The organism is Epilithonimonas sp. 33E, assembly GCF_059372615.1.
In genome coordinates, this window is sequence record NZ_CM182009.1 from 57,672 (window position 1) to 173,014 (window position 115,343).

General features: G+C 35.8%; 112 protein-coding genes (1 of these 112 only partly in view). 61 read left to right on the top strand and 51 right to left on the bottom strand.

Annotation, left to right across the window (positions count from 1 at the left end; all coding sequences use genetic code 11):
- Positions 1-120: 120 nt before the first annotated feature.
- Positions 121-456 carry a hypothetical protein gene (locus AC5P2S_RS00285; RefSeq protein WP_494555811.1) on the top strand — a complete coding sequence of 112 codons (336 nt, stop codon included), beginning with the start codon at positions 121-123 and terminating at the stop codon, positions 454-456.
- A 147-nt stretch (positions 457-603) separates the two neighbouring features.
- Here the strand turns inward: AC5P2S_RS00285 and AC5P2S_RS00290 are convergent, their stop codons facing one another.
- From AC5P2S_RS00290 to AC5P2S_RS00300, 3 genes are read right to left on the bottom strand one after another with little or no spacing between them, the layout of a single operon-like run.
- The gene (locus AC5P2S_RS00290; RefSeq protein ID WP_494555812.1) at positions 604-1,197 is read right to left on the bottom strand and encodes a Pr6Pr family membrane protein; all 594 of its coding nucleotides are present in this window, start codon (positions 1,195-1,197) and stop codon (positions 604-606) included.
- Positions 1,198-1,204: 7 nt separating this feature from the next.
- Positions 1,205-1,951 carry a DUF3667 domain-containing protein gene (locus AC5P2S_RS00295; RefSeq protein WP_494555813.1) on the bottom strand — a complete coding sequence of 249 codons (747 nt, stop codon included), beginning with the start codon at positions 1,949-1,951 and terminating at the stop codon, positions 1,205-1,207.
- 11 nt (positions 1,952-1,962) lie between these two features.
- Positions 1,963-3,165, bottom strand: coding sequence for a glycosyltransferase (locus AC5P2S_RS00300; protein WP_494555814.1), 1,203 nt, complete (start codon positions 3,163-3,165; stop codon positions 1,963-1,965).
- Between the two features lie 307 nt (positions 3,166-3,472).
- Between AC5P2S_RS00300 and AC5P2S_RS00305 the strand changes: the two genes are divergently transcribed.
- Together AC5P2S_RS00305 and AC5P2S_RS00310 are read left to right on the top strand one after the other, a co-directional pair.
- Positions 3,473-4,513, top strand: coding sequence for a GMP reductase (locus tag AC5P2S_RS00305; protein ID WP_494555815.1), 1,041 nt, complete (start codon positions 3,473-3,475; stop codon positions 4,511-4,513).
- Positions 4,514-4,516: 3 nt separating this feature from the next.
- Complete coding sequence (locus tag AC5P2S_RS00310; protein ID WP_494555816.1) at positions 4,517-5,251, top strand: DUF1835 domain-containing protein; 735 nt, start codon at positions 4,517-4,519, stop codon at positions 5,249-5,251.
- Between the two features lie 29 nt (positions 5,252-5,280).
- Here AC5P2S_RS00310 and AC5P2S_RS00315 read toward each other — a convergent pair whose 3' ends face one another.
- The 7 genes from AC5P2S_RS00315 to AC5P2S_RS00345 all read right to left on the bottom strand — a co-directional run bounded on the left by AC5P2S_RS00315 (position 5,281) and on the right by AC5P2S_RS00345 (position 11,274).
- A complete protein-coding gene (locus AC5P2S_RS00315) occupies positions 5,281-5,853 on the bottom strand; it encodes a 5'-methylthioadenosine/S-adenosylhomocysteine nucleosidase family protein (RefSeq protein WP_494555817.1) in 573 nt (190 codons plus the stop codon).
- An 11-nt stretch (positions 5,854-5,864) separates the two neighbouring features.
- Entirely contained in the window at positions 5,865-7,268 is a 1,404-nt protein-coding gene (locus AC5P2S_RS00320; protein ID WP_494555818.1) for a radical SAM protein, read from the bottom strand.
- 9 nt (positions 7,269-7,277) lie between these two features.
- The gene (locus tag AC5P2S_RS00325) at positions 7,278-7,511 is read right to left on the bottom strand and encodes a hypothetical protein (protein WP_494555819.1); all 234 of its coding nucleotides are present in this window, start codon (positions 7,509-7,511) and stop codon (positions 7,278-7,280) included.
- A 253-nt stretch (positions 7,512-7,764) separates the two neighbouring features.
- A complete protein-coding gene (locus AC5P2S_RS00330) occupies positions 7,765-8,538 on the bottom strand; it encodes a prolipoprotein diacylglyceryl transferase (RefSeq protein WP_494555820.1) in 774 nt (257 codons plus the stop codon).
- Between the two features lie 65 nt (positions 8,539-8,603).
- Positions 8,604-9,347: a 3-oxoacyl-[acyl-carrier-protein] reductase gene (fabG, locus tag AC5P2S_RS00335; RefSeq protein WP_120212074.1), complete on the bottom strand. Its 744-nt coding sequence runs from the start codon at positions 9,345-9,347 to the stop codon at positions 8,604-8,606.
- 46 nt (positions 9,348-9,393) lie between these two features.
- Positions 9,394-10,065: a 16S rRNA (cytidine(1402)-2'-O)-methyltransferase gene (rsmI, locus tag AC5P2S_RS00340; RefSeq protein WP_494555821.1), complete on the bottom strand. Its 672-nt coding sequence runs from the start codon at positions 10,063-10,065 to the stop codon at positions 9,394-9,396.
- On the bottom strand, positions 10,066-11,274 hold the full coding sequence (locus AC5P2S_RS00345) for a DUF8457 domain-containing protein (RefSeq protein ID WP_494555822.1): 1,209 nt from the start codon (positions 11,272-11,274) through the stop codon (positions 10,066-10,068).
- 270 nt (positions 11,275-11,544) lie between these two features.
- Between AC5P2S_RS00345 and AC5P2S_RS00350 the strand changes: the two genes are divergently transcribed.
- The 6 genes from AC5P2S_RS00350 (at position 11,545) to AC5P2S_RS00375 (ending at position 20,150) form a co-directional block, all read left to right on the top strand.
- Complete coding sequence (locus tag AC5P2S_RS00350; RefSeq protein ID WP_283415835.1) at positions 11,545-12,141, top strand: thymidine kinase; 597 nt, start codon at positions 11,545-11,547, stop codon at positions 12,139-12,141.
- Between the two features lie 18 nt (positions 12,142-12,159).
- Positions 12,160-14,604, top strand: coding sequence for a bifunctional UDP-N-acetylmuramoyl-tripeptide:D-alanyl-D-alanine ligase/alanine racemase (locus AC5P2S_RS00355; protein WP_494555823.1), 2,445 nt, complete (start codon positions 12,160-12,162; stop codon positions 14,602-14,604).
- Between the two features lie 2 nt (positions 14,605-14,606).
- Positions 14,607-16,763, top strand: a complete 2,157-nt coding sequence (locus tag AC5P2S_RS00360) for a patatin-like phospholipase family protein (protein ID WP_494555824.1) — start codon at positions 14,607-14,609, stop codon at positions 16,761-16,763.
- A gap of 4 nt (positions 16,764-16,767) precedes the next feature.
- Positions 16,768-17,184: an rRNA maturation RNase YbeY gene (gene ybeY / locus AC5P2S_RS00365; RefSeq protein WP_494555825.1), complete on the top strand. Its 417-nt coding sequence runs from the start codon at positions 16,768-16,770 to the stop codon at positions 17,182-17,184.
- A gap of 197 nt (positions 17,185-17,381) precedes the next feature.
- Entirely contained in the window at positions 17,382-19,244 is a 1,863-nt protein-coding gene (mnmG, locus tag AC5P2S_RS00370; RefSeq protein ID WP_494555826.1) for a tRNA uridine-5-carboxymethylaminomethyl(34) synthesis enzyme MnmG, read from the top strand.
- Between the two features lie 84 nt (positions 19,245-19,328).
- Complete coding sequence (locus AC5P2S_RS00375; RefSeq protein ID WP_494555827.1) at positions 19,329-20,150, top strand: class I SAM-dependent methyltransferase; 822 nt, start codon at positions 19,329-19,331, stop codon at positions 20,148-20,150.
- Between the two features lie 221 nt (positions 20,151-20,371).
- On the opposite strand, the gene AC5P2S_RS00380 is transcribed toward AC5P2S_RS00375, so the two are convergent.
- The gene (locus tag AC5P2S_RS00380; RefSeq protein WP_283415829.1) at positions 20,372-21,562 is read right to left on the bottom strand and encodes a phosphoglycerate kinase; all 1,191 of its coding nucleotides are present in this window, start codon (positions 21,560-21,562) and stop codon (positions 20,372-20,374) included.
- A 708-nt stretch (positions 21,563-22,270) separates the two neighbouring features.
- Here AC5P2S_RS00380 and rpiB point away from each other — a divergent pair.
- The 5 genes from rpiB to AC5P2S_RS00405 all read left to right on the top strand — a co-directional run bounded on the left by rpiB (position 22,271) and on the right by AC5P2S_RS00405 (position 27,433).
- Positions 22,271-22,702: a ribose 5-phosphate isomerase B gene (gene rpiB, locus AC5P2S_RS00385; RefSeq protein ID WP_283415828.1), complete on the top strand. Its 432-nt coding sequence runs from the start codon at positions 22,271-22,273 to the stop codon at positions 22,700-22,702.
- Positions 22,703-22,940: 238 nt separating this feature from the next.
- Positions 22,941-25,094, top strand: coding sequence for a ribonuclease R (gene rnr, locus AC5P2S_RS00390; RefSeq protein ID WP_494555828.1), 2,154 nt, complete (start codon positions 22,941-22,943; stop codon positions 25,092-25,094).
- A gap of 116 nt (positions 25,095-25,210) precedes the next feature.
- Positions 25,211-25,888, top strand: a complete 678-nt coding sequence (locus tag AC5P2S_RS00395) for a LysE family translocator (RefSeq protein WP_283415825.1) — start codon at positions 25,211-25,213, stop codon at positions 25,886-25,888.
- A gap of 214 nt (positions 25,889-26,102) precedes the next feature.
- Positions 26,103-27,041, top strand: a complete 939-nt coding sequence (locus AC5P2S_RS00400) for a S66 peptidase family protein (RefSeq protein WP_494555829.1) — start codon at positions 26,103-26,105, stop codon at positions 27,039-27,041.
- 23 nt (positions 27,042-27,064) lie between these two features.
- Positions 27,065-27,433: a YraN family protein gene (locus tag AC5P2S_RS00405; RefSeq protein WP_494555830.1), complete on the top strand. Its 369-nt coding sequence runs from the start codon at positions 27,065-27,067 to the stop codon at positions 27,431-27,433.
- 50 nt (positions 27,434-27,483) lie between these two features.
- Here the strand turns inward: AC5P2S_RS00405 and AC5P2S_RS00410 are convergent, their stop codons facing one another.
- A complete protein-coding gene (locus AC5P2S_RS00410; protein ID WP_494555831.1) occupies positions 27,484-27,984 on the bottom strand; it encodes a superoxide dismutase family protein in 501 nt (166 codons plus the stop codon).
- Positions 27,985-28,148: 164 nt separating this feature from the next.
- Between AC5P2S_RS00410 and AC5P2S_RS00415 the strand changes: the two genes are divergently transcribed.
- Together AC5P2S_RS00415 and AC5P2S_RS00420 are read left to right on the top strand one after the other, a co-directional pair.
- Positions 28,149-30,386, top strand: a complete 2,238-nt coding sequence (locus AC5P2S_RS00415; protein ID WP_494555832.1) for a TonB-dependent receptor — start codon at positions 28,149-28,151, stop codon at positions 30,384-30,386.
- Positions 30,387-30,674: 288 nt separating this feature from the next.
- A complete protein-coding gene (locus AC5P2S_RS00420) occupies positions 30,675-31,316 on the top strand; it encodes a tetratricopeptide repeat protein (RefSeq protein WP_283415820.1) in 642 nt (213 codons plus the stop codon).
- Between the two features lie 189 nt (positions 31,317-31,505).
- Here the strand turns inward: AC5P2S_RS00420 and AC5P2S_RS00425 are convergent, their stop codons facing one another.
- The gene (locus AC5P2S_RS00425) at positions 31,506-31,793 is read right to left on the bottom strand and encodes a hypothetical protein (RefSeq protein ID WP_494555833.1); all 288 of its coding nucleotides are present in this window, start codon (positions 31,791-31,793) and stop codon (positions 31,506-31,508) included.
- Between the two features lie 272 nt (positions 31,794-32,065).
- Here AC5P2S_RS00425 and AC5P2S_RS00430 point away from each other — a divergent pair, with 272 nt between their 5' ends.
- Together AC5P2S_RS00430 and AC5P2S_RS00435 are read left to right on the top strand one after the other, a co-directional pair.
- Entirely contained in the window at positions 32,066-34,120 is a 2,055-nt protein-coding gene (locus tag AC5P2S_RS00430; protein ID WP_494557049.1) for a prolyl oligopeptidase family serine peptidase, read from the top strand.
- A 104-nt stretch (positions 34,121-34,224) separates the two neighbouring features.
- Positions 34,225-34,650, top strand: a complete 426-nt coding sequence (locus AC5P2S_RS00435; RefSeq protein ID WP_494555834.1) for a hypothetical protein — start codon at positions 34,225-34,227, stop codon at positions 34,648-34,650.
- A 23-nt stretch (positions 34,651-34,673) separates the two neighbouring features.
- On the opposite strand, the gene AC5P2S_RS00440 is transcribed toward AC5P2S_RS00435, so the two are convergent.
- Entirely contained in the window at positions 34,674-35,147 is a 474-nt protein-coding gene (locus tag AC5P2S_RS00440) for a YdeI/OmpD-associated family protein (RefSeq protein WP_283415808.1), read from the bottom strand.
- Between the two features lie 56 nt (positions 35,148-35,203).
- Here AC5P2S_RS00440 and AC5P2S_RS00445 point away from each other — a divergent pair, with 56 nt between their 5' ends.
- Positions 35,204-36,361: a hypothetical protein gene (locus AC5P2S_RS00445; RefSeq protein ID WP_494555835.1), complete on the top strand. Its 1,158-nt coding sequence runs from the start codon at positions 35,204-35,206 to the stop codon at positions 36,359-36,361.
- A 72-nt stretch (positions 36,362-36,433) separates the two neighbouring features.
- On the opposite strand, the gene AC5P2S_RS00450 is transcribed toward AC5P2S_RS00445, so the two are convergent.
- From AC5P2S_RS00450 to AC5P2S_RS00460, 3 genes are all read right to left on the bottom strand, one after another.
- Complete coding sequence (locus AC5P2S_RS00450) at positions 36,434-37,975, bottom strand: glycine--tRNA ligase (protein WP_123282317.1); 1,542 nt, start codon at positions 37,973-37,975, stop codon at positions 36,434-36,436.
- A 221-nt stretch (positions 37,976-38,196) separates the two neighbouring features.
- Positions 38,197-38,787: a hypothetical protein gene (locus AC5P2S_RS00455; RefSeq protein WP_494555836.1), complete on the bottom strand. Its 591-nt coding sequence runs from the start codon at positions 38,785-38,787 to the stop codon at positions 38,197-38,199.
- On the bottom strand, positions 38,771-39,268 hold the full coding sequence (locus AC5P2S_RS00460) for an RNA polymerase sigma factor (protein WP_283415805.1): 498 nt from the start codon (positions 39,266-39,268) through the stop codon (positions 38,771-38,773). The genes AC5P2S_RS00455 and AC5P2S_RS00460 overlap by 17 nt, the downstream gene beginning before the upstream one ends.
- 116 nt (positions 39,269-39,384) lie before the next feature.
- Between AC5P2S_RS00460 and AC5P2S_RS00465 the strand changes: the two genes are divergently transcribed.
- Positions 39,385-40,086 carry a pseudouridine synthase gene (locus AC5P2S_RS00465; RefSeq protein WP_283415804.1) on the top strand — a complete coding sequence of 234 codons (702 nt, stop codon included), beginning with the start codon at positions 39,385-39,387 and terminating at the stop codon, positions 40,084-40,086.
- A gap of 68 nt (positions 40,087-40,154) precedes the next feature.
- On the opposite strand, the gene AC5P2S_RS00470 is transcribed toward AC5P2S_RS00465, so the two are convergent.
- From AC5P2S_RS00470 to AC5P2S_RS00480, 3 genes are all read right to left on the bottom strand, one after another.
- Entirely contained in the window at positions 40,155-42,443 is a 2,289-nt protein-coding gene (locus tag AC5P2S_RS00470) for a T9SS type A sorting domain-containing protein (protein ID WP_494555837.1), read from the bottom strand.
- 102 nt (positions 42,444-42,545) lie between these two features.
- A complete protein-coding gene (locus AC5P2S_RS00475) occupies positions 42,546-43,235 on the bottom strand; it encodes a helix-turn-helix transcriptional regulator (protein ID WP_494555838.1) in 690 nt (229 codons plus the stop codon).
- A gap of 15 nt (positions 43,236-43,250) precedes the next feature.
- Positions 43,251-44,102: a tetratricopeptide repeat protein gene (locus AC5P2S_RS00480; protein WP_494555839.1), complete on the bottom strand. Its 852-nt coding sequence runs from the start codon at positions 44,100-44,102 to the stop codon at positions 43,251-43,253.
- Between the two features lie 367 nt (positions 44,103-44,469).
- On the opposite strand from AC5P2S_RS00480, the gene AC5P2S_RS00485 reads away from it, so the two are divergent.
- Positions 44,470-45,480 carry a quinone-dependent dihydroorotate dehydrogenase gene (locus AC5P2S_RS00485; protein ID WP_494555840.1) on the top strand — a complete coding sequence of 337 codons (1,011 nt, stop codon included), beginning with the start codon at positions 44,470-44,472 and terminating at the stop codon, positions 45,478-45,480.
- Between the two features lie 3 nt (positions 45,481-45,483).
- A complete protein-coding gene (locus AC5P2S_RS00490; RefSeq protein ID WP_494555841.1) occupies positions 45,484-45,708 on the top strand; it encodes a putative signal transducing protein in 225 nt (74 codons plus the stop codon).
- A 50-nt stretch (positions 45,709-45,758) separates the two neighbouring features.
- Here AC5P2S_RS00490 and AC5P2S_RS00495 read toward each other — a convergent pair whose 3' ends face one another.
- The 4 genes from AC5P2S_RS00495 to AC5P2S_RS00510 all read right to left on the bottom strand — a co-directional run bounded on the left by AC5P2S_RS00495 (position 45,759) and on the right by AC5P2S_RS00510 (position 50,094).
- Complete coding sequence (locus AC5P2S_RS00495) at positions 45,759-48,104, bottom strand: TonB-dependent receptor domain-containing protein (protein WP_494555842.1); 2,346 nt, start codon at positions 48,102-48,104, stop codon at positions 45,759-45,761.
- 19 nt (positions 48,105-48,123) lie between these two features.
- Entirely contained in the window at positions 48,124-48,516 is a 393-nt protein-coding gene (locus tag AC5P2S_RS00500; protein WP_494555843.1) for a heavy-metal-associated domain-containing protein, read from the bottom strand.
- 128 nt (positions 48,517-48,644) lie between these two features.
- A complete protein-coding gene (locus AC5P2S_RS00505; protein WP_494555844.1) occupies positions 48,645-48,989 on the bottom strand; it encodes a hypothetical protein in 345 nt (114 codons plus the stop codon).
- 217 nt (positions 48,990-49,206) lie between these two features.
- Positions 49,207-50,094, bottom strand: coding sequence for a DUF4349 domain-containing protein (locus tag AC5P2S_RS00510; RefSeq protein ID WP_494555845.1), 888 nt, complete (start codon positions 50,092-50,094; stop codon positions 49,207-49,209).
- A gap of 362 nt (positions 50,095-50,456) precedes the next feature.
- On the opposite strand from AC5P2S_RS00510, the gene AC5P2S_RS00515 reads away from it, so the two are divergent.
- From AC5P2S_RS00515 to tsaB, 5 genes are all read left to right on the top strand, one after another.
- Positions 50,457-51,815: an acyl-CoA dehydrogenase family protein gene (locus tag AC5P2S_RS00515; RefSeq protein WP_494555846.1), complete on the top strand. Its 1,359-nt coding sequence runs from the start codon at positions 50,457-50,459 to the stop codon at positions 51,813-51,815.
- 48 nt (positions 51,816-51,863) lie between these two features.
- Positions 51,864-52,403 carry a peptide-methionine (R)-S-oxide reductase MsrB gene (gene msrB / locus AC5P2S_RS00520; protein WP_494555847.1) on the top strand — a complete coding sequence of 180 codons (540 nt, stop codon included), beginning with the start codon at positions 51,864-51,866 and terminating at the stop codon, positions 52,401-52,403.
- 70 nt (positions 52,404-52,473) lie between these two features.
- The gene (locus AC5P2S_RS00525; RefSeq protein ID WP_283415795.1) at positions 52,474-53,223 is read left to right on the top strand and encodes an SDR family NAD(P)-dependent oxidoreductase; all 750 of its coding nucleotides are present in this window, start codon (positions 52,474-52,476) and stop codon (positions 53,221-53,223) included.
- A gap of 5 nt (positions 53,224-53,228) precedes the next feature.
- Positions 53,229-53,657, top strand: a complete 429-nt coding sequence (locus AC5P2S_RS00530) for a nuclear transport factor 2 family protein (RefSeq protein WP_494555848.1) — start codon at positions 53,229-53,231, stop codon at positions 53,655-53,657.
- Positions 53,658-53,684: 27 nt separating this feature from the next.
- The gene (gene tsaB, locus AC5P2S_RS00535; RefSeq protein ID WP_494555849.1) at positions 53,685-54,368 is read left to right on the top strand and encodes a tRNA (adenosine(37)-N6)-threonylcarbamoyltransferase complex dimerization subunit type 1 TsaB; all 684 of its coding nucleotides are present in this window, start codon (positions 53,685-53,687) and stop codon (positions 54,366-54,368) included.
- Positions 54,369-54,372: 4 nt separating this feature from the next.
- Here tsaB and AC5P2S_RS00540 read toward each other — a convergent pair whose 3' ends face one another.
- Positions 54,373-55,572 carry a PQQ-dependent sugar dehydrogenase gene (locus tag AC5P2S_RS00540; RefSeq protein WP_494555850.1) on the bottom strand — a complete coding sequence of 400 codons (1,200 nt, stop codon included), beginning with the start codon at positions 55,570-55,572 and terminating at the stop codon, positions 54,373-54,375.
- A gap of 99 nt (positions 55,573-55,671) precedes the next feature.
- On the opposite strand from AC5P2S_RS00540, the gene AC5P2S_RS00545 reads away from it, so the two are divergent.
- The 3 genes from AC5P2S_RS00545 to uvrB all read left to right on the top strand — a co-directional run bounded on the left by AC5P2S_RS00545 (position 55,672) and on the right by uvrB (position 59,473).
- Positions 55,672-56,043, top strand: coding sequence for a BlaI/MecI/CopY family transcriptional regulator (locus AC5P2S_RS00545; RefSeq protein WP_494555851.1), 372 nt, complete (start codon positions 55,672-55,674; stop codon positions 56,041-56,043).
- 1 nt (position 56,044) lies between these two features.
- On the top strand, positions 56,045-57,394 hold the full coding sequence (locus AC5P2S_RS00550; RefSeq protein WP_494555852.1) for a M56 family metallopeptidase: 1,350 nt from the start codon (positions 56,045-56,047) through the stop codon (positions 57,392-57,394).
- Between the two features lie 87 nt (positions 57,395-57,481).
- Positions 57,482-59,473: an excinuclease ABC subunit UvrB gene (gene uvrB / locus AC5P2S_RS00555; protein WP_283415788.1), complete on the top strand. Its 1,992-nt coding sequence runs from the start codon at positions 57,482-57,484 to the stop codon at positions 59,471-59,473.
- Positions 59,474-59,509: 36 nt separating this feature from the next.
- On the opposite strand, the gene AC5P2S_RS00560 is transcribed toward uvrB, so the two are convergent.
- The 4 genes from AC5P2S_RS00560 to AC5P2S_RS00575 form a co-directional block, all read right to left on the bottom strand.
- Positions 59,510-59,764, bottom strand: a complete 255-nt coding sequence (locus AC5P2S_RS00560) for a DUF3820 family protein (RefSeq protein WP_494557050.1) — start codon at positions 59,762-59,764, stop codon at positions 59,510-59,512.
- Positions 59,765-59,776: 12 nt separating this feature from the next.
- On the bottom strand, positions 59,777-60,865 hold the full coding sequence (locus tag AC5P2S_RS00565) for an AI-2E family transporter (RefSeq protein ID WP_494555853.1): 1,089 nt from the start codon (positions 60,863-60,865) through the stop codon (positions 59,777-59,779).
- A 22-nt stretch (positions 60,866-60,887) separates the two neighbouring features.
- Positions 60,888-61,616 (bottom strand): beta-carotene 15,15'-monooxygenase, encoded by a 729-nt coding sequence (locus AC5P2S_RS00570; RefSeq protein WP_494555854.1) that lies wholly within the window; start codon positions 61,614-61,616, stop codon positions 60,888-60,890.
- A 70-nt stretch (positions 61,617-61,686) separates the two neighbouring features.
- Positions 61,687-62,403, bottom strand: coding sequence for a DUF2189 domain-containing protein (locus AC5P2S_RS00575; protein ID WP_494555855.1), 717 nt, complete (start codon positions 62,401-62,403; stop codon positions 61,687-61,689).
- A 208-nt stretch (positions 62,404-62,611) separates the two neighbouring features.
- Between AC5P2S_RS00575 and AC5P2S_RS00580 the strand changes: the two genes are divergently transcribed.
- Positions 62,612-63,556, top strand: a complete 945-nt coding sequence (locus tag AC5P2S_RS00580; protein ID WP_494555856.1) for an aminodeoxychorismate synthase component I — start codon at positions 62,612-62,614, stop codon at positions 63,554-63,556.
- Positions 63,540-64,166, top strand: coding sequence for an aminotransferase class IV (locus AC5P2S_RS00585; protein ID WP_494555857.1), 627 nt, complete (start codon positions 63,540-63,542; stop codon positions 64,164-64,166). Before AC5P2S_RS00580 ends, AC5P2S_RS00585 begins: the two co-directional genes overlap by 17 nt.
- On the opposite strand, the gene AC5P2S_RS00590 is transcribed toward AC5P2S_RS00585, so the two are convergent.
- The 4 genes from AC5P2S_RS00590 to AC5P2S_RS00605 all read right to left on the bottom strand — a co-directional run bounded on the left by AC5P2S_RS00590 (position 64,163) and on the right by AC5P2S_RS00605 (position 67,916).
- Positions 64,163-64,573, bottom strand: a complete 411-nt coding sequence (locus tag AC5P2S_RS00590; RefSeq protein WP_494555858.1) for a hypothetical protein — start codon at positions 64,571-64,573, stop codon at positions 64,163-64,165. The genes AC5P2S_RS00585 and AC5P2S_RS00590 overlap by 4 nt on opposite strands.
- Before the next feature lie 12 nt (positions 64,574-64,585).
- Positions 64,586-66,250 (bottom strand): 2-succinyl-5-enolpyruvyl-6-hydroxy-3-cyclohexene-1-carboxylic-acid synthase, encoded by a 1,665-nt coding sequence (gene menD, locus AC5P2S_RS00595; protein ID WP_494555859.1) that lies wholly within the window; start codon positions 66,248-66,250, stop codon positions 64,586-64,588.
- Between the two features lie 184 nt (positions 66,251-66,434).
- Complete coding sequence (locus AC5P2S_RS00600) at positions 66,435-67,475, bottom strand: PA0069 family radical SAM protein (protein ID WP_494555860.1); 1,041 nt, start codon at positions 67,473-67,475, stop codon at positions 66,435-66,437.
- Positions 67,476-67,721: 246 nt separating this feature from the next.
- Positions 67,722-67,916, bottom strand: a complete 195-nt coding sequence (locus tag AC5P2S_RS00605; protein ID WP_283415778.1) for a hypothetical protein — start codon at positions 67,914-67,916, stop codon at positions 67,722-67,724.
- 158 nt (positions 67,917-68,074) lie between these two features.
- On the opposite strand from AC5P2S_RS00605, the gene AC5P2S_RS00610 reads away from it, so the two are divergent.
- The 4 genes from AC5P2S_RS00610 (at position 68,075) to AC5P2S_RS00625 (ending at position 70,869) form a co-directional block, all read left to right on the top strand.
- Positions 68,075-69,394, top strand: a complete 1,320-nt coding sequence (locus AC5P2S_RS00610; protein WP_283415777.1) for a 2TM domain-containing protein — start codon at positions 68,075-68,077, stop codon at positions 69,392-69,394.
- An 18-nt stretch (positions 69,395-69,412) separates the two neighbouring features.
- Positions 69,413-69,712, top strand: a complete 300-nt coding sequence (locus tag AC5P2S_RS00615; RefSeq protein ID WP_494555861.1) for a 2TM domain-containing protein — start codon at positions 69,413-69,415, stop codon at positions 69,710-69,712.
- Positions 69,699-70,001, top strand: a complete 303-nt coding sequence (locus AC5P2S_RS00620; RefSeq protein ID WP_124801221.1) for a 2TM domain-containing protein — start codon at positions 69,699-69,701, stop codon at positions 69,999-70,001. Before AC5P2S_RS00615 ends, AC5P2S_RS00620 begins: the two co-directional genes overlap by 14 nt.
- 124 nt (positions 70,002-70,125) lie before the next feature.
- Complete coding sequence (locus AC5P2S_RS00625) at positions 70,126-70,869, top strand: LytR/AlgR family response regulator transcription factor (protein ID WP_494555862.1); 744 nt, start codon at positions 70,126-70,128, stop codon at positions 70,867-70,869.
- Between the two features lie 65 nt (positions 70,870-70,934).
- Here AC5P2S_RS00625 and mnmA read toward each other — a convergent pair whose 3' ends face one another.
- Complete coding sequence (gene mnmA, locus AC5P2S_RS00630; RefSeq protein WP_494555863.1) at positions 70,935-72,122, bottom strand: tRNA 2-thiouridine(34) synthase MnmA; 1,188 nt, start codon at positions 72,120-72,122, stop codon at positions 70,935-70,937.
- 113 nt (positions 72,123-72,235) lie between these two features.
- On the opposite strand from mnmA, the gene AC5P2S_RS00635 reads away from it, so the two are divergent.
- Positions 72,236-72,760, top strand: a complete 525-nt coding sequence (locus tag AC5P2S_RS00635; protein ID WP_494555864.1) for a hypothetical protein — start codon at positions 72,236-72,238, stop codon at positions 72,758-72,760.
- 112 nt (positions 72,761-72,872) lie between these two features.
- On the opposite strand, the gene AC5P2S_RS00640 is transcribed toward AC5P2S_RS00635, so the two are convergent.
- Both AC5P2S_RS00640 and AC5P2S_RS00645 read right to left on the bottom strand, forming a co-directional pair.
- Positions 72,873-73,457: a Crp/Fnr family transcriptional regulator gene (locus AC5P2S_RS00640; RefSeq protein ID WP_494555865.1), complete on the bottom strand. Its 585-nt coding sequence runs from the start codon at positions 73,455-73,457 to the stop codon at positions 72,873-72,875.
- Between the two features lie 52 nt (positions 73,458-73,509).
- The gene (locus tag AC5P2S_RS00645) at positions 73,510-76,044 is read right to left on the bottom strand and encodes an ATP-dependent Clp protease ATP-binding subunit (RefSeq protein WP_283415769.1); all 2,535 of its coding nucleotides are present in this window, start codon (positions 76,042-76,044) and stop codon (positions 73,510-73,512) included.
- Between the two features lie 143 nt (positions 76,045-76,187).
- Here AC5P2S_RS00645 and AC5P2S_RS00650 point away from each other — a divergent pair, with 143 nt between their 5' ends.
- The 3 genes from AC5P2S_RS00650 (at position 76,188) to AC5P2S_RS00660 (ending at position 78,123) form a co-directional block, all read left to right on the top strand.
- Positions 76,188-76,436 (top strand): uroporphyrinogen decarboxylase, encoded by a 249-nt coding sequence (locus AC5P2S_RS00650; protein WP_494555866.1) that lies wholly within the window; start codon positions 76,188-76,190, stop codon positions 76,434-76,436.
- A gap of 3 nt (positions 76,437-76,439) precedes the next feature.
- Positions 76,440-77,540 carry a glycosyltransferase gene (locus AC5P2S_RS00655; protein WP_283415767.1) on the top strand — a complete coding sequence of 367 codons (1,101 nt, stop codon included), beginning with the start codon at positions 76,440-76,442 and terminating at the stop codon, positions 77,538-77,540.
- A gap of 67 nt (positions 77,541-77,607) precedes the next feature.
- Complete coding sequence (locus AC5P2S_RS00660) at positions 77,608-78,123, top strand: DUF4251 domain-containing protein (RefSeq protein ID WP_494555867.1); 516 nt, start codon at positions 77,608-77,610, stop codon at positions 78,121-78,123.
- Here AC5P2S_RS00660 and meaB read toward each other — a convergent pair whose 3' ends face one another.
- Positions 78,124-79,110, bottom strand: coding sequence for a methylmalonyl Co-A mutase-associated GTPase MeaB (gene meaB / locus AC5P2S_RS00665; protein WP_494555868.1), 987 nt, complete (start codon positions 79,108-79,110; stop codon positions 78,124-78,126).
- A gap of 88 nt (positions 79,111-79,198) precedes the next feature.
- Here meaB and AC5P2S_RS00670 point away from each other — a divergent pair, with 88 nt between their 5' ends.
- Positions 79,199-79,489 (top strand): c-type cytochrome, encoded by a 291-nt coding sequence (locus AC5P2S_RS00670; RefSeq protein ID WP_283415764.1) that lies wholly within the window; start codon positions 79,199-79,201, stop codon positions 79,487-79,489.
- Between the two features lie 81 nt (positions 79,490-79,570).
- Here AC5P2S_RS00670 and scpA read toward each other — a convergent pair whose 3' ends face one another.
- Complete coding sequence (gene scpA / locus AC5P2S_RS00675; protein WP_494555869.1) at positions 79,571-81,697, bottom strand: methylmalonyl-CoA mutase; 2,127 nt, start codon at positions 81,695-81,697, stop codon at positions 79,571-79,573.
- A gap of 462 nt (positions 81,698-82,159) precedes the next feature.
- On the opposite strand from scpA, the gene htpG reads away from it, so the two are divergent.
- Together htpG and AC5P2S_RS00685 are read left to right on the top strand one after the other, a co-directional pair.
- Positions 82,160-84,049, top strand: a complete 1,890-nt coding sequence (gene htpG / locus AC5P2S_RS00680; RefSeq protein ID WP_494555870.1) for a molecular chaperone HtpG — start codon at positions 82,160-82,162, stop codon at positions 84,047-84,049.
- Positions 84,050-84,188: 139 nt separating this feature from the next.
- Positions 84,189-85,853: a hypothetical protein gene (locus AC5P2S_RS00685; RefSeq protein WP_494555871.1), complete on the top strand. Its 1,665-nt coding sequence runs from the start codon at positions 84,189-84,191 to the stop codon at positions 85,851-85,853.
- A gap of 73 nt (positions 85,854-85,926) precedes the next feature.
- On the opposite strand, the gene AC5P2S_RS00690 is transcribed toward AC5P2S_RS00685, so the two are convergent.
- Positions 85,927-88,050, bottom strand: coding sequence for a carboxy terminal-processing peptidase (locus tag AC5P2S_RS00690; protein WP_494555872.1), 2,124 nt, complete (start codon positions 88,048-88,050; stop codon positions 85,927-85,929).
- Between the two features lie 173 nt (positions 88,051-88,223).
- On the opposite strand from AC5P2S_RS00690, the gene surE reads away from it, so the two are divergent.
- Both surE and AC5P2S_RS00700 read left to right on the top strand, forming a co-directional pair.
- Positions 88,224-88,988 (top strand): 5'/3'-nucleotidase SurE, encoded by a 765-nt coding sequence (gene surE, locus AC5P2S_RS00695; protein WP_494555873.1) that lies wholly within the window; start codon positions 88,224-88,226, stop codon positions 88,986-88,988.
- A gap of 5 nt (positions 88,989-88,993) precedes the next feature.
- Positions 88,994-89,563, top strand: a complete 570-nt coding sequence (locus AC5P2S_RS00700; protein WP_283415759.1) for a Crp/Fnr family transcriptional regulator — start codon at positions 88,994-88,996, stop codon at positions 89,561-89,563.
- A gap of 161 nt (positions 89,564-89,724) precedes the next feature.
- Here AC5P2S_RS00700 and AC5P2S_RS00705 read toward each other — a convergent pair whose 3' ends face one another.
- From AC5P2S_RS00705 to AC5P2S_RS00725, 5 genes are all read right to left on the bottom strand, one after another.
- Positions 89,725-90,231 (bottom strand): energy transducer TonB, encoded by a 507-nt coding sequence (locus AC5P2S_RS00705; protein ID WP_494555874.1) that lies wholly within the window; start codon positions 90,229-90,231, stop codon positions 89,725-89,727.
- Positions 90,232-90,295: 64 nt separating this feature from the next.
- Positions 90,296-91,495: a diaminopimelate decarboxylase gene (gene lysA / locus AC5P2S_RS00710; protein ID WP_283415757.1), complete on the bottom strand. Its 1,200-nt coding sequence runs from the start codon at positions 91,493-91,495 to the stop codon at positions 90,296-90,298.
- Positions 91,496-91,714: 219 nt separating this feature from the next.
- Positions 91,715-92,938 carry a 3'-5' exonuclease gene (locus AC5P2S_RS00715; protein WP_494555875.1) on the bottom strand — a complete coding sequence of 408 codons (1,224 nt, stop codon included), beginning with the start codon at positions 92,936-92,938 and terminating at the stop codon, positions 91,715-91,717.
- A gap of 14 nt (positions 92,939-92,952) precedes the next feature.
- On the bottom strand, positions 92,953-93,603 hold the full coding sequence (locus AC5P2S_RS00720) for a hypothetical protein (RefSeq protein ID WP_283415755.1): 651 nt from the start codon (positions 93,601-93,603) through the stop codon (positions 92,953-92,955).
- An 11-nt stretch (positions 93,604-93,614) separates the two neighbouring features.
- Positions 93,615-95,141 (bottom strand): helicase HerA-like domain-containing protein, encoded by a 1,527-nt coding sequence (locus AC5P2S_RS00725; protein ID WP_283415754.1) that lies wholly within the window; start codon positions 95,139-95,141, stop codon positions 93,615-93,617.
- A 161-nt stretch (positions 95,142-95,302) separates the two neighbouring features.
- Between AC5P2S_RS00725 and AC5P2S_RS00730 the strand changes: the two genes are divergently transcribed.
- The 7 genes from AC5P2S_RS00730 to AC5P2S_RS00760 all read left to right on the top strand — a co-directional run bounded on the left by AC5P2S_RS00730 (position 95,303) and on the right by AC5P2S_RS00760 (position 101,104).
- Entirely contained in the window at positions 95,303-96,184 is an 882-nt protein-coding gene (locus tag AC5P2S_RS00730; protein WP_283415753.1) for a bestrophin family protein, read from the top strand.
- A 2-nt stretch (positions 96,185-96,186) separates the two neighbouring features.
- Complete coding sequence (locus tag AC5P2S_RS00735; protein ID WP_494555876.1) at positions 96,187-96,723, top strand: RNA methyltransferase; 537 nt, start codon at positions 96,187-96,189, stop codon at positions 96,721-96,723.
- A gap of 172 nt (positions 96,724-96,895) precedes the next feature.
- Complete coding sequence (locus AC5P2S_RS00740; protein ID WP_494555877.1) at positions 96,896-97,549, top strand: CBS domain-containing protein; 654 nt, start codon at positions 96,896-96,898, stop codon at positions 97,547-97,549.
- Between the two features lie 2 nt (positions 97,550-97,551).
- A complete protein-coding gene (locus tag AC5P2S_RS00745) occupies positions 97,552-98,424 on the top strand; it encodes an NAD kinase (RefSeq protein ID WP_283415750.1) in 873 nt (290 codons plus the stop codon).
- Between the two features lie 101 nt (positions 98,425-98,525).
- Positions 98,526-99,593, top strand: coding sequence for a class II fructose-bisphosphate aldolase (gene fbaA / locus AC5P2S_RS00750; RefSeq protein WP_283415749.1), 1,068 nt, complete (start codon positions 98,526-98,528; stop codon positions 99,591-99,593).
- An 86-nt stretch (positions 99,594-99,679) separates the two neighbouring features.
- Positions 99,680-100,537 carry an acetyl-CoA carboxylase, carboxyltransferase subunit beta gene (gene accD / locus AC5P2S_RS00755; RefSeq protein ID WP_283415748.1) on the top strand — a complete coding sequence of 286 codons (858 nt, stop codon included), beginning with the start codon at positions 99,680-99,682 and terminating at the stop codon, positions 100,535-100,537.
- 138 nt (positions 100,538-100,675) lie between these two features.
- Positions 100,676-101,104 carry a DUF6973 domain-containing protein gene (locus AC5P2S_RS00760; protein ID WP_494555878.1) on the top strand — a complete coding sequence of 143 codons (429 nt, stop codon included), beginning with the start codon at positions 100,676-100,678 and terminating at the stop codon, positions 101,102-101,104.
- 58 nt (positions 101,105-101,162) lie between these two features.
- Here AC5P2S_RS00760 and metQ read toward each other — a convergent pair whose 3' ends face one another.
- The 3 genes from metQ to AC5P2S_RS00775 are packed head-to-tail and all read right to left on the bottom strand — an operon-like array spanning position 101,163 to position 103,645.
- Complete coding sequence (metQ, locus tag AC5P2S_RS00765) at positions 101,163-101,963, bottom strand: methionine ABC transporter substrate-binding lipoprotein MetQ (protein WP_494555879.1); 801 nt, start codon at positions 101,961-101,963, stop codon at positions 101,163-101,165.
- 10 nt (positions 101,964-101,973) lie between these two features.
- Positions 101,974-102,627, bottom strand: coding sequence for a methionine ABC transporter permease MetI (metI, locus tag AC5P2S_RS00770; protein ID WP_494555880.1), 654 nt, complete (start codon positions 102,625-102,627; stop codon positions 101,974-101,976).
- Positions 102,617-103,645 carry a methionine ABC transporter ATP-binding protein gene (locus tag AC5P2S_RS00775; protein ID WP_494555881.1) on the bottom strand — a complete coding sequence of 343 codons (1,029 nt, stop codon included), beginning with the start codon at positions 103,643-103,645 and terminating at the stop codon, positions 102,617-102,619. Before AC5P2S_RS00775 ends, metI begins: the two co-directional genes overlap by 11 nt.
- Positions 103,646-104,219: 574 nt before the next feature.
- On the opposite strand from AC5P2S_RS00775, the gene AC5P2S_RS00780 reads away from it, so the two are divergent.
- The 6 genes from AC5P2S_RS00780 to AC5P2S_RS00805 all read left to right on the top strand — a co-directional run bounded on the left by AC5P2S_RS00780 (position 104,220) and on the right by AC5P2S_RS00805 (position 108,523).
- Complete coding sequence (locus tag AC5P2S_RS00780) at positions 104,220-105,620, top strand: nucleoside recognition domain-containing protein (RefSeq protein WP_494555882.1); 1,401 nt, start codon at positions 104,220-104,222, stop codon at positions 105,618-105,620.
- A 108-nt stretch (positions 105,621-105,728) separates the two neighbouring features.
- Positions 105,729-106,094, top strand: a complete 366-nt coding sequence (locus AC5P2S_RS00785) for a four helix bundle protein (RefSeq protein WP_494555883.1) — start codon at positions 105,729-105,731, stop codon at positions 106,092-106,094.
- Between the two features lie 33 nt (positions 106,095-106,127).
- Positions 106,128-106,520 (top strand): hypothetical protein, encoded by a 393-nt coding sequence (locus AC5P2S_RS00790; RefSeq protein ID WP_494555884.1) that lies wholly within the window; start codon positions 106,128-106,130, stop codon positions 106,518-106,520.
- An 81-nt stretch (positions 106,521-106,601) separates the two neighbouring features.
- Positions 106,602-107,363, top strand: a complete 762-nt coding sequence (locus tag AC5P2S_RS00795) for an alpha/beta fold hydrolase (RefSeq protein ID WP_283415740.1) — start codon at positions 106,602-106,604, stop codon at positions 107,361-107,363.
- A gap of 94 nt (positions 107,364-107,457) precedes the next feature.
- The gene (gene yihA, locus AC5P2S_RS00800) at positions 107,458-108,081 is read left to right on the top strand and encodes a ribosome biogenesis GTP-binding protein YihA/YsxC (RefSeq protein WP_283415739.1); all 624 of its coding nucleotides are present in this window, start codon (positions 107,458-107,460) and stop codon (positions 108,079-108,081) included.
- Positions 108,074-108,523, top strand: coding sequence for a GNAT family N-acetyltransferase (locus tag AC5P2S_RS00805; RefSeq protein WP_283415738.1), 450 nt, complete (start codon positions 108,074-108,076; stop codon positions 108,521-108,523). Before yihA ends, AC5P2S_RS00805 begins: the two co-directional genes overlap by 8 nt.
- Before the next feature lie 147 nt (positions 108,524-108,670).
- On the opposite strand, the gene AC5P2S_RS00810 is transcribed toward AC5P2S_RS00805, so the two are convergent.
- Together AC5P2S_RS00810 and AC5P2S_RS00815 are read right to left on the bottom strand one after the other, a co-directional pair.
- Positions 108,671-109,336: a response regulator gene (locus AC5P2S_RS00810; RefSeq protein WP_494555885.1), complete on the bottom strand. Its 666-nt coding sequence runs from the start codon at positions 109,334-109,336 to the stop codon at positions 108,671-108,673.
- A gap of 23 nt (positions 109,337-109,359) precedes the next feature.
- Entirely contained in the window at positions 109,360-111,063 is a 1,704-nt protein-coding gene (locus AC5P2S_RS00815) for a sensor histidine kinase (RefSeq protein ID WP_494555886.1), read from the bottom strand.
- A gap of 107 nt (positions 111,064-111,170) precedes the next feature.
- Here AC5P2S_RS00815 and AC5P2S_RS00820 point away from each other — a divergent pair, with 107 nt between their 5' ends.
- The 3 genes from AC5P2S_RS00820 to AC5P2S_RS00830 all read left to right on the top strand — a co-directional run bounded on the left by AC5P2S_RS00820 (position 111,171) and on the right by AC5P2S_RS00830 (position 114,462).
- Positions 111,171-111,773 carry a SprT-like domain-containing protein gene (locus tag AC5P2S_RS00820; RefSeq protein WP_494555887.1) on the top strand — a complete coding sequence of 201 codons (603 nt, stop codon included), beginning with the start codon at positions 111,171-111,173 and terminating at the stop codon, positions 111,771-111,773.
- Entirely contained in the window at positions 111,763-112,842 is a 1,080-nt protein-coding gene (locus AC5P2S_RS00825) for a mannose-1-phosphate guanylyltransferase (protein WP_494555888.1), read from the top strand. The genes AC5P2S_RS00820 and AC5P2S_RS00825 overlap by 11 nt, the downstream gene beginning before the upstream one ends.
- Positions 112,843-112,929: 87 nt before the next feature.
- Positions 112,930-114,462 (top strand): YifB family Mg chelatase-like AAA ATPase, encoded by a 1,533-nt coding sequence (locus AC5P2S_RS00830; RefSeq protein WP_494555889.1) that lies wholly within the window; start codon positions 112,930-112,932, stop codon positions 114,460-114,462.
- Here the strand turns inward: AC5P2S_RS00830 and rnhA are convergent.
- Together rnhA and AC5P2S_RS00840 are read right to left on the bottom strand one after the other, a co-directional pair.
- Complete coding sequence (gene rnhA, locus AC5P2S_RS00835; RefSeq protein ID WP_494555890.1) at positions 114,459-114,941, bottom strand: ribonuclease HI; 483 nt, start codon at positions 114,939-114,941, stop codon at positions 114,459-114,461. The two genes, AC5P2S_RS00830 and rnhA, sit on opposite strands and share 4 nt — an antisense overlap.
- Before the next feature lie 152 nt (positions 114,942-115,093).
- Positions 115,094-115,343: the 3' end of a T9SS type A sorting domain-containing protein gene (locus AC5P2S_RS00840; protein ID WP_494555891.1), read on the bottom strand. Its footprint extends 3,014 nt past the window's final position; 250 of the gene's 3,264 nt are visible here — the last part of the coding sequence; its start codon lies off the right edge, out of view; its stop codon occupies positions 115,094-115,096.

The window sequence follows — 115,343 nt, forward strand, 5'->3', positions numbered from 1 at the left end:
TTACTTATCTCAATAGCTGTAACTGCTTTAGGATATTTCATTATATCTAAAGACAAATAATACAATCAAAAAATTTATATATAAGACCACCTAGCAGGTGGTTTTTTAATAACTATCAATATGAAAACTATAAATCTTCCATTTATTATAGGGAAACATTATGAGAATTGGGAGTTTGATTTAGAAGTTTTAGATATTGAAAGGATAAAAGGATATGATAGTTACCTCTATTTGAAAAAAGTAATTTTATTTGAAAGGAATGCTGACTATGTAGAATTAATATTTCTTTTTGATATTTTAGAGATAGTCTTCATTAAATTCTCATTTGAATCTCTAGAGAAACTTTTAGAATTTAAAGCTAAGCTTACAAGTAAATCTTACATAACAATAATTCAGGAACTAGGACTCAATCTAAAATTACTTTATGGGAATCTTGATGAAAAGGCACACTTTTAGGCATACCTAAAAATTGTATCTTTGCAGCTTTATAAAAATCAGACATATATATCTGTATGGAGAGCCCAGCAGGAGGAGCAAACCATCACAGAAATGTGGTGGTTTTTTGTTTTTTGTGTACTTCTTGTTTCTTTAAAATTCTAATATTTATTTTCTCGCTTTGGATTTTAGTTTTTTGATCCAAATAAAAAGAGTGCAGAATAAAATAAACACTACGATTAAAAGCCCGGAATTAATGAATACCTGATTCAATCCGAGCTTTGATACATCTACAAACGGATAAGGATAAAAGTCCGAATAATGTCCTCGAATAAGAATGTAAAACAAATACACCAGTGGAAATATCAACCATTTTGGAATTTGATTATAACTAATCTCATCATCCTCGTACACAAACCAATAAATAATCACCAATCCCGGAATGATGGAATGTAAGAGTTCATCAACAATCATTTGAAGTCCTGTTGGGCTCCAAGTATGTCTTAAAAGAATTTGATAAACCAATCCTACAATTGTGATGTAAACGGTAATTGGCGTTAAAATCCCGATTGTCTTCTTTTGGAAAGCTTGAATCAAAAATGAAATCGCCAAAATCAAATTACTCAAAATCGTGAAATAACTGAAAAATCGAATGACAGATTCAAGCCTGGTAATGGTGCTTGTTTTCATCATCAGATAAAACTGTAGAATCACCGCCATCCATCCTAAAATCGCAAGAAATAACGCCAGTTTCTGTTTCATATTTTGATTAATTTAATAATGACATCACAACTATAAAGATTAAAACCGCTAATCCAACCAAAATAGTCATAATCAAATGACTGAAAATTGATCGCATAATAATATTTATCGGTTTCATTGGTTTGAAAAACTGGAGATTCGTCCAAAAGTGCAATCCCAAATCAATCAGATAAACAATCAGCATCACAGTTCCAATATTTAGAGAATGCTTGACCAGGAAAATAAACGGTAAAAAGACAATCTGAACAATCAGTCTTTGCCCGGCTTTGTAAGTATTCAGAACAAGGTATTCTACAAAATTGTAACCTTTATTATGAAAGCAAATCCAGGTTCCCATTGTGTACAAAGGAATAGTCACCAAAGTTACCCAGCTGAAATGTGACAAAAACCATTCATCAAGGTTCAAAGATTTCCCATAACCAATGTCAGATTTTAAAGACTCTTCCGAAGCTGAAAACAGATTAATACCAAACCAATGGCAAAGCAAAATATAAAATCCTGTCAATATCAGAACAAAAGAAAATGGTTTGATATGACTCACTCTTTTTCCTTCCAGATATTCGCGGATTGTGTGTCCAGGTCGCAGAAACAATTGCTTGGAAGTATATAACAGTCCTGCATCAATATGAAAAAGGCTGTGCGTCAACTGATGCCTGAGATAATGATAATTAATTAGCTTTGTATCAGCTGTTTGACCACAATTGTTACAAAATTTCCCTTCAAAACGATGACCACAGTTCTTACAAATTTTCATAATCGATTAGTTTATTTCTTGTTTTTCTCTTCAATCCACCGGCTCATATATTTTGTCGAATTCAACTGATGATGCTGCAGGATTTTCCCGAGATAATTCTCCGTCCGATGATTTTCCAGATTACTATAAATTTTCGAGATTGTTTCAAAAAACTGATGGACATATAATTGCTTATCAAAAACTTGATTCAGAATTTCGTAAGCATTTTCATTGGCTCGATTCCAAACCGATTCATTTTGATACAACTCAATCGCTTTTTCTATAAATTTCTCGTCAGAATCCTCGGTAAAACCATTCCAAGGTAAATTTTTGTGCATTGCTTCTGAACCAATTGATGAAGTTACATTAGGTAATCCAAATTGCATACTTTCCCAAAGCTTTCCTTTCAAACCGGCACCAAAAGGAATCGGAGCCAACAAAACTTTGTATTCATTAAAAAGTGATTCAACATCGTCCGCTCTTCCTTTTACCAAAAAACTTTCTTTATCATTATGCAGTTGATAAACTTTCTCAGAAGCATAGGCACCATAAATATGAAGTTCAGCTTCCGGAAGTTGTTTCCGGATTGATTTCCAAATGGATTTCAGTTTCAGAACCGTTTGCCAATTGGGTTCGTGTAAGAAATTTCCGATACTTACAAAATGTTGTCTTTCTTGAAAAGCAGTCTTGTTTTTCTCAATCTTTTCAGTCAAAAAAGGAAGATAAAACAGAATATCAGAATTGATTTTAAATTTCTCCGTCAACAACTGAAACTCAAATTCCGAAATAATCAATGACAAATCACAACGCAAAATCGATGCTATTTCTCTCTTGAAAACATCATTAACAAGATCTTCATTACTAACTTCCCTTTTCTCAACAAAAGCTTTCCGTCTCGCTTCTCTAAGGAAATGCAAATCTTCCGTATCAATAATTTTGATTGCTTGAGGACAATTCTCAGTAACACGCCATCCAAATTGTTCTTCGGTTACATAACGGTCAAAAAGTACAATATCCGGATTGAGTTTTTTTATTTTTTCATCAAAACTTTCGTTATTGATTTCGATTTTTTGGATCTCGATTTTTTCTGAGAATTCGATGTTGTTGGAAGCAGTCATAAACGTGATTTTATAATTTGCTTCCGAGAACAATCGGATAAGCTGCATCATTCTGTGACCTGCTGCAGTAGAAGCCGGCTCCGGAATAACAAGACCAATAATGACAAGATGTTTCACAATCACAAAAATAGAGATTCTTTATTGATTATTTTGGCAGCTGTATCCGTCTTCCGCTCCCAAACCTAACGAAGTTGTTCGACGTAGTCAATCTTTTCACTCCACTTCGTTGCGTAAAAAGGATTTCCGCTCAAGTCGGGCTGCAAGTTTCAACATAAAATATAGATTATAGTCACAAAGTTTGTCATTCCGTAGGAATCTAGACTGTTGAGATTCCTACGGAATGACAAATATTGATTTATAATTTAAGGCAAAAATCAGTTTCAATATCATCCCAATTCAAAAAAATAAATGCTAATTTTGATTTATGCGAATAGAAAACGAAATCAAGTTAGGGTTCAAAGATGTGATGTTTCGTCCGAAGCGTTCTACACTCAAATCCCGTTCAGAAGTGACTATAGAAAGAGAATTCACTTTTCTACATACTCAGAAAAAATGGAGCGGCGTTCCATTGATAGCGGCCAATATGGACACGGTCGGAACTTTCGAAATGGCGGAAGCTTTATCCAAAGACAAAATCATTACGGCTATTCACAAACATTATTCCGTACAGGAATGGTCTGATTTCCTGAAAGATAAAAGCGATGACTTCTACCAATACATTGCCCTGAGCACCGGAACCGGAAAAGCGGACGAGGAGAAGATCAAAACAATTTTGGACGCCAATCCGAAAATTCAGTTTTTGTGTATTGATGTTGCCAATGGTTATTCCGAACATTTTGTGGAATTTGTGAAAAAAGCACGTCAGAATTTCCCGGATAAAATCATTATGGCAGGCAACGTTGTAACCGGCGAAATGGTAGAAGAACTGATTCTTGCTGGTGCTGATATCATCAAAGTAGGGATTGGTCCAGGTTCGGTTTGCACGACTCGTGTAAAAACCGGCGTTGGCTATCCACAACTTTCCGCAATCATCGAATGTGCGGATGCAGCACACGGTTTGGGCGGCCAAATCATCGGCGACGGTGGTTGTAAAGTTCCCGGTGATGTGGCGAAAGCTTTTGGTGGCGGTGCAGATTTCGTAATGCTGGGCGGGATGTTTGCCGGACACGACGAAAGTGGCGGTGAAATCGTAGAAGAAAATGGAAAAAAATTCAGGCTTTTTTACGGAATGAGTTCTCAAACAGCTATGGATAAACATTCTGGTGGTGTTGCAGAATATCGTGCTTCTGAAGGTAAAACCGTGAAAGTTCCTTATAAAGGTCCGGTTGCGGAAACTGTAAAAGATATCTTAGGCGGCGTTCGTTCAACGTGTACTTATGTTGGGGCTGCGAAGTTGAAAGAACTTTCTAAGCGAACCACCTTTATACGTGTGCAAGAGCAAGAGAATCAGATTTTTAATGGATAAATTTTGAAAAATATTTTTCACATAGCTAATGGCGATTTTCTTGCTGAAGATTTGAGGAAAACTTCAATCAAAGGCGAAATTATCGTTTGTCGGGAAGCCTTGGTTTATGGCGATTTGAAAGCTGATTCTTTGGAAGCGTTTTGGAAAATCAGAGCCAAATCTATTTCAGAAGATTACAAAGTTTCCAAGGAAAGTTATTATCAAAAATCGGTTTCTGAGTTTGAAAAGATTCTGAATATTCCTGAAGGTTCTGATGTTAATCTTTGGTTTGAAGATGATCTGTTTTGCCAAGTTAATTTGTGGTTTTGTATTTCATTGCTTTCAAAAATTAATGATTTAAAGATCTATCGCGTTTTCCCGACAACAAATGCAGAAAGTCATTGGAAAGGTTTTTCAGAAGCTGATAATTCGGATTTGGACGAGTCATTGAAAACCAAAGTTCTATTTAATGAAAATGATATCAAATTAGCTCTAAATCTTTTGAATGCTTATCAGAATAATGACATCCGTTCATTACAACAATTATCCAAAAATCAAACTGGTTGCTTTCATCATTTGAGTGAAATTATTGATGCTTATATCAATATTAAACCGGAAGTCTTCATTAGAAAACAAATTGAAAACGGCTTAAGAGATTTTGATTCGGTTTTTAAAAAGTTTCAGGAAGAATTAGGGATTTTTGGTTTTGGAGATTTGCAGGTCAAGAAGTTTTATGAGAAAGTTTTAAATGAAAAATAAAGAAAACCAGCCAAATTCGGCTGGTTTTTTTAAAGATTATCTAATTCTTTTTTTAATGCGATCGACGCTTTTTTGACTTCCAGCGCCCAATCATCAGCAGCATTTCCGTCTGCGCCGTCAGAAATATATTTCAAACAAAGAAAATCGATTCCTTCCTGCTCTGCAACTTTCGCCAATGCAAAAGCTTCCATATCGATGACATTATATTCAGGATTGATATGCTCCATTTCGAATTGGTCCCCGGAACCGCATATCCCATTGGGGAGATTTTCTATAATTAATCCATATTCCAGGAGAATTGGTTCATTGGAAAATGGTGTTTCAAATTTCCGAAAACCTAAAGCTCTTACATCCATATCTCTCTGAATAAAACGATGGCAATTGACCAAACTTCCTCTGTCAAAAGTTGTACTTCCGGCAGTTCCGAGATTGATAATCAAATCCGGATTATTTTCGTGAATGGCTTTTGTAAGGTTATAAGTCGCCTTGACTTTTCCTATGCCTACAAAGACTTTATTGTAATTTTCAAACTCTTTTCCAGCTTCAGATTCCAAAGCGAAGACCAGTAAAATATTGTTATACTTCTTTTCGTTGATGGTCATTATTAAATAATTTAAAACAAAACCTTATCCTCATTCCTCAATTCTTCCAAATATTTACTCTTATCATCACGGTAAAAAAGATTCATCGTCTCAAAAGGAATCAATTTTAAATCTTTATTGACGATATGAACACAGGATTTCTTCACGGCACGAACATCAAAATCATGAGCATCCATAAAATTCATAATAATAATTCTGAACAAATTATCATAATCCAAATTCGGAGCAGAAACTTCCGGCAGACAACATAATAACTGATTGACTTTTGGCTGAACTTTATCTACGGAAATTCCCGTACTAAAGATATCTAAAAGCTGCATCTGCAATCCTGTATCCTGTTCGTAAACAATCGTATTTCTAGTTTCATTATTCAGCAGATCGGCAGGATTAATATATCGCGTCAAAGGAATCGTTTCTCCTTCCAGTTTTAAAATATAACCCATCGCCAAAGCATCCGGATTACATGGCACCGGAATAATATCATCCGAATTCAGCAACGGAAACTGGTTCAAAATTTCCTGCCGAACTTCCGTCAATGTTATTTTTTCGTAGGCAGAATCTTCACGGTTTCTTCCCGCAATTTCGACAGGCTGAAAAGTAATTCCGCGAACACATTTCTGTTTTAAAGCAAAATCGATGATTTTTCCGATTTCATCAATATTTTTATCTTTTTGAAGGACAATAACGAGCGTTGTCGAAAGATTTAAAGCATTTAATTTCTCCAAAGCTTTCATTCTGACATCCGTAAGATCTTTTCCCCGAAAATCTTCCAGAACTTCAGGTTTAAAGGAATCAAACTGAAGATAAATCTCAAATTCAGGAGCGTAAGTTGCTAATTTTTCTGCAAAACCAGGATCATTCGCAATCCTCACACCATTAGTGTTCAGCATTAAATGTTTGATCGGTTTTGACTTGGCAATATCCATTATTTTGAAAAACTCAGGATGAATTGTCGGCTCTCCTCCACTAATTTGAACAACATCGGGTTCACCCTCATTTTTAACAATGATATCAAACATTGCCTCAATTTCTTCCAGACTTCTGTGGCTTCCGTAATGCGGTGAAGACATGGCGTAACAGGTAGGGCAAGTTAAATTACAACGATCTGTAACTTCCACAATAGAAAGGCAGCTATGTTGCTCATGATCAACACATAAACCACAATCGTAAGGACAGCCATATTCCACGTCTGTTCCAAAATGATGCGGCATTTCCGAAGCTTTGTTGTAATTTCTGATGTTTTTGTAATAATGAACATCGGATGCAATTTTAGTTTTAAAAAATCCATGATCAGGACATCTTTTCGTCATAAAAACGGCCTCATCTTCAATAATGATCTTTGCTCCGACTCTTTTGAGACATTCCGGGCAAAGACTGATCGTATAATCGTAATAGGTATAATTTCTTACCGGCATAATTTTTTTTTACATTCCTCCACAAATAATTCCGCTTATTAGCCCACAAATTACCAGGCATATCAGCATGGTCTGCCAAAACTGTGATTTGGAAAACTTACGTCCGTCTTTGGATTCATAAATTAACTTTACAAATATTGTTATAAACAGGGAAATCATAAAAGCAACTATCAATATAATACCAATAATCATTGCTACTAAACCACCGAGGTTGCCAACTTCCAAAATAGTTAACATTATCATATAGCTTAATGTTTTTGTGGTATATCAAATTTTGTCATATGTAAAGTCTCATTTGCATAGCAATCCTAATGCTAATGTACAAAGCAAAATAAAAAGGATTATACCTAATGAAAAGATGATAAACAGCTTAAAAAAAATAGATTGTGTAGAGGTCTTTTCCTTTTTTTTAGATACATTAAACAAACTTAAAAAACTGATTACCAAAATAATGACCAAAAGTGCTATTCCAAAGAATGTAATCGTTGTAGTCCCATTATCCATGATTTGCTGTAGTGCTTTTCATAATCCTAATTGATTTTTTAATTTCATAAATGTAATAAAAAATCATTAACAAACTAAGAATCTGGATTGTTCCTAGGTTCAAAAATAAATTGTCATGAGGCTTTATAAAATCTAAGAAAAACCTAAATAAAAAGTAATTCAGCATAAAAAACTGGAACAAAAACCCGGAAACCAATCTCTTGGTATTCTTCAGTTTGAAAATTACAAATCCTAACAATAATAAAAAGATAATCTCATATAACGCCACAGGATGCCGCAAATATCGGTCTCCGAGATGCATCCCAAAAATAGAATTTGTAGGAAGTCCATAGGTTTCTTCATAGATTCCCGTAAAAAAACAACCTATTCTGCCAATAATCATAGCCAGCAACAAAGGGAAAACTATAAGGTCTCCTGTGCTCTGCTTATGGCCAACAATCTTTTTTGCCAATTCTACACCAATTAATCCAAATGCTAAACCACCTGTAATGGTATTGCTGGTCCAAAATCTTACGAATGAAAACTCTTGCCAGAAAAGTATGTTTGGCTTTTCTAAGTTCCCTATTATTTTTGAACCAATCAGTGCACCAGCTGTCGCACCGATTAATATAGCTAATGATTGGCTTAGCGGCATTTTCTCCGGTGATTTTCTTTTCAGATAAAAGTAATAACGCATTGCCAGAAAAATCCCAACAGTTTCAAACACAGGATGTGCTAAAACTGTTTTTCCAAAAATCTGAAATGTCAAAGGAAAGTCGATGTCCATAATTTATAAAAAAAGCTTTTTGCGTAATGCACAAAAAGCTTTATAAATAATTGATATTGTTATAATTAAGTCAACATTCCACCGTCAACATTCAGAACCTGACCTGTTACGTAAGAAGATAATTCACTTGCGAAGAAAACACAAGCATTGGCAACATCTGCCGGCTGTCCTCCTCTTTTCATAGGGATTCCGTCTCTCCAACCTTGAACTGTTTTTTCGTCCAAAGCAGCCGTCATTTCAGTTTCGATGAAACCTGGTGCGATGGCGTTGCAACGGATATTTCTGGAACCTAATTCCAAAGCGATAGATTTAGTAAATCCAATTGCTCCGGCTTTTGAAGCGGCATAATTCGCTTGTCCTGCATTTCCTTTCACACCTACAACCGAGGTCATATTGATGATTGAACCGGATTTTGCTTTCATCATCGGCTTGATAACGGCTTTTGTCAAGTTGAAAACTGAGTCCAAATTAACTTTGATAATCGTGTCCCAATCTTCTTTTGACATTCTCAACATCAAGTTATCTCTAGTGATTCCTGCGTTATTTACCAAAATATCAATCGTTCCGAATTCTGCCAAAACATCCTCAACCAATTTTTGAGCAGCATCATAATCCGAAGCATCTGACTGATATCCTTTGATTTCTGTTATTTTGCTTAATTCTGATTCTAATTCTTTAGCTTTCTCAACGGAACCAGCATAAGTGAATGCGATCTTTGCACCTTCTTTGGCAAAAACTTCTGCAATTCCTCTTCCGATTCCACGCGTTGCACCAGTGATGATTGCAACTTTACCTTGTAGTAATCCCATATATTTTTATAATGTTTTCTAAATTTGTTATGGCAAAAATAATACTTTAAGAATTATTTACGATCAGAACAATTTCACCTTTCAAAGTTTTGCTTTTCGAGAATTCAATTAACTCATTAATTGTTCCACGTTTAGTTTCTTCGAACTTTTTGGAAATTTCCCTGCTCAGGCTCACTTTTGTTTCCTCTCCGAAGAATTCTTTGATTTGTTCAAGTGTTGTATTGATTTTATGCGGACTTTCGTAAAGAACAATTGTTTTCTTTTCTTCAGCTAATTGTTTCAGTTTGGTTTGCCTTCCCTTTTTCTGAGGAAGAAATCCGGCAAAAAGAAATTCGTTATTTGGTAAACCCGAAACAACTAAAGCCGGAATCAAGGCCGTTGCACCTGGCAAACAAATCATTTCCAGACTTTTGTCTGCACAGGCTTTCGCTAAAAGATAACCCGGATCAGAAATTCCCGGTGTTCCCGCATCTGTAATAATAGCAATATTCTGCCCGTTTTCCAAATCCTGAACAACTCTGTCAGTCGCCTGATGTTCGTTATGTAAATGATAGGATTTCAGAGGTTTGGATATCTCGTAATGCTTAAGAAGGACGCCGGAAGTTCGAGTATCCTCACACAAAATATAATCGACTTCTTTCAGAATCTTCACAGCCCGGAAAGTCATATCTTCCAGATTTCCAACAGGTGTCGGAACAAAATAAAGAATGCCGCCCATCTACAAAAACCTGTTTTCTACCAAAGTCCAAAGTCTTTGCGCATAATTATCAACTTTTTTCCAGTCTCTTTCGTAATAAATATCACTTAAATACTCCTGAGCTTTATCCAAAGAATTAAAAGAATTCAGAACAGAAACGACCTGATTCAGGTCACTTTGGCTTCCACCAAAAAGATACTGAGAAAATGCAATTCTGTCATTCAGATCAAGCTTGAATTCCGGTTTTGGTTTTGGCGCTTCCATATAATCTGTCGGCACATTATTTTTCAGAAGACTTCCGGAATTTTGAACAGGAGCTTGTTTCTCAACCTCTTCCAAATGGTCATCATCAAACAAAGATTTTGCAATTTTCAAACCTTTGATGTGAGCCAATTTGAATTTTTTATCATGATGTTCTTCCTGAATCTGTGATTCGTAGACTTCCTGAGATTTTTCTTTAGGTTGTGTATTTTCCTTCGAAAATTCTACAATTTTTCGTCTGTTTTCCTCCAGTTCCTTTAGTTTCGCTTCTTTCTCAGCCAATCTTGCATCATAATCATCCTGAGAATTTTCCGCATTTGATTCATCTTTTGTCATTGCAAAAGAAAACTGGCTATCCTGCATCGGTTCAAGTTTTTCAGACGGTTCTTCTAACAGTTTTTCTTCCTCAGCTTCGATTTCCTCGACGGCTTCAACTATTTCTTCGTGATAATTTTGAGCTTCAATCTCATTAACAATTTCGGGTTCTGAAATTGATTCAATTAATTCTTCATTTGAGATCTCACCCTCTTGTTCAATAATTTCTTCCGGTTGATGAATCTTCTCAATGTTATCTTCAGAAATAATTTCTTCCACCGAATCTTCCTGAGAATCAATCTCGGCAAAAGAATGAACTTCTTCCACTTCCGAAACATTCGCGAAAATATCTTGCGTTTCTGTCTCTTCTACAATAATTTCTGCAACCTTATTTTCATCTTCAAATTCTTCAACCAATAACAAATCAGAATTAGTGTTTAAATTCTGATTTTCAATCGTTTGCAAGAGTTTGAATTCGGTCGGCAAAATATCAAAATTCTGAGAAACCTTAAGAAAAGAAAATTTTTGATAAAGCTGATTGATTTCATTTTCTTTCGCCAAAATCTCTTCATAACTATCAGATTTTGATAATTCTGACAAAAGATTCTTCATCTCTCCGAAAATTTTCTCGTATGATTCCCTCCAATTTTGCATAATATATCTTATTAATTTTTACTTAAATTTGATGAATATAAATTTAAGAACAATTTTGTTCCCAAAAGGTTTTTGTTGTAATTATTTTAATCTATGAATGCGGTAAATTTTAATCGCAAAAGTGCTATTTTTTTACAAGCAAACATTTTTTAAGTCGCAAAATTAATTGACAAATGTCTTTCTGCGTCTTAAAATTTTGATTAGAGAAACTGATTTTGTGCCTTTTGTGTTGAAACAAAAATTTTAAAACAATTTTTTGCTAAATTAATAATGTTTTTAGAAAATACAATTAATCATTCCAAACAAAGCGGCTGGATGGAAGTGATCTGCGGTTCTATGTTCTCCGGAAAGACGGAAGAACTCATCAGAAGGCTTCGTCGTGCGGAGATGGCCGGCCAAAATGTGGAGATTTTCAAACCAAAAATCGACACACGTTATTCTGAGGAAGATGTCGTTTCCCACAACCAGACCAAAATCCGAAGTACGGCTGTGGAAAGTCCTTCCGAGATTCTTTTGTTGGGTTCTAATTGTGATGTAGTAGCGATAGATGAAGCACAATTTTTTGATGAAAGCATTGTTGACGTAGCCAATCAATTAGCAAATAATGGAATCCGGGTTGTGATTGCCGGTTTGGATATGGATTTTCTCGGTCGTCCGTTTGGGCCAATGCCGAATCTAATGGCAACAGCCGAGTATGTGACCAAAGTTCACGCGATTTGCCGAAGAACAGGAAATCTTGCCAACTATTCTATGCGGACTTCTGCAGGAAAAGAGTTGGTGGAACTTGGAGAAACCGAAGCTTACGATGCTGTGAGCAGAAGAATTTTTGTAGATGAAGTTTTGAATAAAAATAATGAAATTAATTAGCTTAGTTTTTGATATTCAATGAATTATACGATAAAAGAAATTGCAGAAATTACCAATTCTGAAGTGATTGGAAATCAAGATATCAAAATCAAAAATATTGCTTTTGACAGCAGGACTATTTATTCTACAAAGCATACTGCATTTCTTGCTATCAATACCAAAAAGAATTCCGGGCAGAAATATATAGAGAATGTTATAGAAAAAGGAATTGATACGATTATCGCTGAACAAGAAATTGACAATCCTTCTATCAATCAAATCATTACAAAAAATTCGGTTGAATTTTTACAGGCTCTTGCCAAATATCATTTTGAACATTCTGACATCAATTCGATTGGAATAACCGGAAGTAATGGAAAAACAATTCTGAAAGAATGGCTGTATCAATGTCTTTCTAATGAATATGTTACAGTTAAAAGCCCAAAGAGTTTTAATTCTCAAATTGGTTTACCTCTGTCATTATTACAAATTGATAAAAAGCACGAATTAGGAATTTTCGAAGTTGGAATTTCCAAACCTGATGAAATGGAAAAACAGGAAAATGTTTTCCACCCGAAGATTGGATTATTGACGCATATTGGAACTGCTCACTCAGCTAATTTCAGTTCCGAGGAAGAATTAATTCAAGAAAAATTAAAACTGTTCAAACATTCAGAAATTATATTTTACAATTCTGATAACGAGTTGACACACAAATTAATTAATCAATTATATTCAAGTAAAAAATTAATATCTTACGGATTAAAGAATAATAATGACATCACGATAGTTTCTGATGTTAATGACCGAATTCAGGATATTAAAATCAAATATTTCGAAGAAGAATTCTCACTTCCAATCAATCAAAGAGATGAGGCAACATTAACCAATGTATTGGCTTTGATAGGAATTTTGAAAGAATTGAAGCTATCAAATCTTCAGATTAAAGAAAAAATCGATGCGCTCAAAGCGATTGAAATGCGTCTGGAAAGCATTGAAGGCATTAGAAATAATCTGATTATCAATGATTCTTATAATTTGGATTTAGATTCTTTGAAAATTGCGTTTCAGTTCATCGGCGAATATAACAAACCAAAAAAATCTCTGATTCTTACAGATATTCTTGATACAAATGAGAATTCTCAAGAGTTATATTCCGAAGTTTCTGAACTGGTGAATGAACAAAATTTTGATAAAGTTTTTTTGATTGGAGAGGAAATTAGCTCATTTTATAAACTGTTTAATTCCGAAACTTTTACTTTTAATAATACCAACCAATTCATTGATAGTAAAGTCATTAACGATTTAGAAAATCAGGTTATTCTTCTGAAAGGTGCAAGAAAATTCGAGATTGAAAAAATTAAGGAAATTCTTGAGCTCAGAAAACACGATACAGTCTTGGAAATTAATCTGAATGCCATTCTTCATAACATTAATTTTCATAAATCATTATTAAAACCCGAAACCAAAATGATGGCAATGGTAAAAGCCAATGCTTATGGATTGGGAAGTTATGAAATTTCCGAATTTCTGCAGCACCATCATATTGATTATCTTGGTGTTGCATTTGCAGACGAAGGTGTTGAACTGAGGAAAAAAGGAATCACAACGCCGATTATTGTTATGAATCCTGAACAACACAGTTACGACAGCGTTATCGAATATAATCTGGAACCGGAAATATATAGTCTGCGAGTTTTAGAATTATTCAATGAACAATTAATAAAATCTGGAAATCAATTGAAATATCCGATTCACATCAAATTGGAAACAGGAATGCATCGTCTTGGTTTTAAGGATTTTGAATTAGATGAATTAACTGAAAAATTAAACGCTATGAATGTCAAAGTTCAAAGTATTTTCAGTCATCTCTCATCTTCTGATATGCCTGAAGAAAAAGAATTTACATTGAATCAATTAAAAACATTTGAAAAAAATTCTAGTTATTTGATTGATAAATTGGGTTATGAGCCAATCCGACATATCCTTAATTCTTCTGGAATTACCAATTACACTGACTATCAATATAATATGGTAAGAATCGGAATCGGAATGATTGGAGAAACTTCAAACCCGGAAATTAAAAAGCAGCTTCAACATTCAGTCAGTTTTAAAACCGTTATTTCTCAAATTTCTGATATAAAAACTGGAGAATCTGTTGGTTATAGCAGAAGATTCAAAGCGGAAGAAGATACAAAGATTGCCACCATACCTGTTGGTTATGCGGACGGAATTCCGAGATTGATTGGAAACAAGGTCGGGAATATTGGTATCAACAATCAACTTTGCCCAATTGTCGGAAGCATCTGTATGGATATGATGATGATTGATGTAGATAATGTAAATGCAAAAGAAGGCGATTCCGTAACAATTTTTAATTCTAATCCGTCATTAGAAGAATTTGCAAAATATTGTGGCACCATTACTTATGAAGTATTAACTTCAATTTCTCCCAGAGTCAAAAGAATCTATATAAAAAATTAACAATGATCAAGAAGCTCTTCTATCTGATTCCATTTTTAGCTTATCTGATGTGTTATTCTCAGATAAAGGAAAATCTTGTCATTCCGAAAAATCCTAAAATTGGATTGTCTCTTTCCGGAGGTGGCGCAAAAGGTTTCACACACGTTGGTGTTTTGAAAGTTTTGGATTCTCTTGGTGTTAAAATCGATTATATTTCCGGAACCAGTATGGGTGCAATTGTCGGTGGACTTTATGCGGCCGGTTATACAGGTAAAGACATCGAAAAAATCGTAATGGATACCGATTTCTACTCATTAATAACCGACCCAAAAACCCGACAGGAAACCAGTTTTTTCAACAAAAGTGTTGATAAATATCTGTTTACCGTTCCCTTGAAAAATGGAAAGATTACATTTCCCTCTTCTATTAGTACCGGTCAGAGAAATGTTTACCTGCTGAAAGAACTTCTGAGAAACGTTTCAAATATTGATGATTTCTCCAAACTTCCGATTCCTTTTATGTGCATCGGAACCAATATAGAAAGCGGTCAGATGAAGATTTTTGAGAATGGCGATTTGGTTTCGTCTATTATGGCGAGTTCAGCCTTTCCTTCACTTTTAGATCCTGTGAAAGTTGGTGATAGTATTTATGTTGACGGTGCGATGACGGTCAATTTTCCTTCAAAACCTCTGAAAGATAAAGGAATTGATATTGTTATCGGTGTTGACCTCAATCAGCCTTTGGCAAAACGTGAGAATCTGAATAGCATTATTTCTATTCTTAATCAAATTATTGATATCAACATCAAAAAAGAAACACTCAACCAGTATAAGTACACAGATATCAATATCAAACCGGACCTTACCGGAATGACTGCTACAAGTTATGACGATAAGAGAAAAATCTTGGATAGTGGTTATGTTGAAGCACAAAAATATGTTGATATTCTTAACAAATTACCAAAACGGAATTTTGACAGAATTAGATCATCAATCAATCCAATTTATTCCAGCGTTTACAAAATAGACAGTCTTGTGGTTGAAAATGGAAGGATCTATAAATCCAACTATATTCGGGGAAAAATGGGGCTTAAATTGCCTTCTATGCAGACTTATGGAAGCGTGAATAAAATGATTGATAAATTGTACGCGACCAACAATTATAAGTTCATCAATTACGATATCGTTCAGGAAAATAACAGCAGTTATCTCAAGTTATATGTCACTGAGGATGAATCCCGTCATTTTTTGAAATTCGGTCTCCATTACGACGAAGTTTTCAAGACCGGATTGTTGCTCAATTATTCAGCAAAGCGTTTGTTATTTAGAAACTCCAATTTGTCTTTAGATGTAGTAATTGGCGATAATCCGAGATATTATTTCAACTACTTTATAGATAACGGCTATATTCCTGGTTTTGGTTTATATTCATCAGGAATGACATTTAACCTCAAAAATTTTGACAATAATACAACCGAAACTTGGGACTGGTTCAGAAATGAGGTTTTTATTCAGTCCGTTTGGAAAGATAAATTTGCAATCGGCGGAGGTTTGAGTCATGATTATTTCGAAAGTGAGAGTAATGGTACGAATAAAATCATTGAAAAGTATCTTAATCCTTATGTTTTCTTAAAAAGTGATACACAGAACGACCGCGATTTTCCGACAAAAGGATTTTATCTTAACGCTGAAGGGAAGATCATTGATCTTTTCAATTCGGATTTAGAGAAAAAGCCAATCAATATAAAAGCAGATATCAAGATGAACTTCTATATCTCGAAAATGTTTACTTACCGTTTGAATCTGTATGGCGGAATCACGATTGGCGATAATTCACCTTCTTTTTATCAATATAGAGTCGGTGGAATCTTTGAGCAGCCTATTGTCAATTATAAACAATTTGCTGGTTATCCGTTTGCATCTTTGACAGATAATAATATATTCATTGCTTCCAATGATCTACAATTGAGATTCAATAAAAACTATTTCCTGATAGGGAATTTCAGTTTTGCAAATATGTTCAGCTCTATCAAATTTGAAGATGCTGTCAAGCTCAATTACAGTTCTATCGGACTCAGCGCTGGTTACAAATCTCCTTTTGGCCAGATAAAAGTTAACTTCAGCAAATCTCTTAACAAACATAAAGGCGTTTTCAGTGTCATCTTAGGACATTGGTTTTAAAAATATGATAAACTATTTTTTTGAAGAAATTGATAATGTAGAAATCCATTCACACACATCAGAATGGCTGGAAAATTTGATTCTTACGGAAAACAAAAAGCTAGGCGAAATCAATTATATCTTTTGCGATGACGAGTATCTTCTCAAGGTCAATCAGGATTATCTCGACCACGATTATTATACAGACATCATCACATTTGACTATGTGAAGGGAAAAACCATTTCGGGAGATATTTTCGTATCTTTGCCGCGCATTTTGGACAACGCTTCTACTCTATCCCAAAACTTTGAATCAGAATTCAATCGCGTTTTGGCTCACGGGATTCTTCACCTTTGCGGATACAAGGATAAAACCGAGGAAGAACAAACCCAAATGCGAGCAAAAGAAGATTTTTATATCAATCAATTTAAAAATTTTTAGGAGCTATTTCCCGCTTTCCGCTCATACCCCTCACGCCAATGCTTTTCCCAAAGCTAGTTGCGGGGTAACCGCTACAAAGCGAAGAATGAACTTCGACGATTCAATAAAAATAAATTAAAAAACATTGAGTCAATCGGGGCTAGTTTCAATATTATGGTCAATGTTCCACGTGAAACATTACCTTTAAAATATAGAATATGATAAGCGAAATATATGACGTAATTGTAGTTGGAGCAGGCCACGCTGGTTGCGAGGCTGCTGCTGCTGCTGCCAATCTTGGTTCAAAAACGCTCCTTGTCACAATGAATATGCAAACCATTGGACAAATGAGCTGTAATCCTGCAATGGGAGGAATTGCAAAAGGACAAATTGTAAGAGAAATCGATGCAATGGGAGGCTATTCCGGTATTGTAGCGGATAAGTCTGCCATTCAGTTTAAGATGTTGAATCTTTCCAAAGGTCCTGCAATGTGGTCTCCAAGAACACAGAATGACAGAATGTTGTTTGCAGAAGAATGGCGATTAGCTTTAGAAAACACACCTAATCTAGATTTTTTCCAGGATATGGTAAAGCAGTTGATTATTGAAAATAATAAGGTTGCTGGCGTTGTAACATCTCTTGGAATAGAAATCAAAGCCAAATCTGTTGTTCTAACGAATGGAACTTTCCTTAATGGATTGATTCACGTTGGAGATAAACAATTAGGCGGTGGAAGAATGGGAGAACCTAGAGCTTTTGGAATTACAGAACAATTGGTTTCTTTAGGTTTTGAAGCAGGAAGAATGAAAACAGGAACACCACCACGTGTGGATGGAAGAAGCCTCGATTATTCCAAAATGGAAGAACAGAAAGGCGATGAAAATCCTCAGAAATTCAGTTATTTAGATACGCCTAAGTTAACCAAACAATTAAGCTGTCATATTGTATATACTAACGAAACTGTACATGATATTTTACGAGAAGGATTTGACAGAAGCCCAATGTTTAACGGAACAATTCAGAGTTTAGGACCAAGATATTGCCCAAGTATTGAAGATAAAATCAATCGTTTTGCAGAGCGGAACAGACATCAATTATTCGTTGAACCAGAAGGCTGGAAAACTGTAGAAATCTATGTGAATGGATTCAGTTCTTCTCTTCCGGAAGATGTTCAAATCAAAGCTATGAAACATATTCCAGGTTTTGAAAATGTAAAGGTTTTCCGTCCTGGTTATGCGATAGAATACGACTACTTCCCTCCTACCCAACTAAACCATACATTAGAAACAAAACTGGTTGAAAACCTTTATTTCGCTGGTCAAATCAATGGCACAACTGGTTATGAAGAAGCTGCCGGACAAGGTTTAATTGCCGGAATCAATGCGCATAATAAAGTTCACGATAAAGGAGAATTCATTCTTAATCGTGATGAAGCTTATATCGGTGTATTAATTGATGATTTGATTACAAAAGGAACAGAAGAACCTTATAGAATGTTCACTTCCAGAGCCGAATATAGATTACTTCTTAGACAAGATAATGCGGATATCAGATTAACTGAAAAGGCATATAATCTTGGTTTAGCAAAAGAAGATAGACTAAGAAAAGTTGAAGAAAAAATTTCTAAAAGCGATGAATTAGAGACTTTCCTTAGAGAAACTTCTCTTAAACCGGGAATTATCAATCCTATCCTTGAAACAATAGAATCCTCTCCTGTTGACCAAGCTTACAGAGCTGCTCAAATCCTGACTCGCCCAAATATGACTTTGGAAAGATTAGAAGCTGTTGAAACTATAAAAGAAATCGCTTCTACATATGCAGATGAAGTAAGAGAACAAGCTGAAATCAATATCAAATACAAAGGTTACATAGAGAAAGAAAAAGAAAATGTAGCAAAACTTAATAGATTGGAAACTATCAGGATTCCAGAAGATTTTGATTATTCAAAAATAACCTCACTTTCTGCTGAAGCTAAACAAAAAATGGGTAAAGTAAAACCTAAAACTATTGCTCAGGCGGGAAGAATCAGTGGTGTTTCTCCAGCAGATATTAATGTTCTTCTGATTTATTTAGGTAGATAAAATTATAAATGTTCCACGTGAAACATTTCAAAGAACAATGTTATTTTCATTGTTCTTTTTGTTTAAAAAAATTTGAAATAATTTATGAAAATTAAAGACCATTTTCTTACACAAGAAGAATTTGAAATTGTAGAAACTGATACAAAAGGTGTTTTCAAAACCTCCCCTATTCCTTCTAATATTTCAAAATATTATGAGAGTGAAGATTATATTTCACATCATCAGGATTCTGGAAGTTTGAAAGAAAAGCTTTATAAATTTCTGCAGTCCTTTAATCTTCAATACAAAAAAAATATTCTTGTTGACAGAATTAAAAAAGGTTCTAGCGTTTTGGATTATGGTTGTGGTGCTGGAGAATTTGTAAAATATATCGAAAATGATTTTAAAACTTTTGGATTTGAACCCAATTCAGATGCCAGAAATGCTGCAATCAATAAAACTCAAAAAGCAAAAATTATTGATGATATTTCTTCAATAGAAAATGAATCTTTAGAAGCAATTACACTTTGGCATGTTTTTGAACACATAGAAAATCAAAGTGAGATGTTGGAAACATTTAATCAAAAATTGAAAGAAAAAGGATTACTAATTATTGCTGTTCCAAATCCAACTTCGTATGATGCGAAACATTATAAAGAATTTTGGGCAGCTTATGATGTACCGAGACACATTTATCATTTTTCAAAAAATGGAATGGAAAATCTGATTTCTAAAAATCCGGATTGGAAATTAAGAAAAATCAAACCGCTCCTACTCGATTCATTTTATATCTCTATGTTGAGTGAAAAATATAAAAAATCACCTCTTTTTTGGCTAAAAGCAGTCTATCATGGAACAATTTCTAACGTAAAGGCGCTTTTTTCCAACGAATTTTCAAGTTTGATATATATTATCGAAAAAAAATAGAAAATCGATTTTTGATATATTTCTGAAGGTCAATTTTCAGCTATTTTGTTCAAAAATTGTTAATAATTACAAAAAATAGAAAATATCAAGTTATTTTTAATCTAAAATTAAATTCGCTGAGAATCGCTTAAAAAAATTTATTTGAACCTTGATTAAGTATAGCAAAATAAAAACCGACAAAAATTTGCCGGTTTTTTAAATTTATGCGAAAAAGTAAATTTCTATTTGTTAATGGCAGCAACTCCCGGAAGTTCCAACCCCTCTAAACTTTCCAACATTGCTCCACCTCCTGTTGAAACATAACTCACTTTATCAGAATAACCAAACTGTTTTACGAAAGCAACACTGTCACCTCCACCAACTAATGAGAAAGCTCCCAACTTTGTAGCTTCAGCAATACTATCTCCTAAAGCTTTAGTTCCGGCAGCAAAATTAGACATTTCGAAAACACCGATTGGACCGTTCCACAGGATTGTTTTAGAATTTAGTAAAACATCATTGAAAATTTCTCTAGATCTAGGACCTGCATCCAAGCCTTGCCAATTTTCCGGTATCTCTCTGATACTGCACTCTTTTCTGTTAGAATCATTATTGAAATCATCAGCTATAATAACATCTGTCGGAAGATAAACTTCTACATTATGTTGTTTTGCTTTAGCTAAAATTTCTAGAGCAAGATTCAATTTATCATCTTCAACAATGGACTTTCCAATTTTCCCTCCAAGAGCTTTGATAAATGTAAAAGACATTCCACCTCCTATGATCAGGTTATCAATTGCCGGAAGAATATTTTCTATTATTGTAATTTTTGTTGAAACTTTAGAACCTCCAAGTATCGCAGTTACAGGCTTTTCACCAGATTTAAGTACTTTATCAATAGCAATCAATTCTTTTTCCATTAGTAAACCGAAAAATTTAGTAGAAGGAAAGAATTGAGCAATTACGGCTGTAGAAGCATGTGCTCTGTGAGCTGTTCCAAAAGCGTCATTAACATAAGCATCACCTAATCTTGAAAGCTTTTCAGCAAAGGCTTCATCACCCTTTTCTTCTTCATTGTGAAAACGTAGATTTTCCAATAACAAGATTTCTCCCGGCTGAAGTTCAGCTGCTGCTTGTTCTGCCCTCTCTCCTACCGATTCTTCAACAAATTTTACTTCTTTACCGAGAACTTTAGAAACTTCTTCTAAAACATGCTTAAGAGAGTATTTGTCATTCACTTCACCTTTTGGTCTACCAAGGTGAGTCATTAATATTACTGAACCACCATCATTAAGGATCTTATCTACAGTTGGTTTTACAGCTGTAATCCTTGTATTATCAGTTACATTAAGATTTTCATCCTGAGGAACATTGAAATCAACTCTTACTAAAGCTTTCTTGTTTTTAAAATCGAAATCCTTTATTGTTTTCATTAAATTTTTATTTGAGGTTTTTAATAGAGATTGAAAAATTTCCTCTCTTTGTTTCACAAATTTAAAACTTATTCCCTCCTTTCGGAAATTTTATTCTCAAAAAAATTCCACAAAGTCAATTTACAATCATAAACAACTTCTTTTCTTTTTTTTAAAAAAATAAGATTGTAGTATATTGTTGTAGACGAGAGTTTGCGGATAACTAAATTGTAAATATTTCATCACAGGAATTAATTCTTAATCAATAAGAATTCAACATAATATTTATTTTGATTTTCAGTAAATTAAATACATTACTAACAATTGTTTATAACTCCAATATTTTATGAATATTTAAAACTCTAATGCGGATAAAAGAAGCAAATATGAAATAAAAGTTTTCCAAAATTTTTGATCAAACATTTTTATAAAATCTGCATTACAAAATTTGATGAATTTTAAAAGAAATATTTAATAGAAGTTTTCCACAGGTTTTCTAACAATTTTTAACATTGTATTATCTAATAATTAATAATTTTAAAAATTGTTTGTTTTTTATATATCATAATACAAATTATATTGATGTATAATTAATCATTATAAGTTATATTTATCAATGGTATTAAAATATCATACCAACAATTGCAAAATATGTAGTAATTTTATAAATAAATAATTCAATCACCAACCTATTCGAACCAACAATTGATAAATATTAAATAAATAAAAATGAAAAAGATAGCATTAGCCGCGGATCACGCCGGTTTTGAATATAAAGAAATTATTAAAAAATATCTTGAAACTAAATATGAAGTTCAGGATTTTGGAACCTACTCTACTGATTCTGTAGATTATCCGGACTTTGTACATCCTGCAGCATCATCTGTTGAAAACGGAGAAAACGAATTAGGTATCCTTATTTGCGGAAGCGGAAATGGTGTTCAAATTACCGCAAACAAACATCAGAAAATAAGATGTGCGCTTTGTTGGATGCCGGAAATTGCTTCTCTTGCAAGACAGCATAACGATGCAAATATGATTTCTATTCCTGCGAGATTCATTTCAAAAGAATTGGCTATAGAAATTGTAGATAAATTCCTCACTACTGATTTCGAAGGAGGGAGACATCAGAAAAGGGTTGATAAAATTGCATTTTGCTAAATATAGGGCTTACATTTTTGTAAGTCTTTTTTATTGTAATTAAATGGAAATTCATATTATTAATAAGTTGTATCTTTGCAATGCATTTCACAGAGAATGTTCTTTCTCACGAAACCATAAATTAATACAAAGGTTTCCAAAACTCCCCTATTTTTATTATATATTTATTGAATAAAATAATCCGATTATGGATTATTATTGTTGTTGATAAATGAAGTTGAATTATAATTATAAACAAATGAAAAACAAAAAACATACAAGTCATAAAAACGAACAGAAACTCCTCGATTTAGGAAGAAAAATCCTTCGTTTTATGAATCAGAAAACTTCCAAAATCTATAATTACAAACAGATAGCGGAAGGTATAGATTACAAAAATCCAAGACAAAGAGAATTGGTAATTCAGGCGCTTCACAGGCTTCTGGCTACTCAGAAAATTAAAGAAACCGAAAAAGGAAAATATATTGTCAACCTTAATGTTGAAGGAACTTTGGCAGGGACAATCGATTTTAATCAATCCGGAAACGCATATGTAAAAGTTGAAGGTTTGGAAGATGATATTTTTATTCATCAGAAAAATGTAAAAGATGCATTGCAAGGTGACAAAGTGCTTATAATCACCTACAATTATAAAGGGAAAAAATTGGAAGGTTCTGTGGTAGAAGTTCTGGAACGTGCAAAAGAGACGTTTGTCGGAACTTTCCAGAAAATTCCTGAAAAAGATTTCGGTTTTGTGGTTTTTGATAAGAAGGTCATCAATACAGATATGTTTATTTCCAGAAATCATTTCAATAATGCGGAAGATGGTGATAAAGTTGTTGTCAAAATGCTCAAATGGGATACAAACAGCAAGAATCCGGAAGGCGAGATCGTTACCGTTCTTGGCGCTCCCGGAGAACATGAGACCGAGATCCATTCCATTCTAGCCGAATATGGACTGCCTTATAATTTCCCACCGGAAGTAGAACACGATGCAGATAAAATTGATAGGAGCATTAATGATGAAGAAGTGGCTAAACGCTGGGATATGCGTGATATCTGCACCTTTACGATAGACCCGAAGGACGCAAAAGATTTTGATGATGCCTTATCCATTCAGAAAATGGAAAACGGCCTTTGGCAGATTGGCGTTCACATTGCGGACGTTTCGCATTATGTAAAGCCCGGAACCATTTTAGATGACGAAGCTTATGCAAGAGCGACTTCGGTTTATCTGGTGGATAGAGTAGTTCCTATGTTGCCTGAAGTTTTAAGTAATGATGTTTGTTCACTGCGTCCTAATGAGGATAAATTTACTTTTTCTGCTGTTTTCGAAATGGATGACGAAGCGAAAATCCACAAACAATGGTTTGGCAGAACGGTCATTCATTCCGATAGAAGATTCACTTATGAAGAAGCTCAGGAAAGAATTGAAACCCAGCAAGGTGATTTGACTGAAGAAGTTCTACAATTGGATAAATTGGCCAAGATAATGCGCCAGGAACGTATCAGAAATGGTGCGATTACCTTTGACAGAAGTGAGGTAAGATTCAATCTGGATGAGGAGAGCAATCCGATTGGGGTATATTTCAAGGTCAGTAAAGATTCTAATCATTTGATTGAAGAATTTATGTTATTGGCGAATAAAAAAGTATCCGAATTTGTTTCATTAAATAAAAGAAAGGAACCAACCGGGAATACATTTATTTATCGTATTCATGACGATCCGGATCCGGCAAAACTGAAATCACTTCAGGAATTTGTTTACACTTTCGGATACAAAATGGATTTGGCAAATACTAAAAAAGTGGCTGAATCTTTGAATAAATTACTTAGTGATGTCAAAGGAAAAGGAGAGGAAAATATGATAGAAACTCTGGCGATGCGAAGTATGAGCAAAGCCGTTTACTCTACAGATCCGATTGGACATTACGGACTTGGCTTCGATTATTATACGCACTTTACATCGCCCATTCGTCGTTATCCGGATTTGATTGCCCACAGATTACTGCAACATTATTTAGATGGCGGAAAGTCGCCTAACAAAGAGGAAGTAGAGGAGAAAGCAAAACACTGTTCAGCAATGGAGCGTCTGGCTGCGGATGCGGAAAGAGATTCTATCAAGTTTATGCAGGTCAAGTTTATGGAAAATCACATTGGTGAAGTCTTCTCAGGCGTAATTTCTGGTGTTGCAGAATATGGCTTTTGGGTAGAGATTCCTGAAAATGGAGCAGAAGGTATGATTAAATTGAGAGATTTGGTTGATGATTCCTACTCTCTAGATGCGAAGAATTATGCGATTGTAGGTTCCAGAACCGGAAACACTTATCAGCTTGGTGACAAGATAAAAATTAAAGTTGTAAAGGCTAATTTGATCGCTAAGCAACTGGATTTTAAGATTATTAATGATTAAAAATTTCGTCAGAATTGTTTATTCAGATTTTTGGAAATTCGATTTTGATGAAATTTAAACATTGCTTTAAATTATAAATCTCTATTTTTACAGCCGGTTCTGAAATTTAAAATCGAATGCTCGAACTCATTTTATACGCTATCGGATTAGGAATAATGCTCAGCTTGGTCTTTATCGGGCCCATATTTTTCCTGTTGATAGAAACAAGTTTTTCCCGTGGTCCAAGGCACGCTTTGGCCTTGGATTTAGGGGTGATTTCTGCAGATATTCTCTGTATTGTAGTCAGTTACTATGCCAGCGCGGACTTAGTCAATCTTATTGATAAACATCCCGGGTTTTACAAGATATCGGCATTTCTGATTTTCATTTATGCTCTTTATATGCTCGTTTCTAAGACAAAAATGCATATCGAAGGCGAAGAAAGATTAATCAATCAGAATTATTTCAAAACCTATTTCAATGGATTTTTACTCAATCTTCTTAATATTGGCGTCGTACTTTTTTGGCTGGTTACGGTGATATCCGTTAGGAATGCCTATCCAAAAGTTCAGGACTTTGTTTTTTATATCGCTATTGTTATCGGAACCTATTTGTTAATTGATCTTTTCAAAATCCTTTTGGCAAAACAGTTTCATTATAAACTTAATCAGAGAGTTGCGAACCAGATCAGAAAAGGCGTTGGAATTATTCTTATATTCTTCAGTATTTTTATTTTCTTACAAAGCTTTAAAAAGTTCAATAAGTTCGAAGAAAAATTAGAAAAAGCAGAAAAGCAACAACCGAAGATTAAGTAAAAATTTGGGTGCCTATATCCGTCCTTAGTTCCGCTTTATCACTCTGAAGCTCTCAAAGAAGCCATTCAGATCGGGGTTGCGTTTCGCAAAGTTGAAGATTGTGTCATTAATCTACATCAGTCCTTAAGGCGCCTTTGCTAACAAAAAAAATTTTCAATAAATTCAAAAAATCTTTGCGACCTTTGCGTTAAATCAACACCATTAATCAACACAAATGCAAAACACAACTTTCCCAAAATCTTTGAAAAAAGGAGATAAAATTGCAATCATTTCCCCGGCTGGTTCTGTTGAGATCCCGCAATTGGACAAAACTTTGGAATTAATCAGGATCAAAGGTTACGAACCTGTTTTAGGCGAAAATCTCTACACAAAATACCAAAATGGCTATTCTTATGCCGGAACAGAAAAACAACGAATCAATGATATCAACTGGGCTTTAAACGATCCGGAAATTTCTGCAGTCTGGGCTTCAAGAGGTGGTTATGGCTGCCAGCATCTTTTGCAGGAGTTGAAATTGACAGAATTCAGGAAGAATCCTAAATGGTATATTGGTTATTCTGACAACACGGTGATTCAAAGTTATCTGTTGAAAAAAGGTTTTGCTACTATCCACGGTCAAACCATAAAAACTTCCAGCTTTGGCGTTACAGAAGAAAGTTATGAACTGATTTTTGATATTCTGAAAGGCAAAAAACCTAATTATAAAATTGATTCAAATCCGAATAATAGAGTAGGAGAGGCTTCCGGAATTTTGGTTGGTGGTAATCTCGCTTTGATTTATGCACTTTTAGGAACGCCCTATACATTTGATTTCAGAGATAAAATTTTGTTTATCGAAGATATTGGTGAAAATTTTTATGCGCTTGATCGAATGATTATGAGTCTTGAACTAGTGGGAGCTTTCAACAAAATCAAAGGATTAATTGTTGGCGGAATGACCAATATGGGAAAAGAAAATGAGAACAAAGAATACGAAGAATCCTTCGATTCATTCGCATATCAATTGATCGCAGACAGGGTTTCCAAATATGATTTTCCAACAGTTTTTGGTTTTCCCAACGGTCACATTTTTGATAACAGGCCTTTGATAATCGGTGCGGAAATCAATCTGAAAGTTGAAAAAAATGTTCTAGTAAATTTCAAAATCTCTTAATTTCAAATTTTTGATACTGGGAAATGGCTGACCACAATGATTTTGGAAAAATAGCGGAAGACCTTGCTGTTGATTTTTTAATTAAGAATCACTATAAAATTTTAGCGCGTAATTTCCGTTATCTGAAAGCTGAAGTTGACATTATCGCCGAGTTTGAAAATCAAATCATCATTGCTGAGGTAAAAGCCAGGAATACGGATATTTTTCTGGAACCTCAGGAAGCGGTTAATAAAAAGAAAATCAAACTGTTAGTTTCTGCCGCCAATTATTTTATCGAAGAAAATAATATTAATAAAGAAGTTAGATTTGATATTATCTCAGTTCTTCCGAACCAAAAAAAAACTTTGGAAATCCATCATATTATTGATGCTTTCCAAAGTTTTGAAATATGATTTTTAGGTTGAAGTTTTTTTAAATCCTAATACCTTGAACCTTTAATCTACTATTTTATCTCCACACATCCAACTCTTCCGCCTGCGTTTCCGGTCGGTTGCGTATGAAAATCATCAACTCCGGCATGGATAACAATCGCTTTTCCAATAATATTTTTCATAGGATCGTCACAACCAAGACACCATTTATCAGTGGTGAAAACCAATCTTGCCTGACCATCTTTCTTAGCGTCTAAATTGCCGATATCTCCCATATGAAAATGCTCTGTGTCCCATTTTCCATGATCATCTTTGGAAGGATTCCAGTGCCCGCCGGCAGATGAAGCATCAGTTGCACTACAATTTCCAAACTCGTGGATGTGAACAGCATGAAGTCCAGGTGTTAATTTGAAAACGCCAAGATCCATTTCAACTTTACCTTTTTTTTGTATGAAAGTTGCTGTTCCCTGGGTTTCTGTGTGAGATTTTGGACGAATAGTGTATTGTTTTGATACGGTTTTGCAGGAAGCTAGTGTCAAACCAGCGATTCCAATTAGTAATAAGTTTTTCATAAGATAGTTTATTATTGATTTCTGATATAACAAATTTAAAGCCAATATGGTAAAGAATTGTTTTACGTGAAACATTAACGGTTCGGTTAGCAATATCAACGGTTCGGTCATAATTAATTTTATATTATTATGGGCTGAAATATCTTTGAACCAAAATTAACATTATGAAAACTCAAAGCAGAATTTTCACACTTTTTTTTCTTTTGGTTGGTATTAGCATCTGGTCACAAATTACCATTTCCGGAAAAGTCACTTATAAGAACAAAGCGTTGAAAGACATCAGCGTAACGCTTAAAGATACGTATGATGGCGCAACTACCGACGCAAATGGAAATTATTCTTTCACAACCACAGAAACAGGAGATAAGACTTTGGTTTTTTCCGGAAAAGATTATGATGAGGTTGAACTACCTGTGAAAATTGAGGGAAAAGATATTGCGTTGAATGCTAATCTGAAGGAGCAAATCAGTGAAATCAATGCAGTTGTGATTACTGCAGGAAGCATAGAAGCCAGCGATAAAAAACGTGCGACGGCATTACTGACACCTTTGGATGTTTATACAACAGCCGGTGCCAATGGACAGATTTCCTCAGCTTTAGGCTATTTGCCGGGTGTTCAGAAAGTAGGAGAGAGCGAAGGATTATTTGTGAGAGGTGGAACAGGCACCGAAACCAAAATCTTTATAGACGGCAATCTGGTCAATAATTATTTTACCAATTCAGTTCCGGGAATTGCTGGTAGAGACCGTTTCAATACATCGTTATTTAAAGGTAATGTGTTTTCAAGTGGTGGATATTCAGCAGTTTATGGACAGGCGTTGTCTTCTGTTCTGATTTTGGAAAGTGTGGATTTGCCGGATACAACGTCGTTTGATTTCGGTGTTTCTCCGATTTTTCTAAGTGCGAATTATCAGAAACTAAATCAGGAAAAAACAGCTTCCTGGGGCGTTGCAGGTGGTTATTCGAATCTTGGATTAATGGGAAAATTATTCAACTTTAATACTGATTTTGACAAATATCCGCAAGGTTATGGATTTGATGGAAACTTCAGAATCAAAACCAAAAAAGGTGGTTTTATCAAATATTATGGAAGCATTGATGAAAACAAAATGGCCGTTGGTTCTGAGAGCCTGGAGCAAGATTCTGACAGAAACATGGTCAGTCTGAAAGGGCAGAATATGTATCACAATTTATCCTACAAAGAAAAATTCGGAAAGTATCTTTTGAATATCGGGACTTCTTACACATACAATTCCAATGACCTGAATTTTGCGACTTTTCTTAATGATGTGCAACAATCTAATACGCCAATCAATAATCAATCAAAATACATCAACGCCAAAGCAGTTGTTGAAAGAAAGATCAACAGAGCAAGCATTGTGAGAGCAGGTTTTGAATTAAATAATGCGGATGAAACGATGAAATATGGCTCTTTTGAAAGAGATTATAAAGATTTGATTTCGTCAGCTTTTGCGGAAACCGACTTGATATTTACTAATAATCTGACGGCAAAAATTGGAGCGAGAACAGAACATTCTTCTTATCTCGGAAAATGGAATTTTTCGCCAAGAGCAGCTTTAGCTTATAGAATATCCAAAGACTGGACAACTTCTTTCGCTTATGGGATCTTCTATCAGAATCCGGAAAGCAAATATCTTTACAGCAAGAATTTTGATTTCCAGAGAGCAGACCATTATATATTTCAGGTTCAAAAGAATTCTGACGGAAGAAGTTTGAGATTCGAAGCGTTTTATAAAGATTATAAAAGTCTTATTAAAACAAAATCTTATATCTCAGATAGCTTAATGACCAGTAATCAAAATCAATATTATCAAATTGCCAATAGCAATAATGGTAAAGGCTTTGCAAAAGGAATCGAATTGTTCTGGAGAGATAAGAAAACCTTCAAAGACATCGATTATTGGCTGACTTATTCTTATTTGGACTCCAAGAGAGATTTCTTAAACTATCCTTTTAGTTTAGCACCGAATTTTGCTTCGAAACATACATTCAATGCTGTTGCTAAGAAATTTGTGATGGACTGGAAAATAGGATTTAATTTATCTTACACTTATTCGAAAGGAAGACCTTATTATGATTTGGTTTCAGAAAATGGAGAGAATATCGTTCGTCACCAAGGAAAGCTGAAAGATTACAGCGGACTGAATTTCAGTATCAATTATGTTCCGAGTGTTGGGAAGAAAGATTCAAAGTCATTTACTGTATTTGTTTTGAGCATTAATAATATTCTTGGAAATAAAAATATTTACGGCTATAATTATTCTGCGGATGGAAACAGTAGAACGGCCGTTAGACCACCTGTTAATACGTTTGTTTTTGTAGGAGTATTTGTAAGTTTCGGGGTTGATAAAACGAATGATGCGATTAATAATAATTTGTAATAATTAGAAGAAAGAAAATAGAGAAAAGATAAAGACTTACATTCGAATGCCTATCTTTTAAAAGGATATTATTTAATTTTTTAAAGATATATTATCTCGCAGATTAAGCTAATCAAGCAGATTTCTTAACTTATTAAATCAGCTAATCTGTGAAATCAGCGAGGATTTTAAATAAACAACGGTTCAGTAATCAAAAATAACAGTTCGGTAGAATAAAATTTCAACAAATAAAAAGTCATTCTATCTTTGAATCAGAAATTTAAAATAACAAACAAAAAAATATTCAAAATGAAAAAATTAATCTTAACAATCAGCCTTTCTTTAATTGGATTTACAGCCTTTGCTCAGACTGCATTTGAAAAAGCAATGACAGAGAAAATCGCCAAAGTAGAAGACCACAAAACGCCGGATGAATTCACTGCTTTAGCTAATGATTTTGACAGGATTGGAACCAAAGAAGCCAAAGAATGGTTACCGTATTATTATGCTGCATTTGCAACGATTCAGAAAGGCAGAATCCTGATGCAATCCGGTAAAACCAACGAACTTGATCCTGTTGCGGCTGAGGCAGAAAAATATATTGCTAAAGCAGAAGCACTTAGTCCCAACAATGCAGAACTTTATATCCTGAAAAAAATGACAAGTGGGCTAAGAATGATGGCAGACCCAATGTCCAGGTATATGAGCGAAGCGCCTATTGCGCAGCAAGCATTGGCAAAGGCGCAGGAACTGGATCCTAATAATCCTAGAATCACTGTTTTGCTTGCGGAGGATGCTTATTTCACACCGGAGCAATTTGGTGGAAGCAAGGCAAAAGGTACAGAATTATTCAAAAAAACTATTGAGCAGTTTGGAACCTATAAGTCAAAAACATCTCTTGACCCAAAATGGGGAAAAGCAGAGGCAGAATATTTTCTAAGCCAGAAATAAAACACAACATGGTAACGTTCCAAACAAGTTGGTAAATAAAAATAGTGTTGAATTTCAATACTGTTTTTTTAAATAAGATATAGAAATTGATTTTTAAATAGTATTACAGATAGCCAGAATAGTAGAAATTAGAAAAAGGCTATCTAAAATATTGAGAACCATAACAAGTGTTCCAGATATGTTGGTGCATTATAACTGGTCACGGATTACAAATCCGCGCCGTAGGTTTTTTACTAAAAGAATACTAAAAAAACTAACTTCTGATGAATTAGAGTAAGCTTCCGCCAAAGTAGAATAAGCTTCTGCTAAAATAGAATAGCCTTCCGCTAAAGTATAATAAGCTTCCGCCAGAATGAAACAAGCTTCCGCCAAAGTAAAATAAACTACCGCTAAACTATAATAAGCTACTGTCGAAATGAAACAAACTACCGCCGAAATAGAATAGCCTTCCGCTAAACTAAAATAATCTTCCGCCAAAATAGAATACCAAATATTTACCCAAATAGCACGGATTTATAATCCGTGCTTTTTTATTTTTTATAGATTTTATAACTTGATACAAATAAGAAGCATACTGAGGCACTGGAAATATAAACCACTTGGCCTCTGCTCGCAAACAAACTTGCTGCAAACTTCTGGAGTTTTATTTTTTTGTATTTTTGAAACTATTCAAAAAGTTAAAAATGAAAGTAAAATCAATCTTTGCAACAGCAGCCGTTATTTTTTATGTTGGTGCCCAAGCTCAATCTATGACCAATTCTAACTATCCCAAAGCCTTAAAAGGAACTCAAGTTGACCAATATTTCGGAACATTAGTTGCAGACCCATACCGTGATCTGGAAAACGATTCCGAGGCGACTAAAAAATGGGTAGACGAAGAAGTAGCGTACAGCCAGAATTATCTTTCCAAAATCCCCTTCAGAGAAACAATTAAAAACCAATTGAGAGATATCTGGAATTATGAGAAAATAGGAGCGCCGTTCAAAGAAGGTGATTATACTTATTATTACAAAAACAATGGATTACAGGCACAATCGGTACTTTACAGGACTAATAATAAAATCAAAAACGTTGAGGTTTTCCTTGACCCCAATACTTTTTCTGATAAAGGAACGACTTCGCTTTCCAATTTGTCATTCAACAAAAAAGGCAACCTTGCCGCTTATTCTATTTCCGAAGGTGGAAGTGACTGGAACAAGATCATCATCATCGATGCGATTACCAAAAAACAAATTGATGACACTTTGATTGATGTGAAATTCAGTGGGATTGCCTGGAAAGGCGACGAAGGTTTCTATTATTCAAGTTATGACAAGCCGAAAGAAGGAACCGTTCTTTCCGGAATGACGGATAAACACAAAGTTTATTTCCACAAATTAGGCACAAAACAATCCGAAGACCAGTTGATTTTCGGTGGTGAGAAAACGCCAAGAAGATATCTGACTGCAGATGTTTCCGAAGACCAAAGATTCCTTGTTATTTCGGCGGCTAATGCTACTAACGGAAACGAATTATATATCAAAGATCTGAAAAACGGCGGTGACTTTGTACAGATCAACAAAGGCTTTGACATCAATGCAGATATTGTGGATACGCAAGGTGACGACCTTTTTATATTCACAGACAAAGACGCTCCGAATAAGCGTTTGGTAAAGGTCGGCATCAAAAACCCAAGCCCGGAAAACTGGAAAGATGTGATTCCTGAAACTGAAAATGTGTTAAGCATCTCTGAAGCTGGCGGTTACTTTTTCGGAAAATATATGAAAGATGCGATTAGCCTTGTAAAACAATTCGATAAAACAGGAAAATTGGTCAGAGAAATTGCATTGCCTGGAAAAGGAACAGTTTCCGGATTTGGAGGAAAAAAAGAGGATAAAGACATCTACTATTCTTTCACTAATTATATCACGCCGGGAACGATTTATAAATACAATGTAGCATCTGGAAAATCGGAAATTTATCAAAAACCAAAAGTGAAATTCAATCCGGAAGATTATGTTTCTGAGCAGGTTTTCTACACTTCAAAAGACGGAACTAAAGTGCCGATGATGATCAACTACAAAAAAGGAACTAAGTTGGACGGAAAGAATCCGACGATCCTTTATTCTTACGGTGGTTTCAACATCAGTCTTCAGCCAAGTTTCTCTGTAGTCAATGCCATCTGGATGGAAAACGGTGGAATCTATGCCGTTCCGAATATCCGTGGAGGTGGAGAGTATGGTAAAAAATGGCACGATGCAGGAACCAAACAACAAAAGAAAAACGTGTTTGATGACTTCATTGCGGCGGGCGAATACTTGCAGTCGAAAGGTTACACTTCAAAGGAATATATGGCACTTTCTGGCCGTTCCAACGGTGGACTTTTAGTGGGTGCGACAATGACGATGAGACCGGATCTTGCAAAGGTAGCTTTTCCTGGTGTTGGCGTTCTGGATATGTTGAGATATAACAAATTCACGGCTGGTGCTGGTTGGTCTTATGATTACGGCACAGCAGAAGACAGCAAAGAGATGTTCGATTATCTTAGGTCTTATTCGCCAGTTCACAATGTAAAAGCAGGGACCTGCTACCCGTCAACAATGATCATTACCAGTGATCACGATGATAGAGTAGTGCCGGCACATTCTTTCAAATTTGGTGCTGAGTTGCAGGAGAAACAAGCTTGTAACAACCCAATTTTGTTAAGAATTGAGAAAAATGCGGGTCACGGCGCTGGTCGTTCCACGGAACAAGTGATTGGTGAAAATGCTGATCTTTTGAGTTTTGCATTATTCGAAATGGGAATCAAATCCCTGAAAAAGTAAAATTGCAATTATTATGATAAAAATCCCGAAATTAGTTTCGGGATTTTTTGTTTTTGGACAATAATTTGATACAAAACAAATCACTCATTTAAATCTTTATAACTATGAAAAAATCCATCTTAATTACAAGCTTTGCAGTTGTTTTAGCATTAGTTTCCTGTAAGAAGAATGACACCAAAATGACTTCCGAGTCTTATTCCACGAAAACAACCGTTACTGATGAAAATGGTAAAGTCGATAGCGTTACAACAACGTCTATGGAAAAAGAAATTAATGGCAAAAAAATAACATCTGTTTCCTATCCTTATAAAACCAGTGACGGAAGCCGGGCCAAAGCCACTTTTAGCGATAATGGCAAATCCAAAACTATTACCATCGAAGCGAATAATATGAAATATGTTCTTGATTTTGTGAAGGCCACACCAACAGGAGAGCTATATGAAAGAAATAGCATTTCTGCAGAATCTTCCGAAGATTCGCTTCTGATTTCTCAAGGGAATAATATTATTCATTTGGGTAAAATTAAATAAAAAATAAAAGGGGTTTAATAATTTTAAACCCCCTTTTTACCTTCCAGAAGCATTTCTATCATTTTGATTTTCCGGCGTTCACGCGTTTCCTCTTTCTTAGCGTCTTCTATCCAGCGGATGTATTCTTTTCTATGTGTGTAAGACATTTTATTATAAAATTCTTTCGCTTTTTCATTTTGATTGAGTAATTCCTGAACATCGTCGGGAACAGTAACGACTCGTTCTTCTTTGTCTTCCCAAAGCTTAACATCCACAATCTCTCCGAATGTTTTCCCCAATTCCTTTCTGATAACCTGAGTCAATCCCAGCCTATGACATCCGCCGCCCATATTCGCCAGGCTGCTTCTGTATTCCACTTTGTCATCAAGTAAAACTTTGACTTTGACCTGTCCTTTCTTTCCAAATAATTCATTCGTATCAAAAGGAAAATTGATAAATGCAGCATTGATATCTTGGTGTTGCTGGATCTCTGCAGAAAAAATAATTGTGTGATTCATATAATAAAAAAGCTAAATCAAAATTAAAAATATTATTTTCGCAAAAACACTTTTTTATGAAAACATATTTTATTTTATTTCTCAGCTTATTCCTTTTTTCCTGTAGTTCGTCTTCTGATGATGAGGTGCGGGAATCTGTTCCACAATTAACAACGAAAGATATCAGTCTGGATGATGACGGGCTTCTTAAAATTGGTGGTAAAATAACCAATACCGGAGGAAGTCAAATTTCCAGAGTCGGAGTTATTTGGAGTACTTCCGCCAATGTTTCCTTAGAAAATTATGCAACTGAAGATAAAGAAGAACTGTTTTCTTCCAATGAGGATTTTGAATTCAGATCCAAAAAAATATTCTTGCCTAATACAACTTATTATTTCCGCGCTTTTGCCCAAAATAATAAAGGAACAGCTTTAGGAAATGTGGTTTCTTACAAGTATAGGAATGTAATAGAGACCCTGGATCCAACAGAAATTACCACAGTAAGTGCTACTCTTAATGGTAAATATTATCAGCCTTTAGGAAATCTTTCTTACGCAGGTTTCGTATATGCAACTCATTCAGAACCAACTATTTTTGATAGTAGTACTGCTTCTGCTGCTACTTTAGGAACAATGAACTTTAAAGTACAATTGACGGGGCTTACAAGAAATACAGAATATTACATTCGGTCATATACTAAGATTGATAATAGGTATTATTACGGAGAAGAGAAGAAAATAAAAACGGCTGGCTATTTTGGTCCGGCTGGTGGAATTGTAGCTTATGATAAAGGTGTTACTACCGATGGTTGGAGATATCTTGAGATAAGCAACAAAGATGTTGGAAAAAATTATTGTTCTACAATGCCCCCACTGTGTAGGTTTGGAGCTGCTTGGAGTGAAACAAATAATTACATAGCGGGTACGTCAGAAAAAATGGGCGAAGGTCCTAATAATACTAATTTTATTATCAGCAAAATATCAGGAGATACTGCGGCTAAATTTTGTAAACAATATTCAGTCAATGGTTATTCGGATTGGTTTTTACCTTCCAAAGCAGAAGCAGAAGCAATCTTTACAAGTATAAGAAAGGGAGGAATGTATTTAAACTCAGGATTGGTTTCTTGGACATCTTCCGAAATTAATTCTAACGAAGCCTATTTGATTTACGGAGATGGTTCTACAAGTGGACAAAAATACGCAGATTATAAAACCTATCCAGTCAGAAGATATTAAAATTGAAACAAATTGAACATAAAAAATCCCAACAGTTAAGTTGGGATTTTCATTATATAAAAGTATTGTTTATTAAATCTTGGAAAGCAAAGTCCTGAAATTCACCTTCTCATCAATAATCCTTCTCAGTTCAGAAACCGGAACCCTTTCCTGCTCCATTGTATCTCTGTATCTTAAGGTTACGGTATTGTCGTTCAAAGAATCGTGGTCAACCGTGATACAGAAAGGTGTTCCAATCGCATCCTGTCTTCTGTAACGTTTTCCGATGCTGTCTTTCTCTTCAAAAATCACATTGAAATCAAACTTCAGATCATTGAAAATCTTGTCAGCAAATTCAGGTAAACCATCTTTCTTAACTAATGGAAGAATTGCTGCTTTTACAGGTGCCAAAGCCGGCGGAAGACTCAAAACAGTTCTTTCCGAACCGTCTTCCAAAACCTCATCTTTCAGAGAGTTGGAGAAAATCGCCAGGAACAATCTGTCCAGACCAACCGAAGTTTCTACAACATAAGGCACATAATTCTCATTTCTTTCCGGGTCAAAATACTGGATTTTTCGACCGGAGAATTTCTCGTGCGCCGAAAGGTCAAAGTCTGTTCTACTGTGGATACCTTCCAGTTCTTTGAATCCAAACGGGAAATTAAACTCAATATCTGCAGCAGCATTAGCATAATGTGCCAATTTCTCGTGGTCGTGGAAACGGTAATTGTCTTCGCCTAAACCAAGTGCCAAGTGCCAGTTAAGACGCGTTTTTTTCCATTGTTCATAAAATTCCAGCTCTGTTCCCGGTGGAACGAAATACTGCATTTCCATCTGCTCAAATTCTCTCATTCTGAAAATAAACTGTCTCGCAACAATCTCATTTCTAAAGGCTTTACCAATCTGAGCAATCCCGAAAGGTAATTTATGACGAGAAGTTTTCTGAACGTTAAGATAATTCACAAAAATACCCTGAGCCGTTTCCGGTCTCAAGTAAAGGTCTGTTGCAGAATCCGCAGAAGCACCCAATTTAGTCCCGAACATCAGGTTAAATTGTCTCACTTCCGTCCAGTTTTTAGAACCAGTATCCGGGTCAGCAATTTCCAATTCCTCGATCAAAGCTTTTACATCCGCAAGGTCTTCTTTTTCAAGAGATTTTGCCAATCTGGAAAGGATCGCTTCCCTTTTTGCTCTGTACTCCAAAACTCTAGGATTGGTCGCTACAAACTCAGCTTTGTTGAAAGCGTCACCAAAACGCTTTGCCGCTTTTTCTATTTCTTTATTTTCCTTGTCTTCGATTTTGGCGCAGTAATCTTCCACCAAAACATCCGCACGGAAACGTTTTTTAGAATCTTTGTTATCAATCAACGGGTCGTTGAACGCATCCACGTGTCCGGAAGCTTTCCAAATGGTTGGGTGCATAAAAATGGCAGAATCAATCCCCACGATATTTTCGTTCAGCTGAACCATCGCTTTCCACCAGTATTGTTTGATGTTATTTTTCAGTTCTGCGCCGTTCTGTCCGTAATCGTAGATGGCCGAAAGTCCGTCATAGATTTCGCTGGAAGGAAAAATAAAACCATATTCTTTAGCGTGGGAAACCACTTTTTTGAAAACATCTTCTTGCTTTGCCATAATTTATGTTGAATTGAAGTGCAAAAGTAGGAATTTTACAGCAAATTTTTCGTATTCATTTTTATAGGATTTGGGCGCAACCCTTTGTTTCTCCAACGCTTTTCCCAAACCAAAACAAGCGGGTCGTTCTACGGGCAGTCGCTTCCCAAAAAACTTTGCAAAGTTTTCTGGGAGAGCTCCAACAATGCCCTCCGCACTTGCGCAGCCAGCATTGTGGTTATTTATTCCTCAAAACCTTTTTCCAAAGTCTCGAGAGATTGGATAACAGCCGCAATTTTTTCTTTCTGCCTTTTGACTTGTTTCGGACGAATGAAAAACCAAGTGATCGCCATCCAAAAAAAAGTTAATCCATAAGATAAAATAACTCCCAGCATAGACATCCGTAAAGCAAATTCATAAAAATAAAAGGCTAAACCTAATCCAAGCAAAATGTAATAAATGCTGATTCCTCTCGTCTGCATATAAACTTGCTGCTTTTCCAGTTTTTTAATCGCCGACAGATATTCCTGATTGCTCGTAGAAGGATTGATTTTTCTGATAACATTGATGTTTTGAGTAAACAAATAAGCATACATTCCAATCGCGATGAGAATCAGAATGATTCCTAATCTTGTTGTGAACATTCGGAAATCAATCACGTTCCAAATGGCAATAATTCCGGCTGCCGTCGCCAGCATACAAATCAGCATTCTAATATCAGCAAGAAGCTGTTTTCTTTTATAAGTATTAGCTTTTTTGATAATAGATTGTGTGTCAGGCTTATTAGATTCTTTCTGTTTCCATAGTTCCTGAAAGTTATAATTGGTTTTCATGCTTTCTGAATTTTTCGGTTAATTTTTCTTTGATTCTGTGGATTTTGACTCGAACGTTAGTTGGAGAAATTCCGACGACTTCAGCAATTTCTGCCTGTTTCATTTCCTCGAGTTCCAGGGAAATAATGATTCTTTCCAGCTCGGGTAATTCGGAGATGCATTGGTAAAGAAAATCCGTCATTTTATCTTTTTCCAGCTTGTTGTCTTTCTCAGAATTATCCTTGATTTGATAAGGCAATTCGCTTTTGGGCATTCGTTTTTCCAGATTGATTTGCCTTAGACAAATATTCGTCGCAATTCTGTAGATCCAGGTTCCGACCGCTGCTTCCTGACGGAATTTTGGCAATTGCTGAAACACAGCGACAAATGTTTCCTGACAGAGATCTTTTGCCAATTCATCATCATTCACATAACCCATACAAAGCCGAAAAATCCGTTTCCAGTAATCGTGATAAATGTCTTCGAAGTTTAAAATCTGCATTGGCTTATTTTAGAGTTTAGAGAACATTCAATCAAAAATGTTACAATCTAAGTGAAGATAAAATCTTTTTATTGTTCTTAAAGAATTGATGATGTGAAAATCTCTACTTTTGCCCAATGTTAGACATTCTTTATCAAGACGACTACCTGATTGCTATCAACAAACCGAGCGGACTTTTGGTTCATAAGTCAAAATATGCCGGGCCGGCAGACGAGTATGCGGTAGAAAAATTGACGAACCAAATCGGAAAAAAGGTTCATCTTGTTCATCGTTTGGACCGGAAAACATCGGGCGTTTTGCTATTTGCTTTTGATAAAGAAATACTTAAATTAATCAGTGATCAATTTATGAATCGGGAAGTTGAAAAAAAATATCTGGCGATTCTGCGTGGTTGGACAAAAGAGGAAGAAACGATTGATTATGATTTGACGAATGAAAATGAAATCGTTCAAAATGCTGTAACCTACTACAAACGACTAATGATTTCCGAAATTGATTTACCATTTCTGAAACATCCAACGTCTCGTTATTCTTTGGTAGAAGCGATTCCGGAAACAGGCAGGTTTCATCAATTGAGAAAGCATTTCAAGCATATTTTGCATCCGATTTTGGGCTGCAGAAAACACGGTTGCAATAAGCAGAATAAATTGTGGTTGAATACGTTTAATGTGACTGCAATGCCTTTGCATTCGCACCAGCTTAATTTTAAACATCCCATTACCAATCAGCATATTTTCCTCAATGCGAGTTTGAATGTGAATCCCGGCTTTTTAGAAATTGGAAAAATCTTAGGTTTTAATCTTGAGGCGTATATTTAGCTTTTGAAGACCATAAAAACAAAAGCTTCTCAGGAAAGAGAAGCTTTTGTGATCATTTTTACTAACTATTACTTTTTGATGATCTTTTTGCTGACAATATTGTTATCGGAAGTTACAATTCTAAGAACATAGACACCATTTGGAAGTTTGGAAACATTCATTTCACTGCTCTTCGTTTCAAGGAGTTTTTTGCCGTCCATACTGTAAAGTGCAACAGATTTCAGGTTTTTATCATCGATCTGTAGAACATCAACGACCGGATTCGGGTAAACCAAAACTTTGGCTTTCTCTCCGGAAACTTCTCCTGTTGCCAAAATGTCAAAATCCAAGTTATAACCTAATAATCCCAAATCCGAGGAAGCAATGTAAATCAATGCATTCTTGTCCGAGAAGTCAATTGTCACAGAGCCTGTTTCTGTATATAAAAGATCTGAACGGTCTACAGTTTTCCAGTTATTTCCATGATCTACGGAATAATGAATATTAAATTGGGTATACATAGAAGAATAGGTTGCAGCAACCAGAACACCGTCATTAACATCAGAATAAGCCACTTTGAATGCCATAAAATCAGATACCTGTTTCCAGGTTAAACCTTTATCATTTGAAATAAAGACACCTTCCGAAGTCCCTAAAGCCAATTGGTTGAGATTTTTAGGGTTCTGAACAATATCAAAAATTGCAGCTTCAAAAGGGAAATTAGCGTCAATTGTAACTGCTGTCCAATCTGTTCCGCCATTCGTTGTTTTATAAATTTCTGAACCTACCAAAATGAAAAACTCGTCCGAAATATTGTTCGGATGCAGGATTTTGTAAACCGGCCCTTGTGCCGGAAGTGGGATGTTGGTCACTACAATATCATTCGGATTGTTGAAATTGATTTTGTCCAATTCGCCCTGATTCCAATTACTAAATGTTGCAAAAATCTGGTTATTAACCTGTGGATCAGGGATCACATTTGTAAGTCCGCTAGTGAAGGTTTCAAATATAGAAGAAAAATCGGCGCCGAAATTATTGCTTATCGATAAGGTAGAGCCCGTGAAACCTCCTTTGAAAGAATAAACTCTGCCTTCTTTTTTAGAATCCGGTATATAAACCGGACCATTATTATTAGTAAAAATATTAAGAGCTTGGATTTGGTAGGCATTTTCAGAATTGTCTGCCAGATTCCTGTGAACAAAACCATTCTGGACACTATAGAAAAGATGTTTCGAAGTCTCGGTTTCGTAAAGATTTACTCTTCCTGTAGAACTGAAATATGGCGTCTGAATCTGGGTTAAAGTTGTTCCGTTATCTGTGGAAAACAAAGGTTTGTAATTTGCAGTAATGAATAATTCTCCGGCTTTGAAAGGGTTGAAGCTTGCTTTAATTCCGTAGTAATAGCTGTCCAGATTGTCATAAGGATATTCTACGCTTTGCCAGGTTGCGCCACCATCTTTTGAGGAGACTATTTCGTCTTCTTCCAAAACAATGATGTGGTTGTTGTCCAGCGGGTTATATTTGATGTCGATAATATTGTTCAGAATTCCGTTGCTACCCCAGGCGATATTTTTATTCTCCCATGTTATTCCACCATCAGTAGAATGATGAAGATTTTCCGGGCATACACCAAAACTAATGTCTGTTCCCGCATAGATTTCATTAGGATCATTCGGGTTGAATTCCAGCGTGCTGAGAACGCTTCCTTCAAGCTTTGTTGTGAAAGAATCGCCGCCGTCACTGGAGATCATCAATCCACCATAGACACCCTGACTTCCATTTCCGTTAGCAATGTAGATTTTATTTTTGTCTGCAGGACCAAAAGCCACATAGCTTGTGATAATATTGTTGTGATCCATAGAATAGTAGATTTCCTTCCAGTTTTGTCCGCCGTCATTGGTTGTATAAACACGGTTGGCTGTTCCAAATCCAACAGGAAACTGTGAGCTCACAATCAGATTGTCTTTATCATCGCCGAAGAAATTGTAGGCTGAAACATACGCACCTTCGGAAAAATTCGGCATAGAGAAGGTTTTTGTGATCGCTTTGGTAGCAATATCGAAAATATGAACCTCACCGATTCCGCCCTTCAAAGTTGAGAAAGATAAAAACGATCCGTCTTTGCTGATGTTCAGTTTGGTGATATTTCCAATTTCCGTTGGAACTGAATAAAACACATCCCAAGAAACACCATTGTTGTGTGAAACCAAAATGTGGTTGGTAATTGTAGTGGCATAGATGGTATTTTGTTCCTTCGTGCTATAAGTAACTTCAAATATTCTCCCAAATTCATTTTTGCCCAAAACCTGCATCTGAGCATCAACTTTATTGGTAAAAAGCGCCAATAAAAATCCCGCTAAAAGAGTAAATTTTTTCATATATCCAATTTTATCTAACAAATGTTATGATAAATGTTAGTAAAGCAAAAAAATTAAAAAGAAATAGTAGGACGCTGTCTCAGAAATAAAGTGACATTTTTGCTAAATACTTGTAATATAGTTGTATAGGTCTAAGTTTTCATCGTGTCCCATTTTCTTGATGATGCGCTCTTTTCTCTTACGGCAAGCCTCCGGAGTGATGTTAAAAATGGTAGAAATCTCTTTGATGGAAAGATTCATAAATACATAAGAGAGAAATCGGATATCGTTTGAATTGAGATCGGGATGAAGTTGCTTCAATTTGGAAAGAAAACCTTGGTTGACTTCTTCGAAATGAACCAGAAAGCTCTCTTCTTCATGGGTTTGTTTTTGCAAAATTTTGAATTGCTTGATGATATTATTGATGTCCACATTCTGCAAATCATCAGATTCACGGGATAGCGTTCTGATAAGGTCGTCTATCAGTTCTATTTTTGTAGAGAGTTGTAAAGCTTTGGTTGTCAGTTTTCTATTTTTGGCTTCCAGTTCATTTTTGAACTTCTCCTGTTCCAAAAGTGCAAGAACTTCTTTTTCTTTTAACTGATTTTCAAGAATTTCTTTATTCTTTTTCTCTTTCTCGAGTTCCAGTCTGGCGATTTCCGCATTATTCTGCTCGATTATCTTTTGTTGTTTGTTTTTGACAATGCTATTTCTCAAAGCCCAGAAAATAATTAAAACTACAAAAATGGCGAGCAAAAAACCTTTGATAAAAAAAGAACGTTGAGATGTCAGTTTTCCTTGACTTTCCGCCAAATCTTTCTGAGAATTCTAAAGCTCAAATTTGATTTTACTGTTTTCGAAAAGTTGTCCGTTTTTGATCCTGTTGACCGAATCTTTTACAACCATTATCGAATCTTTGTAAGAAACAGCCCGATCTATATCATTGGCTTTTTTGTAAAGTTTGCTGAATCTCTCGAAAAGATTTTCTTTGAAATCATAATTCAGATTGTTTTTCTCGGCCAGTTGCAAAAAATGAAATGCCTTTTGGAGATCATTTCTTTGTTCGGCAATCATTGAAAGATTATAGAAAACCTGTGTTTTATGCTCAGCATATTCTACGCCATTCAGCTTCGGAAGCAGTTCATTAGCCAGTTTTTCAGCTTCATCATATTGTTTGAGGTTAACAAGCGTTTCCATATCAGTAGACTTTGCCAGCAGATAATATGGTGAATCCGCAGTTAACTTCAGCGCTTCATCAATGTATTTTTTTGCTGTTTTGTGATCGCCTTTTTCGTTGTAAACAATCGTCAGGTTTATTGCATATAACCCCTTGGAAGTGTTATTGTTAACTTTTCCTGCGAGTTCATAAGCTTTTGAAAAATAATCTTTGGCTTTATCGATTTTGTTATCCCGGGAATAGAGAATCGCAATGTTATTGAGAACTGTCATTTCCGATTTTTCATCCAGATGGGCGACAGCAATTTTGTAAGCATCCAGATAATTATTAAGTGCTTCGCCATAATCCAGCATCATATAATAATTGGCACCAATATTATTCGTAGATAAGAATTCTTCGCGATACCAATGGTTGTCCTGAGCAATTTTCCGAGTTTTGGTCAGGATTTGCAGAGATTTTGTAAAATCCTTTTTATTCATTGCTTCTACACCTTTAATAATCATTTTTTCGCAATCTTTTGGTGTCATTGCAAAAGTCCTGAAAGGCAGAAAAAAGAGGAAAAATATATAAATTAAACTTCTGTAAAAAGCAGTTGAAATCATTTAAAGCTTGAGATAAAATCCAAGTAAAGATATAGATTTTGGATCATTTTTTCTGAATTCTTAGAATATCAAACACAAAGGCAAAAAATCTATTTCACTATAATTGTTTTGGGGCACGAAGAAAATTGAAGATTTTAAATGCATAGTGCCTTATAAACACAAGATATTTAAGATTAAACTTTGTGCCTTTGTGTTTAACTCTCATTTAACTGATTTTTTATAAAGCCATTTTCCTCACAAAAACGTAAATTTGTAAAACTTTTCTCCGATGTACAAAAGCCTCATTCGCCCGCTTCTTTTCAAATTCGACCCCGAAGAAGTTCATCATTTTACATTTTCTTTTCTTAAGAATTTCGGATTCCTTGCCAAATTATTTCTACCAAAACCAATTGAAGATCGACGTCTTGAACGTGAAGTTTTTGGATTGAAATTCAAAAATCCCGTTGGATTAGCCGCGGGTTTTGATAAAGATGCAAAATTGTTTAACGAATTGTCTGACTTAGGATTCGGGTTCATAGAAATTGGAACTTTGACCCCAAAATCGCAGGCTGGAAATGATAAAAAAAGATTATTCAGGTTAAGGGAGGATTCTGCAATTATCAACAGAATGGGCTTCAATAATGGTGGTGTTGACGAAGCAATCGAAAGATTAAAGAAAAATAAAAATGTTCTGATAGGCGGAAATATTGGAAAAAATAAAGTCACACCGAACGAAGAAGCCGTGAATGATTACAAGATCTGTTTCGAGAAATTATTTCCTTACGTGGATTATTTCGTCGTGAATGTCAGCTCGCCAAACACACCAAATCTCCGTGAACTTCAGGATAAAAAACCGTTGATGGAATTGCTGTCAACGCTGCAAAGCCTCAATCTTGAAAAGCCAAAACAAAAGCCAATTCTCTTGAAAATCGCGCCAGATTTGACAGATGAACAGCTTTTGGATATTATTGATATCGTGAAAGAAACACAGATTGCTGGTGTAATTGCAACCAATACGACTTTGTCGCGAGACAATTTAATTTCAGAAAATAAATCCGAAATGGGCGGATTATCCGGAAAACCCTTGACAAAACGTTCAACAGAAGTCATTAGATTTTTATCCGAAAAAAGTGGAAAAGCTTTTCCGATTATCGGTGTTGGCGGAATTCATACAGCGCATGATGCTTTGGAAAAACTGAAAGCTGGCGCAAGTCTTGTTCAGCTTTACACAGGATTCATCTACGAAGGTCCGGAATTGATCAATCAAATCAATCGGGAAATTCTTCGACAAAAAATTTAGATTATGGAATTAATTACACTCAAGATTATCAATACAGAAATTGAAGCGGAAATGCTAAGAATTTTCTTAGAAACGAATGAAATCGAAGCATTTGTTTTCGGAAATGTCCTGGCAAATACTTATAATCTTTTTAATACAACAAGTGGTGGCGTTCAATTAAAGGTCTCGGAAAATGACTTTGGAAAAGCTAATCAATTGATGAATGAATTTTATAATACAGATAATTAAAACCCTTTCAGAGTTCAAAACTCTGAAAGGGTGATTAAAAATCGTCTGATCTAAAACTTAAAATCTACACCCACATAGAAATTCTGTTTCATAATCGGCGCATAAACCATTCCGCCATCAAAGTAATTTCCAAACGGATTGGCTGCATCCAGAATCGCCACTTTTTGCTGATAACCGGTCAGATTCTCTCCACCCAAATAAACTCGGATTTTCTCTGAAAAATTTCTGGAAATCTGAGCATTCAAAGTAGAATAACTTGGCGAATAATCTCCAATCTGGAATTCTGCCGGATTCGATCTGGTGTTCGGAAGTCTTTGTTTTCCAACTAAATTTAAAGTCGTGTCGAAACTCCAAAATCTGCCTTTTTCAGTTTTATTAGTTGAATAAGCCAAGTTCGCAAATCCACGATGTTTAGCCATAAACGGTACTTTTTTCAGTCCGCTCAAGTAATCCAAAGCGACATCGTAATATTTGTAAGCCACTCTGAACTCCAGATTTTTCACAGGCTGAAAATCCCATTGTGTCTGGAAACTGTTGGCAAAAGATTTTCCCTCAAGATTATAAAACAAAATTTTCTGTGCAGATTCATCCAAATCTGTCACAACCTGATTTTGGAAATCAGTTCTGAAAAAATCAGCCAAAACGGTCAACTTTCTTCCAAACAATTTGAATTCCTGTTGAAGACTCACACCATAATTCCAAGCAATTTCTGGCTTTAAACTGTAGATTTCACCACCATTATTGATGATTTGAATTTGACGATTCGATGCAAAATAAGACTGGCTTTCTGCAAAGATATTCGCAGTTCGGAAACCTCTTCCCGCCGAAATTCTGAAAATCGTTTTCGGTGTCAAATCATATTTGAAATTCATTCTAGGCGTAAACTGCGTTCCCGCAAGATTATGAAAATCAACACGAGCACCTGTTACCAAAGTGAATTTTTCGCCTGTCAAAGTATATTCTGCAAACAATCCGGGAACGGTTTCCGTTCTTTTGTAATTGTCCAAAAGATAATCTTCATCGTATTTGTCATAAAGAAAACTTGCACCAACTTTATACTTGTTGTTCGTATTTCCGATGATGCTTTCGAAAATCAAATTAGAGTAATAAGAAGTCTCTTTTCCGAAATAATTTCTCAATCCGAAAAAGCTATCTTGCTGATGATAAGTCAATTGATTCATCCAACCCAAGCTTTGGTAAGGTTTCCCTTTGAAAACATAACCAGTTTTATTCCAAACCTGAAATCTTGAAATATCAATCCCAACACCATAAAGCGATTGGTCCTTCTGCGGAATCCTTTTATTAAATCCTATTTGTCCTGCTGTTCTTTCGTCTTTCAGATAATTAATCCCGAAATGCGACGCAAAACCTGAGTTTTCCAAATCATTGTAATTCAGTAAATAAGCTACATTGAGCTGACTGCCTTTTGGTCTGTCAAGAAAACCGTCATCATTCATATCCGTATCGCCAAACGTTCCGTTGCCATGCAACAAAACACTCTGAGTCCATTTTTCTGAAATTGGAGAGGTACTCGTTACATTGGCTTCCACACGACCGTTGTTATCAGAAAACAAATTGATTTCCGTTTCAGCTTTTTTAGCATCATCTTTCGTTTTCAAAAGTTCCGTATTGATTTGTCCCGTGATACTTTCGTAACCATTTACAACCGTACTTCCGCCTTTTGTTAACTGGATTCCGCCAATCCATTTTCCAGGAATGAAATTCAGTCCATAAGGCGAAGCCAATCCACGGATTTCTGGCAATTGTTCTTTGGTCAGAAGCGTATATTTCTGGTCAAGTCCAAGCATTTTCAATTGCTTAGTTCCTGTAACCGCATTGCTGAATGAAACATCCACAGTCGCATTGGTTTCAAAACTTTCGGAAAGGTTGCAGCAAGCGGCTTTCAACAATTCTTTGGAACTGATATTGAAAATCAATCCCGCTTCTTTTTTGCTGATAGCAGTCGCTTCTTTTTCCCTCGTCAGTTTTACACCTTCAATCTGGTTCGTTTTCGCATCAGAATCTGAGTGATGTTCAAGTGTGTCATTCGGTTTTTCAAAATCAGAACCTCTCGTGTAGAGACAACAAGCAGGCAAATTTTTATAAGCTTCTTCAGGTGCTTTGAATTTCTCATTATCGTGACCAACTTCAGCGATTTGTTTCAGGATATCATCACATTTAACTTTCGATTCGTCAAGTGTCATTGTCAATGTCTGATTACTGGCTGTCCAGTTGGCGGTTGTTGCGCCGGCTTTCAAGGCTGCTTTTTCTATTCTTGCTTTACATTGTCCGCAATTTCCTTTTACCAAAAATTGTTCTGTAACGGTTTGTGCAAAAGACAATACGGAACAAACGAGCAGCACAGAAAACATAAGTTTTCTACTTAAATAATTCATCGTTAAAAATTTAAATTAATTACTTAAGCTCGCAGACTTGTTTTGTATCGGCATTTTTCGCCATTTTTTTGCTGTTGTCGGGACGGTCGTATTGGCAGCAAGCGTCTAAATCGTCATAGACTTTGTCAGAAGCACGGAACATTTCGTTGTCGTGACCAACTTCAGCAACACTTTTCAGGATTGCTTTTTTGTTGGTTTTGGAAGAGTCATAACTTACTGTCAAGACTTTTTTGCTCATACTCCAGTCGGCTGATTTTACATTGTTATCAGCTTTAACAGCCGTTTCGATGCGTTCTTTGCACATTCCGCAGTTGCCTTCTACTTTGGCTTTGAAAGATTTGGTTTGAGCAGAAAAATTGGAGAATAAAAATATGGAAAGGAATAAAATTCCTGATTTTATGATTGTATTCATTTTGATTAATTTTAATTGTTTTGTAATAAAGACTCTTCGACTTCGATCAGAGTGACATTTCTAATACTAACTGTTTATTCTTCAAACTTGTCAGGCTGAGCCTGTCGAAGCCATTTAAATAAAAAAAATTAACCAAGTTTAGGCGGTTGCCAAATATTGAAAGTTCGCGCAAGTGGCGATTGTGAGTTGTAAGAAAATTGATTGTTGATTGTGAAAAACGGTGTTTTCAGTTTGTTGTCTAAATTATTCAAAACAACAGAAAAAACAAATCCCGAACTGCAGGTTTTGCAAGTGGTGCAATTGTCTTTGCAGTCTTTTTCTTTTTTGGAATCGTGATGACAAGAATCTGATTTTTTCTCATCCTTTTTGCAACAGTCAGAAGTGTCTTTCTGAGCTTCGCAACAAGAAATCTGAGCAACTTGAGCATTAAAGTTCTGCTTCGGAAATACAAAAATTCCCAAACAGAAAATCATTAATATCAATTGAAACTTTCTCAACATCGTTTTGCAAAATTATGAAATGTAAAATAAATGAACCACAAAAGGCACAAAGATTTTCACAAAGCACACAATTATCATTTGACGAAGTCAAATCTTTGTGACCTTAAAAATATTCGAATATCAAAAAAAACCTTGTGACCTTTGTCTTAAAAAATTAGTAAATCTTTTGTGTCTTTTGTGGTTCAAAAAACTATTTCTCAGTTTTCACAAGCGCTTTTTTTCTTCTCAAAAAGTAAAATACCAATCCGCCAATTAAAACAATCGGCCAGATAGAAATCACAAAAACAAATAATTGCTGAATTAAATAAAATCCTTCCACGAAAGCATTTTTCACATCGTACAAGAAATTGTATTTGTATTCATTATCAATATTTTTGGTATTGATGATAGGGATTTTCGCAACACTCGTTTTTGGTTCTTTGATGAAAATATCAACAGTGGAAAATTTTAGATTATCTGCAAGAATTTCGTCAGAATATTTCTGCATATTGGCTTCGGACATATTGTTGTCGTCCAGTTTGACTTTGTCTTTTCCGGCTTTCAATTGAGAAATATTGGATTGAGTTTTAGCTTGTCTTTCAGATTCCAATTTCGCTAAACGGATTCCCGCAGAAACATCTTCCGCAGAGATAATTCTGGAATTAAGAAACACTTTTTTGTCATTAATGAAATCCAAAAATTCGCCTAATTTCTGAGTAGGAACTCTAACTTGCATCCTGTTCTGATTCTGGAATTTCCGAATAAGTATCGCCGATTCATCCGATGTATTGTAAGTATCTTCTGACAAAGTCTGCGTCTCCATTCTGCTCTTGGTTACAAATCCTCCGATTATCTGCAACTGCTTCTCAATCGAAATTGTCGCATCATAAACATCCTTCACTTCCATATCCACTTCTGCGGTTCTCACAAATTGCCGGTCCTTTACATTTTGCGTGGCAGCCATAGAAATACTGTCGGAAACTGATGCGCTGTCAATTGCATAATCTGCCGATGCATAAGCAGATTCAACTCTTTCTGACTTTTTACAGGCGAACAAAGTCAAAGCAAGTAAACAGATTGATAAGATTTTAGTTTTCATAATACATTATTTTGAGTTAATATTTTTTATATCGGGCAGCTATTTCCGCGCTCCGTTCCCGCTATTTTTGTCCAAGCTTTTGCCAAGCAAAAAGTGAGCTCCACTCAGCTCGGGCTGCAATCGTATGACGTTCCAAAAGATTGGTTAAGAGTTTCTTTTGTTTCTGTCTGACTCAAAATTGATAATTAAGATAAAAGCTATTTTGCAAATCAATCCGAAACACTTTGTAAACCTAACTTAAGTTTTAAATTGTTGATTTTTAGTATTTTGTAAAACTAATTTTCAGAAAAAAGTTAGATCATCAGCTATTTGTAAAAGATTTTTAGGAATATTAATTGCATTCTACAAGAAAACAGGAATCAATGAACACCACTATTTCCAAAATCAAAGGAATTTTCAATCTTCTGAAACATATCGATATAGATCAGATTTCCAAAATCTCGCAAAAAGTTGACCTTCCAAAATTAATGGACCAATTCTCAAAATTAGATGAGAATCAAATCAAAGGCTTGACAAAAATGCTGGATTCTTCCGGAAAGAAAAAAGAATTACCTCCAATCAATGGCGATTTTTATGAACTGCATATGAAACTTACGGATGAACAAAGAGCAATTCAGTTACAGGTTCGTGAGTTTATGGAAAAAGAAGCAAAACCTCTGGTCAACAGATATTGGCTGACAGACGATTTCCCACACGAACTGATTCCCAAATTCAAAAAGCTGAATCTTTGCGGTGTCACCTACGAAGGTTACGGCTGCCCGAATTTACCATTCCTGATGGAAGGTGTCATTGCGATGGAAATTGCCAGAGTGGATGCGTCGTTGGCAACATTTTTCGGCGTTCAGTCCGGATTGTCAATGGGCTCGATTTATATGTGCGGTTCCGAGGAGCAAAAACAAAAATATCTCCCGGGAATGCAGCAATTCGATTTGATCGGCGCATTTGGATTGACAGAACCGGAAGTTGGTTCCGGCGCTGCTGGCGGATTGACGACAACATGCAAAAAAGTTGAAGGCGGCTGGGTTCTGAATGGGCAGAAAAAATGGATTGGAAATGCCACTTTTGCAGATGTGATTATCATTTGGGCAAGAAATTTAGATGATAATCAGGTCAAAGGTTTCATTGTTGAAAAAGATACTGTAGGATTTGAAGTTGAAAAAATCAAAGGAAAAATGGCACTTAGAATTGTGCAAAACGGACTCATCACAATGAAAGATTGTTTCGTTGCCGATTCTCAGAAAATGGAACACGCCAACAGTTTCAAAGACACTGCAAAAGTCCTTCAAATGACAAGAGCCGGTGTAGCGTGGATGGCGACAGGCTGCGCTAGAGGCGCTTACGAAAGTGCTTTGGATTACACCAGAAAACGGAAACAATTCGGAAAACCGATTGCTTCGTTTCAATTAGTTCAGGGACATTTGGTAGAAATGTTATCCAATTTAACTGCCATGCAAACCTTGGTTTTCAGATTGTCAGAGATGCAGGATGCCGGTATTTTGAAAGACGAACACGCATCTTTGGCCAAAGTTTTTTGTAGTTTGAGAACTCGTGATGTGGTGGCGCAGGCAAGAGAAGTAATGGGCGGAAACGGAATCTTATTGGAGCACGATGTTGCCAGATTCGTTGCCGATGCGGAGGCGATTTATTCCTACGAAGGAACGAAAGAAATCAACTCGTTGATCGTCGGTCGTTCGATTACGGGAATGAGTGCCTTTGTTTAACTATCTTATGATAATGGAATCCAACATTGGATTTAGTAAATTTATAAAATGAAAAATGTAATTTTTTTAATATTTATCAGCTTATTTTTGCAGCAATGTGCGCATAAAAAAGTGGATTTAACCAAACCTCAACAATCAACAACAATGGAAGATAACACACACGCCAACAATCCTTACTATTCAAGAACAGACAAAACAAAATTAAATGTTTCCAACGAAGAGTGGAAAAAAATCCTTTCACCAGAAGTTTATGCCATTGCTCGTGAAGCTAATACGGAATATCCGTTCACAGGAAAGTATAACGATTTTGATGAAGTCGGCGAATATTATTGTGCGGTTTGCGGCAACCATTTATTCCGTTCAAGCTCCAAATTTGCGAGCACTTGTGGCTGGCCGAGCTTCTTTGAAGCAGACAAAGACGGTGTGACTTACAAAAGGGATTCATCCCACGGAATGGAACGTATCGAAGTGCTTTGCAAACGCTGCGATTCTCACTTGGGACACGTTTTCAATGACGGACCGCCGCCGACCGGAACCAGATATTGTATGAATTCCGTTAGCCTGGATTTTCAGCGAGATAAGAAATAAATCAATCCCGAATAATTCGGGATTTTTCTTTGATATAACTTAAATTTGTAAGATTAAATCTAATTATAAGTTGAAAACAATATTCATTACCGGAGCCACTTCCGGAATTGGGAAAGCGACAGCTGTTTTATTAGCACAACATAAAAACAGATTGATTATATGCGGCAGAAATCAAATCATTCTCGAAGAACTTAAAACTGAATTATCCCAACAAACCGAAATTTTTAGTTTAAACTTCGATGTTCGTAATTCGGATGAGGTTTTTTCTGCCATTAATTCACTTCCGGAAGATTGGAAAAACATTGATGTTTTAATCAACAATGCAGGAAATGCTCACGGACTCGACCCGATTTCCGATGGAAACATAGACGATTGGAATGCAATGTTGGACGGGAATATAAAAGGTTTATTATATGTTTCTCAGCCGATTATCAAACTGATGAAAAATAGAGGAAATGGGCAAATTATTAATATCAGTTCGGTAGCGGCGAGACAAACTTATGCTAATGGCGTTGTTTATTGTGCTTCCAAAAAAGCGGTCGATGTCATCTCTGAAGGAATGAGAATTGAGTTGACGGAATTCGGAATTCGCGTGACAAATATTCAGCCAGGTGCTGTGGAAACTGATTTCTCGAAAGTAAGATTCAAAGGAGATGATGAAAGAGCAGCGACAGTTTATGCAGGATATGAACCGTTGCTTCCGGAAGATATTGCAGATACGATTGCTTATTGCATCAATGTTCCGGAGAGAGTTTCTATTGCAGAGATTGCGATTTATCCAAAAGCGCAAGCTGAGCCGAGAACGATTTATAGAAATTAATTGTTATGATAATTAGAATTCTTTTATTGTTCTTTTGTTTCACTTTTGTTTTTGGAATTTCTCAAAATAAAAAAGAGAAAACATTATTAAGCCAGGTTTCAAAATTGGATTCAATGATGCAGAATAATGATTCTAAGGTTTTGGATTTATTTTCTGATGATGTTTCCTTTGGACATTCTAACGGCTGGATTCAGAATAAAGAAGATTTCAAAACAGATTTCGAATCCGGAAAAGTAAAATATCAGTCGGTTAAACAAACCGACTTGAAAGAATTCAAAATCAAAAATAAGTTCGCAAACATTCGTAGAATCATTGCTGTCAAAGGACTTTACAAAAATGAAATATTCGAAATGAAATTGTCTGTCCTCGAATTCTGGGTTCGACAAAAAGGGATTTGGAAATTGTGGAGCCGGCAAAGTGTGAGTCTGAAATAATTCTTCCTTAATCCTTACATTTGCAATATGAAAATCCTTCACATAGAAACCTCGTCCAAAAACTGTTCTGTTGCCATTTCTGATGGTGAAAATCTGCTTTGCCTTTGCGAGGAAGTTTCCGATAATTATAAACAATCCGAAAGTCTTCACAGCTTTGTTGAGTGGGCTTTGGAAGGCGCAGAAATTTCTTTGAAAGATTTGGATGCTATTTCTTTGGGAAAAGGTCCTGGTTCTTATACAGGTCTTAGAATTGGAGCGGCTTCTGCGAAAGGATTTTGTTATGGACTTAAACTGCCGCTGATTGCCGTTAATTCTTTGGATTCTATGGTTGAAGAATTTGTTAATCAAGGGTTTGAATTGATTATTCCTTTGATTGATGCCAGAAGAATGGAGGTTTACACCGCAATTTTTGATGGAAAATCCGGCGAAATGATTTCTGAAACCGAAGCTAAGATTCTCGATGAAACTTCTTTTTCAGAATTATCAAACAAAAAAATTCTCTTCATTGGTGATGGCGCCAAGAAAGCACAAGAAATTTTCAATCTTCCGAATGCAAAATTTAAGTTTGATATTTATCCATCAGCAAAAGGATTGATTAAAAAATCTGTTGAGAAATTTGATCAAAAGGACTTTGAAAATGTCGCTTATTTTGAACCTTTTTACCTGAAAGATTTTCAGGGAGTTAAAAAGGCTGACAGAGTTAAGAAGTAATAATTTATTTCTTAGAAATCCGATACAATTTACCGCTGTCGGTAATTGCATACAGATTTCCGTCTTTTCCGTCAAAAACATCACGGAATCTCTCGTGCAGATCTTCTAGGAGTCGTTCTTCACCAACAACTTTGTTGTTTTCGAGAATGATTCTGTTGATTTTTTCTCCGCTTAGACAAGCGATAAAAAGATTGTTTTTCCATTCCTGGATATTTCCGGTATAAAAAGTGATTCCGCTTGGTGAGATTACTGGATCCCAATAATAGACCGGTTGTTCCAGACCTTCTTTTTTCGTCAATCCATTATTGATTTTTTCCCCGGAATATTCGATTCCATAAGTTATCGTTGCCCAACCGTAGTTTTTTCCGGCTTTGATGAGGTTGATTTCGTCGCCACCTCTTGGTCCCATTTCTGTTTCCCAAAGTTCTCCGGTTTCCGGATGAATCGCAATTCCCTGCGGATTTCTATGGCCATACGAATAGATCTCAGGCTGCGCTTTAGAATTGCCTATGAAAGGATTCCCTGCTGCCGGTTTTCCATTTTTATCAATTTTAATAATTTTTCCTAAATAAGCTTTTAAATCCTGAGCCAACGGACGCGTTTCCAGATCTGATCTTTCACCAGTGCTTACAAAAAGATTCCCGGATTTGTCAAATGCCAATCGGCTGCCGTAGTGTAACCGTCCGTCATAAGATGGCGTTGCCCGGAATATTACTATTGGATTTACAATTTTATTTCCTGATAATAATCCTTTCCCGACAGACGTTAGATTCCCTTTTTCATAAGGTTCTGAAAATGTCCAGTAGATAGTTTGATTATTTTCAAAATCAGGATCGATCACAATATCAAGTAGTCCTCCTTGTCCGCGACTATCTACTTTCGGAAGTCCGGTTATTTTTGTCACGGATTTACCGTCCGGTGAAACAAGATTAATGAAACCTGTTTTCTCTGTAACCAAGAAGTTATGATTTGGCAACTGTACAATTCCCCAAGGCTTTCCGAGGCTTTTGTTAATCACGTCTACGTTATACTCTGTCTGTGTTTTGTAACCCATTACTCTTGTTTGACCAACAAATGCAGGTTTGTAATCCGAGTTTGGTTTTTCCTTTTCAACAGGCGGAAGATTTTTGATTGATTCTTTTTCCTGACAGGAAACTAAAACGGTTGAAAAACAAAATGCTGACAGAATAATGGATCTTAACATAACAGAAATTTTCTCTAACGAATGGAAAAATAATGCCAGTAAAATTTGTTAGTTTGAATTTTAATTCTACATTTGTAGAATTAATTTTATATTTGTAGAATGAAAGAACAAAAATTAACCGATGCAGAAATTGTTTTAATGGAGATTCTTTGGAAGAAAGAAAGGATGTTTATGAAAGATATTCTTGAAGAATATGCGGAACCAAAACCAGCTGCAACTACTATTGCAACACTTCTAAAAAGAATGCAGAACAAAGATTTGATAGGCTACAAAACTTATGGAAACTCAAGAGAATATTTTCCAAAAGTGAAAAAAGAAGATTATTTCCAGGAAGAAATGTCTTCTATGATTGACCGTTTTTTTAATAATTCTGTGAGCCAGTTTGCATCATTTTTCACTTCGAATGCAAAATTGTCTCAGAAGCAATTGAAAGAACTTCGGGACATTATTGACAAAGAAATAACAGACTAAAATGTTAACCATTATTTTCAAAATAATCCTTTGTTCATCATTATTGATCGGGATTTATTATTTGGTTTTGCAAAAAGAAAAGATGTTCCGGTTCAACAGGTTTTATCTTTTGTTGGCTTTGGTTTTTTCTTATGTAATTCCGTTTGTAAAAATCAATCTTCCTGCGGTTTCTCAACAGAAGAAAGAATTGATTTTTGACGAAATCCAAACACAACAATTGATTCAGACTACAACTCAAGCAACTGATTTTAATTGGATGAATTTGATTGTTTCAATTTGTATTTTGATATCAATTGGTTTGATTATCAGAACTGTAATTTCAATTAGAAAAATTATTACTCTGAAAGGACAAGAGATTAATTATCAAAATCAAAAAGTAAAATTAGTTGAGAAAAATTTGCCTCCGTTCAGTTTCTGGAACAAAATCTATCTGAACAAAAGTTACTTCGAAAAAGGGCAAATCGATAACCGAATTTTTCAACACGAGAAAACACATATTGTTCAGAAACATTCTTGGGATATTCTGTTTTTACAACTGTTGAAAATTATTTCCTGGTTCAATCCAACCTTATATTTTTATAAAAAAGCAATGACAGATAACCACGAGTTTTTGGCTGATGAAAGTATTATTCAACAAAAAAATAATGTGAAAGATTATCAAACATTGATTCTTTCAGAAATTCTCCAAACCCAGAATCTGAACCTGACACACCAATTCAATTACAATAACACCAAAAAACGATTTGTTATGATGACCACAAAAAAGTCAAAATTCGAAAAAACAAAAAAACTGTTTGCTGTCTCTGCTTTTGCCGGATTAAGTATTATGTTTATACAGAAAGTTTATGCTTCGGAAGCTAAGCTTGAAGTCAAATCTAACATTCCTGAAATTACTACAAATAATTTTGTAAAGCTTGACACAATTCCGAGTAAAAAAGCGACTCAAGCCAATATAAAAATCAAAGGAAAGAAAAATATTCCGCCTCCACCACCTCCAACAGAGATGAAGGAAAATGAATTGCCGATTCCGCCACCGCCACCTCCAGCAAGAAATTTAGCTCCTGCGGAATTCCCCGAAGGATTGACTGCATTGAGAACGAATTTTATGAATGCCTTTGATTCATCATCTTTAAGTGGAAAAGGAACCCTGAAAAGCAACTTGTATATTTCCATCAATGAAAATGGAAAAACGACTAATATAAAAGCAGACGGACCCAATTCAAATTTTAATAATGAAGCGATTAAAGCTCTCAAAGCTGTTACTCAAGATAAAGTGTGGAAACCAGCAACAGAAGACGGAAAATCCGCTGCAACTGTTTTTCAATTGCCGATAACCATGAAATTTGAATAATAATTAATTCGAACCGTGTTGAAGTTTAAAACTTTGACACGGTTTTTGGTTTGTAGAAAACCACATATTATTTCGTAAATTTGTTAGATGCAATTCAAACTTCAATCAGAATATCAACCAACTGGAGATCAGCCTCAAGCGATAGAAAAATTAGTAGAAGGAATCAACATTGGTGAGAAATATCAGACACTTCTCGGTGTTACTGGTTCCGGAAAGACCTTTACGGTTGCCAACGTTGTGCAGCGGGTTCAAAAGCCGACTTTGGTTCTGGCACACAACAAGACTTTAGCGGCTCAGCTTTTTATGGAGTTCAAGGAATTTTTTCCTGAAAATGCAGTTGAGTATTTTGTAAGTTACTACGATTATTATCAGCCCGAAGCTTTCATTGCCTCAACCAACACTTACATCGAAAAAGATCTGAGTATCAATGAAGAAGTTGAAAAACTGAGGTTGTCTGCTACTGCAAGTTTGCTCTCCGGAAGACGGGATGTTTTGATTGTGGCATCGGTTTCCTGTATCTATGGTATCGGAAATCCGACCGAATTTCATAAATCACTAATCACAATCGAAAAAAATGAAAAGTTATCCAGGACAAGATTACTTCATCAATTAGTTAGTGCCCTGTATTCCAGAGCTTTGAATGAATTTCAGAGAGGAACATTCCGTGTTAAAGGTGATGTGATTGATATTTACCCGGCTTATGCAGATACAGCAATTAGGATTCAGTTTTTTGGAGATGATGTAGAGAAGATTCAGAGCTTTGATCCTGTTTCCGGAAATGTGATTTCTAATTTTGACTTAATTAATATTTATCCTGCCAATCTTTTTGTAACGACGCCTGAAACGATGCAAAGTGCAATCCGTCAGATTCAGGATGACCTGGTAAAACAGGTTGATTTCTTTAGAGAAATCGAAAAACCTTTGGAAGCCAAACGTTTGGAAGAAAGAACAGAACTGGATTTGGAAATGATTCGGGAATTGGGTTATTGTTCAGGAATTGAGAATTATTCCCGTTATATGGACGGGCGTTTGCCAGGAACAAGGCCATTCTGTCTTTTGGACTATTTCCCGAAAGACTTCTTAATGGTGATTGATGAAAGCCACGTCACCATTCCTCAGGTTCATGCGATGTACGGCGGCGACCGAAGCCGGAAAGAAGTTCTGGTGGAGCACGGGTTCCGATTACCTGCGGCTATGGACAACAGACCTTTGAAATTCAATGAATTTGAAGATATGCAGAATCAAGTGATCTATGTTTCGGCGACACCTGCGGATTATGAACTCGAAAAAACAGGCGGAACTTATATCGAGCAAATCATTCGTCCAACAGGACTTTTGGATCCGATCATCGAAGTTCGTCCGACAATGAATCAAATTGATGATTTGATCGAAGAAATCCACAAAAGAGTAGAATTGGACGAGAGAGTTTTGGTTACGACTTTGACCAAAAAAATGGCGGAAGAGCTTACGAAATATTTTACTAAAGTTGGAATCAGAACAAGATACATCCATTCTGATGTGGAGACTTTGGAAAGAATCCAGATCATGCAGGATTTGCGTTTGGGATTATTTGATGTTTTGGTTGGGGTTAATCTTTTAAGAGAAGGTTTGGATTTGCCGGAAGTTTCATTGGTTGCCATTTTGGATGCTGATAAAGAAGGGATGTTACGTTCCAGAAGATCAATGATCCAAACAGTTGGTAGAGCAGCCAGGAATCTGAATGGACGTGCGATAATGTATGCCGATAAAATCACAAAATCTATGCAGGCGACTATCGATGAGACTAATTATCGTCGTGAAAAGCAGATGAGATATAATGAAGAACACGGCAAGGTTCCACAGGCATTGAACAAAAAAATCAGTGAAAATCTGGTCGGCAGAAGCAAAGATTTTCCAGACGAAAAATATACACACAAAGAGATTCTCCTGGAAGTTGCTGAAACAAAAGCTAATTACGGAAGTGAAGATATTGAAAAAATCGTGGCTCAAAAACAAAAAGAAATGGAAACCGCAGCTAAGAATCTTGATTTTATAAAAGCCGCCAAATTGCGTGATGAGATTGCTGCTTTGAAAGGATAAACAAAAAGTTGGAAATTATTTTCCAACTTTTTTAATTTAAAATTTATAATTCTTTGTTTTAGATTTTTGAAATTCCACTTTTCCACGAATCGGAATGAGTAAATCCATTAAACCATTCAGTTTGATCTCATAGATTGTTGAGAGTTGCATCCCCAATTTTCCTTGTGGAAAGCCACTATTTCTCATAAACCATTCGAGATAAGAAATTGGCAGATCTGCCAAAATTGTTTCTTTATATTTTCCGAAAGGCATTTTGACTTCACAAATTTCTTTCAGTATTTGCGGATTAATTCCTTCCATTTTTTAAATAATAAGATCTGTTTTATTCTCAAGCTCATCATCAGCAGGAAGTTTGAGAGGCGGCGGTGTGTCGTCTTCAGAAAATTCATCGCGGTAAACCTGGATTAGCAATACTGTAATCGACATCAGGATCGGACCGAAAATCAATCCCATAAATCCGAAAATATTCATACCCATAATAATTCCAAAAACGGTAATCAAAGGATGGATATCTTCCAGTCGTTTCAGTAATGTAAATCTCAATAGATTATCCGTTAAGCCGACAATCACCAATCCGTAAATCAATATTCCAACACCTGTCCCGGTTTGTCCTTCTGCAATCATGAAAATTCCGACAGGAAGATAAACTATCGCCGCACCCACGACTGGCAACATTGATGCTAATGCGGTTAATGCAAATAAAAGCATCGGGCTTGGCGCTCCGAAAATATAATAACCAATCAAAGCAACAATACCTTGTCCTAGCGCTACAACAGGAATACCAATGGCATTTGCCATGACAAGCTTTACAAACTTATCGCCCAGCATTTGCGTGTTAGCCCTTTTAAAAGGCATGGCTCTCGCTGCCATTCTTTCAAATAATCTGGCTTTTACAAACATAAAATACAGCACAAAGTACATCGAAATAACAACTGTAAATGTATTGACAGTTGTACTCAGAGCTTTTGTAGAAAAGGTTCCTGCAAAGTTGGTAACCTTAGCAATGTTTTCTTTGCTGAGAATGTCAAACCCAACTTTCTGAAAAATAAACTGATGTATTTTCTCCAGAAAAATATTAAATTTCTGCATATAAACCTGTGCATTTCCTAGTTTGGAAACCAATTGATCAACAGTGAAATAGACAGGTAAAATCAGAATAATCAAGGAAGCGAGCATCAAAACAGTTGAGGATAACCAAGGCTTCCAGTTCTTCTCTTCGATCAGATAGAAATTATACTTTCTGCAGATGATGTAAAGTGTAATTGCTCCAAGGAATGAAGGAATGAATAATGCCAGATTCCAGCAAATTAATCCAACAAAAACACAAATAAGAAGAATTAATGCGACCTGTTTGATAACAACAGAATCTATTGGTTTACCGGAATCTGACATAGTTTATTTTGAATTTATTTTATTAGCCTAATTGTCTGGGTGAGCCAAAGTATGCACAATAAGTAGAATACATTGCAATATAAGCGAATGGAATTGTAAGATAAACTCCAACACAACAAAGTACAAAACCGGCAATACTGATGAGCGCAGCTAAAAAAGCAGTAAATAAAATCGTGCCATAGTTTTCCTGAGCAATATTGAATGATTTCTTAAGTGCGTCAAACGCGCTTGCTTTTTCAAAAATCAAAATCGGATAACCTAAAAAGAAAAAAGGCATTGCAAAAAATGCAGGAAGAATGCACATTAAAAACAAAATGGTTAAAGCAATTTGAGTAATGAAAGCATATATAACGATATTAATGAAATTCTGCTTATAAGCAAAAAAGATATCAGAAACTGTAATGGGCTGTTTATAATTGGATTTGTTAGCGACATAAATGAGACTTACAAAAATAGGCGTCAAAAGAAGTGTTACTAAAAAGTTAGCGCCACTGTAAGCTGCAAATCCAGGCGCAGTGATAACATCTTTATAATCAATATTTCCGCCGGAATCCTTGATCTGCTCCACCAAAAGGGCAGAGTTAAAACCCGTAAGCAACTGTATAAGATAGCTAAGTAAAAAATAAATAACAACTGCCAAAAAGCAGTATAAAAAAGTATTTTTAAAAATTTCCAGAGCGTGAGAAATTATAGCTCCTGCCTCTCTGTTAGGAGATGTAGCCTGCGAATCGAATTCATTAAAATTTTCCATTGAGTTTATTTTTGTAGTTGATACTCAAATCTACACAAAAATTTTTTGAAATGGATGAACTCAGGAAAAATTATTCCTGAAAATCAGCAATCAAGTGTTTGTAAAGAACATAAATTACGGCATTCCAAAACGGAAATGTCACGAAGATTCCAAAAAAGAAAATGACAAGTCCACAATAAGAAACTAATATAGAAACCAGACAAGCCAGCAAAACCACAATAATATTTTTCTGAAAAACCTGAACACTGATCCTGAAAGCCCGGAAAAAATTGTAATTCTTATAAAGAACCAAAGCCGGAACAAACAACATCATTCCCATCCAAAATAGGCTCAACGGCGGAATAATCAGAATATAGCTGTTAAGAATATTCCAGAAAAGCGAGTAAATCAAAAATAAAAAGAAATAGTGGCCTTGGAATCCAGCAAACAAATCCGACATTGCAACAGGCTCGCCGATATCCAGTTTCCTGTAGATTTTGAGAAAGCCTATATTCAAAGGGAAAATTACAGATTTGATGACGAGAATAGCCATTGTAAAATACATAGCGTTTTCGGTTTTCATCAGTTCCTCGTACTTTTTTATAAAAGCTGGAAAATCAGAATACATCAGTTGTGAGAACTGATTCACTTGCTCAAAAAGCCCGTAGTATCGGAACGCATAAGCACCGGCAAACATAATCACAGAAAAATAGATCACCGTAAACAACAGCTGAAACGGCAAAGTCCTCATCCAATATTGATAGGCTTCTGTAAGTATTTTTCCAATTTCCGGTTTTTGCGTCGTCATTCCTCAAACTTTTTTGCAAAAGTAGCCATTATTGTTTTGGAAATATATCGCAAAGGCACAAAATTATTTATCTAATCTTTTTAAGGCACAAAAACATCCAATATTGGAAACTTTGCGACTTATCAATTGTATTAGATTATTAAATTGCGCCTTTGCGATACAAATTCCTATTTTTGTTTTTATGTTTGAGAATCCGCAGTTTCAAAAGATGGACGAATTATCGGAAAAAAAAGAACCGTTCTTTTTTCTGATTAATTTTTTGATGAGTGAGGTCAGAATCTTCACAAAAAGCGAAATTGAGAATGAAGCTTTGTTGATTGATTTTCCGAATATTACAAATGTCAATTATCAACACGCGACAATTCCGGATTTTGAGTGGAAATCATTTCCGGAAACATTAGAGGATTATAAAAAAGGATTTGATCGGGTTCAGGAAAATATCAGAAAAGGAAATTCTTATTTGACAAATTACACAACGAAAACAGAAATAGAAACAAACTTAAGTTTAGAAGATATTTTCAAATTTTCAAAGGCAAAATATAAAGTTCTGTTTAAAAATGAATTCGTATTTTTCTCACCGGAAACTTTTGTGGAAATTGTTGATAACAAGATTTTTACCCATCCAATGAAGGGAACCATTGATGCAGAAATCGAGGATGCAGAAAATATTTTGAAAAACGATCCGAAAGAAAAAGCAGAACATTATACGGTTGTTGATTTATTGAGGAATGATTTGAGTATGGTTGCGAACAATGTTCAGGTTAAAGAATTTCAAAGAATCGATTATATTAAAACCAAGCAGAAAAATCTCTTGGCAATGAGTTCGGAAATCGAAGGCGAAATCAAACCGGAATATCAAAATAAAATCGGAACCATTCTTCAAAAATTGTTGCCGGCAGGTTCTATTTTAGGCGCGCCAAAGCCCAAAACCATGGAAATCATTTTGGAGTCTGAGCAATATGAGAGAGGGTTTTATACAGGAATTGCGGGTTATTTTGACGGAAAAAATCTGGATTCCTGCGTAATGATACGTTTTATTGAAAAAGAGAACGACCAACTGTTTTTCAAAAGCGGAGGTGGAATTACCCATCAAAGTGACCTTATCAGCGAATACAAAGAAATGAAAAACAAAATTTATGTCCCGATTTATTGAAAGCATCAAAGTTGAAGACCAGAACATTTTCCTGAAAGAACTTCATCAGAAAAGGATGAACGACACTTTTTCGAATTTCGGAAAAGTATGTAAAATCGATATTTATAATTTATTCCTAAATCTTGAACATGATGAAGATGGACTTTATAAATTCCGGATCGAATATGATCTGGAAAACAATTTCAAAACACAAATCATTCCTTATGCGATTTCAGAATTAGGTGATTTCGAATTAGTTATTGATAATGAAATCGATTATAGCTTTAAGTCTGCTGACAGGACTCAATTACAAAAAATGAAAGATAAAAGTCACGCAGCTGAAATCATTATTGTGAAAAATAATCAGATTACAGACACTTCATATTCCAATCTTTTGTTCCTTAAAGATAAAACTTGGTTCACACCGAAAAGTTATCTGCTGAATGGCGTAATGAGGCAAAATCTTTTACAGTTAAAAGAAATCCAAGAAATAGAAATCACTTTAGATAATATCAAAGAATTCACACATTTTCAGTTGATCAATGCTTTGAATGACTTCGATGATATGTTCGTTTATCCGATTGAAAAAATCATTAACCTGCCGAAAGAGGAATCGGATTTGGAGTTTTAATTTATTTTAGAGATTACAGATTCAACGGAATTATCTTCAAAAGTAGTTGTAATTGTTGCAGAGTTATTTTTGATTTTAAAAATTCTACATTTCAAACCACCATTAGAATTAATATAAATATCAGCTTCATCAAATTTACTCTTTAGAGTATCTATAAATAAAATATATTCACAATCATTTATCCATTTTAGATTGTAAATCCTTTTATTTCCTATTTTTTTACCTGTTTTTAAATCGAAGGTTTCCTCAGATTGAGAATTTTGTTTTCTATCTAAAATATATTTTCTGTTATCAAATTTATTAACGAGTTCAAACTTACCAATATGAAAATCTTTACATTTTAAATCATGTTCATTTTTAAAACAAACAACTGAAAGAAGAGCAAAGCAAAGAAATAGATTTTTCATACTGAGTTTCGCTTACTTCAAAGCTTCAAAATACTGCTTCAAAATACCCGCATTATCACATTCAGAAGTCATAACTTCCAATATTTTCGGTTTCGCATCCGGCTTGAAATAATTAGGTAAAACTCGGTCAAGAGAGATTTCATCTTCAACTCGTGTATATTCAAATCCGAAATTCTTTGCTAATAATTCTGCATTTCTGTGATGCTGTGTTGCAATGAACTCGTCCAAAGCATTCGTTCCGCTTGGTCCGGGAATGATTTTGAAAATATTGCCTTCCCCATTATTGAAAATCACAATCCTCGTGTAAGGTGGAATGTACTGATTCCAAAGTCCATTGATATCATAGAAAAACGACAAATCACCGGTAATTAAAATGGTTGGTTCATCTTCCATCATTGCAAATCCCATTGCGGTAGAAGTACAGCCGTCGATACCGCTGGTTCCTCGGTTGCAATACACGTCATATTTTTGATATTCAAATAATTGTGCATATCGGATTGCCGAAGAATTGGAAAAGTGAATCCGGTAATTTTCAGGAACTTGATTGGATAATTGATTGAAAAGATAAAAATCCGAAAATGGTGCTTTGTTGAGATATTCCTCGTGTTTCGCATCTTTTTTATCTTTCAGAACGTCCCAAAGATTGAAATAAGCTCTGGGTTCCAGATTAATAGATTTCAGTAATTTGGAAAAGAAGACTTCTGGTTTTGTTTCAATTTTTTGACTTAGAACAAAATATGTATCGGGCTGCCAGTATTCATCAATATGCCAATGTTGCTTTGGTTTGGCTTTTCTTAGGAATTGCTTCACTCTTTTAGAAACAACATTTTGCCCGATTGTAATCAACAAATCCGGCGCATAAGTGTGATAATCTTCTTCAGAAAAATCAGTAATATAACGATCGATATGAGCAAAAAACTTATCGTGATGAAGATTAGAATTCATTTCTGTCAGAACCACAACAGTGTGATTTTTAACTAATTGTGAAAGTTGAGCTTCCAATTCCGGATTGGGAGATAATGTTCCTGCCAAAATCATAATTCTCTTGGAAGTATTCCAATCTGCTATCAGATTTGATGGAACTTCGTAATTCTTTTTCTGAATCGTTTTCTCAACAGCCGGCATTACAGGCAATTCTTCCAACAAATTGTAGAGAGGTTCTGTCAAAGGAATATTGATGTGAACCGGCCCGCTTTTTTCGATGCAAAGTTCAACTGCTTTTTTGATTGTTTCGAAATTATAATCATCAGCGCGGTCTTTTTCATCTTCCAGCAATTCGAAATCGCCGTAAGAATGCTGCTGGAAAATATTCTTCTGACGAATCGTCTGTCCATCAAAAATATCAACAAAATCCGCAGGCCGGTCTGCTGTCAAAACCAAAAGCGGTACATTCTGATAAAACGCTTCCACCACCGCAGGATAATAATTAGCTGCAGCAGAACCGCTTGTACAGGTGATAGCCACGGGTTTTTTAATTGATTTTGAAATTCCCAAACCTACAAAAGCCGCCGCTCTTTCGTCCACAATACTGTAACACTGGAACGCATCAATCTCGGAAAAATGAATCGCCAAAGGTGCGTTTCTGGAGCCTGGAGAAATGATGATTTTATCGATGCCGTACTGTTCAAGAATATGAGCTAGAATCTGGATGCTTCGTTTTGCGGAATATTGCTTCATTTGGGAAAATTACTGAGAAATAAATCAGTTTGCAAATTTAATTAAAAGACTTGTTTTATTTTATCACAAAGGCGGAAAAATGTAAACAACTTGCTGTTCAAGCCGCAAAGATTGTATTCTGATTTTAATTTTGCGACTTTTAACGAATTACAATTAAGAATAATTTGTGATTTTGCGATAAAAACTAAAACAATCGCAATTGCTGTGTTCTGCTTCCTGTAAAATGCTCGGTTGTGAGAATTACTCTTTCACGATTATTAAAAAACTTCTTCTTCCCGATTTCAAAAGTTTTATGAATCATTTCTGCAATATTGCCTTCGCCTTGATAACGTTGGAAAAAACGCTTTTCACCAAGATTTCCGCCTCGCATTGAGCGGATGAGATTCAGGACTTTGTCTTTTCTGTCGGGGAAATGTGCTTCCAGCCACTGGACAAAAACGGGTTCAACAGTATCATTCAGTCTGACCAGAGTATAACCGCAACTTCTTGCGCCGGCTTCGGAAACAGATTTCATTATAAAAAGGCTTTCGTCACTTGTCAAAGCAGGAATCACAGGCGCAATCATCACATTCACAGGAATATTTTTCCCGGATAAAACTTCGATCGCTTTCAGTTTGTTTTTGGCTGTCGAAGTCCTTGGTTCCATTATGCGTCTCAAATCTTCATTAAGCGTCGGAATGCTCATATTAACCGAAATCAGATTTTTCTCTGCCATTTTTTCAAGAATATCCAGATCTCTCAAAATCAAAGCGTTTTTGGTGATGATGGAAACCGGATGTCTGTAATCCAAACAAACCTGAAGCAGTTTTCTGGTAATTTCGAACTGTCTTTCAATGGGTTGGTAGCAATCGGTATTCCCGGAAAGCATAATTGGTTTCGGAATGTAAGATTTCTTCTGAAAAGTTTTTTCCAAAAGTTCCGGCGCATTTTTCTTGACCATTAATTTTCTTTCAAAATCAATTCCTGCGCTGTAACCCCAAAATTCGTGAGTAGGTCTTGCAAAACAATACGAGCAACCGTGTTCACAACCCTGATATGGATTCATCGAATAATCCATGGGCAAATCCGGACTCTTGACAACATTGATAATCGTCTTTGGAAAAACTTCTGTAACCTGAGTCTTGATTTTTTCCAATTCATAGTCTTCCGGCTCGAACGTATATCTGTCGAACCGGTTGATGACGTTGCGTTGCGCACCCTGACCTTTTGGAATTAAATCTGACATAAGTTGAGAAAATTAATGCAAAGGCACAAAGAAAAATGATTAAAAATCTGTTTTAAGTCGCAAAACTTTGCGTCTTAAAGAAGTTAATAAGGAAATAAACTTTCCGCCTTTGCGATAAAATTGATTGGAATTATTGTTTCAAAATTATCACTTGAAAAATGAAAAATATCTTAAAATTCCGGAAAGTTTTCCACAAAAAAATCCGGCTCATAGGAACCGGAATTATGTATAATTAAATAGCTTATATTATAAAAAAGCTTCTAATTCTATACCATCACCTGATCCTGCGTAAGGTTTTCTCGGAGAGCTGAATAGCAAATGATGGTCAGAATAATCGCTGTTATAAAGTCTGTTTTTTAAATATTTTCTTACCGCAATGGCGCTCAGAACAGCTGCTGTTCCGAATAATCCCGCAAATATGATTTCGATATTTCTCTTCATACTAATAATTAATTTCAATTCTCAAAAGCAAATAGTGTTCCTTTTTATTTTATCCAAAATGACAATTTTTACAATTCAGTCGGATTTTTATACAGTTCGGTCAATATTAATTGCTTAACTTCTGGTATTGAAATAATTTTGAATCAAGAAATTAGAATATGAATAAGAAACCATTGATAACGCTCACCTGGATTACACTTGGCTCGTCCATTTTTTTCTTCACTTTTTTCTCTGATGAGAAAACTTTAGAAAGCTTTGGTTATAACTTGCTTATTTCAGGAATGTATGCTTTTGGATTAGGCTTAAGTAATGGTTTTTTAAATGATTTCCTCAACAAAAAATTTTCATGGACGGAACAGACCAGACTTAGAACCATTTTAGGAATCGTAGCAACCATCATTGTCAACTTTGTAGTCGTTTATTTTTGTAATTATATCAATTTTGTGATTATTCAGAAGGTTTCTACTCAAGAAGAATTCTTCTCAGGAAAATATAATTTTACCAATTGGTTTTTTGTCAATTTTGCCTTGATGATTTCAGCTTTTCTCCACGCCAAAGGCTTTATGGAGGAACTAAAAAAAAACACCAAACAAGAAGTTGTAGAACAGAAACTGATTGCAAAATCTGCCAACGCCCAATTCGAATCTTTGAAGAATCAATTGGATCCGCATTTTCTTTTCAATTCACTTAATGTCTTAACCGCTTTGATTGATGAAAATCCTGAACAGGCACAGAAATTCACCACATCGATGTCGAAGATTTACCGTTACGTTCTGGAAAAGAAAGATAAAGAAATGGTCAAAGTGGAGGATGAGATAGAATTTGCTAAAATCTACTGTAATCTTTTGAAAACCAGATTTGAAGACAGTGTGAATTTTATTTTTGAAGTTAATAATGATGATTTACAAAAATTCGTGGTTCCACTTTCTCTGCAATTATTATTAGAAAACTGTATCAAACATAATTTCGCGACCTCATCAAAACCTTTGAACATCAGAATCTTTACGGAAGGAAAATTCCTCTGTATAGAGAATAATCTCCAGGTAAGAGAACAGTTGAAAGAAAGTGCAGGAATCGGTTTGGCGAACATCGTTCAGCGTTATGCATTGCTTACTAAAGAAAATGTATTCATAGAAAAATCAGAACAGACCTTTAAAGTCAAAATCCCCATATTAATCGAAAAAAATTCTCAGACAATGACAACTTATACATCAGAAACCACAGAAAATGTAGCTTACGAAAGAGCGGTAAAAAGAGTAAAAGAACTGAAAGGATTCTATGGAAACTTAATCTCTTATTGTATCGTCATCCCATTTTTAGTTATCATCAATCTTTTGACTTCTTCCAAACAAATTTGGTTTTACTGGCCAATGCTAGGATGGGGAATCGGACTTGTGGCACACGGAATGACCGTCTTCGCCATCGGTAAAAACTGGGAAGAAAAGAAGATTCGTGAAATAATGAACAATCAGAAATAATCTTTTAAATCAATAACAATGGAACATATTAATAAAGACAATCCACGTTACGCAATGGCTGTGGAAAGGGTACAAAAAATCAAAAAATTCTATTCCGGGTTAATCGTTTTTGCAATTGTATTCGGAGTGGTTTACGGTATCAGATTTTTCAAGCACGGATTTTCGCAGAACCTTGGCGATATGCACGTTTCCTGGATTTTTATCATCTGGGGATTGATTCTGGCGATCAAAGGAGTTAAGTTATTTTTCTTTAATTCCGATTGGGAAAATGATATGATTAACAATGAAATTAAAAAGCAAAGCAATGGAAATTATTAATGATAAAAACGATATCCAATATCGTGAAGCTGTAAGAAAAGTAAAACGTCTGAAAAGCTTTTACACGCATCTGACAATCTATGTTCTTGTGAATCTATTTCTTATTTTTGCTAATTGGAGCGAAATCCGGGAAGAACATAGTATTTGGAGCTGGCAGATTTGGGCGGTTCCATTCTTTTGGGGAATCGGATTGGTAGCACAAGCTGTGGGTGTTTTTTGTCCCAGATTTTTCTTCGGGAAAGATTGGGAGGATAAAAAAATCAAAGAATTAACGGAAAAGTATAAATAGTTTATCGCAAAGACGCTTTAATAATTACACAGTTAAGTCACCAAGTTTCAGCATATTTTTTTGCGGCTTAATTTTTTTAATTGCCAGAAAATAGCGCTTTTATGATAAAAATAAAACTATAAAAATGATAAGAACGATAATCATCGAAGACGAAAAACCAGCCGTCAGAAGGCTTGAAAAATTATTAGGTTTATTTGCTGATTTAGAATTAGTTACGAGCCTTAATTCTGTGGAAGAAGCCGTTGGTTGGTTTCAGCAAAATGAACATCCACAATTGATTTTTTCGGACATTGTTCTTGGTGATGGATTATCGTTTGATATTTTTGATAAAGTCTCTACCAAAGCTTTTATCATCTATACGACGGCTTTTGATCAATACACTTTGAAAGCGTTTAAACTGAACAGTATCGATTATCTTCTGAAACCGATTGAGGAAGAAGATTTGGCAAAAGCCATTGAAAAATTCAAATCATTTCTGCCGGAAGAAGGATCGGTTAATTCACAGGAAATCAGGCAAATCGTTAGAAAAGAAAAATCGACACTTTCCAGAATTTTGGTGAAAATCGGGTACAATCTGAAAGTAGTTTCCATTAATGAAATAAGTTGTTTCTTCAGCGAGAACAAAATTGTTTACCTACAAACCAAAGAACGAACTTATCCAACGGATTTTACATTAGACGAATTGGAAAATGTTTTGGACGAAACCAAATTTTTCCGGGTAAATAGGCAATTTATCATCAGTTCTGATTACATCAAGAATATCCATACTTCCCCAAATTATAAAGTCGATTTGGAATTCCAACCGGATGAAGAAATCACAGTGAGCAGGGAACGAGTGAAAGATTTTAAGGATTGGCTTGCGGGATAAAGAGAAACCCTTTCAGAGTTCAAAACTCTGAAAGGGTTGTATAGGCTTATTTATTTTTCTTGTAATTAACTGATCACACCACTTCCAATCAGTTCATCATCAATATACCAAGCAGCAAATTGTCCTTCAGCAATTGCAGATTGAGGATTTTCAAACTCCATAAAAAATCCTTCTTCGAATTGATAAATCGTTGCTTTTTCCAATGGTTGACGGTAGCGGATTCTTGCCATCACATCCATCAATTCTCCGTTTTTCAATCTCAGATCTTCACGAACCCAATGAACTTCAGAATTATCGATTTTAAGTGCCTTTTTATATAGTCCAGGGAAACTTTTTCCTTCTCCAACAAAAAGAATGTTATTTTCCATATCTCTGTGGATGATGAAACAGCTTTCTTTATGGCCGCCAATCCCCAAGCCTTTGCTCTGTCCGATGGTAAAGAATTGTGCACCCTGATGTTTTCCAATTATTTTTCCATCTTCTTTTTTATAATTGATGTTCGCAGACAGATATTCCAGTTCTTCCTGTTTTGAATTGAAGTTTGGTTGAGATTTATGATATTCAGCTAAATCATTGAAGATTTCTACAATTTCGCCTTCTTTCGGGACCAATTGCTGCTGAAGAAAAGTCGGTAAACTTACTTTTCCAATGAAACAAAGTCCTTGCGAATCCTTTTTGTCAGCCGTTACCAAGCCTTGTTCTTTCGCAATTTCACGGACTTCAGGTTTTGTTAGTTCACCAATCGGAAACAACGCTTTTGACAATTGGTCTTGGCTTAATTGGCAAAGGAAATAACTTTGGTCTTTGTTATTATCTTTCCCGGCCAAAAGATGGAAAATTTCTTTCCCATTTTCATCTGTTGTAGAATGAACTCTGGCATAATGTCCTGTTGCAACCTTCTCAGCACCAAGCGATAAAGCCGTTTTCATAAACACATCGAATTTCACTTCCCGGTTGCAAAGCACATCTGGATTCGGTGTTCTGCCTTTCTGATACTCATCGAACATATAATCTACAATTCTTTCTTTGTAGAGTTCACTCATATCAATTACCTGAAACGGAATTCCTAATTTTTGTGCGACGAGAAGCGCATCATTGCTGTCTTCTATCCAAGGACACTCGTCCTCCAAAGTTACCGACGCATCATTCCAGTTGCGCATAAAAAGTCCGATAACCTCGTGACCCTGCTTTTGCAAAAGATAAGCGGTCACGCTAGAATCTACGCCTCCGGAAAGGCCCACTACTATTTTCATTTGATTTCAATTTTACGAAACTCTTGACGGGAGTTCTTAGTTTGATGCCGCAAAAGTACGATTAAAATATTCGTCAAAAAACCATAATTTTAAGCATTGATAAAAACAATATTATGAAGAAAATTTTCACATTAGGTTTAATAGTAATTAATATTCTTGCGTATTCTCAAATCGCCATGAATTCAGGAACACAGTCTAATCGCTGGACCTTTGGGGGTGGTTTAGGCGTTGGATTCGGAAGTAATTCTTATTTCAATCTGCAAGTTTCCCCTAGAGTTGGTTATAAAATTACAGATCAATTAGAAGGCGGAATCATTGGAAATGTTTCCTGGCAAAGCTCAGACTATTACAAATCAACAATGTTCGGAGTTGGTCCTTTTGTAAATTATTATTTTGCAAGATCGTTTTTTATTGGCGCCAATCTTCAGCAATATTTCATCAATTCAAAAGAAAAATTCACAGGGTACAAATTTGATACAGATGAAACTGCGTTATATCTTGGCGGCGGCTATATGCAGAGTCTGGGCAATAATGCTTTTGTACAATTCGGGATTATGTATAATGTGCTTTGGAAAGAGAGAAGCAGTATTTTTAGTTCAGGTTTTATTCCTAGTGTCGGATTTGTGGTAGGGTTATAAAAAAATAAAGCTCTCCTTCATTTTCATCATTGTGTGTTTTAAGGTAGAATAGGAGAGCCTTATTATGAGCAGCAAATGTATAACCAAATTTTGAGGTAAAAATTAACGTTTGTTAATTTCCTCGTAAAATTCGTTTTTTTATTCTGCTTAATGAGACAGGAGTGATTCCCAGAATGGATGCGACATATTTAGAAGGCACTTTTTTAAGAACCTCCGCATTCTCTTCAAGGTGTTTCTGATAACGCTCTTCGGGATTGAGTAACACGAAATCTTCAATATTATTTAGTAAAATTCCAATCATCATTAGAAACATATTTCCACGCAAATTATTAAGCGAAATGCTTTTCTGTGCGCCTTTGTCTATGGCATCATAAGTCAGTTCAAAAACTTCTGTTTCTCCCACAGATTGATAATAAAATTTTGAAGGACGTTTAAAAATAATCCCTCCATAATTACCGACAAAGCTTTTCTTATTATGAAAAAGCATTGTCTTTTCTGTACCGTTTTCCAAAAGATGATAGACCCGAATAATACCACTTTTAATATAAAAAACCTTGGTGTTATTGTCACCGGGAGAAATAAAAATCTCGCCCGATTTGTACTTTTTAAAAGATATTGATGGCAATAGTAATTCTAAATCTTCTGGAGTAAGCCCTGGAATGTTTCTTAATAAATAATCTTTTAATTCAGTTGTCATATTGATATAAAAAGACCACCTAAATGTTTAGGTGGTCAAACTTTATTTTAATTTATTCCTTAATACTTTCTTTAGTACTTTTTACTTTTTGTGATTCGCCTTCCAGTCCATCCTTAGCTTCATTAACTTTAAGAACAACTTTTTGTCCTTCACTGAATTGTTTATTAACCAGCATCTCTGCTAACAGGTCTTCGATGTACTTCTGGATAGCTCGTTTAAGAGGTCTGGCTCCAAAATCTTTATCCCATCCTTTCTCAGCAATAAAATCTTTGGCCTCATCAGTTAATTCAACTTTATAGCCTAATTTTTCAAGTCTGCTGTAAAGTTTTCCTAACTCAAGGTCGATGATTCTTCTGATATCTGTTTGCTCAAGAGAATTGAAGATAATAATATCATCGATTCTGTTCAGGAATTCAGGAGCAAAGGCTTTTTTCAAAGCACTTTCGATCGTTGATCTTGCTCTTGCATCCGAATTGGTTTTTTTCGCATTAGTTCCGAAACCAACACCGTCACCGAAATCTTTCAAGTCTCTGGTTCCGATGTTAGAAGTCAGGATGATAATCGTATTTCTAAAATCAATTTTTCGTCCAAGAGAATCTGTTACGTGACCTTCATCCAAAATTTGCAATAAAATATTGAAAACATCTGGATGCGCCTTTTCAATTTCGTCCAAAAGAACAACCGCGTAAGGTTTTCTTCTAACAGCTTCGGTTAATTGTCCACCTTCTTCGTATCCAACGTATCCCGGAGGCGCACCAACCAATCTTGATACGGCAAATTTCTCCATGTATTCACTCATATCAATTCGGATCAATGCTTCATCAGAATCAAATAATTCACGTGCCATTACTTTCGCCAATTCGGTTTTACCGACACCTGTTGTTCCAAGGAAAATGAATGTTCCGATAGGTCTGTTCGGATCCTTCAATCCGGCTCTGTTTCTTTGGATGGCTTTCACAACTTTCTTAACAGCATCTTCCTGACCAATCACTTTTCCATTAAGCTTTTCGTCCATTTGAGCCAGTTTATCCAGTTCGTTTTTACCAACTTTGGTTACAGGAACGCCACTCATCATTGAAACAACTTCCGCAACATTTTCTTCGGTTACTTCTTCTTTTTTCTCCTTAACATCTTTGTCCCATTGTTCCTGAGCAAGGTTAAGTTCAATCTGAAGTCTTTCTTCCTCGTCTTTCAGTTTTCTGGCTTCCAGATAATCCTGAGCTTTTACCGCTTGTTGTTTCAGTTCCTTCACTTCTTCGATACGTTTTTCGTGATCGATGATTTCGGTTGGAACTTTCATATTCTTGATATAGACTCTTGATCCCGCTTCGTCCATCGCATCAATTGCTTTGTCCGGTAAGAATCTGTCTGTGATATATCTTGCCGTCAGATTAACACAAGCATTAATCGCCTCGTCGCTATAATGAACATTGTGATGATCCTCATATTTATCTTTGATCTGATGAAGGATCTGAATCGTTTCTTCAATAGAAGTCGGTTCAACCATTACTTTTTGGAATCTTCTCTCCAAAGCGCCATCTTTTTCGATGTATTGGCGATATTCGTCCAAGGTTGTTGCTCCGATGCATTGGATTTCTCCTCTTGCCAAGGCAGGTTTGAACATATTAGAAGCGTCTAAACTTCCTGTTGAACTTCCTGCGCCAACAATTGTATGCAGTTCATCAATGAAAAGAATGACATCTCTGTTTTTTTCCAGTTCCGTCATGATCGCCTTCATTCTTTCTTCAAATTGACCACGATATTTGGTTCCGGCAACAAGACTTGCAAGATCCAACGTAATTACTCGTTTACCATAAAGAACTCTGGAAACTTTTTTCTGCTGGATTCTTAATGCTAATCCTTCTGCGATTGCAGATTTACCAACTCCAGGTTCACCAATCAGTAGAGGATTGTTTTTCTTTCTTCTTGATAGAATCTGAGAAACACGTTCGATCTCTTTTTCACGGCCAATCACAGGATCAAGTTTGCCGTCTCTTGCTAATGCCGTTAGATCACGACCGAAGTTATCCAAAGTCGGGGTTTTACTTTTTTGAGAACCAAGATTTCCTGTTGGTTTTTTCATCTGGCTGTATGGTTCTTCTTTCTCATCATCGTCGTCATAAGCGCTGTTTTGCGGCAATTGATCTGTGTTCTTCAACAGCGTTCTGTAAGCTTTTTGCACCGCATCATAATCGATGTCATAAGCCTGTAGAATGCTGGATGTCGGATCTTCCTGCTTGTACAGAATTCCTAATAAAAGATGTACAGTATTGATATCTGCAGATTGATATTGACGGCATTCCAGTTCTGATCTTTTTACAGCCTGATCAGCCATTTTTGTGAAAGAAATACTTCCCATATTTGCTGTGAAAGGATTAGTGTTCACAGCACTTAAGGTTTCTATTTTTCTCTTTATCTGGGTGAGATCTGCACTAAGATTTTCCAGGATTTCTTTTGCAGAATTTTCAGTCTTGATAATTCCTAAAAGGAAATGTTCAGTATTCAGAAACTCACTCTGCAAACGTCGTGCTTCATTTTTGCTTTGCTTGAACACGCGGTTCAAACCATCTGAAAATTTATAATCCATAATTAAAAATATTCACTAAGTTATGTTTTTTATAAACAATCCTACAATAATTAATTGTAAAATTTAAATATTTGGTTGCAAATTAATTGCCAACTCAAAAAACAGGACTTTATGACATTAATTTTTTTTGTTGCTTCAAAAAAATGTTTAGGTTTGTAGTCCTCAAAAATCAATACATGAACAATTGGGCAGAATATGTCGGTTACCTGGCTTCCGCATTTGTGGTTGGAAGCTTTTTATTAAAACAAATTAAAATGATCCGTATGATCAATCTTCTGGGCTGTATCTGCTTTGTAATCTATGGGATATACAGCGGAATGCTTTGGCCGATTATTATACCGAATGCTGTCCTGGCATTGGTTCAGATTTATCATCTAATAAAAAACGATTAAAAGATGAGAGTTATTGTAAGCGTTTTTAATAATCTGTATACAGACCAACGTGTTGAAAAGGTTTGTAAAACGCTTTACGATAACGGTTATCAACCAATTCTGATCGGAAATAATTGGTTAGGTGATCCGGCAATGCAGCGTCCGTATCCTTTTGTTAGGATTTCTTTAAAATCTAAAAAATTGAGATTTGCATATATAGAATTTCAACGGAAACTCTATCAGGAAATCAAAAAATATGCTGACAATAAGACCATTTTGCTAGCTAATGATCTGGAAACAATAATGCCAAATTATCTCATTTCTAAAAAATTGGGAATTCCTTTGGTTTTTGACAGCCATGAGATTTTTACAGAAATGCCGACAATCCAGGGCCGCTGGGTGAAAAGTGTGTGGAAAAAAATCGAAAGCACTTTTATTCCAAAAATTAAAAGGATGATAACGGCAAGTGATTCCTATGCCAACTGGTTTGTAAAAGAATATAGGATTAATAAACCTGTTGTTGTGAAAAATTTTCCGAAGAAATTAGAATTTAATGGAGCGAATGAAAATTCTCCCAAAATTATTCTTTACCAAGGCTGGCTCAATTATTCGCGGGGTATTGATAAAGCCATTCTTGCAATGCAATCGATTAACAATGCAGAACTTTGGATTGCCGGCGGCGGTCCAATGGAAAAAGAATTCAAAGAAATTGCTAATCATGCTAATGTTTCGGATAAAGTTAAATTTCTTGGAAAACTTCATCCGGAAGATCTTCGCAAATTGACGCCAAAGGCTGATGTAGGGATCAGCATCGAAGAAAATAATGGACTGAGTTATTACTATTCTTTACCCAACAAAATTTCAGATTACATCCAATCCAGAGTTCCCGTTGTCGTATCAGATTTTCCGGAAATGAAGAATATTGTGAATACTTTCGGTGTTGGAGAAATCATAGAAAATCATTCTCCCGAACATCTTGCGGAGAAACTGAACACAGTTTTGGAAAAAGGGAAAGCATCTTATTTATACAATCTCAATGTGGCTGCGGATGAGCTCTGCTGGGAAAATCAAGAAGAAAAGATTCTAAAAATCTTTGCAGATGCCAGCAAGGAAATTCTTCAATAATTAACTTTGTAGTAATTTCAAAATCTAAGTTGTACAGTTTTTGATTCAATCCAATAAAATATCTATTATGAAATCTTTTGTAATAATGGTTGTAGCTGTTTTTTCTCTATTGAGCTGCAGTTCACAAATATATCTTGACCCTACGACGCTGAGTTCTGTTGTAGAAAAAAAAGAGTTTGATTTCAATGCTACAAGAGCATTTCCAACCAATTATGACGTTATTAATGTAATGAACTCAATACCTGGTTCTACGGGAACCCGGCTTTTGAATCTTGATCCTGGCTATGGATTCAATCTGAAAAAAAATTTGTTTAGTGTTGCTTTACCTTATTTTGGAAGAGCTTTTAATGTTAATCCTGGCGATGCTACAAAAGGTGGTTTGACTTTCGAATCTAAAGAATTCATGGTGAAACAATCCACAAGTAAAAAAGGAAATACACTATTGGTAATTACGCCCAATGATCAAAGAGAAAATTATGTTTTCAATTTGGAAATTTTCAAAAACGGGAGTGCATTTCTGTCGATTCAATCCAATAACAGGCAGCCAATCAGCTTTGACGGGAATATTTCGGCTCCAAAGTAATTAGTTTCCAAATATTTTTTTAACAAATTCACTGGCTTCGGAACTTGGATTAGATAAAAGTTCTGAAGCATTTTTTTTATGTTCCTGGAAAGAATTGGCAAGAAGGAGATCATTTTTAGCTTTCTCAAGAATATACTCTCTCACCCAAAATTCGAAGCGCTTCTGAGCCTGGTTTTTTCTGGTTTCAAAAAAAGTCCCGTTTTTAGTTTTTAACGTGATATAATTCTCGATTTTATTATAGATTTCATCCAATCCTGTTTTCTCCAAAGCCGAACCCAAAATCACCGGAATTTTCCAGTCTTTTTCTTTCGGAGTAATGAATTGTAAAGCTCTTGTGAGTTCAGTTTTTGTCATTTTAGCCTTAGATAGATTCTCGGAATTAACTTTATTAATGAAAATCAAATCTGCCATTTCCATTATTCCGCGTTTAATACCCTGTAACTCATCACCGGTTCCGATGACTTTTAGAAAAAGAAAAACGTCGGTAATATCATTCACCAAAGTTTCACTTTGTCCAACACCAACGGTTTCTATCAGGATATAATCAAAACCTGCGGCTTCGCAAATCAAAAGACTTTCAAAAGTCGTATTCGCAATGCCACCAAGAAATCCGGAACTCGGACTTGGCCGGATAAATGCGTTTGGGTCTTTTGCCAACTCTTCCATTCTGGTTTTGTCGCCAAGAATACTGCCTTTGTTGATCGAGGAACTTGGATCAATCGCCAGAACAGCAACTTTTTTTCCTTGTTTGATGGCATATTTTCCAAAGCTTTCTATGAAGGTTGATTTGCCAGCGCCGGGAACACCTGTAATTCCAACCCGGACAGATTTTCCTGTGAATGGCAAAATTTCCTTCAGTAACTGATCGGCAATTTCCCGATGTTCAGGCTTTTTACTTTCAATCAATGTAATGGCTTTTCCCAAAATCCTTTTATCAGAAGATTTGATTCCGTTGATGTAATCTTGTAAACTGATTGATTTGTTCATTGGGAATTTGGAATTATTACAAATTAGGAGTTAGGTAATTTTCGGAATCTTATATTTTCTATTTTTGATAAGAATAAAATCCAAAAATATGAAAAAAACGATATATGCCTTATGTTTTGTAGGCGCAATTATCTACTCTTGTACAACAAAAACAGTGACGACCTCAACGGCTTCCATCAACACTAGCGCAGAATATGTGACTAAAGGTAAAACCGTATTTGACCAACGTTGTGGCAAATGCCACGGGCTTCCGGAAGCTTCTGACCACACGCCGGAACAATGGAACAAAATCATCGCAAGAATGGCTCCGAAAGCGAAACTGAACCCGGAAGAAACCAACTGGGTTCTGGCTTACGTAACGGTTAATGCGAAGAAATAATATTTAAAATTAAATTAAAAGGAAACCATTGATTGGTTTCCTTTTTTTATATATAGAACGGTAGAAAATACAGAGATTAAATTAAAATCCTAAAAATTTCTCCAAAATATCGACCGCACACTTCGGAAGATTCGTTCCGGGACCAAAAATAAAATCGGCTCCGTTGGCGTAGAGGAATTCATAATCCTGCTGCGGAATTACTCCGCCCACCACAATTGTGATATCATCCGCCCCGAGTTTTTTCAATTCTTCAACAACCTGCGGAACCAGCGTTTTGTGACCTGCCGCCAAAGATGAAACTCCCAAAATGTGAATATCGTTCTCAACAGCCTGTTTTGCCACTTCTTCGGGAGTCTGGAACAAAGGCGCAACATCTACATCAAATCCCATATCCGCAAAGGCTGTTGCTACTACTTTTGCTCCCCTGTCATGACCGTCCTGCCCCATTTTAGCAACCATTAATCTCGGACGGCGACCTTCTTCTTCTTCAAATTTCTGAGTAAGATTCAGGGCTTTTTCAAAATATTCGTTCTTTCCTGCATTCATAGCGTAAACTCCTGAAATTGTTCTAATGTTGGCTTTATACCTTCCAAAACTTTCTTCCATAGCATCGCTCATTTCACCCAACGTAACTCTTCTTCGAGCCGCTTCTATGCACAATGCAAGAAGATTTCCTTTGCCTGTTTTAGCAGATTCTCTGATTTCATTTAAGATCTGTTCAACCGCTTCAGAATTTCTCCCTTCTTTTATTTTATTTAATCTTTCGATCTGTTTTCTTCGAACTTCCGTATTATCAATATCTAAGATCTCGATTTCGTCCTGTTTTAAATCTGATTTGAATGAATTTACCCCGATGATAAATTCTTCGCCACTGTCGATTTTTGCCTGTTTTCTCGCTGCCGCTTCCTCAATTCTCATCTTCGGAATTCCGGCTTCGATGGCTTTTGTCATTCCGCCTTCCTGCTCAACCTCATCGATGTATTTCATGGCTTCTTCGATCATCTGCTGTGTAAGAGATTCCACCAGATTGCTTCCGCCCATCGGATCTACCACATCGCAGATCCCACTTTCCTGCTGAAGGATGATCTGTGTATTTCTCGCGATTTTCGCCGAATAATCTGTTGGAAGTGCAATCGCTTCATCCAATGCATTGGTGTGAAGAGACTGGGTTCCGCCCAATGCTGAAGATAAAGCTTCAATTGCCGTTCTTGTGATATTGTTAAATGGTTCCTGCTCCGTTAAAGACCAACCCGAAGTCTGCGAGTGAGTTCTTAAAGCTAAAGATTTGGGGTTCTGAGGATTGAATTGCTTTAATAATTCAGCCCAAATATATCTTGCAGCACGCATTTTTGCGATTTCCATGAAGTGATTCATTCCGATTGCCCAAAAGAAAGATAATCTTGGTGCAAAATCATCGACATTCATTCCTGCTTTTATTCCTGTTCTTACATATTCCAAACCGTCTGCTAAAGTGTACGCCATTTCCAGAACCGGCGTTGCTCCGGCTTCCTGCATGTGATATCCTGAAATTGAGATGGAGTTGAATTTCGGAATATTCTGAGAAGTATATTCGAAAATATCTGCAATGATCTTCATAGAAGGTGCAGGCGGATAAATGTAGGTATTTCTCACCATAAATTCCTTCAAAATATCATTCTGAATCGTTCCTGAAAGTAAATCCTGGGAAACGCCCTGCTCTTCTGCAGCCACAATATAAAAAGACAAAATTGGCAAAACTGCACCATTCATCGTCATGGAAACGGAAATCTGATCTAATGGAATTTCATTAAATAAAATTTTCATATCCTCCACGGAATCAATCGCAACACCGGCTTTTCCAACGTCTCCTACAACTCTCGCATGGTCTGAATCATAACCTCTGTGTGTCGCCAGATCAAAGGCTACTGAAAGTCCTTTTTGTCCGGCAGCCAAGTTTCTTCTGTAAAATGCATTGGATTCTTCTGCTGTGGAAAACCCTGCATACTGACGAATCGTCCAAGGTTTCTGAACATACATCGTAGAATACGGACCTCTTAGATAAGGCGCAATTCCCGGGGAAGTCTGTGTTAATTCTTTATTTTTAACATCTTCTGCAGCATATTTTGATTTTAGTTCCAAACCGTCTTTTTCAAACGAATAATTTTGTGAATAGGAATTTAATTCAATGTTTTGAAAATCAGGGTTTTGATTTTTTATTTTGTAGCGCATCTTGCTTTTTCTTGATGAAAGTAAATGTATGAATTTTTAAAAATTGTTTTAATAACAAAGACGCAAAGTTTTTTCAAAGGATTATTTAAGTTTTTGAAAACAGACATTACTCTTATTATAAATTGTGGTCCTTGTGAAAGCCTTGTGACCTTTGTGGTTTTTCCAAGCGACAATTTGTCATTATTTTTTTGATGGTCTTTTTTTTGAGAAAGTTGATCGAAGGCGAAGCTGCGACAGGGATAGTAGTGGAAATCCTTTTGCTTTTTAGATTCTTCACTTCGTTCAGAATGACAAATGTTCTTAAAAGCAAAAGATTGCAACGGATAGCCCGGTGACAAAATAGCGCAGGGAAAAGCTTTGGCTTTTGGCAGTCGCCCGAATCATTATTGATAATTTATGATTGATAAATGATTCTGATTCGGGATTTTGAGTTGAATACTAATAATAAAATTTAAAATAAATATGGCAACAGGAAGTATTAATGTGTCGGTGGAGAATATTTTTCCGCTGATTAAAAAGTTTCTTTACAGCGACCACGAGATTTTTCTTCGTGAATTGATTTCCAACGCAACAGATGCAACAACAAAGCTGAAACATCTGACAACTATTGGTGAAGCAAAAGTGGAGTACGGAAACCCTATGATTGAAGTGAAGATTGATAAAGATGCGAAAACGCTGACGATCAAAGATCAGGGAATCGGGATGACTGGCGAGGAAGTTGAAAAGTATATCAATCAGGTGGCATTTTCCGGAGCGGAGGAATTCTTGGAGAAATATAAGGATTCTGCGAAAGATGCTGGAATAATCGGACATTTTGGTCTAGGATTTTATTCGGCGTTCATGGTGGCGGAAAAGGTGGAAATCCTAACGAAATCTTACAAGGAAGATGCGAAAGCAGTTCGTTGGATTTGTGACGGAAGTCCGGAATATACATTGGAAGAAATTGATAAATCTGACAGAGGAACGGAAATCGTGCTTCATATCGCAGAGGATTCGACAGAATTTTTGGAAGATTTCAGAATCCGAGAATTGCTGACAAAATATAATAAGTTTAATCAAATTCCGATTAAATTCGGAACTAAAAAAGAGCAACTTCCTCTTCCGGAAAACGCGCCGGAAGGAATGAAACCGGAAGAAGTGGAGATTGATAACATCATTAATAATCCACATCCTGCATGGACAATTGCGTCAAGTGACCTGACCAATGAGGATTATGTGAAATTCTATCACGAACTGTATCCGATGCAGTTTGAAGAGCCTTTGTTCCATATCCACCTGAATGTGGATTATCCTTTCAATCTGACCGGAGTTTTGTTCTTTCCGAAATTAGGAAACAACCTGAATATTGAGAAAGATAAAATTCAGCTGTATCAAAACCAGGTTTTTGTGACGGATGAGGTTAAGGGAATTGTCCCTGATTTCTTGATGTTGTTGAGGGGCGTGATTGATTCTCCGGATATTCCGCTGAACGTTTCTCGTTCGTACTTGCAGGCTGATGGCGCGGTGAAGAAAATCTCTTCTTATATCACGAAAAAGGTGGCGGACAAAATGGTTTCTTTGATTAATGACAATCGCGAAGATTATGAAAAGAAATGGAATGACATCAAGATTGTGATTGAGTACGGAATGATTTCGGAAGATAAATTCTATGAAAAATCTGACAAGTTTGCGCTTTATCCAACGACTGACGGAACGTATTATCTTTGGAATGATCTGATCGACAAAATCAAACCAAACCAGACAGACAAAGACGGAAAAACAATTGTTCTTTATGCTTCTAATGCTGACGAGCAACACAGTTATATAGAATCGGCGAAAGAAAAGGGCTATGACGTTCTATTATTAGATTCTCCGATTGTTCCGCACCTGATTCAGAAACTGGAAGCTTCTAAAGAGAACGTTTCTTTTGCAAGAGTGGATGCAGATCATATCAATAATCTCATCAAAAAAGATGAGCCGGTAATTGCTAAACTAAATGATTCGGATAAAGAGACTTTGAAGAAAGAGATTGAAGAATCGATCAATGACAAGAAGTTTACGGTTCAGTTAGAGGATTTGGATTCTACGGATGCGCCGTTTACTTTGACTCAGCCGGAATTTTTCCGCAGAATGAAGGATATGCAGTCAACTGGCGGTAGCGGAATGTTTGCAATGGGCGGTTTCCCGGAGATGTATAATCTGGTTGTGAATTCTAACTCAGATTTTGCCGGAGAATTATTGAAAAAAGATAATGCTGATGAGAAAAAAGCGATGATCAATCAGGCTTTGGATTTGGCAAAATTATCTCAGAATCTTTTGAAAGGAAAAGAACTGACGGATTTTATCAAACGTAGTTTTGAGAGTTTGAAGTAAAACTTAAGGAAATAAATATTTTGGAAACCATCATAGAATGACTATGGTGGTTTTTTATTTTGAGATAGAATTTATTACGTCAAGTTTTGTCGTTATGACCGAATAGATTTGAGTCGTAAATAATTTAAACTTTATTAAAATGACAAAAATTCAGATTACAGACCCAAATACTTTTGAGGTCGTAAATTATGTAAAAACAGATGTTTTTCACGATGGAACATCTATGGATTCTACGAAATGTGATGGTGTGATGTACAAAGAATTCGAATGTGGTACGTTTTATAAACGCGAATACCAGGGACCGATACGAATTGCTTGGTATAAACATCTGATGGTGGGTGAGGATGCAAGTGATGTTATCAATATGGCTATTGATTTTGCGCCTTCTCATTCGATAATAGAAGGGGACGAACAAGAATATAATGTTCACTCCATCTGGCTCAAATCTAATATTACTTTTAGGAATTTCTATTTAAAATCAATTGGAACCGATCAGATAGATGTTAGTGTTTTATGTATTGGTAATGATATCGATCCGGATACTTTAGACGAAAGCCTTATTATGGCGTCCAAATATGCTAGAAAAGTATATGATCGTGCAGACAACGGTCAAAAAGAAACTAATATTGTCATAGAAAATGTAAATATAGATGGCAACAGAGCTGCACATACAAATCTTTCGGCAACTGAAAAAAATGGAGGAAGACAGGGAATTTGTATCAAAGGAAAGGTAACAAGAATTAAAATTAAGAATTGTGCATTACAGTTTTGTGCAACAGATGGTCTACAAATATATAGCGGACTGAAAAATCAAAATACTGATGATTCACTATTTGCAGCATATGATATAGAAATTGATGGACTAATTTGCGAATGGAACAGAAGACACGGTGCAAGTGGAGATAGTATAAAAATGATGAACATAAGAAACTCAAGATTCTATAGAAATGGCAGAAATATTAATGACGCAATTCTTGAGGGTGAAAAAGGCTCCACTGACGAAAGTGAAAAATTATATGGAAATGGATTTGACTTAGAAGGATATGGTATAGGAACGAACTTTCAAGACATACATTTTATTAATTCTAAATTTGTTGAAAACCAAAATGCAGGTTTATTATTGTATGAACCAGGAAATGTCATTGTCTTAGAAAGAAGTAACATTTTTTTTGATCACTGTCAGTTTGATGCTGGTCTAGATAATACTCCCAATGAGTACTTTGCTTTAAAGATTTCAGGCCTTCAAAATAATATAGAAAATGGTGTTTATAGGTATAACTTAGAAAATGGTGTTTATCTTTTTGATAATATTGTTTTTGATAATTGTGATATTAAAGGTCGAATTCTAGCTAAGTCAATAAGGAATCTAATTATCAGAAATTGTAGGCAAACTTACACAGACACAACAGAGACACGGGGAAATAGAGGTGTACTTCAAAATATTAAACAAGCCGTGATTAGAAATACGCAAACAGAAAGATACCTGTGGGATGGAAAAAATTATAAAGTAATAAGCGATGACATATTGGCAAAAAGTCTCGATTATTCTTTTGGTACACTTAATTCGGGAGATCGACACACCCTCCTGGTAGATGATATATTAGATGCAGAACATGGAGATATTGTTACGGTAACTTTGACAACACTTAACGAATATAGATTTAACGAATTTACACTAACAGGAATGGTTCATTATCCTGGAAATAAAGTTTTTGTGACCCTCAAAAATAACTCTAATCACAATGAATTAGTCGACCCAGGAAGATTATCCGTTATTGTTGAAAAAAAGCTTATTGTAAAATAGTCAATTTCTTGCAAAACAAAGTTTAGAAAGAATTTTCAAACAAAAAGGAACTCAAATCTGAGTTCCTTTTTTATTATTTGATCTTCGAAAGTACATCTACTGTTTCTTCCAAATAGAAATCTCTTTCAAGATTCTTTCTCCAGTTTTCTGTTTTCTTGGCAAACGCTTCGTCTTTTTTGATTCTTTCCGCTTCGTCTGTGTGAAGGGTAAATTTCAGTCCGTTATTGAATTTATCCAAACCTTTAAACTTTTCGATTTGTGCTTTACGTGTTTTCATCAGCTCATTGAATTTGGCCTGGTTCAATGGAATAGTCTCTTCCTTGTCAAGTGCTTCTTTCCATTCTGCGGATTCCTGTAACAACTTGTAATTGTTGTTGTTTACCAACTGTTTGTCCAGTTCTGCCTGCAGTTGAGGAACATTTAATCCCGTTAATTTTTTATAGTTCGTGGCTTCGATTTTGTCCCAAGGCAAAGCAAACTGGTCAAAACGTTCTCCCACTTCTGCATATGAGAAGAAATCCTTCATTTTAAGGTCAGCTTCCACACCTTTCCTCTGAGTCGATTCCCCGGAAACTCTATAGAATTTTTGAATTGTCAATTTTAAAGCGCCAAAGTCATCATTGGTATTCAGGAACCTGTTAAGTTCCACAAACGTCTGAACAGTTCCTTTCCCGAAAGAGCTTGGCGAACCGATGACAGCAGCTCTGCCATAATCCTGCATGGCTCCTGCAAGGATTTCTGAAGCCGATGCAGACAATTCGTTCTGCATAATCACAAGTGGGCCTGTCCAAATCGGTTGATTGGATTTATCAGTCAAAACCTGGATTTTTCCACGGCTGTCTTTTACCTGAACATAAGGGCCGGAATTCATAAATAATCCCATGATGTCACCAACTTCTGTCAAAGAGCCGCCACCATTGCTTCTCAAATCAAGGATAATACCTTCTACATTTTCTTTCTTTAGCTTGATTAATTCAGCTTTGATATCATCCGATGCATTCCTTCCGCCGTTTTCTTTTTCAAATTCTACATTAAAACTTGGCAAGTAGATGAAGCCGTATTTTTTACCGTTTTTAGAATTAACAACAATACTTCTTGCGAAAGTATCTTCTATGGTCACTTCTTCTCGGATCATTGTCACCTCTTTGATGGTTTTATCCTTTTTTTCAACTGTTAAGGTTACAGGTGTTCCTTTTTCACCCCGGATTAGCCGAACTGCCTCATCAGACAACATTCCGACAACATTCACAGGTTCTTCGTTCGGTTTGGATTTGACTTTAAGGATTTTATCACCGGAAGTCAATTGTTTTGATTTCCAGGCTGGTGCGCCTATTGTCAACTCACCCAGATAGAGATAACCTCTTTTTTCCTGAATCAAAGCACCGATGCCAATCACCTTCCCGGTAAATTGCATATCAAATTCTTCCTTGTTTTTTGGCGAAAAGTAATTGGTATGCGGGTCAAAAACTTCGGTATAAGCATTCATATAAACTGAGAACCAATCCATTTTCTTTCTTTTCTTGAATCTTCTGAAAGAATCGGTAATCAAATCTTTTACTTCAGCAGTTGCCTTTTCACGCTTTTTCTCAGCAGAAAGCGGTTCGTATTTTATAGTGTCTTTCAGCTTATTATTAACCACAGAATCTTTTTTCTTTTTTTGAGCCTCTTCTTTGCTGTTCAGTGTTTCAATCTCCTGAAGGATATTATATTTGATATATTTTTTCCATTCATTGTACTGTTGCTTTGCATCAGCAGGATTTGTTCTTTTTTTTGGTTCGATGATTAATTCTTCGTCTTCGTTCAAATTGATCGGTTTAGAAAAAATATCCTGAGTCATTTTATCAATATCGTCAACACGCTGATAAAGACGGTCAACCGTTAATTTGTAGAAAATAAGATTTCCTTGGTTAAGGTAATCATCCAGCTTGGTATAATGCTTCTTAAATTCGTCCATATCAGACTGCAGAAAATATCTTTTTGAAGCATCTACGCTTTCAAAATATTTATCATAAACATCTTGTGAATAGGCATCATTAATTGGTTTTGGGCTGTAATGAAGATATGAAAGTGTATTTTTCACGCTGACCATAATGGTCTGCATTTTTTCATCATCATTTTGTGGAGAGTTGAAACAGAACATAAGCGTCATCAGCGGCGCAAACATCAAGAGTTTCTTTAACTTGATTTTTTTGAACATATAATTTTAAATCTGTACTTGGATTAGTATTTGGTTCGTTTTGAATGTTACGAAGATATTCAAAAACGAAACCAAATTTAACACCTTATTTTAATTAAAGTATTATAAATTGGTTAATTTTGAGTGATTTTTGAAAAATCGTCAAAAAAAGAAAAAATATAAAACGAAAATTTATGAGCAGACCATTGATATTGGTAACCAATGATGACGGAATCACAGCACCAGGAATTAGAAAATTAATCAGCATAATGAACAAAATTGGGGAAGTAGTAGTTGTTGCACCCAATTCTCCGCAAAGTGGAAAAGGCCACGCAATCACCATCAATTCTACTTTAAGCTTCGAAGAGCTGAATCTTGATGGTCCCCAAAAAGATTTTTCCTGTTCCGGAACACCTGTGGATTGTGTGAAAATGGCTCTGGATAAAATACTTCCTAGAAGACCGGATTTGGTAGTTTCAGGCATCAATCATGGTGCGAATTCGTCCATCAATGTTATCTATTCCGGGACGATGAGTGCGGCTGTTGAAGCCGGAGTGGAAGGTTTACAGGCTATCGGATTTTCTCTTTCTGATTTGAAATGGGAAGCGGACTTTGATCAGGCAGAAGAATTTATCAGAGATATCGTTCTTAAAACTCTTGAAAATCCAATGCCAAAAGGCATCGTTCTGAATGTTAATATTCCGAAACTGAACAAAGAAGAAATCAAGGGTATCAAGGTCTGCAAACAGGCGAATGCCAAATGGGAGGAAAGTTTTGACGAAAGAGTGAATCCCCACGGAAGAAAATATTACTGGCTGACAGGCTACTTCAATAATATGGATGAATCCGAAGATGCTGACGAAACGGCATTGGCAAACGGCTATATAAGTATTGTTCCTGTAAAATTTGATCTGACGGCTTATGAGTATATGCGGGAATTGGAGTCAATCTATAAATAATCTGAATGGAGTTTATAAGACAATATCTGCTTTCTAAAAATATTCCGCTCACAGAAGAAAACTGGAAACCTTTTGTGGAAAAAAATGTCAGAAAAGAATACAAGAAAAAAGATATTATTCTCAAAAAAGGAGAAGTTGACAATTACCTTTCTTTCGTAGAAACCGGTGCAGCAAGACTTTTTTTTAATAAAGAAAATAAAGAACTGACTATAAGGTTTGTATTTCAGCATCAGTTTCTTACCGCCTATGATTCTTTCACCCAACGCACACCATCCAGATGTGACATAGAAGCACTAACGGATATGGTTGTCTGGCAGATCCATTACGATGACTTACAGGAGATCTACAGATCTCAGGCTGTAGGTAATCTTGTGGGAAGACTGACTGTGGAAACACTTTATGTAGAAAAACTGAATAGAGAGTTCTCTTTTCTAAGTGATACAGCAGAAGAGAGATATCTCAAGCTAATGAAAGACCAGCCTGATCTATTCCAAAAAATCCCATTAAAACATATCGCTTCTTATATGGGTATAACACCACAGGCTCTCAGCAGAATAAGAAGACGAATTTCTTAACCGTGGTTCATTTTATTTGATGTAAATAAACTCTAGATTTGCATAAAATAACACATGAAAATCCAAATGAAGGAAAAAGAAGCGTTCAGATAACTCCGAACGCTTTTTTTTATTGATATATTTTGCTTTTAGATGGGTTTATTAATCCTATTATTTTCACATTAATTAAAGGCATTGTCATAAGTCATCGATGAAAAATCGATCTTAAGAATTGCTTTAGAATCTACCGGTTTGCCATTACATTTTGCGGGAATCCAGGTCTTATTAACCTTGGTTGCAGCGTCTTTTAAATCTCTAAGGAAAGGCTCACTGTTTGGCACTTTTGGCCCTGCTTCAACTTTGGAAAGAACACCATCTTTGGTAATATCCAGTTTCACAAAGAACAATCCGTTAACAGAATAAGTGTTCCAGTTTACATTTTGTTGTAATTTTTCTTTAAGGTCTTTGATATATGCATCAGTACCGCCGGGATATCTTAGGCTGTTAAATTGAGAAGGATTACAATTAGTATCTTTTATCTGATAAATCCCGCGAATGTTATAAGTTACCGAGCTGGAAGAAGTATCCATCATAGGAATATCGATGTTCATAGATTCTTCAACGTCATTATTCTGAGCGAATGCCAATGAACTGATCAGCAAGCTCAATGAAAATAGTAATGATTTCATAGTATTTGATTTATATGATTTTAGAATGAAATTTTATGCCAAAACTGTTCTGATTAGCAACAAATTACAAAACTTCAATCTGATTTTTTAATAAATCTTCGAATTCATCTCTTTTTCTGATAAGATGAGCTTTTCCATCAAGGAACATTACTTCGGCAGGTTTCAATCTGGAATTGAAATTCGAACTCATTTCAAAACCATAAGCTCCAGCGTTTCTGAAGACAATCACATCACCTTCTCTTACTTCATTGATTTTTCTGTCCCAGGCAAAAGTATCCGTCTCACATATGTTTCCAACCACAGTATAGATTCTTTCCGGACCTTTTGGATTAGAAAGATTCTCGATAATGTGATAAGAATCGTAGAACATCGGACGAATCAAATGATTAAATCCGGAATTAACACCTACAAAAACCGTTGCTGTTGTTTGTTTGATGACATTAGATTTTACCAAAAAATGTCCACTTTTACTAACCAAGAATTTCCCAGGTTCAAACCAAAGCTGGAATTTTTTCCCAGAAGTTTCTTCGTGTTTTTTGATTGCTGCGTTGACTTTTTTTCCAAGAGATTTTACGTCTGTTTCCAAGTCACCGTCTTGATAAGGAACTTTGAAACCGCTTCCCATATCAAGATATTTCAGATTCGGGAAATGTTCTGCCAATTCGAACATAATGTCAAGACCTTGGAGAAAAACATCCGGGTCCTTGATCTCGCTTCCCGTGTGCATATGAAGTCCTTCCACATTGATGTTGGTCGATTTCATCACACGCTCGATATGACGAAGTTGATGAATAGAAATTCCGAATTTGGAATCGATGTGACCGGTTGAGATTTTATAATTTCCTCCGGCAAAGATATGAGGATTGATTCTCACAAAAATCGGATAAGAACCACCGAATTTATTTCCAAATTGTTCTAAAATCGAAATATTATCGATGTTGATATGAACATTCAGAGACATTGCTTCCTCGATTTCTGCAAGGTCAACACAGTTTGGAGTGAAAAGGATTCTGTCATTGGTAAAACCTGCTTTCAATCCTAATTTAACTTCGTTGATAGAAACACAGTCAAGAGAAGCACCTAACTTTTCGACATATTTCAGGATGTTGATATTGGTTAAAGCTTTGGCTGCATAGAAAAATCTTGTGTTCTTCGAGAAAGAAGAAGTCAACTTTTCGTATTGTTCGCGTATCGAATTAACGTCATACACATAAACGGGTGTCCCGAATTCTTTTGCTATAGCCAGCAAGTCCTGATTTGTCATAAAGTAGATTTTTAAAAATAAAAAGGCAGATTCTTATAAAAAGAGTCTGCCGCAATAGATATCTTATGCATGCAACTCTTTATACATTCCAAACCTTAGAGAACCTTACAGCTCCCTTTTTTCCGATTTTGTTTTGCTTAAATATTTGCATTGCTTTTGTTAAAATTTTTCGCAAAATTAGAGTTTATCTGTAAATCCTGCAATGTTTTGGTTTGATTTTTATTTCTCGGGAAGCGGAGAAACCTCATACTCATTCCTCAAAAGCGCCAACTGCAAATCATTCTGCAAATCCTGTGAAAATCTTGGAACTGGCAACATCAGCTTTTTGATTTTCTCCAATGACTGAATCTGATGGTATAATTCATAAAAACCAAAACCAGTTAATTTGCCTTTCTCTAAAACCAGAAATGATTTTTCGCCCAAAGTTCTTCCGGATGAAGACCAGATTTCATTCCTTCCTTTGAGATTGATTTTCTGAGTAAGTTCTGCCAAATCTTTCAGTTCTTCTCTGGATTTGATATAATTAATGGCTTTCAAGCCTTGTGTAAAACTCTTGAATCTCAGTAAGGGTTTATCTTCCTGGAGTTTAATTTTCTCAAGAATGTATTTGTTTTTTCTGTAAAACAGTCCAAAAGTCAGTGGTTGCCTTTTTTGGATTCCTTTATTTTGCATCATCAGTTTGGCAATCAAATCCGTGCCGGTAAGTTCATAAGAGATTTTCTCGGTCTCTTCCTGGATTTTTTTATATTTCGCTTTGTCGGAATCGAAAATTTTCTTGGCAGACTTATAAAGGTCTTCAACAACATCAGAACAGATGATTTTCCCGTCGCTGTTTTGGAAATATAGAATCCCTCTTTCGTTTGGCAGATCTTCCGTTAGAATCTGAACTTTACTGATGTAATCTTTCTCTAGGCTTTCTTCTTGTTGCGATTGGATGATTTCGTTATTTTTGTCTTTGATAATCAGTAGTTTAAATAAGTCCAAAGTTGCTCTTGCGTCACCACTTGCACGATGAGCTTCACTCAACGGAATCCCAATGGATTTGCAAAGTTTGCTCAAAGAGTAGCTTTTCTCCTCAGGAATCAGTTTTTGAGCTAACGGAATTGTATCTAAAGTTTTGATTTTGAATTCATAGCCAAGGCGTTTGAATGATTGACGAAGCATTCTGTAATCGAAGTCGATATTATGTCCCACCAATATAGAATCCTGTGTGATTTCCACAACACGCTTCGCAATCTCATGGAATTTAGGCGCAGTAATTACCATTTTCTGTGTAATTCCTGTCAGTTTTTGAACAAAGCTGGAAATCTCATCTTCTGGATTAACGAGTGAGATGAATTGGTCTGTAATCTCGTGACCATCAAACCGATAGATGGCAATTTCTATAATGCTTTCTTTTCTAAAAGGCGCTCCGTTACTTTCTATGTCTATTACTGAATACATCTACATTTTTCGTTCTACAAAGTTAAGAAACTTGAGAGATTTCCTTTCTCAAACATTTTGTTGTTGATGAGCTCTATTTTCTTAATTGAGCCTACCGGAACGATTGTAATTGTCTTACTTCCCTTCTCAACATAAAAGAAATAAGCGCTATTGGAGTCAATGAGATAAATATCTTTTTGATTTCCAGAATCATCGGTAATCCTGTGTTTTATTTTTAGCTTATTATTTGTAATTCTGTCTTTTACATTGAGTCCCGTTCCAACACCGCCACCAAGAAAGAAAGCAGAAATCATAAATGCAATTGCAAAATAAACTTGCTTTTTAATATGCACTTTCAGGTCGAGATCACTCGAACCAGGATTTTTTTTAAGGTATTTTTTGGCTACCATGGAATCACGAACCCATTTCTTATGGCTATTATTGGCAAGAAAATTATAATAAAAAAAGAAGCCTGTAATCATGAAAGTGACTGTCAATAAGATAATTGGCTGAGAGGTCAATTCTGAGATAGGACTTATCAAAATATCCATTATTGAAGAATATTTCAGGAAATTAATTCCTAACATATAGAAAAATACACCATCTCTCAGGATTCCCAGGATTATTAGATACAAATAACCTAATGGCAAAAATGTCTGTAGTTTCTCGATCAGTTTATAATCCATTGAATTAGTTATTATCTCCTTTTCTTCAGGCTAAACATTCCTAAAATAAACTTCGCACCTTCTCTCGCCAATGTTGTCATAAAGGTTTTTCCGGCACGGCTTTCCATTACCTGTTCAAACATTCCCGGTTCTTCTTTAGGTTGTACGGTTCTCGTTGGTGTAGGAATTACGGTTTGAGAATGTTCTTCTAATCTTCTATTGAGTATTTCGTAAGCACTTTCCTTATCAATGGTCTGTTCATATTTTCTGACGAGTTCCGAATTTCTTGTTAGTTCATCAATTTCTGATGAGGTTAAGACATCCATTCGGCTTTCCGGAGAAATCAGATAAGTCTGAACCAAAGGCGTCGGAATTCCTTTTTCGTCAAGAGCTGTTACGAAAGCTTCTCCAATACCAAGATTCTGAATGAGTTCATTAGCTTTGTAGAATTCTGTAATTGGATAATTTTCTACCGCTTTATCAATTTCTTTCCTGTCTTTGGCTGTGAATCCTCTCAAGGCATGCTGGATTTTCAAACCAAGCTGACTCAATATATTTTCCGGAACATCGCCAGGAATCTGAGTGATAAAATAAATACCGATGCCTTTTGAACGGATTAATTTTACCATTGTTTCAATCTGGGAAAGCAATGCCTTCGAAGCTTCATTGAAAATCAAATGTGCTTCATCTATGAATAGAACCAATTTTGGTCTTCCACTGTCGCCTTCTTCAGGAAAGGTCATATAGATTTCTGCAAAAAGCGATAACATAAACGTTGAGAAAAGATTCGGTTTGTTTTGGATGTCATCCACACGGAAAATATTCACAACACCTTTTCCGTCTCTGGTTTTTAGCAGGTCTTCAACTTCAAAACTTGGTTCGCCGAAAAAAGTCGATGCACCTTGTTGTTCCATTGCGACAATCGAGCGTAAGATTGCGCCCAAAGATGCCGGTGCAATAGAACCGTAATTGTCAGCCAGTTCTTTTTTACCAACCGGATTATCCGTTACGTATTGCAAAACTTTTTTCAAATCCTGCAAATCAACCAAAGGCAAAGCTTTGTCATCACAGTATTTGAAAACAATAGACATGATGCTTTGCTGGGTATCATTGAGTCCAAGAATTTTACTTAACAAGATTGGTCCGAATTCCAACACAGTGGCTCTCAGTTTCACACCTTTTGTTCCGGAAATAGTCATCAGTTCTACCGGAAAGCTCTGTGGGGAATAAGGCAACTGCGTTTTGGCATAACGGTCTTTGATGTTGTCATTTTCTGTCCCTGCTTCTGCAATTCCGGAAAGGTCTCCTTTGATATCCATTACCAAAGTTGGGATTCCTGCGTGAGACAATTGCTCCACAAAAACCTGAAGCGTTTTGGTTTTTCCGGTTCCCGTTGCGCCGGCAATTAATCCGTGCCGGTTTACGGTTTTAAGTGGGATCGAAACATTGACTTCCGTTACAACTTCGCCGTCAAGCATTCCTTTTCCAAGAATGATATGTTCTCCTTTCGGATTATATTTTGCGTTAAGATCTGTGATGAATTTCTCTTTATCTGACATCGATTGGTTTTTGAATGTTTAAATTTAAAAATATTTTCCAGAAATTTAAACTTTAGCAATTACATTAATTTGTCTTGTATTAGAATATGCTCAAATTTCTGATTTTCGAAAATATAAAAGCGAGGCAATAATATTTTATCTTTGTATCCAAATCACAAAGCATGCGTGCTTATAACACAAAAAATTTCCTGAAAATACTTATCAGTCTTCATAAAAGTGATACACTGAAGGTTCTTTTCCCAACAATTGTTTTAGTCGGCATTTACTCATATGCAGTCTATTATTTTGAAGTAGAATTTTTGCATCTGACATCCAAATCTTCTGTAAGCAATATCGGGATGATCCATTCTTTGCTGGGGTTTGTTTTGTCTTTGCTGTTGGTTTTCAGGACAAACACAGCTTACGATCGTTGGTGGGAAGGGCGGAAGCTTTGGGGTAAACTGGTTAATGACAGCCGGAATTTTGTCATTAAGATTAACAGCATCCTTCCGGAATCTGATATTAAAAACAGGACTCAAATTGCAAAATACCTGAAATTTTTCCCTCACTTCCTGAATAGCCACCTTTCCAAAGAATCAACAAGATTGGTTCTGGATGAAGGTTTTGCAGATTTGGCTAAGGAGCTGAAACATCATCCGCCGGCAGAATTGATTTTTCTGTTGACTAAAAAACTGTACCAGCTTAAAAAAGAAGGAAAAATTTCTGACACCGAGATGTTATTTTTGGACACGCAGTTATCCGGCTTTTTAGATGTTTGCGGCGGTTGTGAAAGAATTAAAAATACGCCTATTCCATATTCGTACTCATCATTTATAAAGAAGTTTATTATCTTTTATGTAATGGCTTTACCAATTGCTAATGTTGTTAATCTGGGTTGTTTTATGATTCCCATTACGATGTTTGTATATTATGTTCTGATGAGTTTGGAACTGATTGCGGAAGAGATAGAAGATCCGTTCAATAATGATGAGAATGATATTCCTATGGAAGCCATTTCTCAAAATATCGAAAGAAGTATCGATTTAATTTTAAATAAAGTCTGACTGTGACAAAGAAACTGAAACTAGAAGAACTGGGAAGAATAGATGTGGAAACGTTCAAAAGAACAGCTAAAATTCCTTTGGTTGTGATTTTGGATAGTGTTAGAAGTATGCATAATGTAGGAGCGATCTTCCGGACTGGTGATGCTTTTCTAATAGAAAAAGTGGTGCTTTGCGGAATCACGCCTCAACCACCTCACCGCGAGATTCATAAAGCCGCATTGGGTGCAACAGAGAGTGTGGATTGGGTTTATGAGCAGGATATTAATGTGGTTATAGACAATCTTAAAAAAGAAAACTTTGAGATTATTGGCATTGAACAGACTTCATCCAGTCAGTTAATAACGGATTTTGAAATTGATCCGGAAAAAAAATATGCCTTGATTCTTGGGAACGAAGTCGATGGGATCAGTGATGATGCGCTTGGGAATATTGATAATTTTCTGGAAATTCCTCAGTTAGGAACCAAACATTCTCTGAATGTAAGCGTCTGTGGCGGAATTGTGATCTGGGAATTTGCGAAGAATCTTACATTTAGATAATAAAAAACTGCAAACACCAGAAGTGCCGCAGTTTGAAATAAATCTAATAAAAAGTAAAAATGAAAGGCGACAAAGATATATTTTTAAATTAATACGAAGCAACAGTTTTGTAAAAAAAGTATAAAAATTTTTAAAATCTTTTCTGGCTGAGTAATTTTTGTAAATTAGCATAATGTTTATCAAAGACTACATCTCCAAAGATTATCCAGCTTTCAGCGTCAAAGACTCTATAGAAGAGGCTTCTGAGGTTGCTAAAGAATTCGGATATTCCCACGTTTTCATTGTGAACAAGGGTCTTTTCCTAGGAGGGCTCAGTCAGTCTTTTTTAGAAGACAGTCCTGAAGGAAAACTGGATTCTCTCAATATTCATTTTGAGCGTTTTGCGATTATGGAAGACAGCAGTCTGTTGGACAGCATCAAGCTTTTCCATATTTTTAATTCCAATGTGGTTCCCGTTATTTCGAAGGAAGAAAAGTATCTGGGTTACATCTCCTGTGATGATATTTTTAATGAGTTTTCCAAATATCCGCTGTTCTCGGAAAATGGTGCAATACTGACCATCCAGACCAACGGCCTGCACTATTCTATGACAGAGATTTCGCAGATTGTGGAAAGTAACAATGCTAAGATCTATGGCGTTTTCATCAATGCAATCAAAGAGGATAGTATAGAAATTACACTCAAGATCAGTAACGAAAATCTAAGTTCTATAGATGAAACTTTTGAGAGATACGGTTATGTTGTAGTCCATAAACATTATGACGATGAGAAAGAAGAACTCTTGAAAGACCGGTTCGGATTTTTTCAGAAATTTTTGGAGATTTAATTATGAAAGCAGCCATTTATTCTCAAAAGAAAGATCTTGATACGTTTTTGTATCTCAATCGGTTCATTTCAGAATTGGCGCTGAGAGAAGTGTCCGTTGTTCTTCACGCCGAGATGGCGGAAAATCTGAATTTTTCCAAAGAATTCGAAACATTTTCCGGCAAAGAGGGACTTAAAAATAAGAATGTCAATATCGTTTTTAGTTTCGGGGGCGATGGAACTATTCTTAATGCGTTGACTTTTATACAGGATCTTGAAATTCCGATTATTGGGGTTAATACAGGACGATTGGGGTTTTTGGCCAATTTCCGGAAAGACCAGATTTTTGACGAATTGGATTCGATTATCCTTGAAAAGAATTATAATATCAGTGAAAGATCGGTAATTAAAATCACGACAAATGATAATTCTGAAATCGATTTTCCATTCGCTTTGAATGATGTCAGTCTTTCCAGAAAAGAAACGACATCAATGATTACGGTCGAGTCTTACATTAATGATGAGTTTCTGAATGTTTTCTGGGGCGATGGATTGATCGTATCAACACCAACCGGTTCCACGGCCTACTCGCTGAGTTGTGGCGGACCGATTATTTCTCCGACGAACGATAATTTTGCGATATCGCCAATAGCGCCTCATAACCTGAATGTCCGTCCACTGATTGTAAAAGATGACTCGAAAATAAAACTGACAGTTAAAAGCCGGGTTCCGCAATACACTTTGGCTTTGGATTCAAGGCTTTATCATATGGAAGTGGGGAGTGAGATTATCATTGAAAAAGCAGAATTTTCTTTGTTCCTTATCAAACCGAAAAATTTCAGTTTCTACGAAACAATCCGCCAGAAGTTGCTTTGGGGAAATGACAAGAGAAATTAATTATTGAAAAATTATTCTTAACATAGTATATTAATTGAAGTTAGAATTATTAATAATTTCGTAACTTTACAGTCCAAAAAATCTTAAAAAATATAATAAAAATGAGCAGAAAATTTCCGGCAGGAGTTGCCACTGGTTCTTTAGTAACAGAGATATTTGATTATGCAAAAGAAAAGCAATTTGCGCTTCCTGCTGCTAATGTGATTGGCTCTAGTAATATCAATGCAACTTTGGAAACTGCTGCAAAACTAAACGCTCCTGTAATTATCCAGTTTTCAAATGGTGGTGCGGCTTTCAATGCAGGAAAAGGCTTGAGCAATGATGGTCAAAGGGCTTCTATACTTGGAGCTATTGCTGGTGCAAAGCACATCCATACTTTGGCAGAAGCTTACGGAGCGACAGTAATCCTGCATACAGACCATTGTGCAAAAAAATTATTGCCTTGGGTTGATGGTCTTTTAGATGCAAGTGAAGAACATTTCAGACTGACGGGAAAACCATTATATTCTTCTCACATGCTGGATCTTTCTGAAGAACCTTTGGAAGAAAATCTCGAAGTTTCTGCTAAATATTTCGAAAGAATGGCAAAAATGGGAATGACTCTAGAAATTGAACTTGGAGTAACCGGAGGTGAAGAAGATGGTGTTGATAACTCTGATGTTGACAGCTCAAAATTATACACACAACCCGAAGAGGTTGCACATGCTTATGAAGTTTTGAAAAAAGTGTCTGATAATTTTACAATTGCTGCCGCTTTCGGTAATGTACATGGTGTTTATAAGCCGGGCAACGTAAAATTAACTCCAAAAATCCTTGATAATTCTCAGAAATATGTTCAGGAGAAATTTGGTACAGGGGAGAAACCGGTAAATTTTGTGTTCCATGGTGGATCTGGCTCTACTTTGGAAGAAATAAGAGAAGCAATCAGCTACGGTGTTGTAAAAATGAATATCGATACAGATTTACAATTCGGTTACACAGAAGGAATCAGAGATTATATGACAGAACAGATTGAATATCTGCGCCATCAGATCGGAAATCCAACTGGTGCCGATGCTCCAAATAAGAAATTCTACGATCCAAGAGTCTGGGTAAGAAAAGGAGAAGAAACGTATATCAAGAGATTGACTCAGGCTTTTGAAGATCTGAACAATATCAATACACTTTAATAATTTATAAATGATAATTGATGAGCGATAAATGGTTCAGTCGTTTTTCTCATCAGTTATCATTTTTCATTTATCAATTATAGAATATGGCATTTGATTGGTTTAAAAGAAAAACCCAAAACATTACAACTTCCACGGAAGACAAAAAAGATGTTCCAAAAGGTCTTTGGCATAAAACTCCAACCGGAAAAATTATAGAAGCGGAAGAACTTAAAGCGAATAATTTTGTATCTCCGGAAGACGGTTTCCATGTAAGAATCGGCAGCAGAGAATATTTCGATATGCTTTTTGATGATCAGAAATTCAAAGAATTGGATGCTGATGTTGAAAGTGTTGATATCCTGAAATTCAAGGATACAAAAACTTACACAGACCGTCTGAAAGAAGTGAAATCAAAAACAAAACTGACAGATTCTATCCGTAATGCAACCGGAAAAGTGAATGGTGTAGAAATGGTAGTTTCCTGTATGGATTTTGCTTTTATCGGAGGTTCTTTAGGTTCTGTAATGGGAGAAAAAATCAGAAGAGCTATTGATTATTGTATCAAACACAAATTGCCTTATATGATTATCTGCCAATCCGGTGGAGCGAGAATGCAGGAAGCAGCATATTCACTTATGCAATTGGCGAAAGTTCAGGCTAAGCTGGTTCAGCTTTCCGATGCCGGTTTACCTTATATCGCCTATTTGACTGACCCTACTTTTGGCGGTATCACAGCATCGTTTGCAATGACAGCTGATTTGATTATTGCTGAACCAAGTGCTTTGATTGGTTTTGCGGGGCCAAGAGTTATCCGTGAAACAATAGGAAGAGATTTGCCTGAGGGCTTCCAGACATCGGAATTCCTGCAGGAAAAAGGATTTGTTGATTTTATCGTGAAAAGGACGGAAATCAAACAGCAAGTTTCCAGAGCTGTAAAGCTTTTGATGCACGAATATCATTAATCCAAACAGTTAATAATTATAAAAAAACTCACTCTCTCAAATCTGGGAGAGTTTTTTATGAGATTTGTAAGCATATTTTTCAGGACTTTAAAATCATTGACCTTAAAAAAGCTCTTGAAGGTCTTTTCTATTGGATTAATGCATCCTTTATTTGCGTTCTTATATACTTATGCCAGTTTTAAGACATTTACCAAAGCCAAAGAGCTTTATCCGAAAACCAATTCTAACAGCGGAAAAGGAAATGCATTCCGACACGCTTACTGGTGTTGCCTGATCATGATGTATTTCTGTAAAGTCTCATCACCAAATAAATCTCTGAAATGGTGCAAAAAACTTACAGATATGCACGAAGAACTTTTCCCGAATGAACCGTTAGAAACCAAAATGGACCTTCATAATAACAGAGTTGGAATGGATTATTTTATGACGCTCGTTCCGGGAATCCATCGTCAGTTTTTTGAAAGCAGCTTTTTTATTCAGGAATTACAGAAGAGAACCGCAAATGCTGTTCTGATAACTGATACGGATCAAGACGTTGATAAAACAACGTTGGTGTATTTGGAATAATCAAATTGACGACTCAGAAGAATCGTCAACTTAAAAAATTAGATATATAATAGAAGTTTTACCACGCTTTCACCGCTCCACCTTTGAAGGTTTGTTGCGCCGCAGATTCTACTTCCGGAGATTGGTATGCTTGTACAAATTTTTTCACTTTTTCATCATTCTTATTATCTTCTCTTGCAACGATAAGATTAGCGTAAGGCGAATCCTTATCTTCTTTGAATAATCCTTCTTTTTCAGGGTCAAGACCAGCTTGAGCCGCAAAATTATTATTGATAATTGCCAAAGCTACTTCTTTGTCTTCCAAAACCCTTGGAATCTGAGGTGCTTCCAATTCCAGGATTTTCAGGTTTTTCGGATTAGCGATAATGTCAGTTACTTTAGGCAACAATCCAACGTCATCTTTCAACTTCAAAATACCTTGCTTTTGTAATAACAATAATGAACGTCCGCCATTGGTCGGGTCATTAGGAATCACAATAGTTTGTCCGGGTTGCAATTCGGAAACTGATTTTATTTTTTTTGAATAAGCTACAATCGGGTAAACAAAAGTTTTTCCCACAACTGCTAATTTATAACCACGTTGTCTGGATTGCTCTTCAAGATAAGGTAAATGCTGAAAAGCGTTCACATCAACATCACCTTGGTTCAGAGCTTCATTCGGAACGACATAGTCATTAAAGGTAACCAATTCCACATCCAAGCCGTATTTTTCTTTCGCTACTTTTTTAGCCGCTTCGGCAATGTTTTGTTCTGGCCCGGTTGCGATTCCCACTTTCAGAACATTCGGATTCGATTCTTTTTTGCTGCAGGCTGATAATGTAATAATAGCTAATGCTAAAGTCAATATTTTCGTCTTCATTTTTTAAATTTTATCTATGATTGAATTTTTTTGAAAGAAAGTCTCCGGAAACCTGAATAATGAAAACCAGTACGATTAATAATATTAGAACCGCATTCATTACTGCAAAATCATATCCGATATAACCGTATTGATAACCAACTTGTCCCAAACCGCCGGCACCAACTGCGCCGCCCATTGCAGAATATCCAACTAGTGTAATTAATGTAATACTCACATTATTAATTAACGACGGCAAAGCTTCTGGTAAAAGGACTTTTCGGATAATTTGAAGTGGTTTTGCGCCCATTGATCTCGCTGCTTCTATCAATCCTGAAGGAATCTCCAACAAGCTGTTTTCTACCAATCTTGCAATAAATGGAGCAGAACCTACACTCAACGGAACTAGTGCTGCGGAAACGCCAATCGATGTTCCTACAATGGTTCTTGTGAAAGGTATCATCCAGACAATGAGAATGATAAAAGGAATCGAACGGAAAATATTGACTATAATAGATACGATTTGGTGTGATATCTTATTTTCCAATAATTGGCCTTTTCTTGTGAGGAAAAGAAAAATTCCCGTCGGCAATCCTAAAACAAATCCGAAAAATCCTGAAACCAAGGTCATTATAATTGTCTCAATCGTCCCTTGAAATAACAAATTGATGATACTATCCGACATAACCTAAAATTTCTGTGTTTGTATATTCATTTTCCAAATAAGTCAAAGCTTCATTGGTATTTTTTCCCTGCAATTCCAGAATTAAAACACCAAAATTCAAGTAACCAACATATTCCAGTTGCGCACTGATAATCTTAGCTTTAACATTAAATTTCTCATACAGATTAATGATAACTGAACTCTGAGCTTCGTTTCCGTTTATCAGAATTTTGACCAAAGGATTGTTATTCTCGCTGTCAATATTGCTGATAGAATTCTGATAAATCGAAGGCAATTCTACATTCAAAGAAGCTTGTATAAAACCTTTCGTGATATCTTTTTCCGGATGAATGAAGATCTGTTCTACTTTTCCTTGTTCCGCTAATTGGCCATTATCAATTACGGCCACTTTATCGCAAATACTTTTAATCACTTCCATCTCGTGTGTGATAAGAAGAATCGTGAGATTCAATTTTTGATTAATGGATTTAAGAAGTTGTAAAATCGATTTTGTCGTTGCAGGATCCAATGCGCTTGTAGCTTCATCACACAACAGAACTTTCGGATCGTTGGCTAAAGCTCTCGCAATCGCAACTCTTTGTTTTTGTCCGCCGGAAAGATTCGCCGGATAATCTTTTGCCTTTTCTTTCAGTCCGACCAATTCCAAAAGTGAATCCACTTTCTCCTTGATTTCCGACTTCGATTTTCCTTCTAATTTCAACGGAAATGCCACATTATCAAAAACCGTCCGAGATGACAATAGATTAAAATGCTGGAAAATCATTGCAATTTTTCTTCTTTCCAAAGTCAATTGAGCTTCGGACAATTTTGTCAATTCTACATTATCGACAATCACTTTTCCTTCGTTGGGTTTTTCCAGAAGGTTCACGCATCTGATGAGCGTGCTTTTCCCGGCACCGGAAGTTCCAATCACACCGAAGATTTCTCCCTTTTCAACAGTCAGGGAAACATCCGACAAGGCTTGGACAACCTTATTTTTAGTAGTAAAACGTTTGGAAACGTTTATCAATTCAATCATTTTTATTCATTAGTTAAAAAATAAAAAACCTTTCACATAGAAGTATGAAAGGTTTTCAAAATAAACACACTATTATTACTTCTTCATATATATTCGAAAAGTTAAATCGTAGCAACAAAACATTTTTTCTGACATAATAGTGTTTTAAAAAAAGCCTTTGCAAAACTAAAAATTCAATTCATACTAAACAAGTATAATTTGAATTAAATGATAAATGTCAGTTTTTTGTAATAATCGTTTGGGCGACTTAATCCGCCTGTAGTTTATCCTGAGCTTGTCGAAGGGCTCCCAAACCTAACGAAGTGGTTCGACGAAGTCAATCTTTTCACTCCACTGCGTTGCGTAAAAAGGATTTCCGCTCAAGTCGGGTCGCGACAATTCGACTTCAAATTTTAGCATAACATTTACCGTGAAGTTTGTCATTCCGTAGGAATCTAAATATAACATTCACGATTTTCATTGTTGAGATTCCTACGGAATGACAAAAGTGTGTTTATGGACTGCAAACAGTTTTAAAAACCAACTTCTAAAATCTCATATCTTTTCTTACATTTACTAAAAATTAATTTTCCGAATGGTTCTAAGCAGGATTTGGTCCGCCTTCATTATTATAGCAATTGCGGTTGCATCAATTAAGTATTTCAGTTCAGAGAATTACAGCCAGATTTTTAATGATATGGTTGTAGGAAAAGGTGGCGACACGATTCAGATTTCGCAAAAACCTTTAGCTCAGATTTCTCCGGAAATTCAGAAATCATTATTAACCAATCCTGATTTTGAAGACAGTCACATTCATTACAAGATGGATTCTCTTCAAAATGTCAAAACTTACAGAGTTGCCGAAACCGATGGCGTTATCGGAACCAGCGAAACAGCGGTCAATATATGTCTCAAACTGATTGGAATTATGGCTTTGTTTATGGGGTTTATGAGCATTGCTGAGAAAGCAGGCGGAATTAATTTCCTAAGCCGATTGATTCAGCCATTCTTCTCAAAATTATTTCCGGAGATTCCGAAAAATCATCCGTCTTTCGGGCATATGATGCTGAATTTCAGTGCCAATCTTCTCGGTCTTGATAATGCGGCTACACCTTTCGGACTCAAAGCAATGGAAAGTCTCCAAACTTTGAATCCCGATAAAGACAAAGCCAGCAACGCCCAAATTATGTTTCTCTGTCTTCACGCCAGCGGATTGACATTGATCCCGGTTTCCATTATTGCGATTCGTTCATCCATGGGTTCGGAAACACCGACTGATATTTTTCTGCCTTGTATGATTGCAACTTTTTGTGCAACAATGGCCGCAATGATAATTGTTTCTATCAGACAAAAAATCAATCTTTTCCAACCGATTGTTTTAGCTTATGTTGGCGGGATTTCTGCCATTATCGCATTACTGGTAATTTATCTGGTTCAACTGAATAAAGAAGAATTGGATTCTTTCAGCAAAGTGATGAGCAACGGAATTATCCTATTGATTTTCTTCGCGATTGTTCTTGGTGCAGTTTACAAAAAAATCAACATTTTCGATGCATTTATCGATGGTGCGAAAGAAGGTTTTACGGTCTGTGTGAAGATTATCCCATATTTGGTTGGAATGTTAATCGCGATTTCATTGCTAAGAACGAGTGGCGTTTTTGATGTGATTATTGACGGAATGAAATGGGTTGCCAGCGCATCACATCTCGATACAAGATTCGTTGACGGATTACCGACCGCTTTGATAAAACCATTATCCGGTTCCGGAGCGCGCGGCATGATGGTGGATACGATGAAAACTTTTGGAGCCGACAGTTTTCCGGGGAAATTATCCGCCATTTTGCAAGGAAGTTCTGATACAACGTTCTATGTCATCGCCGTTTATTTCGGGTCGGTTGGAATCAAAAATACAAGATATACAGTTGGTTCGATGCTTTTGGCAGATTTGGTTGGTGTGATTACTGCGATTGTTTTAGCGTATTTGTTTTTTGGGTAGTTGAGATGCAAGATGCAAGTTTCGGGTTGCAGGTTCTGAAATTCGCTGACTAGATGTTGGTCAGAAGGAATGATTTTTTTATTTTTAAATAAGAATAAAAAAAACCAAATGAGTTATCTTAAATTAGATATTTACACGATATCGTTCGAACTTTTCATCGCTGTACATCAGTTGACATTTAAACTTCCAAAACACGAACTTTATGAATTGGGAAGCCAGATAAGACGCTCTGCAGATTCTGTCAATTCGAATATTGTTGAAGGTTATGGAAGAAGAATTTATAAAGCGGACTATCTTAGGTTTCTGACAATGTCTCACGGAAGTTGTGATGAAACTACAAATCACCTTAGAAAAGTAATAAAGTTATACCCCGATATTGCGTCTGAATTTCAGGAAATTCTAAATAAATACTTGCTGCTGGGAGGAAAAATTTATAATTATGTAGAATATGTCAAGAATAATTGGCGTACCTAAAAACCTGCAACACGCACCTTGCACCTAAAAACTATGATTCAAGATAAAGATTTTACTTTAAGATTAATTCGACAATTAACACAAGCCTTAGAAAAACTGCTTCTCGGAAAACCGGAAGAAAGCCTGATGCAAAAAGAGCTAGACTTCGATTCCCTGATGAAAGATATTTTTAAAATTAATTTCAAAGAATTAGCTTCGAAATCAAAAGAAGATGTCATCGAGATTGTAAAAGAAAGAGAATCCAAAGACCACGCAGATTATTATGAGATGCTGGGCAATATTTTTATGTTTCACTATCGACTAGAAGGAACAAAAGATTTTGCAGACAAAGCCAAAACATTCTATGAATTATATCTGCAAACCAGCGGGATTTTCGCTTTGCCAATTATCAATAGAATCAACGAGTTGAATTCAATATTAAAATAAATTAATTTTGACCATTTTAGTAGGATTAAATAAAAAAATTATTCTTTTATTTGTATTTTTGCGCGTTATCGAGTAAGCATTATGATTTTTAAAACTAAAAAAGACACAAAATATACCTATGTAGAAGCAGGCGAGGGTCATCCAATGGTGCTTTTGCACGGGTTGATGGGGGGCTTGAGCAACTTCGATAAAATGATTAATTTTTTTTCGGACAAAGGTTATCAGGTCTTTGTTCCGCAATTGCCTATTTATGATTTGCCAATTCTGAATACCAATTTAACATCAATTTCAAAGTTTGTAGCTAAATTCATTAAGGATGTTATCGGGAAACCTGTGACAATTGTCGGGAATTCTATGGGTGGTCATATAGGGCTGATTCTAACAACAACTCGCCCGGAACTAGTGAGAAACCTTGTTTTGACAGGGAGTTCTGGTTTGTATGAAAGGACTTTTGGAGACAGCTTTCCAAGAAAAAGTGACAAAGATTATATCAAAAAGAAAACCCAGGATGTTTTTTATGATCCGATTGTTGCAACTGACGAATTGGTAGATGAGGTTTTTGCAGTTGTAAATGACAGAATGAAAGGCATCAAAACCGTAATGTTGGCGAGAAGCGCCATCAAACATAATATGCTGAATGATCTTCCGAAGATCACTTGTCCAACCTGCATCATCTGGGGAAAACAGGATAATGTAACGCCGCCGGAAGTAGCCGAAGATATGCACAAGTTCATCCCGAATTCTGAGCTGCACTGGATCGACAAATGCGGACACGCAGCAATGATGGAAAAGCCGGATGAGTTCAATGAGATTCTATATGCATGGCTGCAAAAAGTGATGTAGTCAAAAATCAATAAAAACTTTTCAGACCATTAAGAATTTGAATTTTTTAATTTTAAATAAATTTGATTCTTAATGGTTTTTAAATTATAAAAATATGCAGATCAAAACCGCAGAATTTGTAAAAAGCAGCCAAAAATGGCAGGAATGCCCGGAACCAAAAATCCCGGAATACGCATTTATCGGACGTTCCAATGTTGGAAAGTCTTCTCTTATCAATGCGATGATGAATCACAAAGATCTTGCTAAAACTTCGCAGACGCCGGGAAAAACACAGCTCATCAATCATTTTTTAGTGAATGAAAGCTGGTACCTTACGGATTTGCCGGGTTATGGTTACGCCAAAGTTTCCAAAAGTCTGAGGAAGGATTTTGAAAAATTGATTACAAATTATATCCTGAACAGAAAAAACCTGGTTAATCTTTTTGTTTTGGTAGATATCCGTCATAATCCACAGAAAATAGATCTGGAATTCATGCAATGGTGCGGAGAAAGTGGTGTTCCATTTTCCATTGTTTTTACAAAAGCGGATAAACTGAAACCTGGTGCTGCTGAAAAGAATGTAGAGGTTTATAAAAATGAATTGCTGCAGTCCTGGGAAGAACTACCGGATTTGTATATCACTTCTGCAGAAAAAAAGGAAGGCGGCGATCTGATCCTGAATTATATCCAGAAAACCAATGACTTTTTGGAAAAAAACAAAGTGAAATTTGATGAATGATATTGTTTGGAAAATCAAGACTTTTCCGGAGTTTACAGTTGATGAGCTTTATGCGGTGATCAAAGCCAGAGTTGATGTATTTGTTGTTGAGCAAGATTGCCCATATCCCGATTTGGATGGGTATGATCAAAAAGCGATTCATCTTTGGGCAGAAAAAGGAGGTGAAGTTTTAGCTTATTGCAGAATCTTCGACAAAGGAATCAAATATCAGGAAACATCAATTGGAAGAGTCATAACAACGGAGAAAGGAAGAGGAACAGGCTTGGGAAAGCAATTGATACAGTATGCTGTAGAAATTATTGAGAACCGTTTGGGAACATCGGAAATCAGGATCTCTGCGCAGGATTATTTGCTAAGATTTTATTCAGGCTTTGGATTTTTGGATACAGGGAAAAAATATTTGGAAGATAATATTCCTCATACTGAGATGTTTAGAAAATAAAAATAGCCCGGAGATATACTCAGGGCTATTTCTGAAAAATGAATGTATTCTTGATTTGTGTTCTTACGGTTATTAATCCTCGGCAAAAGTAGATACATAAAATCACATTTATTTACGGGAAAACCGTAAAATTCAAAAAATATTATTCTAAATTATTCCAATATTTTTACCGAAAGCAATGAGTTCTTCAGTATTTGCTGCCGCTAAAGATAATTTCATCATATTAATTCTTTTTTCTACGCTGCTTAAGCTGTTGGGATAAATATTCTGTTCCTGTAGCTTTTTAGGTATGTTTTTTTGTAAAATACCATCCGATAATAATTTAAGCAGGGTTATGTCAAAGTTGCTAAACTCTAGAGTGTTAGCGCTTTTTATTGGAAACTTCATATTGTGTGATATATAAGAATTTCCATTGTAAACGGTTTCGATTGCTTTTTTCAATTCACTAGAATCAGAACGTGCTTTTTTTACATAAGCATTAATATTAAGTTCTTTGAATAACAAATCGATTACGCCAACCCTGTGTTCGCCCGAGAAAACAATGATATTAAGTTCCGGACAAATATCACGGCAACATTTTATAAGTTCGCGTCCGTTTTTTATCAACTGTGTTCTATGGTCTTCTTCGAAAGATAAGTCGGTAATTAACAAATCGTAAGGTAATTCATTTTCAAGAGCTTTTTTTATATAAGCCAAAGCATCATCACAATAATAGACATAATCAACATTTGGGATTTTTAATTCTTCCAAAACCTTTTGAACAGAAAAATTACTGCTTTCGTGATCTTCTGCGATCAATATTTTACTGAACATATTTGAGATGTTATTACGATTAATTACTTTTTATTTGGCTCCTGAAGTGGAATATTTCTCCATCCAATAGATACTTTCAGCCCAGTATTGCTGTCTTCAATTTTCATTTTTGCACCAATTTCTCCCAATCGGGTCTTCATATTTCTAAAACCATTTTTTTCTACAACATCTTCAGATAATCCGATACCATTATCAGAATAAAAAACCTGGTATGTATCATTTTCTTTACTGAATTTCAGGACAACCTGAGTCGCACGGCTGTGCTTCTTCATATTCACCAGCAGTTCCCTGATAATCTGGAACAATTCTTCTCGGAAAGTTGGAACCAGATTTTTCCAAAAATCATAATCATTGCCAACGATAATGATTCTGGTGTCATCATTGTCAAAAGAACTGACCAAGGCTAATATCTTCTCGTTAAATTCTTGCCTGGATTGATTGTCATAGGACAAATCTCTCGACTTTTCATACATCATCTCCAGCTTATCCAGGACTTTTTCTTTAGGCAAATCTTTTTGATTTTCGATGATTGCCATCACCTCATAGATTCCGTTGGCAACAACATCGTGTACTCTTTTTGAAAAATCAAGCCGCTGTTCCTGGAGTTTGTTATTGGCTTCCAGTATCAATCTTTCCCGTCTCTTCTTGATCCAGATATAAGTAATGATGACAATAACAATAAAAACAAAAATCAACAGCCAGATCACCAAATTCTGAACCCTGACTTTATATTCATGTTTAGTATGTTCTTTTTGCAGGATCAGATTTTCTGTTTTAGCCTTTTCACTTTCATAGCGGATCAGAGCAAATTGATTTTTTGCTTTATTTTGACTGTTTATCAAACTATCCTGGGTTTTGGAGTAGGCATCAAAATATTGCTGAGCTTCTGTTCCATCAGACAATTTAATTAGGTTTTGCAAAGCTTCCAGTTCATCAACAGGATATTTTAGTTTCTTTGCCAGAATCAACATTTTCTTTGCATAGAATTTTGAAGAGTCCGGTTTTTTATTAAGATAATAAGCGGATAAATAAGCATAAGCTGCATCTTTTGTCCAGTCATCATCAATGTTTTGACTTAATTTTTCTGCGGTAATATAATTCTTGACGGGGTTATAATTATGATTTCCAAACCATTTCGATCTGGAGTAGTTAAGAAGAAGTTTTGGGTAATATTCGCTTTTTGGACCAACGCTGTCAATCAATTTATCATATATAGCAACAGCATGCTCATATTTTTTCTGATTATGAAAAAGGATGGCAATGTTATTTTGCAGCATCATTTTATCAATCGGATCTTTGGCAAAAGGTTTTGCTTTTTTGTAGAATTGTTCAGCATCATTATAGTTTTTCAAATTGCTGGAAGAGATTCCCAGGTTGTTGTAATTTGAAAAAATAAAACCATGATGAGCGGTGTCTTTTTCTTTAAAGAATTGAGCCGCAATAAGACTCGTTTCGATACATCCGAAATTATCGCCAACGTTTTCCTGGATAAAAGCCATATTGACATAGCTCTTCCCGATACCGAAACTATCGTTTCTTTTCAGAAAAAGATCTTTTCCCTTATTCAGATAAAAGAAAGCGCTGTCCATCCTGTCATTATCCATCAGGACAAAAGCCTTCTCATAGAAAGGGTTAGAAAGTACTTTGGAAGTTGTTTTTTGTTTATTTTCTTTCTCGGAGCAAGCGAGCAAAAGCAACAACAGAAAACCAAAAATCGATTTTTGCAAATTTTACATTTTACCCGAAATTTACTAAAATTCGAAGATTATTGAAATAGATTATGATCAATAATCAATCATATTGCCTATTTTTGCTATTCATTTGATTTGTAACAATGTCGATCAGTGTTCTTGAACAATATCTCCCGGAAAATACACTTCCTTTTCTCAAAAAATGGTTTGCGAATTACTATATACACATAAAGATTACGAAAAACAGAAATAGCAAACTTGGAGATTACCGAAAACTTCCGGACAAATCCCATCAGATCACAGTCAATTCAACATTAGATAAACAGCTGTTCTTTTTTGTATTGACCCATGAGCTGGCTCATCTTATTGCGTTTGAGAAATTTAATAACAGAATCAGTGCTCACGGTAAGGAATGGAAAGACACGTTTAGGGAAATGTTACTGGAAAGTATTGACATCTACACAGACGATTTGAAACCAATTATCAGGAGATTTTCAAGTAATCCGAAAGCGAACTTTATGGCAAGCCCGGAACTGGTGAGATATTTTCATATTGAAAATCCGGAAGATCAGTTTGTTTTTGTTGAAGATTTGTCAGTTAAAGATAATTTTCATTATAAAGGAGATCAATATGAAATCCTTGAAAAAAAGAAAAAGTTATATCTTTGCATTAATTTGAACAACTCGAAAAAATACCTTTTCCGTTCATTGGCGAAGGTTGAAAAACTAACATTAGATGAAGAATAATAATTATTGCGTCATAATGGCTGGAGGAATCGGAAGCCGTTTTTGGCCGATGAGCACCCAAAAATTTCCAAAGCAATTTCACGATATACTAGGAACGGGAAGAACAATGATTCAGCAGACATTTGACAGAATCAGTCAAATTATTCCTACAGAAAACATTTATGTTATTACCAATCAGGAATATGTAGAATTAACACAACAACAACTGCCTGATATCCCTGCTAATAATATTGTTGGAGAGCCGGCTATGAAGAACACTTCGGCTTGTAATCTTTATATGGCAAAGAAAATAGAAGATGTCAATCCTGATGCCAATATTATTGTAATGCCTGCCGATCATTTGATTCTGAAAGAAAAGACATTTTTGGATAAAGTGGAATTAGCCTTTGATCTGGCTTCTAAAAATAATTATCTGATTACATTGGGAATTACCCCTACAAGACCAGACACGGGTTATGGATATATACAATTCATTCAGGAGAAAAATGAAAACTTTTCCAAAGTAAAAACATTTACGGAAAAGCCGGATCTGGAGATTGCCAAAAACTTTATAGAATCCGGAGACTTTCTTTGGAACGCAGGAATCTTTATCTGGAGTGCAAAAAGTATTTTGGCTGCTTTTAAAAAGTATTTGCCAGAGATGACCAATCAGTTTAATACTTGTGAATATAATTGTGAGGCGGAGAAAGAATGTATAGATCTGATCTATCCAACTATAAGTAAAATCTCCATTGATAATGGTATTTTGGAGAAAGCTAATAATGTTTATGTCATTCCTGCCAATCTTGGCTGGAGTGATCTCGGGACTTGGACGTCTGTTTATACCAATGCAGATAAAAATGATGATAATAATGCCATAAGCTCTAAAAATGTGTTGACATACAACTCAAAAGGGAATGTCATTAGAATCAAAAACCAGAATAAGGCTGCGGTTATAGATGGCCTGAAGAATTACATTATTGTTGATACGGAAAAGGCTCTTTTGATTTGTCCTAGAGATAATGATCAGTTAATAAAAGATTATGTTCTTGATCTTAAAAACCTCAAAAAGGGAGAAAGATTTATGTAACGGATAATAAACTTTAAAATAAAATTAACTCTTTGGTTTTCCCGGAGAGTTTTTTATTTTTAAGGCTCAATAAAAACACAAATACAAATGCTTGTTAAAGTCTCAGGAGCTGCCATTCATGGCGTTTCAGCACAAATTATTACCATTGAAGTTAATGTAGATCAAGGCGTTGGGTATCATCTGGTTGGCCTGCCGGATAATGCCATTAAGGAAAGCAGCTATAGGATATCTGCAGCACTTAAGAATTCCGGATTCAAAATTCCGGGTAAGAAAATTACAATCAATATGGCTCCAGCGGATCTGAGGAAAGAAGGTTCTGCTTATGATATGAGTATTGCTTTGGGGATTTTGGCAGCGTCAGATTTGATCAAAGCGGAAAGCTTAGGAAATTATATTATCATGGGGGAATTGTCTCTCGATGGTGGACTACAGCCAATAAAAGGCGTTTTACCTATTGCGATCAAGGCGCGAGAAGTCGGTTTTAAAGGGATAATTCTGCCAAAACAAAATGCAAGAGAAGCGGCTATTGTTAACAATCTTGAAGTTTATGGTGTAGAAAACATCAAACAGGTTATTGATTTCTTTAATGAAGATTTGCCGTTAGAAAAGTTTGAGATCGATACCAGAAAAGAGTTCCAGGATAAGATAGACCATTTTCCATTCGATTTTGATGAAGTGAAAGGTCAGGAAGCGGCCAAGCGGGCAATGGAAGTGGCAGCTGCGGGTGGACATAATATTATTCTCATCGGTTCTCCCGGCAGTGGAAAGACAATGATCGCCAAACGTCTCCCGAGTATTCTTCCGCCTTTAAGCCTTAAAGAGGCTTTGGAAACAACAAAAATACATTCGGTTGCCGGGAAAATGGGAGCAGAAACATCCTTGATGACCATCAGGCCTTTTAGATCACCACACCACACAATTTCGGATGTAGCTTTGGTAGGTGGCGGTAGCTATCCTCAACCTGGTGAAATTTCTTTAGCTCATAATGGCGTTTTGTTTTTAGATGAAATGCCAGAATTCAAAAGAACAGTATTAGAAGTGATGAGACAACCACTGGAAGATCGTGTTGTAACAATTTCCAGAGCAAAGTTTACCATCGAATATCCTGCAAGTTTTATGCTGGTTGCAAGTATGAATCCAAGTCCTAGTGGCTATTTTCCAGATGATCCCAATAATACATCTTCTGCCTTTGAGATGCAGAGATATATGAACAAGTTGTCAGGGCCGCTTTTGGATAGAATTGATATTCATATCGAAGTTTCAAAAGTAGAATATGAACAGTTGGCCGAAAAACGAAAAGGAGAAAGCAGCGTCAAGATCCGTGAAAGAGTAGTGAATGCGAGGAATATACAAACCAAAAGATACGACAGTCTTGACATCAGTTACAATGCTCAAATGGGACCAAAGGAAATTGAAAAATATTGTGAGCTGGACGAATATTCGCAATTATTGATCAAAGTGGCAATGCTTAAACTTAATCTCTCCGCAAGAGCCTACGACAGGATTCTAAAAGTGGCAAGAACAATTGCAGATCTTGAAAATTCTGAGAATATTCAAGGTGATCATATTTCTGAAGCGATACAGTACAGAAGCTTGGATCGGGATTTTTGGAATGCTTAGAACAATCCGCCTTCATTCTGATTCTCAAAAAAAGTATCGATTTCTAACTTTGCAGACTTTGCTGCGGCTACAGCCAGTTGATCACACAACTCGTTTTCAGGATGACCGGCGTGACCTTTGATCCAATAGAATTTAGGTTGATGAAGTTGATATAATTGATAAAATTCTTTCCAGAGATCAGGGTTTTTCACATTTTTCCAGCTGCGTTTGATCCACCCTAAAATCCATTTCTGATTAATCGCATCTGCAACATATTTGCTGTCAGTGAAAATGTGAACATCATTGTCATTCGTTTTCAATTGTTTGAGAGCGACAATAACAGCCATTAATTCCATGCGGTTATTGGTGGTTTTACGGAAGCCTTTGGAGAAGGTCTTCTGGTATTTTTTTCCGGGCACACGCATCAGGATCCCATAACCGCCTGGTCCTGGATTTCCGCTACAAGCACCGTCAGTAAAGATTTCGATTTTTAGAGACAAAGTTATTGAATTTATTATTACGCAATTTAAACAGTAAATACGATATGAAGCAATTTAAGTTATCTCTTATAAGCTTGTAATAAAGTTGAGCCTTATTGGTAATATATTCTACTAAAAAGCAGGAACCAAGTATTTGATCCCTGCTTTTTTTATTAATCCTGTTTGACAATGATTTGATGACTTTCTATTTTACTGTCATAAATTAATTTCAAGGTATAGACTCCTGGAAGAAGTCCCTTAACCGAAATGCTTCCAGTAATGTCTTTGAATTTTATGCTTCTTTGTTTTATACCAATAGCATTGTATAATTCTGCATTTACTTCAGAGGAAGAAAGTTTATTTGAGGTACTTAATGGGGAAATTTTTATAAAATCATTTGATGGATTTGGTGAAATAGTAAAT

What these genes read in the sequence shown, in the direction of transcription:
- AC5P2S_RS00285 (WP_494555811.1), top strand. Translation starts at nt 121, where the DNA reads ATGAAAACTATAAATCTTCCATTTATTATAGGGAAACATTATGAGAAT.
- AC5P2S_RS00290 (WP_494555812.1), bottom strand. Translation starts at nt 1,197, where the DNA reads ATGAAACAGAAACTGGCGTTATTTCTTGCGATTTTAGGATGGATGGCG.
- AC5P2S_RS00295 (WP_494555813.1), bottom strand. Translation starts at nt 1,951, where the DNA reads ATGAAAATTTGTAAGAACTGTGGTCATCGTTTTGAAGGGAAATTTTGT.
- AC5P2S_RS00305 (WP_494555815.1), top strand. Translation starts at nt 3,473, where the DNA reads ATGCGAATAGAAAACGAAATCAAGTTAGGGTTCAAAGATGTGATGTTT.
- AC5P2S_RS00315 (WP_494555817.1), bottom strand. Translation starts at nt 5,853, where the DNA reads ATGACCATCAACGAAAAGAAGTATAACAATATTTTACTGGTCTTCGCT.
- AC5P2S_RS00320 (WP_494555818.1), bottom strand. Translation starts at nt 7,268, where the DNA reads ATGCCGGTAAGAAATTATACCTATTACGATTATACGATCAGTCTTTGC.
- AC5P2S_RS00325 (WP_494555819.1), bottom strand. Translation starts at nt 7,511, where the DNA reads ATGATAATGTTAACTATTTTGGAAGTTGGCAACCTCGGTGGTTTAGTA.
- AC5P2S_RS00330 (WP_494555820.1), bottom strand. Translation starts at nt 8,538, where the DNA reads ATGGACATCGACTTTCCTTTGACATTTCAGATTTTTGGAAAAACAGTT.
- fabG (WP_120212074.1), bottom strand. Translation starts at nt 9,347, where the DNA reads ATGGGATTACTACAAGGTAAAGTTGCAATCATCACTGGTGCAACGCGT.
- rsmI (WP_494555821.1), bottom strand. Translation starts at nt 10,065, where the DNA reads ATGGGCGGCATTCTTTATTTTGTTCCGACACCTGTTGGAAATCTGGAA.
- AC5P2S_RS00345 (WP_494555822.1), bottom strand. Translation starts at nt 11,274, where the DNA reads ATGCAAAATTGGAGGGAATCATACGAGAAAATTTTCGGAGAGATGAAG.
- AC5P2S_RS00350 (WP_283415835.1), top strand. Translation starts at nt 11,545, where the DNA reads ATGTTTTTAGAAAATACAATTAATCATTCCAAACAAAGCGGCTGGATG.
- AC5P2S_RS00355 (WP_494555823.1), top strand. Translation starts at nt 12,160, where the DNA reads ATGAATTATACGATAAAAGAAATTGCAGAAATTACCAATTCTGAAGTG.
- AC5P2S_RS00360 (WP_494555824.1), top strand. Translation starts at nt 14,607, where the DNA reads ATGATCAAGAAGCTCTTCTATCTGATTCCATTTTTAGCTTATCTGATG.
- ybeY (WP_494555825.1), top strand. Translation starts at nt 16,768, where the DNA reads ATGATAAACTATTTTTTTGAAGAAATTGATAATGTAGAAATCCATTCA.
- mnmG (WP_494555826.1), top strand. Translation starts at nt 17,382, where the DNA reads ATGATAAGCGAAATATATGACGTAATTGTAGTTGGAGCAGGCCACGCT.
- AC5P2S_RS00375 (WP_494555827.1), top strand. Translation starts at nt 19,329, where the DNA reads ATGAAAATTAAAGACCATTTTCTTACACAAGAAGAATTTGAAATTGTA.
- AC5P2S_RS00380 (WP_283415829.1), bottom strand. Translation starts at nt 21,562, where the DNA reads ATGAAAACAATAAAGGATTTCGATTTTAAAAACAAGAAAGCTTTAGTA.
- rpiB (WP_283415828.1), top strand. Translation starts at nt 22,271, where the DNA reads ATGAAAAAGATAGCATTAGCCGCGGATCACGCCGGTTTTGAATATAAA.
- rnr (WP_494555828.1), top strand. Translation starts at nt 22,941, where the DNA reads ATGAAAAACAAAAAACATACAAGTCATAAAAACGAACAGAAACTCCTC.
- AC5P2S_RS00395 (WP_283415825.1), top strand. Translation starts at nt 25,211, where the DNA reads ATGCTCGAACTCATTTTATACGCTATCGGATTAGGAATAATGCTCAGC.
- AC5P2S_RS00400 (WP_494555829.1), top strand. Translation starts at nt 26,103, where the DNA reads ATGCAAAACACAACTTTCCCAAAATCTTTGAAAAAAGGAGATAAAATT.
- AC5P2S_RS00405 (WP_494555830.1), top strand. Translation starts at nt 27,065, where the DNA reads ATGGCTGACCACAATGATTTTGGAAAAATAGCGGAAGACCTTGCTGTT.
- AC5P2S_RS00410 (WP_494555831.1), bottom strand. Translation starts at nt 27,984, where the DNA reads ATGAAAAACTTATTACTAATTGGAATCGCTGGTTTGACACTAGCTTCC.
- AC5P2S_RS00415 (WP_494555832.1), top strand. Translation starts at nt 28,149, where the DNA reads ATGAAAACTCAAAGCAGAATTTTCACACTTTTTTTTCTTTTGGTTGGT.
- AC5P2S_RS00420 (WP_283415820.1), top strand. Translation starts at nt 30,675, where the DNA reads ATGAAAAAATTAATCTTAACAATCAGCCTTTCTTTAATTGGATTTACA.
- AC5P2S_RS00430 (WP_494557049.1), top strand. Translation starts at nt 32,066, where the DNA reads ATGACCAATTCTAACTATCCCAAAGCCTTAAAAGGAACTCAAGTTGAC.
- AC5P2S_RS00435 (WP_494555834.1), top strand. Translation starts at nt 34,225, where the DNA reads ATGAAAAAATCCATCTTAATTACAAGCTTTGCAGTTGTTTTAGCATTA.
- AC5P2S_RS00440 (WP_283415808.1), bottom strand. Translation starts at nt 35,147, where the DNA reads ATGAATCACACAATTATTTTTTCTGCAGAGATCCAGCAACACCAAGAT.
- AC5P2S_RS00445 (WP_494555835.1), top strand. Translation starts at nt 35,204, where the DNA reads ATGAAAACATATTTTATTTTATTTCTCAGCTTATTCCTTTTTTCCTGT.
- AC5P2S_RS00450 (WP_123282317.1), bottom strand. Translation starts at nt 37,975, where the DNA reads ATGGCAAAGCAAGAAGATGTTTTCAAAAAAGTGGTTTCCCACGCTAAA.
- AC5P2S_RS00455 (WP_494555836.1), bottom strand. Translation starts at nt 38,787, where the DNA reads ATGAAAACCAATTATAACTTTCAGGAACTATGGAAACAGAAAGAATCT.
- AC5P2S_RS00460 (WP_283415805.1), bottom strand. Translation starts at nt 39,268, where the DNA reads ATGCAGATTTTAAACTTCGAAGACATTTATCACGATTACTGGAAACGG.
- AC5P2S_RS00465 (WP_283415804.1), top strand. Translation starts at nt 39,385, where the DNA reads ATGTTAGACATTCTTTATCAAGACGACTACCTGATTGCTATCAACAAA.
- AC5P2S_RS00470 (WP_494555837.1), bottom strand. Translation starts at nt 42,443, where the DNA reads ATGAAAAAATTTACTCTTTTAGCGGGATTTTTATTGGCGCTTTTTACC.
- AC5P2S_RS00480 (WP_494555839.1), bottom strand. Translation starts at nt 44,102, where the DNA reads ATGATTATTAAAGGTGTAGAAGCAATGAATAAAAAGGATTTTACAAAA.
- AC5P2S_RS00485 (WP_494555840.1), top strand. Translation starts at nt 44,470, where the DNA reads ATGTACAAAAGCCTCATTCGCCCGCTTCTTTTCAAATTCGACCCCGAA.
- AC5P2S_RS00490 (WP_494555841.1), top strand. Translation starts at nt 45,484, where the DNA reads ATGGAATTAATTACACTCAAGATTATCAATACAGAAATTGAAGCGGAA.
- AC5P2S_RS00495 (WP_494555842.1), bottom strand. Translation starts at nt 48,104, where the DNA reads ATGAATTATTTAAGTAGAAAACTTATGTTTTCTGTGCTGCTCGTTTGT.
- AC5P2S_RS00500 (WP_494555843.1), bottom strand. Translation starts at nt 48,516, where the DNA reads ATGAATACAATCATAAAATCAGGAATTTTATTCCTTTCCATATTTTTA.
- AC5P2S_RS00505 (WP_494555844.1), bottom strand. Translation starts at nt 48,989, where the DNA reads ATGATTTTCTGTTTGGGAATTTTTGTATTTCCGAAGCAGAACTTTAAT.
- AC5P2S_RS00510 (WP_494555845.1), bottom strand. Translation starts at nt 50,094, where the DNA reads ATGAAAACTAAAATCTTATCAATCTGTTTACTTGCTTTGACTTTGTTC.
- AC5P2S_RS00515 (WP_494555846.1), top strand. Translation starts at nt 50,457, where the DNA reads ATGAACACCACTATTTCCAAAATCAAAGGAATTTTCAATCTTCTGAAA.
- msrB (WP_494555847.1), top strand. Translation starts at nt 51,864, where the DNA reads ATGAAAAATGTAATTTTTTTAATATTTATCAGCTTATTTTTGCAGCAA.
- AC5P2S_RS00530 (WP_494555848.1), top strand. Translation starts at nt 53,229, where the DNA reads ATGATAATTAGAATTCTTTTATTGTTCTTTTGTTTCACTTTTGTTTTT.
- tsaB (WP_494555849.1), top strand. Translation starts at nt 53,685, where the DNA reads ATGAAAATCCTTCACATAGAAACCTCGTCCAAAAACTGTTCTGTTGCC.
- AC5P2S_RS00540 (WP_494555850.1), bottom strand. Translation starts at nt 55,572, where the DNA reads ATGTTAAGATCCATTATTCTGTCAGCATTTTGTTTTTCAACCGTTTTA.
- AC5P2S_RS00545 (WP_494555851.1), top strand. Translation starts at nt 55,672, where the DNA reads ATGAAAGAACAAAAATTAACCGATGCAGAAATTGTTTTAATGGAGATT.
- AC5P2S_RS00550 (WP_494555852.1), top strand. Translation starts at nt 56,045, where the DNA reads ATGTTAACCATTATTTTCAAAATAATCCTTTGTTCATCATTATTGATC.
- uvrB (WP_283415788.1), top strand. Translation starts at nt 57,482, where the DNA reads ATGCAATTCAAACTTCAATCAGAATATCAACCAACTGGAGATCAGCCT.
- AC5P2S_RS00565 (WP_494555853.1), bottom strand. Translation starts at nt 60,865, where the DNA reads ATGTCAGATTCCGGTAAACCAATAGATTCTGTTGTTATCAAACAGGTC.
- AC5P2S_RS00570 (WP_494555854.1), bottom strand. Translation starts at nt 61,616, where the DNA reads ATGGAAAATTTTAATGAATTCGATTCGCAGGCTACATCTCCTAACAGA.
- AC5P2S_RS00575 (WP_494555855.1), bottom strand. Translation starts at nt 62,403, where the DNA reads ATGACGACGCAAAAACCGGAAATTGGAAAAATACTTACAGAAGCCTAT.
- AC5P2S_RS00580 (WP_494555856.1), top strand. Translation starts at nt 62,612, where the DNA reads ATGGACGAATTATCGGAAAAAAAAGAACCGTTCTTTTTTCTGATTAAT.
- AC5P2S_RS00585 (WP_494555857.1), top strand. Translation starts at nt 63,540, where the DNA reads ATGTCCCGATTTATTGAAAGCATCAAAGTTGAAGACCAGAACATTTTC.
- AC5P2S_RS00590 (WP_494555858.1), bottom strand. Translation starts at nt 64,573, where the DNA reads ATGAAAAATCTATTTCTTTGCTTTGCTCTTCTTTCAGTTGTTTGTTTT.
- menD (WP_494555859.1), bottom strand. Translation starts at nt 66,250, where the DNA reads ATGAAGCAATATTCCGCAAAACGAAGCATCCAGATTCTAGCTCATATT.
- AC5P2S_RS00600 (WP_494555860.1), bottom strand. Translation starts at nt 67,475, where the DNA reads ATGTCAGATTTAATTCCAAAAGGTCAGGGTGCGCAACGCAACGTCATC.
- AC5P2S_RS00605 (WP_283415778.1), bottom strand. Translation starts at nt 67,916, where the DNA reads ATGAAGAGAAATATCGAAATCATATTTGCGGGATTATTCGGAACAGCA.
- AC5P2S_RS00610 (WP_283415777.1), top strand. Translation starts at nt 68,075, where the DNA reads ATGAATAAGAAACCATTGATAACGCTCACCTGGATTACACTTGGCTCG.
- AC5P2S_RS00615 (WP_494555861.1), top strand. Translation starts at nt 69,413, where the DNA reads ATGGAACATATTAATAAAGACAATCCACGTTACGCAATGGCTGTGGAA.
- AC5P2S_RS00620 (WP_124801221.1), top strand. Translation starts at nt 69,699, where the DNA reads ATGGAAATTATTAATGATAAAAACGATATCCAATATCGTGAAGCTGTA.
- AC5P2S_RS00625 (WP_494555862.1), top strand. Translation starts at nt 70,126, where the DNA reads ATGATAAGAACGATAATCATCGAAGACGAAAAACCAGCCGTCAGAAGG.
- mnmA (WP_494555863.1), bottom strand. Translation starts at nt 72,122, where the DNA reads ATGAAAATAGTAGTGGGCCTTTCCGGAGGCGTAGATTCTAGCGTGACC.
- AC5P2S_RS00635 (WP_494555864.1), top strand. Translation starts at nt 72,236, where the DNA reads ATGAAGAAAATTTTCACATTAGGTTTAATAGTAATTAATATTCTTGCG.
- AC5P2S_RS00640 (WP_494555865.1), bottom strand. Translation starts at nt 73,457, where the DNA reads ATGACAACTGAATTAAAAGATTATTTATTAAGAAACATTCCAGGGCTT.
- AC5P2S_RS00645 (WP_283415769.1), bottom strand. Translation starts at nt 76,044, where the DNA reads ATGGATTATAAATTTTCAGATGGTTTGAACCGCGTGTTCAAGCAAAGC.
- AC5P2S_RS00650 (WP_494555866.1), top strand. Translation starts at nt 76,188, where the DNA reads ATGTTTAGGTTTGTAGTCCTCAAAAATCAATACATGAACAATTGGGCA.
- AC5P2S_RS00655 (WP_283415767.1), top strand. Translation starts at nt 76,440, where the DNA reads ATGAGAGTTATTGTAAGCGTTTTTAATAATCTGTATACAGACCAACGT.
- AC5P2S_RS00660 (WP_494555867.1), top strand. Translation starts at nt 77,608, where the DNA reads ATGAAATCTTTTGTAATAATGGTTGTAGCTGTTTTTTCTCTATTGAGC.
- meaB (WP_494555868.1), bottom strand. Translation starts at nt 79,110, where the DNA reads ATGAACAAATCAATCAGTTTACAAGATTACATCAACGGAATCAAATCT.
- AC5P2S_RS00670 (WP_283415764.1), top strand. Translation starts at nt 79,199, where the DNA reads ATGAAAAAAACGATATATGCCTTATGTTTTGTAGGCGCAATTATCTAC.
- scpA (WP_494555869.1), bottom strand. Translation starts at nt 81,697, where the DNA reads ATGCGCTACAAAATAAAAAATCAAAACCCTGATTTTCAAAACATTGAA.
- htpG (WP_494555870.1), top strand. Translation starts at nt 82,160, where the DNA reads ATGGCAACAGGAAGTATTAATGTGTCGGTGGAGAATATTTTTCCGCTG.
- AC5P2S_RS00685 (WP_494555871.1), top strand. Translation starts at nt 84,189, where the DNA reads ATGACAAAAATTCAGATTACAGACCCAAATACTTTTGAGGTCGTAAAT.
- AC5P2S_RS00690 (WP_494555872.1), bottom strand. Translation starts at nt 88,050, where the DNA reads ATGTTCAAAAAAATCAAGTTAAAGAAACTCTTGATGTTTGCGCCGCTG.
- surE (WP_494555873.1), top strand. Translation starts at nt 88,224, where the DNA reads ATGAGCAGACCATTGATATTGGTAACCAATGATGACGGAATCACAGCA.
- AC5P2S_RS00700 (WP_283415759.1), top strand. Translation starts at nt 88,994, where the DNA reads ATGGAGTTTATAAGACAATATCTGCTTTCTAAAAATATTCCGCTCACA.
- AC5P2S_RS00705 (WP_494555874.1), bottom strand. Translation starts at nt 90,231, where the DNA reads ATGAAATCATTACTATTTTCATTGAGCTTGCTGATCAGTTCATTGGCA.
- lysA (WP_283415757.1), bottom strand. Translation starts at nt 91,495, where the DNA reads ATGACAAATCAGGACTTGCTGGCTATAGCAAAAGAATTCGGGACACCC.
- AC5P2S_RS00715 (WP_494555875.1), bottom strand. Translation starts at nt 92,938, where the DNA reads ATGTATTCAGTAATAGACATAGAAAGTAACGGAGCGCCTTTTAGAAAA.
- AC5P2S_RS00720 (WP_283415755.1), bottom strand. Translation starts at nt 93,603, where the DNA reads ATGGATTATAAACTGATCGAGAAACTACAGACATTTTTGCCATTAGGT.
- AC5P2S_RS00725 (WP_283415754.1), bottom strand. Translation starts at nt 95,141, where the DNA reads ATGTCAGATAAAGAGAAATTCATCACAGATCTTAACGCAAAATATAAT.
- AC5P2S_RS00730 (WP_283415753.1), top strand. Translation starts at nt 95,303, where the DNA reads ATGCGTGCTTATAACACAAAAAATTTCCTGAAAATACTTATCAGTCTT.
- AC5P2S_RS00740 (WP_494555877.1), top strand. Translation starts at nt 96,896, where the DNA reads ATGTTTATCAAAGACTACATCTCCAAAGATTATCCAGCTTTCAGCGTC.
- AC5P2S_RS00745 (WP_283415750.1), top strand. Translation starts at nt 97,552, where the DNA reads ATGAAAGCAGCCATTTATTCTCAAAAGAAAGATCTTGATACGTTTTTG.
- fbaA (WP_283415749.1), top strand. Translation starts at nt 98,526, where the DNA reads ATGAGCAGAAAATTTCCGGCAGGAGTTGCCACTGGTTCTTTAGTAACA.
- accD (WP_283415748.1), top strand. Translation starts at nt 99,680, where the DNA reads ATGGCATTTGATTGGTTTAAAAGAAAAACCCAAAACATTACAACTTCC.
- AC5P2S_RS00760 (WP_494555878.1), top strand. Translation starts at nt 100,676, where the DNA reads ATGCATCCTTTATTTGCGTTCTTATATACTTATGCCAGTTTTAAGACA.
- metQ (WP_494555879.1), bottom strand. Translation starts at nt 101,963, where the DNA reads ATGAAGACGAAAATATTGACTTTAGCATTAGCTATTATTACATTATCA.
- metI (WP_494555880.1), bottom strand. Translation starts at nt 102,627, where the DNA reads ATGTCGGATAGTATCATCAATTTGTTATTTCAAGGGACGATTGAGACA.
- AC5P2S_RS00775 (WP_494555881.1), bottom strand. Translation starts at nt 103,645, where the DNA reads ATGATTGAATTGATAAACGTTTCCAAACGTTTTACTACTAAAAATAAG.
- AC5P2S_RS00780 (WP_494555882.1), top strand. Translation starts at nt 104,220, where the DNA reads ATGGTTCTAAGCAGGATTTGGTCCGCCTTCATTATTATAGCAATTGCG.
- AC5P2S_RS00785 (WP_494555883.1), top strand. Translation starts at nt 105,729, where the DNA reads ATGAGTTATCTTAAATTAGATATTTACACGATATCGTTCGAACTTTTC.
- AC5P2S_RS00790 (WP_494555884.1), top strand. Translation starts at nt 106,128, where the DNA reads ATGATTCAAGATAAAGATTTTACTTTAAGATTAATTCGACAATTAACA.
- AC5P2S_RS00795 (WP_283415740.1), top strand. Translation starts at nt 106,602, where the DNA reads ATGATTTTTAAAACTAAAAAAGACACAAAATATACCTATGTAGAAGCA.
- yihA (WP_283415739.1), top strand. Translation starts at nt 107,458, where the DNA reads ATGCAGATCAAAACCGCAGAATTTGTAAAAAGCAGCCAAAAATGGCAG.
- AC5P2S_RS00805 (WP_283415738.1), top strand. Translation starts at nt 108,074, where the DNA reads ATGAATGATATTGTTTGGAAAATCAAGACTTTTCCGGAGTTTACAGTT.
- AC5P2S_RS00810 (WP_494555885.1), bottom strand. Translation starts at nt 109,336, where the DNA reads ATGTTCAGTAAAATATTGATCGCAGAAGATCACGAAAGCAGTAATTTT.
- AC5P2S_RS00820 (WP_494555887.1), top strand. Translation starts at nt 111,171, where the DNA reads ATGTCGATCAGTGTTCTTGAACAATATCTCCCGGAAAATACACTTCCT.
- AC5P2S_RS00825 (WP_494555888.1), top strand. Translation starts at nt 111,763, where the DNA reads ATGAAGAATAATAATTATTGCGTCATAATGGCTGGAGGAATCGGAAGC.
- AC5P2S_RS00830 (WP_494555889.1), top strand. Translation starts at nt 112,930, where the DNA reads ATGCTTGTTAAAGTCTCAGGAGCTGCCATTCATGGCGTTTCAGCACAA.